The sequence below is a fragment of the Cupriavidus sp. 01T418 genome (assembly GCF_056398885.1).
Genome location: NZ_JBFTQG010000025.1, coordinates 1 through 91,739 on the forward strand (window position 1 = coordinate 1; position 91,739 = coordinate 91,739).

Here is a 91,739-nt window from a genome sequence, read left to right on the forward strand (position 1 = left end):
CGGCAGCGACCACTCCTCCTTGTACCGTTCAGTCAGGGCCAGCGCTGCCTGCAGCCGCAGCGTAGCCTGCGGTTGCGCGACGGTGTGTACTGTAGGACTATCACGACGGCCGTCGTGCAGTGCAACCATCCACTTGGCCGCCGCCAGCTGAAGTGACACCGCCAGCACCATATGCCCGGTGTACGTCGTATCTGCCAGATCTGTGCGCATGATGCCCTCCATTAGGCCAAGCCTCGACACGCTGATTCTATCTATCAGTGGATTGCCTCTCCGCTACATAGGATCTAGCGCGCCCGAGCCGGGAGCACCACAAAAATTGGCCGGCATTGCCGCCGGCCAAACGTCCTTGCACTCAGTGATCAAGCCAAGGTCGATATGAACTTTCACTGGCGAGGCCTGGTAGCTCGCCAGTGCATGTCGCGAGTGCAATCAGAAGCGGTGACGCACGCCGACCATGGCGCCGGTCTGGTTCTGGCCAGGCAGGGTGTTCATCGTGCTGGTCACACCGTACGTTGCGCTGCCGTGGTTTTTCACATAGCCGAGCAGCAGGTAGGCATCGGTACGTTTGGAAAAGGCATAGTCGGCGTTCAGGACGAACATCAACGAATCCTTGTTGTCAGTGCGGGCATCGGTATAGTAGGTCCCACCGGTGAGGCTGAAGGCCGGGGTGAATTTATACAGTGCACCGACCCAGTAGAGGTTGTCATGACGGGCAGTGACAATGGCCGTGGTAGCGGCGTTGAGTTCATCGCGCAGCCAGCGGTAGCCGGCGAACACCTTGGCCTCACCGAATGCGTACGACGCGCCAACCGCGATGCGCTTGGCGGTGCCGTCAGCCGCGGCGATGCTGCTGCCTTGGTACTGGTCATAGGCGACGCCCGCAGAGAACGGGCCGCTCGCGTACGCCAGGCCACCGCCAAAGTTGGTGCCGACTTTGAAATGGCCCGGGACTTCAGTGCCATTGGGGATAGTGCTGTCGCGGCCGGTGCTATAGAAACCCGTCGCGGTCAGCCCACCGAACTTGCCGGTGTACTTGATAGCGTTGTCGGCACGACCGTTAAAGCCCAGGGTGTCGACGGAGTTCAGGGAGTAGCTACTACCAACCGCCATCGGGTCGTAGGCGCCGAACAGGTCATACAGCGCGTTTTGCTGGCGGCCCAGAGTGACGGCGCCGAAGTCGCCTTGCAGGCCAACATAGGACTGGCGGCCGAACAGGCGGTTGCCTTGGGCCGAAGTACCGGAATCGATATTGAAGCCGCTTTCCAGCACGAAGATGCCCTTCAGGTTGCCCCCAAGGTCTTCCACACCGCGAATGCCCCAGCGCGAACCGGAGAGTCCGCCGGATGTCACGCCATACAGCGAGCCGCCCTGCCCCGGGACGCTTTGCACGTGACTTTGGTAACTAACGCCGGCGTCAGCAATGCCATAGAGAGTCACGCTGGTCGACGACGATTGGGCAAAAGCAGCGCCGGACACGGCGCAAGCTGCGGCAGCGGCTGCCAATGCGAAGAGAGTCTTTTTCACTGTCAATCTCTGTTTCTGTTTCTATTTGATCAAGTAGGTTGTCTTCTGCCGGGGGGTGATCATGGCAGGGGAGTGAGCCGTACGGCTCAGCGAGCCCGACCGGAATGTTGAAATATTTATGTGACAGCAGCGTGTAAATTATCAGTTTTAAATTGCTAATGCCTATTTAAAAAATACATATAATTATTGAACAAAATCACCATGGCGATGTCACGACACCAACCCGTCATCTGGAATGACGCGTATCAAATGTCTATGTAAATGGCTGCACTTCACGCCCGCCGGAAACCGCACTAATTTGGTCTACCCGAGCCGGGAGTACGGATCATCCGATGAAGATTACGATCTTGTAATTCGATCGTAATTCATTTGTCAGTATTGACGCTGCATAGTGATGCCAATCATTGTTCGGACAGCGCTTACCATCACCATATCAGGATAATGCTCATGACCGACCCCTACCCTCCCAACCTGCGGGGCTACCGGCTGCGTTTTAGTCTAGTAGCGCTTATCGCTATATCCAGCGTCTGTCACGGGCAATCTGCAGTCACTGCGGGGGATCCCGCTCTCAGTGCACCAGCGCCCACCCTTGCCAACTGTGTCTCGTGCCATGGCGTACTAGGGGCCGGCACGGCAACTGGCGCACCAAGGCTCGCGGGAAAGAATCCAGACTATCTTGCACATGCACTGTCGATGTTCAAGGCAGGAACTCGTGCGAGCGTTGTCATGCAAAGCGTTGCACATGACCTCTCCGATAGCGAAATAGGCAGCCTCGCGGTATTCTTTTCAGCCCAAAATCCTCCGCGCGTCCAGGGCGAACACCCACCTCCACCGGCCCTGGTGATGGCCGGCAAGCAACTGGCCGAGCTGGGAGCGGCACCGGACGTTCCGGCTTGCTTCAGTTGCCATGCGGTCGACGGAAAAGGCAATGGCGCGCGCTATCCGAGCATTGCCGGCGAACCGGCTGCATTTGTCATCAACCGGCTCCACGAGTTCCAGGCCCGCGCGAAGGCGGGAACACCCTCACCGGGGACAATGACGGCCGTGGCGGCAACGCTGAACGAGCGGCAGATTGAAGAGGCTGCGGCTTACCTGTCGGCGATCGAGCCGTGATAGCCAAGCATCACGCCAAGCTGTGCAACACTCCCGCCCTACCCCTTGCTTTAGGCGCCCATATCTTACGCCGCGGCTCCGGGTGAACCGTTCCCCGGACGTGGGCACCGACAAGGTTCCGATTCTCCTCGAGTCCGACCAGCACGAGACCGTCCCACTACCACCTCGCTAGCTGCCAGTATCACTGATACCACCGGTTCCGTTGTCTGCATGTACGTCATCCCGACGAGCAAATCTGTTACGTAACAGATTCGTCGCTGTTGTATATAGGCTGACAGCAAGCGGAATGTCACCATGGGCGTTCTTTAAGAGGGAGATGCCATGAATACCGCAGTTCGACACGACTTTCGTAGCGATACCGTCACCCGGCCAGGGCCGGCCATGCGCGCCGCAATGGCCGCCGCTGAGGTAGGCGATGACGTCTTCGGCGACGACCCGACTGTAAGGAGACTGGAAGCGCGGATGGCCGACATGCTCGGAAAGGAGGCTGCACTGTTCGTGCCGTCGGGCACCCAGTCGAATCTCATCGCGCTCATGGCGCACGGCGAGCGCGGTGACGAGTACATCGTCGGCCAAACGGCGCACTGCTACCGCTGGGAGGCAGGAGGCGCGGCGGTGCTGGGCAGCATCCAACCCCAACCGCTGACCAACCAGCCCGACGGTACGCTACTCCTGGCGGACATCGAAGCGGCGATCAAGCCGGATGATCCTCACTTCGCACGCACGCGCCTGCTCGCACTCGAGAACACGATTGGCGGCAAGGTCCTACCGCTGTCCTACGTCGATGCGGCGACGGCAGTGGCCCRCCGGCACGGGCTTGCCTGCCATCTGGACGGCGCCCGCGTGTTCAATGCGGCCGTGGCACTCGGTGTTTCGGTCGACACGCTGGCCCGACCGTTCGACACTGTCTCGGTGTGCTTGTCCAAGGGACTTGGGGCGCCGGTCGGCTCGGTATTCGCCGGTTCCGCGCCCATCATTGCCAAAGGACGACGCCTGCGCAAGATGCTCGGTGGAGGACTACGGCAGTCGGGGATTCTCGCTGCGGCCGGGCTATACGCGCTGGAACACAATGTCGAGCGACTCGCGGACGACCACGCCAATGCGCGCGCGCTCGCGCAAGGTCTCTCCGCGCTGCCGGGCCTGTCTGTGTCCAAGCCTGACACGAACATCGTTTTCGTGAATGTCGCTGCAAAGTACGCGTCGGCCTTCTCGGAGCACCTCGCCGGACAGGGCATCGGYGTCACATCTGCGTATGGCGCAACCCAGCAGCGCTGGGTCACGCACCTCGACGTCGGCAAGGCGGCGGTGGCAACCGCACTCGCTGCCGCCAGCGAATTTTTTGCAGCCAACGCAACTGGCACCCCGCCCCGGTGAGGGCCGGCCATTTCGCGCGTGCCGACCATTTCCATCGCTGGTGGAGGTCTACCAAAGCCTGAAACTGCGGGCCGATGGGTCCTCCAAGGCGCTGCAGGTATTAGACGAGTCGGCCTAGGTCGGCCCAAAGATTTAGGTCTCCGCTTCGACAGGAGTCATCGGAGATCGCGCCTCGAGCCGCGATCATCGGTACCACAGCGACGCCAACGTTGGCCAACGTTGGCCACCGCGGGGCGACCTCTGCTTCGAGGGTAGCCGTTTCTTCTCGAGCGAAGCACGGGCTTTCACGGTAAAAACCAGCCTGCCTCGACATCCGATCCGTGGAGGCGGTCGACGCCGGGAAACGATCGGCGAGCCGATCGTGCAGGAAGATTGGGAGGTCGGCGGCAACGCCGGTCACGACCGCTCGCCCCACCGGAAAAGGCCCTCGTGATCCGAATCGTCTTCGCTATCGACCGATGAGAAACCGTTCCATAGCAGGACTGGCGACAAGTTCGGCCGATCTCTGGTCTATTAACACACTGCACGAGAACAGAGTGGAACTCGGTATCGGCAAACTGTTCCGGTGTCGAGCGGCCAGAATGGATGGCTTTCTTGTTACATCGGAGCCCGAGTGCTTCGGAGCCTCGAGAGAGCCGGCAGCAATGGGAGACCACGCAAGAGCAGGGGCCGGCTAGTGAGCAATAGTGACGGGCGAAGTGCAATGTAAATTATTTTCCTACGTGGACGACGTAGGGGGTGAATCTGGCCAGCTTTTCGTCAGCGGAGATCAGCAGCGCTTCCTCCAGAGACGCCTGGGCAACCATCATCCTGTCGAACGGGTCTTTGTGGTCTGCATACGTGGGCAGCATGGAGAGCGCGTTGGCGTGGTTCTCGTTCACCGCGAGCACCTTGTAGCCGCAATCCCTGAACGCCTGCATCGCTTCCCAGGCGCTAGTGGCGAGCTTGCCGGTGGCATGCCTGATGGTGATTTCCCACGGGACGATTGCCGAGATCCAGATATCGTTCTTGGCGTCCGCGATCAGCTCCGCTGCCTTTGCGGGTAGCTTGGACGACCCTGCGGCCGCCCAAAGCGCGATGTGCGTGTCCAATAGCAGCTTCACTTATCGTCCTCGAAAAACGACGCCTCAATCTCGGCGTCACTGGCGTTGAATTCCTCCAGCGACATGCTGTCGAGGCTCCCCAGGATGGCCCTGCCCCCGCCGATGCGCTTGGACACGTCCACCACATTGATCGGGACCAGCTTGACGGCCGGATGGCCGTTGCGCGCAATGATCACCTCCTCACCCGCGCAGGCCGCTTCCACCAGCTTCGAGAGCTGGCTCTTGGCATCGTGCATGTTGATGGTCAGCATATGCACCCCCCTAGCTAATTCACCTAGCTAGTCTAGCGCATGCCGGCAGGAAGCGCACCCGGTCGCCCGAAAGTCGCCGGTTGCGGTTTGGAAGACGGCGCGAAAGCGAGGCTGACCAAGCGGCAAAGCGGTGATTTTCTGCTCTGGCGATGGGTCGACGCCTCCAATCCTCCGACCAGGAAATCCAAACATCAATGCACCGGCAGCTGTCCAAGAGTCGTCAATGCCAACAACACCTCTGGCGACAATCGCCGCTCATTGCACGGTACCCCAGCGGCCTCAAGCGTAGTCCAGAGATCCGCGTGCCCCGTCACAACCTGCAGCCGAAGGTGGGCAAGGTACGAGTATTCGGCTGTCGTCAGCGAGCGCGAGGTCATATGCAGGTCGGCCAGGATCGAGCCTAGCGTGATGTCGGTAATGCTCATACGGACGGGAGAAATTATTCGAAACGTTGTACAACCGCGTGATTCTAGCCATGCAAGTCAGCAAACGCTTAACGAAAAGTCAAATAAGCAGCGGGTTAGAAAAACCAAATTCCAAGATGTGGCGGCTACGATGTATGACGGGCCGCAGTGTGACGAACACGCGCCTGCGCAGCATCGCATGGTGTCTATGCGCCGCGCGGTGCCTGTTGTAGAAAAACGCCAATCCGCAAGCTACGAATAATGCTGCGTCTGCAGCTCGTTTGCCGAAAGTTGCACCGAAATACAGCTTATTCGCCTGTCCACCTGGTGCCAAACCTGGAGAATTCATCGGGCAAGACTTGTTTGCTTGATGTCCGCCGAGTGAGGCCATGACAAGAAAGCCAGTCGTGAGACTGGCTTTCTTGTTTTGGAAGCCGGCGGTCAAAGCCTGGCCACCAAGGTCACGCCAGTTCGAAGCGGTCCAGGTTCATCACCTTGTTCCAGGCCGCGACGAAGTCGTGGACGAACTTCTCCTGGGCATCCGCACCGCCGTACACCTCAGCCACGGCCCGAAGCTCGGAGTTCGAGCCGAAGATGAGATCGACACGCGTGCCGGTCCACTTGGGCCCACCTGTCTTGCGGTCCTGTCCTTCGAACACGTCCTTGTCGTCCGACACGGGCTTCCACTCCGTGTTCATGTCGAGCAGGTTCACGAAGAAGTCGTTGGTCAGCGTCCCTGGGCGCTTCGTGAAGACACCGTGCTGCGATTTGCCGACGTTGGCGTCCAGCACGCGCATGCCGCCCACCAGCACCGTCATCTCCGGCACTGTCAGCGTCAGCAGTTGCGCCTTGTCGACCAGCAATGCCTCGGACGGGATCGGGTACTTGTCCTTGAGGTAGTTCCGGAAACCGTCCGCGATCGGTTCGAGCACGGCCATGGCCTCCAAATCGGTATTCTCCTGCGTGGCGTCCATGCGTCCCGGCGTGAAGTCAACCGTCACATTGTGGCCGGCATTCTTCGCCGCCTGCTCGACACCCGCGCACCCGGCCAGCACAATCAGGTCGGCCAGCGAGACCTTCTTGCCGCCGGTCTGGGCCTTGTTGAACTCGCTCTGGATGCCCTCGAGAGTGGCCAGCACCTTCGCCAGCTCGGCCGGCTGGTTGACGTCCCAGGCCTTCTGTGGCGCGAGGCGGATACGGGCGCCGTTGGCGCCGCCGCGCTTGTCTGAGCCGCGGAACGTCGAGGCTGACGCCCAGGCGGTCGACACCAGTTGCGGGACGGTCAGCCCCGAAGCCAGCACCTTGCCCTTGAGCGCGGCAACATCCTGGGCGTCGATCAGCGGGTGGTCGACCGCCGGGATGGGGTCTTGCCAGAGGAGTTCTTCCTTCGGGACTTCCGGGCCGAGATAACGTGCGCGCGGCCCCATGTCGCGGTGGGTCAGCTTGAACCATGCCCGGGCAAACGCATCGGCCAATTGCTCCGGATTCTCATAGAACCGGCGCGAGATCTTCTCGTAGGCCGGATCGAACCGCAGCGAGAGGTCGGTCGTCAGCATGGATGGCGAACGACGCTTCGACGGGTCGGCCGGATCGGGCACGGTGCCGGCACCTGCGTCGCCCTTCGGCTTCCATTGATGCGCGCCGGCCGGGCTCTTCGTCAGTTCCCATTCGTATTCGAACAGGTGCTTGAAGTAGTCGTTGCTCCACTTCGTCGGCGTGGTGGTCCAGATGACCTCCAGGCCGCTGCCGATGCTGTCACCGCCCGTGCCCGCGCCAAAGCTGCTACGCCACCCGAGGCCCTGTTCCTCTATGCCGGCGGCCTCGGGCTCGGGCCCCACATGGGACGCGGGACCTGCGCCGTGGGTCTTGCCGAAGGCGTGGCCGCCTGCGATCAGCGCAACCGTCTCTTCGTCGTTCATCGCCATGCGGGCGAACGTCTCGCGGATATCCCTCGCTGCCGCGATGGGATCCGGGTTGCCATTCGGGCCTTCCGGATTCACGTAGATCAAGCCCATCTGCACCGCAGCCAGCGGATTCTCGAGGTTCCGGTCGCCGGTGTAACGCTTGTCGCCGAGCCACTCGGTTTCGTGCCCCCAGTAGACGGATTCGTCCGGCTCATGGACGTCCACTCGGCCGCCGCCGAACCCGAAGGTCTTGAACCCCATCGACTCCAGCGCGACGTTGCCGGTGAGGATAATGAGGTCGCCCCATGAAATCTTTCGACCGTACTTCTGCTTGATCGGCCAGATCAGCCTGCGCGCCTTGTCGAGACCGACGTTGTCAGGCCAGCTGTTGGTAGGCGCGAAGCGCTGCTGGCCGGCCCCGGCGCCGCCGCGCCCATCGCCGATACGGTACGTGCCGGCGGCATGCCATGCCATGCGGATGAACAACGGACCGTAGTGACCGAAGTCCGCCGGCCACCAGGGCTGCGAATCGGTCATCAGCGCCTGGAGATCCTTCTTCACGGCCGCCAGGTCGAGGCTCTTGAACTCCTTCGCGTAGTTAAAGTCCTTGCCCATCGGATCGGACAGGGAGGAGTTCAAGCGCAGAATGTGCAGATTAAGCCGTTCTGGCCACCACTCCCGGATTGATCGGCCGGCGCCTGCGGGATTAAGAAACGGGCACTTCGCTTCGGTCGTCATGCGTGTCTCCTTTGGTCGCTTGTACTAAACGTAACACCTTGTACTCAACGTAAGACCATCCTGTAACTCTTCGCCCTCAGTGGAGATTAGTCTTCAGGGACAGTGTCCGGATTCCAAACTGGAGTCGGACGTCACAGTTGACCCCTCCATACTAGAACGCAATGTCGCCAACTCAATGATGCGCATTAACCTCGTGACTGCTGCACGTCCCTTCGGCAACTTGCGCGCGCAGCCGCTCGCTGCCTGCATCCTTGAGTGATCCGGCGCGCATCATCCTCTCAAGCATGCTCCAATGGACAAAGTCGTGTTGAAGCAGCGTCGGTTACACCGGGAAAGGCGTATTTGCGCCGACGACGACTCAGGAAACGCCACGGCATAAGTCCCGTGCAGGCCAACGCGTGACCTATAGTTACTAGCATCAACTGTCGCGATGAGCGCGTCGGGGGTTGCAATCATGACCATGGCTACCACGCTGGCGAGATGCCTAAGCAACAAGCAGAGCCGGTTCGACACCGTTCGTCACCCCTACAGCCCCAGCAGCATGGCCACTGCGCAGGCTGCGCGCATTCCCGGAGACCGACTTGCCAAGACCGTCCTGCTGGAAGACGACAGGGGCTACATCGCAGCCGTGATCCCTGCCACCCATCACCTGAAACTGTCGGAGCTCTGCGAGCAGACCGGCCGCAAGCTGTCGCTCGCACGTGAGGATGGCGTGCGCGAAGTGTTCAGGGACTGCGACCGCGGCGCGATCCCGCCGGTCGGGATGGCATACGGCACGCAGACCTGGCTCGACGACAGCCTGCTGACGCATCCCGACGTCTACTTCGAAGCGGGCGACCACCAGGAACTGGTGCACATGAGCACCGAGCAGTTCGTCGACCTGATGGCCGACGCGCGGCGCGGGCATTTCGCGCACCGGGTGATGTAGGCGGAGTGCCGGAAAGGCCAAACGGCGGGTGCTTGCCGCCCGCTGGTCATTGCGCCGGCGGTCGTCTCTGGCCTGGATGCCGGTATGCCCAAAGCGTCTTTAGGTTGCCTTAAGCACATAGACGGTCACTAGCGCTCGGTTGGCCGCCGGTTGAGCGTGTCGCGCTCGGCCTGCAGCCGCGTCCGCTCTTCCACGCCGGCCGCGGCGACGTCTTGCGCCCTCGCCTGCACCGCCGCCAGCTCGGTGCGCAGGTCCACCGCCGCCTGCTCGGCCTTCTGGTGCAGCGTGCGCTCCTGGTCGATCTCGTTCAGCGCGCGGCGCTCGGTGGCTTCGGCGCGTTCCTGCAAGCGGTCTCCTTCAAGCGCAGATCCAAAAGAGCCTCCTGGTACACTTATCGTAATTTATTTGCAAACGATAATTTATTGTGCAAAAATAAATGACGATAATTGCATCATGAAGCACTTATGAGGGTCTCCGCCTCCTCTGCAAGATACACATTCCGCCGCCCGGCGCTAGCGGCGAGCTTTTGCTCTGCCCTCTCCGGCGAGGGCCTGCTGGACGCGCGCTCCGGCCTATTTCTTGCCGCGCAACGGCGCGTGGGCAAGTCTACGTTCCTGCGGGAAGACCTCATCCCCGCCGCCGAACACCGTGGCTGGGCGACCGTCTATGTCGACCTGTGGTCGAACAAAGCCCATGACCCCGCTGAGCTGATCGCCGACGCGATCAAGCATTGCATTGCCGATTACGACGGCGTTGTTACGAAGGCGGCAAAAGCGATCGGGCTGACAAAGGTTACCGTCTTGGGGACGCTCGGTTTGGACCTGTCTGTCACCGGCCTGCCATCGGGGGTCACGTTGACGCAGGCGCTCGAGGCGCTGCACGAGACAGCCAGGAAGCCGGTCCTGCTGATCGTGGATGAGGCGCAGCACGCTCTCACCACAGCGCCGGGGCTGGAGGCGATGTTTGGCCTGAAGGCCGCTCGCGATGCCATGAACCTGTCCGGGGCGGCTCCGAATCTGATGCTCGCGTTCACGGGCTCCAGTCGCGACAAACTCGCTCACCTTGTGATGAACGCGAGGATGCCGTTCTACGGCTCACGCGTGACGCCCTTCCCCCTGCTGGAGCGCGAGTTCACCGACGAATACACGGCGAGCGTGAACCGTGCGCTCGCCGCCGACAACCAGTTGGACCCAGCCGCGGTCTACGAGGCCTTCAAAATGCTCGGGCATCGTCCCGAATTGCTCCGCAGCCTGATCGGCGAGATAGCGCTCGCGCAGAACTCCCAGAACCTCAGCGAGCGGCTCCGGGATGATGCACACCTGGTCCAGGATCGGGTTTGGCAGGACGTCGAAAGCGACTACGATTCCCTAACGCCTTTGCAGCAAGCCGTAGTGCGGGTGATGAGTGCCAAATCTGGGCAATTTTCGCCGTTTGGCGAGAACGCAATGACGGCTTACAAAGCACTGGTGGCCAGCGATGTTTCGGTCAGCGCGGGCACGGTGCAGAACGCAATGGATGCACTACGCGAAAGGGAGATCGTGTGGAAGGAGTCCCGTGGCTCGTATGAGATTGAGGACCAGGCCTGGCTGGCCTGGCTGCAAGCTAAAGGGCTCATCACGAAATAGCCAACCGACGACTGACCCTCTTGTTGGTGGGGTGATCTCGATGCATGCGGCCCTTTTTCGCCCGTTTTTTGCATGATCAGACGCGGAAATGCTGGACCGTCTGCCCGGGAGCCCCGACTCAGCTTGGCTCAACACGGTTGCGCCCATCAGCCTTGGCGCGATACAGCGCCGAATCGGCACGCGCCAGCAATTCGTCAAGGGTCGCTTCCCCGGCCTCGATGCTGGCCAACCCCAGGCTTACCGTGCAGCCGGGCTGCCCCGCGATGGCCGATTGCTGCTCCACTGCCTGCCGCACGCGCTCGGCCATGGCAAGCGCGGCCTCCATGCCGGTATGCGGCAGCAGCACGACAAACTCTTCGCCGCCAAAACGGCCGAGATAGTCCGTGTTGCGCAGCGCCCGGCCCACGGTTTGTGCGAAATGAGCCAGCACGCGGTCACCTACCAGGTGTCCGTGCTGGTCATTGATGCGCTTGAAGTGGTCGATATCCATCAGCAGCAACGACAGTGGCTGGCCGCTGCCGCGCCGGTTCTTCAGTTCACTACTACCTGCGTGCAGCACAGCCCGGCGGTTCAGTACCCCTGTCAGGTCATCGCGCTGTGCCAGGTACTCGAATTGCGCGCGCAACCGCTCGCTCACGGTCAGCAGCAGGCCAAGGCAGACGAACAGCGACGCGAAGCAATACGCTGCAATGTACGTGGTCTGAATAGCCGAAGGTGAAAACCGCGGAGTATTGACGGCATCTTGAAAAAGCGTCGTCGCTGCCCGCATCAGCAGGACCAGCCCCTGGAAAGCGAGGACAACTGCCACGAAGCGCGGCGCAAAACCCCGGCCGTGCTGCCAGGTCATCCGCGCATGGGTCAGGCATATTGCCGCCAGCACCGTGGTAAGCAACAACACGCGGATCCGATAGTCGGGTTGGACCAGCAGGAACCAGGTGATGCCAGCCAGGCAGCCAATGCCCAGGGCGAGCCAGCATTTCCAGGTGCATGGCACACCGTAGAAGCGCTGGCTGCCGAAGTAGAACAGTGCGCAGCCCGAAAGCAGCAGCGCGTTACCGCCAAGCGCGACGAGCACGGCCGGCCACTGCCCGTCCATCGCATAGACGGCGGTGGAAAGCGCGCAAAGCATTGGTGCCAGCGCCCAGGCCAGCAACCCTTTGATGGAGGCAGGATAGGCGCGGCGAAAGGCCAGCAGGATGATGCCCAGGGCGATATTGATCATTCCCGTCATCGCCGACATGGAGCGCAGGTCCAGATTTAGCATTGGTCAACCGTGGGGATGCAGGATTGACCGTGGCCGGTGACCGATCGGGATACTGTAGGAAATGCGGTCATGTGAGTGTGCTCATTCAAGCGGCATTGCACCCTGCAAGGCTAGCCGTGGCACGTGGAGATCGGCAATCCCCCCGCAGGGGAAGTGCATTGGGGAAACGTCGGACGCAAGACCTTCCTGCGCCCGCGCGAGGCAAGGCGAAGCATACGCGATTTGGCTCGGGAGCAATACGCCGGGCAGCGCTCAGCCAGCAAAGACAGCCATGCACTCCACTTCGACCCGCGCCCCCAGCGCCAGGCCATTGGCATAGCGAATACGAGTTCCTCGAGTGGATCGAGTCGCTGCGCGAGGGCCCAATCGTGCTGGACGAGTTACGCGACGAGGTCGACCAATGGCTGGTTTGGCTGGATCGGCGCTTCGACCGCCGGACCGCTAATGATCGCTTGCAAGAGATTCCGGCATAGACTGGCTGCCCGGACATGCGTGGGAGGCGGCCATGCGGATCACTTTGCAAGTCATTGTAGATACCGAGGGTGACACGCCAGCGGCAGCTCGGTCAAATACTCTGCGACATGAATGCCGGTCTGGTCCACTAACACTCCGATGTGCTCGCGTTTCTTGCCAGTGCGGAGAATGCTGCCTGGCGGTGGCGCTTCCCCGGGCTCCTGCTCGTGTTTTGGGGGTCACGCCAAGATACCGGCAGTCAATCCGACGTTCCTTCCCTGTTCACGATTGGACCCACTTTTGATCGACTTGCAGAGCTAGCAGTCCTGCCTCGTCGCTTTCCACGCCGAGTTTGTCCGCCGCGTCCCCTTCAATTAGCCAATAATCCGCGCACGGCATCCACCAATTGCTTGACAACAGCAATCAACTCGTTCACGAAGGCTTGGTCAACCGTCAGATCTCCTTCGTATTCTGCGAGATTCCGCTTGTAATGCGCGACGTCGAGCAAGCGCCATCGCTCCGCCGGCCAGTGGAGAGTGTGCTGCAGGCATTGAAAAACCAGATAGCGGTTATCCGAGCGGTAGCCATGCTGGCGTAATGCCGAAAGCGCGGCTGCGTGGGCCGCGTTATACGCCAGATCAAACTGGCTCTCGATTGAAAGGGACGAATTCTGTGCATCCTCCAAGCGAATTTCGGCGGAGCGCAACAACGCGGCGCACTCTCTCGCGTCAGAAGGCTCGGCCTTCAGCTTCTTGACGCGTTCAAGATTTTGCAGTTCGGGCGAGGGATTCGAGCTCATCCGGATTGCCTTTGACGAAGATCTTCGGTTGGTCAAGCACGCGCATCACGAACGCACGCCCCTCTTGGACTCGCCTGACGAATTCCTCCGGGCTGAAGACGGTGGGATTTACCTTCCGGCCTAGGCGCTCGCTGGCGCGGTCCAATGCCGTGAGCGCTTCACCGAAGGTGAGATCCTGAGCGATGATTAGCACATCGATGTCGCTGCCCGCGTGGTCGGAAGCCTTCGCCACCGATCCAAAAACAAAGGCCAGTGCAACATGGGCCCACAGGGGCTGCAATGCCTCTCGCAGGATCTCGCCGATCCCTAGAGTCTTGCTGATGATACTTCGCAATTCCTCAAAGATCGCGGCTTGCCGGTTGGCTTGATAGTGCCGCTGATTACCGACCCGATGGGACGTAATCAGGCCCGCACTTTCCAACTTGGCGAGTTCCCGGTGGACGGCGCCAACTCCGGCTTGGGCGAGTGCGACAATCTCGTTCGCATAAAATGAGCGGTCGGGTGCCCCAAACAGCACGGCCATCACCCGTTGCTGGGACTTGGTAAATAGTGCATCGGCAAAGGAGGATCCCATAGAGGGAATGTTATCTCCCAAATTGGGTTTTATCAATCCCAATATTGAGAAGAGTGGCCGCCATCCAGCTGATGGCGGCAGCTTTCGGCGTCCCACGGATCTGGATCCGACTACGTTTCGGCAATTGGGTACACAACTCCTGCAACTGCCGCTCAAGCGCCTCGACCTGGCGGGTTCCCTCCTCGTGACGTGCCTGCGCGGCCGCGTGAGCCTGGCGCTCGGCGTCCAGTTCGCCCTGTAGGGGTAGCTTTGATTTCGGTGCAATTTGCGACGGTTCGCAAGCCCAGCATCAGCGCGGACGGTTCCTCGTAAACTATTGATTAATAGAGGATTTCTGTTGGGCCATCGATCAACCGCAAACGGCGTCATTGCGAGCTCGATTTCAGCCCGCAGCGCTTGTATTGGGTGCAGTTTGTGACTGCAGTAGTTGTCCGACGTAGCGCTCAACTGGGAAGCGGAAGACACCCCGGAGATTGATGCCCTCTAGCCGTGTTGGGCGATTCGCCCGAACGACTCGGGTGGTACGGGCTGCCGTCGGTTCACTTGCCGATCGAGCACTGTCTGCATCTGAGCGGTATTCCACGCCATCACGATGTTAGCCAGCAAGCTTAGCGCGTCGGCGACGGCCTGCATCTCGTCGGCGCGCCTAGCCTGCGTGGGTGCGACTCGGCCTGTATAGATCGCCCGCTTTAGCGAGTTGACCGCCTCGCCGCGACTAAGCACGCGTAACAGCTCACGCCGGAACCCGGCATTGACGAAGTAGTCGGCAAGGAACGCGGTGCGCAGCAGCTTGCCTAGCTGCACGCCGGCGTCATAGATAGGGTCGCCCCGCGCGGCCGAGCCAAATCGCGCTAGGGCCGCCACGGCGCTGGCGTGTCCCGACATGCCGCGACGAACAAGAGTGAGCAGTTCAATGACTTCGCGCAGTGGTTGATGTTTGGTGGCGATGGGATCATCGCCGAAAATCTGCGACATGAACAGCGCAAGGTGATCAGGTACAACCAGTTGGTCGCCAACATGGTCATCCTCCACAACGTTCAGTGGATGTCGCGCAAGATCGCGCCCGACTATCCGCACTTTTCCGGAAAGCAGGACAAACATTCCTGGCCAGAGAGTGCCGGCACGGTATACGGGTATTCATCTTCGGCAGAGTGGCACAGTCTGCCAAAGCGGCGGACCCTTTCGACTTCAGTCTCGGAGAGAACCGGGAACATCTGGGTGTGGCGAGGATGCTCGCGCACGCCCTCGTCGTCGACGGCGCTATCTTCCGGACTTGACTCGTTGCGCCTAACCGGTTCTCCTCCGCTCCGCAACATCCAGTGCAGGGCCGCCGCTCAGCAAGCGGTTCCGCCTGGCATGCTCATCAGCTTTTCCATGGTGATCGGCAGGTCACGCACGCGCTTTCCCGTGGCGTGATGGACCGCATTGGCCACCGCCGCGGCAAAGCCCGTAATGCCGATCTCCCCGATACCACGCGCACCGAACTCGTTGAACTCAAGGTCGGGATAGTTGAGCAGAATCACGTCGATCTGCGGCTGGTCGGCAGGTCGTCAATGCCGCATCAGGATCCTGTGCATCCGCCAGCGCCACGGCAAGGGACACCGCATCGGCAGCCGCCTTGGCGGTACTGCCGGCGGTATGGGGGCGCGGAGCGAACGCGGCGTCGCCAGTCAGCAGTACTCGCCCGAACCGCATGCGGGGAACCTGCAGATCCTGAATCTTCTGGACGAAGATGTCGCCAGTGTTCTCGATCAACGCCTGAAACGCGGGATTGGCGTGCGCGGCGCCCATCTGCCGTATCCAGCTATCCTGCTCAACCGCGAGCGATCCAGGGGGAACGGAATGACTGCGGCGCTTTCCGTCGCGGTCGGTCAGGACGCCATCGAGCTCGGCGCCGGGCGCCGCCAACAGGTACCAAAGCCAATTGAAGCGACGGTGTCCTGGGGCTGTGGAACCGTCGACGCCCGGGACCATGTACTGCAGCATCATCGATTCGGGGTCATGCTGGAACACGAAATTCTCATAGAGCAACGGCCTGGCGGTGTCGGGCAATTGATCTTCCTCGATCAGGCCGCGCCAGACCACATAGCCTGCGTAGGTCGGTGCAACGTCCGGGAGCATGAGCCGTCGCACCGTGGAGTTCGCCCCGTCGGCACCAATCAGCAGGTCACCCTCAACCCGGCGCCGGTCGGCAAACGTGGCAATCACGCTGCGATCGTTCTGTCCCACGCCGGTCAGTGGCGCATTGCGATGATAGTGCTCGGCCGGGAAACTCCTGAGCAGTGCGGAGTAAAGCGTGTTCCAGGATGTCTGGGTCTGCGGCATGCTTTGCCGGCGGCGAATGCCGCCATCACGGCCGAGATAGAGCCTGTCATGCGAGCGAACGCCGAGCGCCCCGTGCGGTTCGACACCCGCAAACGAGAATGCCCGTACCACCTCTGGCTGCAGGACGATGCCGCCACCACGGCTCGTCAGATCGGACGGCGACCGTTCGAATACCTCCACGTCCCACCTCACTGCGCGCAGCGCGGTCGCCGCGAACATGCCGCCCAACGAACCGCCGATCACCAGCGCCTTGCGCGTTCCCGCAGGTGCAATGCCATCCGCGGCAATGGGCGACGCCGGCCGGCTTCCAAGGGATACATTCGCTTCCATTTCCTGCTCCGCTAAGTGAGTACATGGCGGAATGGTAGAAGGCAGCCCGCGATAGCGTAATAGGGGCGGCCAAGCAACACCGCTTTGCAGAGAAGGACACGATGCCCCCTCGCACATCGCTTTGCGCCCGACGCAACGCTGGGTTGCGTGCTGATCCCATTCAATCGACCTGCGATTGAACCTAACCTTCCTGCATCACAAACGCATCGCGTTGAACCAGGAGAATCCACATGGACAAGCAGGCAACCCTTCACTATGTCTACGATCCATATTGCGGATGGTGCTACGGCATGGCGCCGCTCGTGTCAGTGGCCGACGAGACCGAAGGTCTGAAGGTGGTGGCGCACAGCGGCGGCATGCTCGCGGGCGATCAGGCACAAAAGATGTCGACCGAGTGGCGCGACTTCGTCCGCCCGCATGAGGAGCGCATTACCGCGCTCAGCGGCCAGAAATTTGGCAGGGCGTACCAGGAAGGCACCCAGTTCGACTATGACGTGGAGCTCGATTCCGCACCGCCAACGGCGGCGATGCTGGCGGCGGAGTCTGTGGCGGGCGCGGGGATCCGCATGCTCAAACGCCTTCAGACTGCGTACTACGTGGAAGGCCGGCACATTTCCGAGCGCGAGCAACTGATCGGCATTGCCGTCGAGCTCGGGCTGGACGCCGGCGCGTTCGCGAAAGCCTACGATGCAGCCATGCCCAATGTAACCGAGCACTTCAAGGATACGCAGGTCCTGCTTGAAGCACTGGGCGGCCGAGGCTATCCGACACTGGCCATTGAGAAAGACGGCAAGCTGTCACGGCTTCACCTGGGACGCTACTTCGGCAAGCCCGAGCTTTTCCGCCAGGCACTCGCGGAACTGCTCGCGCCCGCGCAATCTGCAAACTGAGCGGGCACCGCCCGGGCCATCACCCCGGGCGATGCGTCGGCCCGGGGAGCGCGGCCAGGAAATCCGGAAACGCCGCGATCCGTCGCGAGCCGCGTTGATTCGGCAGGTACAGCGCGGAGATCGCTGAGCTCGCCTGATCGGGATTGACAAACCACGTGTCGAACAACGGCGTCAGCCGGCCGCTGTCGATATCGGCAATCAACGCGTCGGCCTCCGGCGTGCGTGCGGTGCCGGGGATCGACCCGCGCATTCAGTTGGTTGCGATCAGCTTCCGGTACGCTTGCAGCAACTCGTCGGCGGTAGCAAAGCCGTCGACCCGCAGCCATGGATTACCAGGTGCGGCGCGCAGAAACACCACGGGAGCGTGGTTCATCTTGTCCTGGTGATAGACGTTGAACGCCCGCTGCGTTGCAATGCTCGCAGCAATAGCACCGGTGTAGTGCTGCCATTCGGGACCCGCTGCGAACCTCGCCGCATATTCCCGCAGGCGCGACGGCGTATCCTGCTCCGGGTCGATCGAGATCGACACCATGTGCACCTTGTCCCGGTCCGGGCCGAGCTCGCCCTGCAATTGCGAGAGCGTCTGACTGATCACCGGGCAAATGGATGTGCAAGTGGTATAGATGAACGTCAGGACCACTGGGCGGCCATCGTCCAGTTCGTTCTTCAGGGAGACGGTCCGGCCATCGTCTCGCACCAGCATCACGGAGGGTAGCGGATAGTCCGCGGTTGAAGTGCGCGTATCACGCATCATGTGGTGGTGAGCATGCGGATCGGCCCCGTCATGCGCGATGGCATGGGGTGCCACCACAACGATTGCGCTCCCGGCCACTAAGGCCGATACCAACGCCCTGCCCCATCGCTCTTTGAACGTTCCCATGGAAAACCCCCTCTACAATTGTCGACACGTTGCAGCAACAGATCGGACGGTGCCGAACGCATCCGATTACACGTCCTCGCTGCTGCCCACGCTTGAATTGTGCGAGCCGGCGATGAAACGTGGTATGAGTCAACTCCCTACTATGGAGGTAGGGAAAATCACCAAGTTCTCTTGACGGGAAGTCTGGCGGACTTTGACTACGCCAAGTCCCCTCAGAGCGGGAGTTCACCAGGATGCTTGCCTACGGCACAATCCACTCTCCGTCGGCGGCCAGCCGTGTTCGCTCCGGCTCCGCAAACCGAACTATGTAGCCCCCCTTGGACGCAAAGCGCTGGCCCGATCCAAGCGTCAGATGCGGATAATAGCCGGTGATGATTCGGCGCTCGATCATGTCGTCGACGCGCTCCACCAGATAGTCGCGCACGAAGGTACCCACCATGTGGCTCAGTGTTTCCGCGAGCAGGCCACAGGCGAGAAAAGTGTCTGCCTGCGTCTGCTCGGCGACGACCGGAATATGCCGGATCGCAAACCAGCCGAGCGCATAGTCGACACGGACGCGTCGGCGCTCCGGCAGGTCGACGGGATAGGCGAGGCGCGTTACAGCGTGCCAGCTTGGCGGCAACGGCGCGCGCTCGAGCCCGCCCATCAGGCCCGACATGAACACGTCGGCGCGTGGCGGCGGCACGCTTGCGAGCGTTGCGACATCGACCGGGCGCAGCCACAGCATGAGCGCCTCCTCGCTCGATGCGCCGCGCAGCGCCTGAGCAACGTCCTTGCCGGGCGCGAGAATGTGGCTCGACACCACGACACCGTGCCGCTTCAGCGCGGCGGCGAGCGCCTTTGCACCCGACTCCCCACTGTCACCGGCGCGATAGATCTGCCGCACCGACTTCACTACCTTGCCGCTGTCCCCATCGAGGATCCGCCTGGCAATCAGCTCCGCCTCCAGCAACACGCCGCCGGAGAAATACAGTGAATAAAAGTCAGTGTCGTTGTTGACCGGTACCTCGACATTCGGAAACAGACAAGGCACGGCTTCCTGCTCGCAGAATGCATGGACCGGCGCCCAATTCTTGCCACCGAGGCCGGACACCACCGCAAAGACCGGCTCCGCAGCCAAATGCCGCTTCAGTTGATCCTGCCAGGTCGCTTCCGGGCCGGTCAGCTCCCAGACGTGCAACTGCCAGCGCCGATTGACCATAAACATCATCTTGCGCGAGGCGCGCAGCGCCGGAGTCGGCCCGAGCGGAAATGTGTTCTTGTCGGCGAAGTAGTGCTCGAGCACATCCAGCATGCCGCGGCGCTTCACAGGATCCGCATCCGGCGTGATGATGGTAGCAAAGTGCAGTACCGTGTCCGTGACCCCGGGCGGCCTTCGTTGGTCCATCCGCTTCAGATAAGCGATCAGCGCAGCCATGTCGGCATCGTTCAGCGCGAACTGGGGCATCAGGTAATTTAGCGGCTTGCCTTCCGAGTTGAGGCCTTCGCGGATGGCTCTGGCGATGGTGTCATCGGTATACGGATCGCGATCGGCCCGCATGCCCTCGACGTAGGGCAGGTCGAGGTCCTCCAGGTTTTGGGCGCGCGGGTGGAACAGATACCGCCCGGTGATCGGTGGGACGGTGCCAAAGCCCTCTTTGGCGCCAAGGCCGCTGCGCCGATGGCAATTGACGCAGGCCGCGGCGGCACCCTGCATGCGCATGCCGCTGTCGCGGATCGCCTGGAGCGGTTCGCCCGAAGGCAGCACGCCGCGCTGGAAGATCGCTGCGCCAGCATCCGTTGCCGAAGCGGCGCTGGCCGGGCCGCTGAGCGCGACCACGGCGAGCAAGAGGCTCGCAAGGAGCCGACACAGGCCAGTTCGTCGCCCGCTCGCGATAACCGGACCACGGACACCAAGCCTCCTCCCTGACGAGGGGGCCCCGCTCCCGCCGGCCGGACGCATCGTCACCGTGTCCGGACCGAGTCGTTCCCGGGCCATCACTATGGGGTCCGCCGGACCATGCCGCCGGACCCTGGCCGCGCCTCGGCATCTATCGAAACCGGCGTGTCCTGTCTCGGCGTGCCGGGCTTGGCGAACATCCAGTCTCCCAGCGACGGATTGTACGAGACCTCGTCGATCACGAGCTTATCCGTTGCCTGTGCCGTCGCCACGCCGCTCTCGATAGTGCACGGCACCTGCAATCCACCGATGGACCTGTAGTCGCGGTAGAACACCGAGACAGCGTGCGGCTGGCCAAGGACGTTACGGGATTCGCGGTCGTACTTGATCTCCAGGAATGTCTTCGCGTCGATCCACAAGCGGCGGTTCGCGCCTGACGGCAGCCTGATGGCAAGGCGGTACGCCTTGTGCCCTTCGACTTCATCGACGCCGTCCAGCGTAATGGCGTTACCCTTGGCCTGGTAGTCCATGAGTTGCCCATCGATGACCTGCTCGTCATGCGCGAACTTCACCTCCTCCATCGTGTAGGGTTGCAGATTCGGTTTGCCGCCCTGGGTCGGATGGAGCTTCCAGCCATGGCTACCGTCAAAAACACGCACAGCTATCTGATTGAGCGCTGTGATCTCCAGGCGCGTTTTGTTGGGACGTTTCATCGCCAGCACAAAATGTGCTGGCGCATTCGCGCTCTCCACGTGCCCAACCCAGACCATGGTCTGGATCTTCCGCCAGGACTCAAGCCCTCCCCTTGCGACGGCGTTCTTCTCTATGATCTGGGCCACGCTCAAATCGGGCGCCGTGACTGGGTCCCCCGCCAGCGCCATCGCCGAGATACAAACGGCGAGCACCCCCGCGATCCCTCTTATAGTCATAGCCCCCCCTATCCCCTTACTTGCCGGGTACTCTGGCCGACGCCAGTTGCGGCTTCGCGAACATTGCATCGTCTGCTGGCTGATTCAGCGCTACATGTTCAATGGTCATCTGGCGGGTTTTTGTGACGCCTTCGACTACGGTCTCCAGGACATGCGGAATCTTCAGCCCTCCCTCCGTCTTGTAATCGCGATAGTAGACGGCAACGTTGTGCATTCTGCCGTCCAGCTTGCGGGGTTCGCCGTCCATCTTCAGCTCAAGAAAACTCGTTGCGTCCACCCACAAGCGCCGTTCCGTACGGTCTTTCATCGTCAGCTTGAGTATGTAGGCCTGGCGCCCCTCCACGGACCCCATGCCCTGCAACTCGACCTTGGTGCCCTTCCTGGCGTAGTCGACCAGCGGACCGTCCAGTTCTGCCGAGGCAGCGGCGGACTTGGCCTCAGCAGGTGTGTAAGGCTCGACATCGTTGCGTCCCAGGAAGGGCCTGACCTTCCACCCCTGATTGCCGTCGTAGACCTGCAGGGCCGTCTGCTGCTCAAAGCGGACTTCGAACCGGCTCTTGTGCGGCCGCTTCATGGTCGCCACGAACGGCAGCTTCACATCCTTCTTGCCCCCAGCGTCGAGCTGGCCTGACATGGTCAGGGTGCTAACGGCACGCCAGGCCTCAAGCCCGCCGCGTGCCGCCACATTCTTGTCGGCGACTTGAGCCGCCGTCAGCCGGCTCGCCGGCGCGGCTTCCGTCGCCGCGCCGGCCGATGCCGCCAATGAAACCAGGCCCAACGCCAGGAAGAGAAATCGGTTCATAAGCACACCCCCTTCGATCCATGCCTCACGGATCGCGCTTGCGCGCGATCATTCAACCACCAGGCCGTCGATATGAAAGGAACCGATCATCACATCGACCCGGTCCCCGGCTTTAATCAGATTGCCCTTATTGGAAAACACCATCCAGTATTCCTGGCCGACCGCCAACGGGCCCGACTGCCGAAGCTGGCCGATTTTATCCATGACGGGAATCTGGAGTAAGGCTTGGCTCCTTCGCCCGAGCAAGTACGGTGTCGCATTCTTGTCGCCCAGCACCCTGGCGATCCACGGGTCGGTAACGCGATAGCTAAAGCGAATCAAGTTGCCCGACGCGGTTCGGCGTACGTGCAGGTCGCCGACCCCCCCATAGAGCGCGTAGTAGATCTTCGCATTCTTGGGCAGCTTCACCGGGGAATAGGGCGAGGTCCGGCCCGAAGGCGAAGGCGCACGAGCAGATATCGCCGGAGCGGCTTCCAAAGGGAAGGCCGATTCCGCCAAGGCTGCACCCATCCAGACGCTGCTCGCGAGCAGCACCGCGATCCCCGGTAAGTTCCTTGCATGACTGGACATACGCGTCCTTCACCCTGGCGGCCACCTGGTCCTGGTTGTTTGACTCGGGGGTGGCGGCAGATGCCGCGCCCCCTTCCTCTCTAGCTTCGAACTGGACGCATTCAACGGGCTGCCACTCCCGTCAAGGTCGACGTCTGCGTACCGGCCCCATCGGTGATACTAAGCGTGCCGTTCTGCGCGGAATTCGCTGCATCCGCGCCGGGAGGCCTGAATTGCACGGCGATGGCACAGGTGCCGTTCGGAGCCAGGCTAGTGACCCTGTTCGCCGCGGTCGGATTGACGGTGCCGCACGTCGTCTGCTGTGGAACGATGAAGTAGTTCGTCTTGTCCACCGTGATCACCGGGCTCGCAATGCTTGTCAGCGGTACGCTGCCCGTGTTCTTCAGCGTGAAGACATAAACCTGTCCCGCCTCGCCCCGTTCGACGCTGCCAAAGTCCCGCGTGAGCGGCGTCAGGGTCGCGCTGGACGCGGCGCTGGCTACGAACTCAACGGCGCCGACATCGAACTTGCCTCCTTGCGGCCGAGTGGTACCGAAAAAGTCGTACTTCGGGGCGCCCGCATCGGTGGCGGTATCGATTGCGGGCGAACCCGACGTGATGGCGTAGTTGCCAAGCGGTACGTTGTAGCCTGGGCTGCCAGACGAGATGCTCRCATTGGCCAGGGAGAGCGGTCCGTAGGACATATTGATCCACTGGTTGCCTTCATCCGGGGTAGCCGTCGGCATCAGGCCGAAGAGCGGGTTGGGCAGGACCGTATCCGCGATACCCGGAGGCACGGCGAATCCAACCCCACCACCTTCCGGCGGCACACGCGAGCCATTGCAGTACTGACTGACAACCGCAGGGTTGGAACCCAGGTTGCTTGCCCCCTGGTAATCGCCGGCGTTGGTCAGGATCGAGAATTGCGGCTTGAGCGTCAAGCCCGACTCATGCGTGCCCGGTCCAGAGTCGCCAAAGGCACCGATGTCCCAGTAGACAGCCTTGGGATCGCAATAGCCCGTCGTTTTCCTGGACTGGTTCAGCGTCGGGTTCAGCTTCACAGTGTTCTGCAAGCCCGGTATCGACGGATTGAGGTCACCCACCGTGATGTAGAACGAGCGGTTCTGCCAGAATAGGTCATTGGACAGCACCGGGTTCGAGAACGTCGTACAGGCCGAGGTTCCTCCTGGACAAGTAACGCCCGCATTGCTGAACACGGCGATGAAGTTGGGCGTGTGGCGCGCCGTCTCCAGGCCGGCCGGCTGGTAGGTCGAAGTCGTGATCGGATCGCAAGTCGTCTCCGCGCCCACCGTGGTGCAGTTCGTCGGCGGCGGTACGTTGGCCTGAGTGGCTGCGGGCGTGTTGAAGAGTACGCCGGCCGACGCGGTCGCATCGTTGGATACGACTGTGTTGTTGATGAAGTTGACTGCCACCGCATCCTGGATCGATACACCCCCGCCCGCCCAGCCAGCGACGTTATTCGCGATGATGTTGTTGGTGACGAGGACCTGGTACCACTTCGTCCAATCGTTGGGGCTGCGTTGCACATCGGTGCCATTGATCATCTGCAGCCGCAGCCCACCGCCCTTGCCACTCTCCGCTGTGTTGCCGATGATGAGATTGCCATCGATCTTCAGGCCAGGGCCCGCGCCGTCGGAAAGCTGCGGCGCGCAGTCAAGGTCGACCGTCTGGTTCTCGCAGAAGGTGCCATCCGGCGGCACACCTTGGGCGATAATGCCACCGCCGTAGGTGGGTAGCGTGGGGTTGTTGCTCTGGTTGAAGAGCACCAGGTTGTGCGAGATCTCGCCGTTCGCGCTGAACCCAAAGTGGGCGACGCCGCCGCCGTCACCGCTACTCATATTGCCGCACACCCAGTTGTAGTTGAAGCGGTAGTTGTCCGCACCCGAACAGAAGGTCACACCGCCGGCCGACGAAGGCGTGGTCGAATTGATTTCGTCGCCGTAGGAAGCGTTGGAAGTGACCGAGTTATGATGCACGTTCACGTTCGTGTTATAGCCGAACGGAATTTGGGTCACACCGTCCGCGCCACCGATGGTCCCGTCCGGGACCTCCACCTGGCCAACCGTGATGCCCCCCGTGAGCGTGCCTGCATTGCCGAAGACGCGGTTGTTGGAGACCTCCATGTTGTGGTTCCAGCCGTGCAGGAAGATGCCACCGCCGCCTTGAGAGCTGTTGGTGAAGGTGATGCCATCGATGCGCGATGGGTTGCAGAGGAAGTTGCTGGGATTGTTTGCGCAATCCGTCGCACTTGCCGTCAGCGGCACGCAGATGCCATTTGCGGTGCAGTTGGGGTCGGCCTGTCCGTTGACGTCTTGCACGCCTTTCCCCAGAACCGTAATCGCCGCGCCTTCGTAGGCACCCATCAGTGTGGGCTCTATCAGAAGCTCTCCCAGATTACCGTTGAGCGTATTGTCCCATCCGACGGTTGGCTCAAGTGGTATCGGGTCGATCCGACGTTGCATGGTCGAGGGGCAGTTGTAGGTATTCGTCGGATCGAAGGGGTTCGTCGACGAAATCGCACCACCGTTGCGTGACACGCCAAACAGGCAGCTCACCTGCGCGCGCCATGGATCCATCTTGCCCGAGGGGTGGGTATTGGCATTGACCGTCACCGCGGCAGCGCCAACGCCCTGCAGCCGGACCGGCTTCCACATCAGCAGCATCTCCTTGTAGACACCTGGGCCCACGATGATGAGGTCACCTGGGGTGGCGTTGTCGATCGCGGCCTGGATGGCGTTGCCCGTTGCGTTCTCTCCGGCGACGTAGGTCGGCGCATTGCCGCCGATGGTAACGGTGACCGTGTCGACGGACTTCCTGCCGTTACCGGCCGTGATCACCAGTTCCCCGTGATCCGAAGACGGCAACGCAGGTACGGTGACCGTGATCGTCTTGTCGCTCCACGATTGGATCGGCGCAGGTACGCCGCCGATCATTACGCTGGAAGCCGCAGCGCAGCTACCGCCCACGCTGGTGCACTGGCTCCCGAAACCATAGTGGCGCTGGATCAACTTCTGGTTGTATGGGGGCTTGCTCGCCCCCGGTCCACTATAGGCATGGTTTGGCACTTGCTGGTCGCCCAAAGCGTTGATCGTCAAGAGGTTGCCCGCAGCACGGACCCAGGGGCCCGCGCCGCCGTTGCTGGCATCGCCGGTTACCGTCGAGATCGCCGGCGTGGCATCCGGGTAAGCGCAGTCAGGCTGGTTATATCCATCCGCGAAAGCCTGGACCGGCACCACCGGCGTGTCCATGTACTGGGTCTGTCCCGGCATGAATGGGATCTCGTAGCAGAACTGGCTGTAAGCCGGGTTGTACAGAGGATCCTTGATCGTCTGTCCAGGATGCGCCGGGTCCGGCATATCCGGGTCGTTCATGCACGCGACCATCATCGTCGGCGCATAGCCAGTCGGATTGGGCGGGTTGACTTCCCAGGTGGAGTAATTCAAGCCATTGAAGATTCCCCACTGGTCGGCATACACGCGGGCGACTTCGTTGCCGGCAAAATCTTTCATCGATACCGGCAAGTTGGGCACGGCGAACTTCTCGCCGAATTGCGGCGAATACGGGTCGAATTCCGAAGAGAAGTCGTCCAGCATGAAGCCGGTGAAGTGCGCGGCGACGTGCGTTGAACTGAACACCCAGAACTTCGCCAGCACGGTCATCTGATCCGTGAGCGTGACTTCCTTGCGGTCGCACAGATGCCGCGACGCACCCGCGAACGGCGCCACTTCCTGCGCGCCTGGAAACAGGCTGAGGTAGTCGGGGACGATGCGCAAGGCACCGACGCAAGGCCAGAAGGTTTCGACACTGCCGGTGTCGCCCTCGTGCCGGGGCGTGGATCCCAGATCCGTGGTCGGGTTCTGCGGATTGTTGGGGTTATAGAAGGCATTGACCGCCGCCTGGTCGGGCAGGATGAAGATGTTGCCCAGGCCGGGGAACTGCTGCGTAACCGGCGCAATGTAGTTGTCGCCGATCAGAATGTTCTTGTCTTCCTCCTTCACCAGTTCGTAGCCGGGGGGCACGACCACTTCGACTACATACTTGCCTGGGGGCAGCATGGGAATTCCGCCGTCCTCGCCTCCGTCATCCTCGGAATTCCGCCCGCAGATCTTGCAGTTGGTACCGCTTTGCTTCCCTGTCTTCGGATTGCGGCTCGTCACGCTGGGGAATTGGTACATCCCATCGTAAGGTGCCGGCTGCAGCTGATTGAACATGTGCATGCCGTCGTAGCACTTGAACCGGGAATTTGCCGGCAGGGCACGATTTTTCGTATCGAGCCACTGGGTGCTGTTCTTCAATGTAAAGAAGTAGGGATCGGAAGTTTCCTGGCCCGGACAGTTCATATTGGGCACGCCGTCGGAACGGAAGCCCTGCGCCCAGTCATCCCAGCTGCTGGTCGTGGTAGTGTCCACCAGCGTCAAGCTCGGTGTTCCATCCGGCGCAGTGCCCTCCTGATACAGGTTGACAGTCACGTTCGGCACGTTGGGCGTCCAACTTGTATGGATCAGCAGCGCGGGATCATCGAATGGCCGCGTCGAGGCGTAAATTACCTCACCCTTGATGCCGCCGTTCTCATTCTTGGCGAACGGCGCCTTGCCGAACTCGATGAACGAACTCTGGCCAGAGAAGCCCTGCCAGCCCAGGGTGGTCACCCACGGGGGATCAATCCGGCCGGTCGAAGGGTTGCTGATGTTCGGGCCATTAGTACCGGTGCAGTCCGCATTGTCGCAATACAACGCCCCCGGCACCCGCAAGTTGTTCGGGAGATGGGCGGTAGCCGATTCCTTTGTATTGGCAAAGTTTGCCGCAATGTTTGAACTACCTCCGCCCATTGCCGTGCCATCCGGCGGACCGCCGGCGTCGTAGACCACGTGCACACCCGTCTGCTTGAAGCGGGTCGTATCGGCTTCAACCACATACCAGTTGAACAGCGGGAACACCTCGTTGAACGCAGCGTAGCCGTTGAGGTCGGTATTGTTGAAATTCGAATAGCTGCCATCGCGGAAGCGTATATTGGTCGGAACCAGCGTCAGACCAGGCTCGCCGTCTTGCGACACACCGTCATGGTTCAGGTCGATGAAGCTCCGGGTGTAGAGGTTCGTGTGCCATTGCAGGACCGCAAGGTCTTTGACATCGACATTCCTTGCATCGGGTCCCAGTCGTACTGCCGTGGCAAGGCCGTCGACGATCTGGTCGTTCCACTGATCGAGGACCGTCAATCTCCAATTGCCATCGGGAATACCGGTAAATTTGAACTCACCCTTGTCATTGCATTTGGTGAATGCAATATCCTCGCCGTCCGGATCCCCCAGGCTCACATAGCACTGCGTGAAAGCCAGGGAATCACGCGAACCGCTGCTGTAAAGATGCTGGTTGGGTGGGCGGCTGTAATGCAGGTTGGTGATTCTGCCCTTGACCGTATTCAGGCACGAGGCTCCTTTAATGTCGCATAGCCCAGACTTCCCATCGGTCCTGCGCGCATTGATGATTTTCGCGTTCGCGAAGCCTACGGAGACGTGGAATCCCGCGGGCCCAAACTCCTGAAAGTACGTGGGCCCCCCTACCTTGATGAAGGCGTCATGGGCCTTCTGTCCGTCGAGCGTATTCGTCTGCAGCCACTCCTCTCCCTTGGCAATTCTGTCGGCAGCCGGTGTGGCGACCACGCCGTATCTGCCGGGCATCAGGTTGGCAATGACGGCCTGGCCGACCAGGGGCGAGAGTGTCTTGCCATCTGACTCGTATTTCGGGCAGGTTGGAATCATGCCGAGCAGTCCGTCGTTCGCCGATTTCGACGATGGCGAAATCGGGCACGCATTCAGGTGCGTGACCGGATCGATCATCCCCTGCAAGGAATTGGAAAGCGGCATGTTGAACATGTCGTAAGTCATCTGTCCGGTCGGATCACCCGTGCCGCCAGCGTCATCGAAGAGCTTGATCTCAAAGCCTCCCAGTCCCGGCTCCCGGGCCGTCCCAAAGGCGTCGGTTCCCCCGCTGACGTCCACCTCGCCATTGAGAGGGGCGTCATCCTCGAACACGAACACTGAGACCTTCGCCGTCTGCAGTGGCGTTTGCTGCAGGAGCACGTTGACCGCTTTCTGCGCAGGCGCGATCGGTGCGCCGCCCATGCCGTGGCCACAGCTTCCTGTTCCCGCGGTGAAATCCGTGCCACCGGGCCCGGACGGGCAGTCCTTGGCAATACTGAACGGTCTCTTCGGCCCACTGGGGTTGGCGGGATCGACCGGTTGGGGGCCGCCCGCGCCGGCGGAGAATGAATTGCCAGCATCGCCGGGCAAGATCGATATGTAGTAGTGCTTGGTTGGGTCGAGCGCTACGTCCCTCGGGTCGACCGGGGCCTGCTGCGCAGCGTCCGTGCGACAAACGCCGTTGCCGATGTCGCATACGGCGGGCATGTGCGAATTGCTCGCCGGGTCGAAGACCGTCTGCCCCCCCTCGCAAGCGACCGTGCCGACGCAGCCTGCGGCGATTACCGGCATGTAGCTGGTATGGAAACTGGTCCCCAGGCTGGGCACCGGCAGAGGCGGACAATTGGCTGGCCGCTTGGCAGCGTTCACCTGGCATGCAGGGTCTACCTGGAAGGTGCGGTCTTCCTCTATGATCCAGCGGTAGTCTGTGATCTGAACCGGCTTCGCCCCCGGCTGCTTGCTCGGCCCGTCAAATACATTGACGACAAGGCCACTGCCCGGCTTGAACGCCACTGTCACCTTCGCGGGGCCGCTCTGCGTCTTCTGTGAATTCACCGCCGAATATTTGAAGGTCATGCTGGCGGCTGTGGGTACTGCCGTGAACGAACCGTCCGCATTCAGCGTAATCGTGCCGCCAGAAACACTGCCGGGGACCAGTGAGGCAGTTAGCGGAAATCCTGAAGGATCCCTGTCGTTCGCCAACACGCCAGGTGCGCCGATCTGCAGCCTGGACGAGATGTTACTGGTGAAACTGTCGTCGGTGGCCGTCGGCCGGGCGCCCTTGCAATTGCCAGTACATGCGGCCAACGTTACGGTCGCCACAATACTGGGGTTGCCGTTCGCCTTATACGTGAAGCTGTCGGACGTCGCACCGGAATTCGGCGCAGCATAGCTAAATGTACCGTCAGTGTTCAAGGTGACCGTGCCGCCATTCTTCGGTGCTGTCAGGATCTGGACGCCGTAGACACCAATATCGTTGGCGATCACACCCTTGGCGGGGTCCGTGATGGTCAGGTTGCTGCTGCCCGGAACCAGGAAGTAGGAGTCATTGTTAGCCTTCGCAGTCACTCCGCTGGCGGGTGGCGCAGCGCCGTTGGCCCCGATATAGGCCAGCATGCCCCCATCGCGCTGATTGTTGGTGGACAGGCTCAACTGGCGGTCAAACACCGCAAGGGCTGCAGGCGCGGTCGCAGGCGCCACGGGTACTGGCGCATTGATCAATACATCGTATGTTTTGCCCGCTGCCAGGAAGACTTCATTCTGGATCCGGCGGTTCCCGGGCAGGAGGTTGCCGTCTTCTGCGACCAGCGACAGCCCGGAGGCAACCTTTGGCGTACCTGAGCTGCTATCGGTGGTTTGCGCCCCCACGATGGACGGTACGTGCATGCGCAGGCCAGCGTTCACAAAGCGCACCAGGACAGTGCCAGTGGCGGTAACAGGGGTGGTCGCGAACAGCGAGTTCGCTGCCTTGGTCCTGTCAAAGGCGACGCCATTGATCAGGTAGTAGCGCGGGTCGTAGTTGACGGCGGGCGGATAGCACGCGGCGGCGCCATCGCTGCAAAGAATGCCCTTCGAAGACAATGCCACCGCGAGCATTGCGTCGGTGCCCGTCGAGCCAGGCGTTCTCACTACCGTGGCGTCGGGAGCTGAATAGTAGCCCGTGCCGCCGCTGTCGACCTGGATGGAGGTGATCGCGCCGCCGGACACACCGGTGACATGAGCCGTCGCCGCCACTGAAGAGCCGCCGCCAGAGAATGCGATGGTCTCGCCGCCCGTGTAGCCGGTACCGCCGACAGGGTTACCGGCGGAGTCGAGTGCCAACGATATGGAACTGACCGAATCCCTGAGAACGCGGGCGGAGGTCTCGCTGAAGCCCGCAGCCTTCACCGCTGCATCCACGGCAGCATTTTGCGCGGCATCAATTTCGCTGAACATCAGCGGGACGTCCGCATTGTAGGTCACGCCCGTATAGGCTGTGCCCGGCGCGGGCACTTTGGGAGCGGTTGTGACCACCAGCACGCCATAGAGACCCATCGGGCCCTGGATGGAGGGGTGGGTTCCCGATTCGATCAGGTAAGTACCGGGCTTGAGATTCCTCCAGATCAGCGGCGTCGAGCTTCCGCTTCCGGTCGTCACCTCGGTTGCAAAGGACTGGACACGGGCCGTCTGATTGGGCGGAACGAAGGTGGCGCCACTGCTGTCCCCCGCGATCGGCCAGGTCACGCTCTGGACGGCATGGAGCGGGCTCGGCGCTGTCGTTGGCTTGGCGCCCAGACCACCGCCCAATTGACCCACGATCACCAGCGACGTGGGTATGCCCGTGGTGGCTCCCGGGGGAACCGGCAGCTTGTTCGTGAGGTTGATCGTCAGGTCGCCGGGCGGGACGGTAATCACCACTGGCGACCAGCCCGTTCCGGCATTCGGGTTCAAGCCCGTGCAGGTCGCGCCCGTGGCGGGGCCAGTGCAGGTGTAGCCCCACATCGGCACAACTTGTCCGTCGGGAAGCGTGGTGCTGGTGGCACTCGCGGTCAGGTTAACGCTCTGCGCGCAGGACACGCAACTCGCCATGAAGAGAATCGATGCAGCGAGGCCTGTCTTGACCAGGTCGAAGAAGCTCGCCTTGAACTGGTTGGATCTCATCGCGTTTCCCCTGGCCTCTAATTGGCTTCGTTAATCATGAAGGCTTGTGGATCGACAAGCATCATCATCATCATCCCGCCCGGGAAGATATTGTTCGTGGTGATCTCACGCTCATTGTGCGAGTGCCACATGAAGGCGAACCCGGCTTCGCTCGTCGGGGGGTTCGCGACCGTGCCCGAGGGCGGCGTAGTACCTGTAGGGCCGACAGCACGGACCGTCGCATCGGGCCCTAGATATGGACTGCCGCCATACCAAGTACCGTTCGTCAGGATGTTCGCATCGGGCAGCGTTACAGGACCGCCGCTGCCGACCTGGCCGAACGCATGGGTCTCGAGAGCCTTGTTATGATCCTGGCACCACTCGTAGTAGTTCGGCGCCATCGGGTCGGCCGTGTAGTAGCCGTTTGCGTCCGGGGTGCAGACTACCGGCTTGCCGAGGTATGCAGGGAACGCCGGGTCGGTGTACAGGCCGCCGTCGACATGGCCATACACGTCCCAATTAAGACCCTTGCCTGTCCAGTAGAAGATGCCGTCCATCGCCATGCCGGGCGTGGTCGTGGTGGTGAACAGCAGTGGCCCGGCGGGCGAGGCATTGTCGGTCTGACTCAGCATCAGATTCCCGTCGCGCGCCAGCACCCGCACATGATTGCCGTGCTCATGGAACGGATGCTGCCAGCGGCCGGTACCTATGATTCTCAGCAGCACGAGTTCACCTGGATGCATGTGCGGATTGCCGTTGTACGGCTGGTGCGGATATTGCACCGCATAATTCGGATCCATGTCGTCGGGCATCGAGCGGCCATTGATCATGAAGTAAGCCGGATGGTAGGGCTCGGTCTCGACGGTCATACAGCCGGTTGGCCGTTTGCACGCCTTCCCGGCCGCCGTGCCGACCTGCTGTTCCGCCTGGGAATGGATGCGGGGATCCATCTCGGAGAACTGGAACAGGTACTCGCGGTCGTAGCACGCTGCGCTGTTGTTGTAGGCTGCCGCAGCGTTGCGGAAGTCAGTCTGTCCGTCCGGCAGCTTGCTGCCGACGGCACGGCAGACAGCCGGTGTGGTGCTCGGCAAAACAAGGATGGCGCCATACAGTCCCATCTCTATCTGCAGGTCGCCCTGCGTGCCGCTGTAGTAACCATGAGTGCCCTCCGTCGTTGCGACGAAGCTGTAGGTGACCGACCCGCCGTTCGCGGCCTCCCTCGTGAGCAGGCCCGGCACGCCGTTCGACGTCGTGACCTGGAACCCGGGAAAAAGAATCGAGGTATTGCCTGCGGCGACCGGCAGGTTGTTCGTAAGCTTCACGGTCACGGTATCGCCCTTTCTGACGATCAGCGTCGGCCCCGGTATCTGCATGCTCGGACAGGCGGCGCCAGGGATGGCCGCCGGCGAAAAGCCGGCCGGCGCAGTGCCACCAGTCCGGCAGCCATAGCCCCACGAATAGATGCTCGATCCATCGGGCTGGCTGATACGGGCCGCCTCGGCAGTCAGATCGAAACTTGTCCCGGTAATGCCCGGCGCGGCGGCTTGCGCCGGCATGCAGAGCAGCGCCGCGAGGACAGCAGCCGCGAGCCCCGCGAGGCCCGCGATCCACGTGTTTCTGATGATGTGGCCCACGGCTCTTCTCCCACTAGTTGGTGCAGACCTTGGTAGCCGGGTCCACCGCACTGCAGATGTGTACCTCGGTCATCAAGCCACCGAAGTTCTCGGCGTCATTCGAAAGGTGGTCCAGGTTCGGCGTGTACAGGTAATACGTCGAGCCCGCCGTGTACCGGTTCGTATCGCTTGCGTCCAGGATCACATCGATCGATTCACCGCCGCCCAGCGTGATTGAGTTCGTGTCATACGCAAGGTTGCTCCCCGACATGTCGCGCAACAACCGTGCGTTGACACCGATCACGTGCATCGGGATGCCGAGCGAAGCCAGCGTCTGGAACTCGCTCACATCGAGATCCGAAATCCGCAGCAGCGCCTTGCCGCCAAGCGGGATGTTGATCAGCGTCGGCAGAGGCTGCGAAAAATGCGAGGAGCCATCCGCCGCCTGCGTACTCATCGCCCCCGACGTCACCGTGTCCGGATAGCTCCGCCCATTCAACAGGAAGTACTTGTCCTTCATGTCAGTAAAGGGCTCCGGGTTGAAGGTCATGCCGACGAAGTGAAAGTTCGGGTCGAAACCATGGATCTGGATCGGATACTCCACGTCGTAGGCGGTCGAGCCATCGCCGTCGTTGTAGGCATACAGGGTCGGTGAATTACTCTTGTTGAGGTCGTGCGTAGCACCCTTGTCCTTTGCCGGCAGCGGCGTCGAACATAGAATGTCGACGCCGCACTTCGTGCGCGGATCGTTCTGCTGGTCTTTCAACGCGGCATACAGCGACGCCCCGGCAGGGACGCGGTTTTGGCGTGGCCGTACATAGATCTGACCCACCATGCCCATCTGGAGGTGCTCCGGCGGGGTGATGTGGCAGTGCCAGAAGTAGGTTCCCGCATCCGGGGCCAGGTAGTAGTAAGTGAAGCTGCCGCCGATGTTGATGGCGACGGAGGCATCCGGCACCCCGTCGTAGAACGAGGAGGCGTTCGGATAGCCGTGGAAGTGCACCGTGTGTTGCTCGAACAAGTCGGGGCGCATGATCATGCCGACGTTCGTCAGGGTGAGGAAGAATTCGTCGTCCTCATCGATTGCCATGGTGGGGGCCGGTATGTTGCCGTTCATCACGCCGACATCCATGATCGGCCGTGGATCGACGTGGCCCGTGATCGCGCCGCCAGCATCCGGATCCGGGACGAGGCCGACCGCGCCATTCGGATCACTATCTGTGGGCGTGCGAAACACGGACGCCTTCTGCGTGCCCGGGAGGCCATTCTTGATGTCGACAAGGCCCGACAATGGACCAAAGGAGAACATATAGGTCTGCGTGCCGTCACCCATCGTTGCGTAGCCGTCACCGCCCGAGATCTGCTGACACTTGATTCCATCGCTGACCGCACCCGCGGCCGACTTTGGATGAAGCGGCGTTTCTTCAGGGCATTGAACCCGAAATGACTGGGCCATCGCGGGTAAAGCGAACAGCAGCAAAATCAGCGCCGACACGCCGCCGCGATATATGCGAGTACTAAACATATAACCTCCTTCCTGCGGGTCAGCCAGCGCGATTCCCGTAGGGCATCAATTTCCACGCCCGCGGCAACCACACCTTTCGCTGCCGATCATCTCTCATCAATGCGACCGCGCCATCGGCGCCGGTAGAGCCCAATACCCGATCCTTTGCAAACTCCCTGGACCTGGTCCCCACTGTGATGAAGGGAAAAGCGCGGTGGTCCCTGGCCACCATCCAGATCCGGGGAACTCACCACCTTCGGCTCTCTCTCCACGCTTATATTGTGGAGAACGCCGATCAAGGATTGCATGGGTCAACACCCTACAGATGCGGTAGGGCAAACCATCGATGGCTCTCTTGCACCAGGCGACATCATCTAGGCCGCCCATTGGGACTGAATGGGGACACGTTGTTCCCGCCTGCGCGTCGGGCCCCGGGATCGGTCTGCCCGGTCGCCTTTTGCGTACTCGGAAGATCATTGCTCGCGCGGCTTCGGCGACCCGGTGGCAGATAATAGAATTGCCACTCGCCATAGGTTTTCGCATTAGCGAAATCCGCGTATCGCCTGGGGAAATTTGCGTGTTTGACCGTCGGCGCGGCGGAGCTGCTATGGACACCGTAGATGCGGTCGCCGTCGTGGAGGAACAGCCAGTCGTTCTTGCCGGTGATCGGGTCCGGGTAAGCCCGCCGCAGATGATGTAGCGGCACGGGGAAGCGCTTATCCTCCAGCAGATCGTCGACCGACGCCGGCAGCGTCCGTCCCGCCTGGTAGTAGCGTTGAATCGCCAGCCGGTACTGGTTCCCGACGAATAGCAACTCCTCTTCCTGCAGTCGTTGCCTTTGCAGCGCCCAGACGTCGAGCGCGCCTAGCAGGGCTATCGAAGCAAGGATCAGGGCGATCAACAGTGACAGCAATACCAGGCCATGGGCGCCGCTGCCCTGGGCACGCCGCCCGCATAGACGCACGCAGCGGGCGCGGCTCATTTTGCCGGTGCCTCGGTGGCGATCGGAACCGCCGCCGCTTCGCTGGCAGGCGCTACGTCATAGACGCCGGCCTTGTCGGTATCGGGCGAAGCAATGACCGTCCAGGCGGTTCCGCCTGTGACTGGATCTACGGGGACACTGCGCAGATAGCGCTTTAGCACCAGTTCGTCCAGGTTCTCCGGATATTGACCGTTGTCACCGAAATATTTATCGATTGCATCCCGCATCACGGCAAGGTTCTGCCGCTGGACCTGCTCTTTGCCGCGATCGATACTGCGAAGGAAGCGCGGTAGTGCAATCGTCAGCAGCAGACCGATGATCGCCATCACGACCACCAGTTCGATCAAGGTAAATCCATGGGACCTATGGCCGCGAGCGGGCTTCATCATGCGCCTCACCATTCTTTGTAGGGAATGCCGTTGATGCCCTTGCGGTCGGCTCTGGATGACACGTCAAAAACATCGTTGCCGCCTTGCGGACTGCTCTCGACACTGCCATAAGCGCGCAAATTCCAGGTTTCCTCCGCCGGCGTCTCGGCGTCCCCACTGAAGAACGGATCGCGCGGCACACTGCGCAGGAACATCAGAAGCCCCTCCTTCGGATCCTTGGCGTCCTTGACACCAGTCACCAGCACGGTCAATGTCGGCGGATAGCCGGAGGCCCCGATTTCCCTCTCGATCGATCCGAAGTCGCTGGCTTCCTTGTAGGCGTCCAGCGCAGTACGAATCTGCCGCAGCGCCAGCCTCAACTCCTGTTCCTTTTCACGTTGCACCACCATCTCCGAGAAGGGCAGGATCGCCAGCGCGATAATGCCGACCAGCGCCAGTGTCACAACCAGCTCCATTAATGTGAAACCGCGACCATAAAGTATCCAGCGGCGGCGGCGATGCGCTGACTGGGTCGGGGGCGTCATGGGTCAATGCGTTCCGGTGGGGATCGGATAGAGCGGGTTGTCGCTCGACATATCGTTCGGCGGCATCTTCAGGATCGGCGGCGGCACGGGGGCGGGGGCAAGCGTCGTCGCGGGGACCGGCGCTGGCATAGGAACCGGCGTGACGGCCGCATCCGGCGTCGCGGCGTTCGCATTGGCCGGCGGCGCAGCAGGCGGTGGCGCGGCCTGGAGTGCCGGGAACCGTCCCGCGTACGGATCGGGTGGCGGGATCGTCCGCGGCACGGCGGGAGCCTGTCCCAGCGAGCCTCTCGGGGGAGCCGCAAGGGGTGCGGGCGCAGGTGCGCCGCCAACGGCGGCGCCTTCGACGCTCGCCGGCGCGACGGGGGCTACTGGCGCAACGGGTGCGACGGGTGCAACGGTGCCTCCGCCAACCCTTCCTGGCTTGACCGGCGCGCTCGGAGCGGCTTCGGATGGCACCGCGGCACTGGTGGGATCGAGACGCAATTGTTCGATGCGCACATTGGCGTCCGTGCCCGACCAGACTTCACGCGTGTCGGCATCCGCGACGCGCTGAGGGCGGATGATGTGTGGGGTGATCAGCAATACGATCTCCGTCTTGACGTGGTCGCCGTTGTGATCCGAGAACAAACGCCCGAGAACCGGCAACTGGCCCAACCCGGGCACCTTGTCCGCCGTAGTGCGATCGGCATCCGCAATCAGGCCGCCAAGAATCTGCGTCTCGCCGTCCTTAAGACGCAGGCTGGTCGATGCGCTGCGTGTGCCAATCTGGTAGGCCAGCGAGCTGAGGCCAGTCTGTGCGTTGCTGCTCGATATCGTCTTCGTAATGTTGCTGACCTCGAGATTGAGCTTGATGCCGACATCGTCATCCCGATAGACCTGCGGTTCAACCTCAAGCTTGATGCCGACATCCAGGTATTGGATGGATTGCGCATAGGAGGGACCACTGGTACTCGGGGTGCTCGAGCTGGATATCACCGGCACCTTGTCGCCAATCAGGATCCTTGCCTTTTCCTTGTTGCGTGTGCGGATGCGCGGACTGGCAAGCAGGTTCGCGTCGGTATCGCTAAGCTTGAAGTTGGCGGTTGCCGACAGCCCGCTGACCAACATCTGGTTGATGGGCAGCGTATGCAGCGCTCCCCATGTCGACGCCGTACTTGGCGTGGACATCGTGAAGCTGTTTGGCCACGCAATCCCCAGGTCCGTCAAGCGCTCGTGAGACACCTCCAGGACCTGAACCTCCAGCATGACCTCCGGTTCGGGAAGGTCCTGTGCGGCGATCAGCTGTTCCGCGAGCCGGATGGTGTCCGGCGTGCCGCGGATCGACAAGGTGTTGGCGTGTTCGTCGATCACGATTTCCTTGATCTTCAGCAGGCTCTTCAACAATGCCTGAACCTGCTTTGTGTCGATGTTCGACAACTGGAAGGTTCGGACCTTCAGCTCCTGATACTCGAGTTGCTTGTTTGGCGTGGCTGGGTAGATGAAGAGCGTGTTTGCATTCAAGACCTTCTTGTCGAGCTGGTTCTGCAACAAGATCAGGTTGACCGCGTCCTCGATCGCGGCGTTGGTCACGAAAATCGTCGTCTTGAGGTCAGTGCGCACATCACGGTCAAAAATGACATTCAGCCCCGACGTGCGCGACAGTGCCTCAAAGACCATCCGCACGTTCGCATCGCGAAACTGCAACGTCACCGGCGTACGCATGATCGATGCGGCCGCGCTCTTTTCCTCTCTCGCGGCTCGCAGCTGCCGCCGTTTGTCTTCGATAAACTTCTTCATCTGCTGCGCCTGCACATTGGTCGGATTCTCCGCAAGCACGTCACGAACGCGTTCTGCCGCACTGTCATACGAGCCGCGTTGAAGCATCCGTTCGACCTCCGCCAGGATGACGAGGTCGCGGATATCGATCTGGAGCGCCGCACCCAGCTTGCGCACTCGCTCGCTAGTGGGATCGATCTTGCTCGCCTCACCGAGCTTCAGGAGGGCTTCATGGAACTGGAAGCTGGCCCGCAGCCGATCCACCTCATCCAGAATCGCGTTGATCTGACCGTTGCGTTCGTGCATGTAGTTCAGCTGCGTCTCCGCATTGGTGGGCTGACGAAGACTCGCCTTATGCAGCGCTCCTGGATCTGCCGCGCAGCCACCGAGCACCATCGCTATCAGAACCGCGCCGATTCCGCACGTATGGCAGCTGGCATCAGACGCGGGAGGAGCCGCGCAATCTGACGCGGCCATCGACCTGAGGGGAGCATTGCAGTGGTCTACTCTGCAGGCTGTGCCCAATCTGCGCGGGGAGTTCATTTACTTTCCTTCGCCCTGGGTGGACATGACCTGTTTCACATTAAGCGGCAAATAGGTAAAGGCCACTCCTGTTGCCGTGATCGACTCAAGACGGTATTGCCCGTCAATCACATCGCCCAGCGAGACGATCAACAAGCGGTCGCCGCTGCTCAGGAACACCTGCTCCTTCGAAGCATCCGCACCTAGCGCGCCCACGTAGGCAAACGGCAACGGCGGCGCCGTGGGTGCCGGGGGAGGCGCAGCCGCAGGCGGCGGCGCTGGTGGCGGAGGGGGGGGAAGCCATGACGATACGGTGAATGGATCGTGGGCAGTATCTGGCGACAGCGGGGCACGCAACGACGCAAGCCGCTCGCGCGGCGCTATCTCGGCAACCGTGTTCGCCGTAATTTCGCTCGCCGCTGCCGGCGCCCGCCGCGCGGCCACCGGAGTTGAAGCCGAAGGGGCAGCCGGCGTGATGCCTGTCCTTGTCGGAATGCTGCGCCCATAGGCCGCCCTGATGGCGGAGACTACGTTCAGCGCGTGGTTCCTTGGCGCCAGGTCCCAGTATGTCAATACGGCGGTCGCCAGGCCCACGCTGGCGATCAGCATTCGCTTGGCGAGAGCGCTATTCATGGCAGGTTCGTCCTATAGATCAGATCGAAGCGGATGCGGGCCTCCAGAACATTGCCGTCCACCGCCGGCCGTTCGACATGGATCTCCTGAAGCGCGGCGTTTGGTACGCTGTTGAGAACGGATGCAACAAAACGGCGAATCGTGCCGTACTGGTCCTTGACCGGAAATAGAACCTGATAGTGCGTGAATCGTGCCCCCGCCTCGGTGGCGATTTGATACTGCGCAGAACCCAGCGTCAGATGACTCTCCCGCGCCTGCGCGAAAATCACCGCAATGTCGTTCCCGCTCTCGGCGAAGGTCGAGAACAGGGCCGGCAGCTTGGCCAGGGAATTCACTTCGGCCGCCGCCCGGCCAGCGTCGTCTGGATGCCGTGCTTTCGCCGTGCCCGCCTGCCGTGCGTTCTCCAGCAAGCCTTTCGTCTGCGCGTCTACGGTGGGAATCGCGGTCCATGTGAGGGCGGCCGCGGCTAACGCCAGCGCGCCGAGAAGACCCGGCACGCCTAGACTGCGCCGCAGCTCGAAATGCAGCGTCAGCAGCAAGTCGGCCAGCCGGCGGGTTTTCATGGCTTTCTCCACACGGCTACGATCTGGAAGCGCACCGGCGTCCCCGGCACGTTGGTCTCGATCAGATGACCGCTCAATACCGCCTCGTGCAGGAGCACGCTGCCCTGCAGATACTTCAGGTAGGCGATCATTCCCTCGGAATCCTTGGCTTCGGCCGTGATGCGAATCTGACTCTGAGCAGGACTTTGATCGATGCCGATCAGCGCGACATCGTGGGCAGGATAATCCTCCACGATTGACAGAAGGCTCTGCCACGGCACAGTGAGTTCGCGCAGGATCGCCTCGCCCTGCTTTTCCGCCAATTTGGCGGCAGGCGTTGGGGCGGCCTTGGGAGGGCGTTTCCTGGAGGTGTCTTCGCGCGCGGCTAGCTCGAACCGGGTTCGAGCACGGTCATTGTCTTGATACGCCCGCCATAGCCCTTGGGCGCCAAGCAGCAGCATCACTGCCGCCACAATCAGCAGCACGACACCGCTCGGTGCCACAGTTGCCGGGCGGCGGCTGAAATCGACCTTGAGCAGCGGCATCATAGCGCGAACCCCATCAAGCGCAGCGGGGCCGATGCGTCCGACACGATATCCTGCAGGCGGTGTACGGCGGCGTATCGTTGTTCGAACGCCGACGGATCGACCTCAAGTCCGMCCAGATAGATCGTGTAGTCCTCTCGCCGCGTAGTCGAAAGTCGTTCGAATACTTGCTCGGTGATGGTCGCAAGCCGCAGCGCATCGCCGACATCCTCGGCAAACAGCCGATGCGCGCCGTAGGCCACCCAGCGGTTACGGTCCATCAGCACGGCGTGCAGTATCGTTTCGGCCACTACCACTAACATCGATGTGCTGCCGTTGACGGCATGCCGCACTCGATTCATCATCTGCGGCAGCCCAAGCATCAGGCTTTGCACCTCCACACCAGCCGCTGCGCTGACATCGCGGATGCCGTCGTGCAGCGATCGCGATAGCGCGCTTGCGAACAGCGCCCTGCCGCCCCTTTGCATGACGGCGCGGATCACTATGGCATCGCCATCCAGTCCGAACGTCTCGGCGAAATAGCTTCGGGCGATGTCTTCCACCTCCCGCGTGCGCATGGTGCGGAAGTCGCCCCGCAGGATCGCGTGATTGGCCCAAAAATCGTCCAGCACGATGAATGCACGCCGCTTCGCTCTCGTCGCACGCTCAGGAACGCCTGGCTCCTCCGTGAAGGCCTGACGGAGGACCTCCAGCGCACCTTGTTCGGAGAAGCACTGTTCTTCAGCCATCGCGATGCTGGCGTGCAGGATGGCCGGAGCCAGAGGGGGCAGCGCGCCGGCAGCCCGCACCCCGGGCCGGGCACGCTGTGCCAGGCGGCGCAGGAGCTGCAGCCTGGTGGGGCGCAGCCCAACCGCTACGGCGCAGGTGGCAAGTCCGATTGCGAGGACGTCATTCGACGATCGTGACACGATTGATCTCCTCGAGGGTCGTTTCACCCTTCGCCATCAGGCGGACCGCGGCGGTGCGCAGGGTCTCCATCCCGTAGCGGAACGCGGCGCTCTTGATGCGGCTAAGCGGCGCCCGCTCCGACAGCAGTTCGCGCAGTTCATCGTTCATCCGCAATGCTTCTGCGATGGCACGCCGCCCGCGGTATCCGGAGCCACGGCAGGAGGCGCAGCCGAGACCCCGGCGGAAGCGAAAGCCTGTTACCGAATCGGGATCGATCCCGGCACGCACCAGCGCATCCGGGTCGCCCGTTTCTTCGATCGCGCAATCCGCGCAGCATTGGCGAACCAGGCGTTGCGCCACCACGCCATTCAGAGCCGAAACAAAGCTGTAGGGATCGACGTCCATATTCGTGAACCGGCCAATGACATCGAACACATTGTTCGCGTGCACGGTTGTAAAGACCTGATGCCCGGTGAGCGCCGCTTGCACGGCGATCTGCGCGGTCTCGGGATCGCGAATTTCGCCGACCATGATCTTGTCGGGATCGTGTCGCAGGATCGAACGCAACCCGCGCGCAAACGTCAGGCCCTTGGCCTCGTTCACCGGGATCTGGAGGATATCGCCCAACTGGTACTCGACCGGGTCCTCAATCGTCACGATCTTGTCCAGGCCGTCGTTAATCTCGGTCAGGATTGCGTAAAGGGTGGTGGTCTTGCCGCTGCCGGTAGGCCCCGTCACGAGCAGCATGCCGTACGGCATCAATGCGACTGAACGCATAAAGCGCGTGTCGGACTCGTGAAAGCCGAGCGCCTCGAGCGTCAGTCCACCCGCCGCCTGCGATAATTGATAGCGATCGAGAATACGCAGAACCGCATCCTCACCGAACAGGTTCGGCATGATCGACACACGGAAATCGATATCTCGCCCGGCGTACTGCGCCTTGAAGCGCCCGTCCTGCGGCACCCGCCGCTCGGCGATATCGAGCTCGGAGATTACCTTGACACGCGATAGCACCTGGTCGGCGACACTACGTCCTTCCGCCCGGCCGACCACAGTCAGCACGCCGTCCACACGGCATTTGATCACCAGCCCGTTCGCCCTGCATTCAAGGTGAATATCGCTGGCCTTCATTTTCAATGCGTCGTAGATCGTCGAATTGAGCAGGCGCACTACCGCGCTGTCGTCGTTGCTGATGCCCTGTAAGGTCAGGGCCAGTGCGGACGGATCATTGGTGCGCTGTATCGGGTCATCGAAGGCGAGCGTGTCCAGTGCACGTACATCCTTTTCACGCGCTGCCAGGTATGCAGTCAGGTCGCCAACACTGGCCAGCGCCCAACCGTAGTGCACCGTTGGGCGTGCACGCATGCGCTGATCGACACAGCTACGGGTCTGGGTGTCCAGCGGATCGGCGACCACGAACAGCAGGCCAGTTCCCTGCCGGAAGCACACGCACAGTCTGGTCGCCGCCTCGACGAAGGGAAGAACTTCGAATTCGGGCTCGAGTTGATGGAGCTCCCGGATACTGATCGGGGTCATCCGGAACGCTTCCGCCAGCCGCCCGAGAACCTCGTCGGCACCCATTGGCAGTTGTGCGAACAGCGCTTCTACGGCTCGAATCCCCGAGCCGTGGCGCTCGCCGAGTTCGCGCAGGGTGGCCCGGAACTTAACGCTCCCTCGTTCCTCGTTCGCGCCGATCGGGTCCATGGTGTACCTACTGGATGCTGGAGGCTATTTCAAAAATCGGCAGATACATCAGGACGACAATGCCGCCTATGACAATGCCGATGAAGACCATCATCATCGGTTCGATCATTCGGGAGATCACGTCGATGGCCCGCGACACCTTTGCCTCCTGGAATCCGGCGATCTTGTCGAGAACGGGGCCAAGGCTGCCGGTCTTCTCGGCGACGGTCAACAGACGATACGTAATCGCGCTTGCCAGCCCGCAAACCTGGAATGCGTCGGACATCTTTCCGCCATTGCGGATGGCATTCATTGCCGCGGCGAGCGCCACGCGATCGTTGCGGCCGATCAGGTCACGGGCGAGATCGAATGCCTGGACCACCGGGATGCCACCATCGACCAGCATCGCCGAGGTTCTGAAGAATTGCGACTGGCGATAGATACGGAAATAAAGCCCGATGCCAGGCATCGCAAGAATGCGATCAGCAATCCAGTCGCGCACGCCCTGCCGTCGCATTACGATGATCAATCCCAGTAGCAATACCGCGAAGCCCGTTGCCAGCGAAGACCCGTGTGAGTGCACTAGCCCGCCCCAGGCCATCAGCCATCGCGACAACAGGGGAAGCTCGCGGCCGCTGTTCTCGAGCAGGTTCGCGAAGCGCGGGACAACAAATCCCAGGAGGAACAAGACGACCGCCAGCCCGACGACCATCAGGACGCACGGATAGATCGCCGCAGAGACCACCCGGGAACGCAATTCGCGCAACGTGGCGCTATTGCGCGAATATCGCTTCAGGCTTTCGGCAAGGCCGCCGGTTTGTTCGCTGGCCTTTACGCAGGCAATCAGGACAGTCGGAAAGATGTGATCCGTACGCTCGAGCGCGGTGGACAACGAATGGCCCTCATCCAGTTGCCGCAGCAACTGCCGATAGATTTTCCCCGAGATATCGCGACGCTCATTGCCGCCCAGCGTGCGCAAGGCGTCGATCACACCGACACCGGCGTCGAGCAAAGCAGCGAGTTCTCTTGCAAACAACTCGACGTCGAATTTCGCTATCTGTAACGTCATCCAACGGCCGGCCCCGCGCTTCGCGCCGGAGGCGAGCCGGATCGATACGACTCGCAGCCCGCGCGAGCGTGCCATCGCGGCCGCGCTGGCAGGCGAGTCGCTGTCGATGTGGATTGACTGCACCTCGCCGCAGGTATCAAAGACGCGAATCAAGTACATCACCCCGCTCTCCCTGTCAGGCCATTCATCCGGCGCGCGACCTCTGCGCTGGCAGCGCACGCTTACCAGGATGTGACATCCGCATTCTCGCCATCCCCTCCGACTTGTCCGTCCTTGCCGTAGGAAACCAGGTCGTAGTCACCGTGCTCGCCGGGTGAGCGGTACTGATAGGGCTTGCCCCACGGATCCAGCGGTACGGCCTTCTCCAGGTAAGGTCCGCTCCAGCGCGGCTCGTTCTGTGGTTTGGCCATCAAGGCATCGAGCCGCTCTTCCGTGCTAGGGTAGGACCCGACGTCCAGGCGATATTGGTCTAACGCCTTGCCCAAGGAGTTAATCTGCGCCTTGGCAATGTTGATATTTGACTTGCCGAGTTGAGCGAAGTACTTTGGTGCGACGAGGCCCGCCAGCAAGCCGATGATGACCAGGACCACCAGCAGTTCGAGCAGCGTAAAGCCCTTGGTTTGGCGCGTGCCCTTCCCGATCCGCGGATGGTGGCATGGCCTGGATATGCACCGGCACATGCGCCTGCATATGCGCCTGCCAAGCGGAATCAGTTGCGTATCGATGCGCATGGAGAACCCCTTGCTTCCGACCGGTGGCCTCGACCCAACCGCGGCCTTTTCCTCATTTTTGTCCAGAGCACGATGGGAAAGAAGTAGGGATCCCCGCCGAACGACATGGGTAGAGACCCTCCACCCATCCATGGCAATGAGCCGCATTGGCATTTTGCATTCGGGGTACATACAATAAGACACTCCCGAAGGGAAATACCCTTAGGCGGCGTCTTTCCGTGTTCCTGGACATCGCCCTTGCGTAGGGATGTGATTAGCGCCTACCGGCCATGTCGCGCGGACCGCGGCCGGATCAGTACTTTAGGAGTTCCGATGGACGAAAGCACTCCCCAGGGAGGAGAGCACCTGAAGCTGCGTGACGTTACCGATGCAATGCGCAAGATGATGGCCGCGATCCCTTCCAGCAACAAGGTCATCCGCGCGATAACCGACGTTCGCGGTACGGCCCTGGCGATTCTCGCGCCGGGCGGACGGTTTCTGTCGGCGAACAGTTGTGCCGCCGCCATGTTTGGCTACTCGATTGCGGACCTGATCGGCAAGTCGCTTGTCGAACTGGTTCGGGACAGCGATCAGGAGAAGGTTAGCGAAGGATTCTCCGGCAGTTCGTCGGGAGTGTCTCAATCTTTTGACGCGGTCTTACGCGGAAGAGGGGGCCGCGACACCGAGGTCTTGTTGCACAAGCAGCCGATTGCCGATAGCGAGGGCAATTTCAGCGCGTTTCTGGTTGTCTTCGAGGAGCCCGTCTTTCAGCAAAACGGAAGCCTTGAAGTCCTGAGCCGTCCCGAATCCGAGCTTCGGCGTCTCTACTCGCACCTGGTGATAGGCCAGGAGAAAGAGCGGAAACGCATCTCGTCCGAGCTCCACGATGGCCTCGGGCAAGCATTGACGTTGATCAAGCTCATGGTTGAAGATTCCCTGCTGCGCATCGAGCGGGGTAGCGTCGATGAAGCCATTTCGTTACTGAACACGACGGTGCTGCGTATCCGTGAAACCATCGGCGAGGTGCGCCAGGTCTGCTACGCACTGCGTCCCAGGTTGCTTGATGATCTGGGCTTGGCCCCCGCGCTGGAATCTCTTTGCCGGCAGATAGAGCGCGGCTCGGGGAAAGTTGTCGTCATTTTCGAGTGCACGGTCAGGGAGGACGAGATTCCAGACAGTCTCAAAGCGGATATGTTCCGAGTGGCCCAGGAGGCAATGAACAACGTCGTGAAGCACGCGGTAGCAACCGAAATCAGGGTGACATTGCAGCGCGTCGCCAGCGACATCCTGTTGACGATACAGGACAATGGCATAGGCTTCGAGCATCTGCCCCTGTCAGCGGGCGACGCGTCATTCTCGGGGCTGGGCCTGATCGGGATGCAAGAGCGCGTCGAATCGGGCGGCGGAAGTTTCTCGCTCCAGTCAAGTGAATGCAGCGGAACCCTCGTCTCCGCAACATGGAGAACCTGATCCGCGGGAGGGCAACGGCAACCTTCCCGCACCAATCGGCGGTCCAGGCATCCGCGTCGTTGCCGCGCCAGTTCCCCGGGCGGGGGCTCCCCTTGCGCCGCCCGCGCCACCCTCATAATTAACGTCGCTGATTGGCGCTACGGCACCAACCAGCCTATTCCTGGGCGTTGTTACGAGGACCACCGAGCAGGTCATTGTTTCCAGCAAGGCTGCCGGGCTGACCGCCCAGCACGTCATCGCCGCTTCCCACGGCGCCATTGGGAGTTTCGGGAGCCATTGTCTGCGGCGGCGCCTCGCTGCGATTCGGATCATAGTACCGCTTGGCCAGAGAAGTAATCAGACCCATATTGATTGCGATCAGAACCAATCCGGTCAAATTGGTTATCCCTAATTTATGCATCAGACTGGCACGGTATTTTTCGATCGTTTTTGGACTAAGATTCAAATACTGCCCGGCCTGCTTATTGGATCTGCCTTCGGCAACCAGTTTCAGGACGCTGCGTTCCCGAGCCGTAAGGACATCCCACGCATTGCTATTCGAAGCGGAATGGTCATTTCCGCTAACAAAGGATTCGACGAGATTACCGTACATTTCCGAACTCAGATGCTTCTTTCCCTGCATGACAGCATGCATTGCGAAAACCAGATCATCGAATGAAGAATCCTTCAAAACGTAGCCATCGACACCAGCCCGCAGCGCTTCCCGGACGTACTCATCGCTTTGGTGAACAGTGAGAGCGATGATCCGAATGGATGGCGTGCGGCGTCTGATTGCTGCAATCGCATCGATCCCGTTCATGCCCGGCATCGATAGATCCATCAGGATCAGATCCGGACTCAGTGAGCTCGCAAGATGACACGCCTCCCTGCCATCTTTCGCCTCGCCGACTACGTTGAACTCGGCAATGCCCGATACCATCGAGCGTAGGCCGCTTCGTAGAAGATGATGATCTTCCACGATCAATACGTTATATTTGATATTCACGTTCACCCTCCCTGGGCTATTTCTCATTTTCTGATCTTCAGGGCCGCGATTGGCTCAAGGCGGCGGTGACCTCCCATAGGACGTTGATCTCGATACTGCGCGGCCGCACGTGCCGCTGACATGAAAAAAGTGCCCGCCGGGGGACAGAGCACGAAACTGTTTGCCACCACGTGATCGCCCCCAACGGGCGGCTGATCCGAACGAAGCAACCGGCGCTCTTTTGGGCGCCGCTGTTGTACAAACATGGAATGGATCGCCGAGCGGCGTCCACCGGGGCTCAGGGGCAGTCTCGCAAGGAGTCGTTCCTTCCCCGGCGGTCGGCCCTGCGGCTGCGGCGCGTTTCTCGTAGGCATGGCGCTCCGGCGGCAAGCCGGTGCGGCCTGCCCTGCCCTTTTTTTCATGATGTCACCCGTTGTCTCTTCTCCGTCATACAAAGGCTAGGAAGGAAATGCACAGAGATATACCAACCAGATGGATTAGTGATGTACGGCACACAATTCATTCGGCCGCGAGCTAAATGCATAGTTATAGGTACAATGTCTCTCTTCATGGCTGGCATACATGGCCACCTGAATGCAGAGGAGGCATCCATATGTATTCCGCTGGCCGTGTTGGCTTGATGGCTCCGAAACAAATAAGGGGATCTGCTACATGATCCGCCCTGCTCGCGGCGAAGCGAGTTGGCAAGGAAGTCGAAGCGAAACGCTGCCCTCATCCGCGATCCGAATGCCTGTGGCGCGATCACACGTCATCCCGATCCACAGCCGATCAGTAAGTCCGGCCCGATCTGCACACGAAGCGCGGCCCCCCAACCCTATCGCAGTGCAAGGGCACCGCCTGGGCTATTGCTCCGTGTCGCTCTTTACCCCGTCTTCGGCCATGGTGTCATGGCTGATCGGTTCTTCTTTCATCTTTCGCTCGGTCATGCTGTCGGGGCTCGCCGGCTCTTCCTTCATCGGTTCTGCTGCCATGCCGTGGTAGTTCGTCACGTCGCTCTGGGCTCCTTCCTCTGCAGTGGCATGGTGACCCGTCGGGCTCTCGATGACCATCCCGCTTACCGTGGTATCGGCAGCGAAGGCGCCAGCGGCCGCGAACGTCAGGCAGCAGGCGAGAGCGGTGGCAGTGAGCTTGTTCATGATGATCTCCCTCAGCAATTCAACGAAGACCCGGGAAATCCCGGGGGGCGGGATCTCCACGGTATGGGCCCGCGGAGCCCCTTATTACGCTCGTAGTCTCATTGCGCACCGGCGTGCGTCCTGATAACGAAAGCACCGGCGTAAGCCGCGTTCAGTTTTTGCCGTGGCGCATTGATCGGACGGGGCCCGGTGATCATGGCGTGCGGATGAGTCGGCGCCAGTCTGGGACCCTGCTCTCATGCTGGACCAGACAGGAGATAAGACAAAGTAGGGATCCACGCCGAACTTCATGGGGAAAATCCCCCTATGCCAGGTGGACTGCGTCACGACTCCACGTTAGTTGCCTGCGCGATGTCGTCCCTTGGTGGGCGGCCCTACCTCATCTGTAGGAGGTTGACCCATGGCAAGCCTGATAGGCCGCCGGCACAATGCAATGGCCAGGAGCAAATTGAGCGCCGTCACGTGCCGCCGCCATCAAGAATGGGGGGGCGATATGAACAGCATCCGCGCCGGCTTCCGGGCAATGAGCGCGCGCCGTCGAACATTGCTAGGAGAAGACCTGCACGAATGTGGACGGACGCAGCCGATCATTTCTCGACCCAAGACAGCGATCTTGTTGGCGACACTCACCGGGATGCGCAAATGAATACGAACGCCTTGACCCTCGTAGCCGTTTCCTTCGCCTTCGCGCTTGGCCAGGCGGTACCGGTTTACGCCCAGGAGGCCGCCAGCAAAGGCAACGGCAGCCTGCCGACGGACACCTTGGCGATCGTGAATGGCGTGGCGATCCCGCTGGCGCGGCTCAGCGACGCTATGCGCGCGGCGCGTCAGCCAGATACGCCGGAGTTGCGCCAACTGTTCAAGCAGGAACTCATTGCGCGGGAGGTGTTGCGGCAGGGTGCCGAAAAACAGAACTATGGCATGAAGCCAACAGTGCAGGAAGCGGTCAACGCAAGCAAAGCCGCAGCGGAGACTGAACTCTACCTGCGGGACAACATCCATCCCGATCCGATCACCGACGCGCAGGTCAAGGCCCGCTACAGCGAGATTGTTGGCTCGATGGGCGAGGAGGAGTACAAACTACGGATTCTTTCGGTGGCGGACGATGCTACGGCGGCGAAGGTGCTGGAACGATTGAAATCAGGTGTTGCCTTCGAAGCGCTCGTGCGCGAGTACAGCATTGCGTCGAGCAAGGAAGACAGTGGTGAAATGCCGTGGGTCAGTTTCAAGACCCCGGCGACCGAGGGAAAGACGCAAGGTGTGCCGTTGGCCGTCGCGCGGGCAGTGACGCAACTATCCGTCGGCGGCGTTACGCTGGCGCCGATTGCCGTCGACAACGTTCGCGTGATCGTCAAGCTGGATGCCAAGCGTGCGACACATGTGCCGACATTCGATCAGATGAAGGGCGCAATTCGCCAGCAACTGCAGGTGCTCGCCCTCAAGAACGCGAGCGCCGGGTTCATCGGTGCCCAGGTGCAACACGCGACGATACAGCAATGACGGCAGACGCCTCCCGCCTGCCGCAGGCCGGAGGCGGGTTGTCATTGGCTTTAAGCGCCCGGCGAGCGCGACCGACGCCTACGGATAGCTCTTGGTACCGCTCAAACGCCGATAGTGTGCCATGACCAACGGTACATAGCTTTGCGTTTCCGCATAAGCCGGGATGTGATAGCCCGCCCGGATCACCGCATTCTCTCCCGCGTTGTACGCCGCCAGTGCCAACTCAATATCCTCTTTGAACAGATCCAGAAGAAAGCGCAAGTACTTGGCGCCCGCCAGTACATTGTCGCGGGGATTGAGTATGTCGCCCGCAGAGAAACGCCTGGCGGTCTCCGGCATCAATTGCATCAAGCCGCGCGCGCCTTTCTTGGACACCGCATTTGGGTTGTATCCGGATTCGACTGCAATCACCGCCGTTATCAGTTCGCGGGGCACCCGCGCATCGCGGCTCGCTTCGGCAATGATCTCGGAGTACTGGGCGGAATCCATTGACTTTGGGGAAGCGGCGGCAATGTCTTTTCTTGCACCGCTTGCTGCGGGCTCGTTAGCGGTAACAACCACGCGCAGCGCCGGATTGCCAGGACTGTTTGTCAGCATGATCGATCCATCGGCACTCACGGAACCGAAGATCTGGGCCCTCGCCACGCTCGAGCAAGCCATGCCCAATGCGAAGGACGCAATGAGAACGCTGACCCTCGGCAAGGGTGGTAACACGCGAGCACGCATCTGGATATCCCCCAACTGAATTGTGCAGACGAGCATGGAAGCGCGGCATGGGTTGGTTCCCTACCGAAGCGGTAGGGCGAACCATCGAATCCAGTTCCGCCCGATAGCGCCCGTGCCGGGCGTGACCTCGACAATCCGCCGCGGCGCTGCCGCTAGTGCACTTGGGTACTTGCCGACGTCGTTGGAAATCCGCCCGATGGAGCTCTGGCTTCTTTAAGCGCGGCGACGGCAATCTGTTCCGAGCAAACCAATAGTGAATGCACCCTGATGATCAGGAGTACATCTACCCCTTATAGACTGCGCGCGAGCGACCTAGAATTTCCTACAAGCTGGAGCAGAACCGATAACAGACGGGAGTACCGCAATGAATACCCCCTTCGCATTAACGAGAGGCGCCGTAGTCATGCTATGGCTGATTGCATGTTTCGGCTTCATTTCGCGTACCGAAGCCAATCCGCTTTTCGCAAGGCAAACGGGCCTGAATTGTTCTTCCTGCCACACGATCTATCCCGAACTGACACCATTCGGCCGGAAATTCAAACTAGGCGGATACACAATGGGTGAACGCGAGAAGGTTCCGCTAGCCCTGATGGCGGTCTTCTCTCGCAATTCCATCAACGACAATTCTGACAAGTCGACCGGCGATAAACTCTATGGCAAGAATGACGCGTTTGTTGCAGAGGCCATCAGCCTGTTTTCCGGCGGAAAGATCACAGATAACGCCGGGGCTTTCATCCAGTGGACCTACAACAATGTCAGCACCACGGATAACCAGACGTTCTTTGGCCATAGTGCGCTCGACAATACGGATCTGCGCCTGGTGAAAGCGTTTGGTTCGGAAGAAAAGCCAACGATTTTCGGCCTGACGCTAAACAACAACCCCACCGTTCAAGACGTCTTTAATACCACACCGGCGTGGAGCTTTCCGTACTGGAGCCCGAGTATCGCGGCCCCAGGCCGAGGCACACTAACGTTTATTGAGTCGGGTGCGCGGGTAGCCGGGATTGGTGGCTATGCCTACGTGCTGGATTCGCTCTACCTTGAGGCGAGCTCATATCAAACGGCGAATGGGGCACTATCGGTTTTGCGCGCGGGCACCCCGGATAGTCAAAGAGTTTCGCTCCACGGCGCCAATCCGTACTGGCGAATCGCCTACACCCTTGACGGTGAGAACCAGAATTTCACGATCGGCCACTTTGGAACGATTGCGACGGTCGAGGTACCGGACAGTACAAATCCCGGGGACCGGTTTCGCGATCTTGGATTCGATGTCCAGTACCAGTTATTTACTAAAAACGATCGCCATATCATCAGCGCACAGGCTTCAATGATCAAGGAGAAAACCGACTGGCGATCGGGCTTTCCCAACGGCAGCAATGACAATCCCAGCTCGAACCTGCGTTCGACTCGAGCCAAGGTCACCTATCTGTTCGACCGCACCTATGGCATCACCGCCGGTGCATTCAAGGTGACAGGCGACGCCGATTTCGCGCGGTTTGGCACGACCACAGGCAAGCCGGATACGTCTGGCTATATCGTCGAGCTGGACTATTGGCCGAAGTTCAAGTTTGCGTGGGACCCGCAGATGAACGTCCGCTTCGGACTTCAATATACGGGCTATACCAAGTTCAATGGTAGCCACTCGAACTACGACAGCACGCTCCGACGCGCAGCGGATAACAACACCCTGTTCTTCTATGCGTGGTTCATGTTCTAAGCCCTGTACCAGGGAGGATGTGCCATGAAAAAAATCATACCGTTATCGCGCCGAAATATGCTTCGTCGCAGCACGATCATGCTGGGATCCATTGCTCTGATTCCAATTGCGATTCACTCGCCGTCCGCCAAGTCCGGTTCGGCGACGAAGGGGATGCTCCATTACCAGGAAAGCCCAAAGGATGGTCGGTCGTGCTCCGACTGTACTTCGTTCAGGCCACCGACCGCGCCGGATTCGGAAACAGGCACATGCAAGATTCTGGAGGGCCCTATCAGCCCTCACGGGTGGTGCATGGCTTTTTCGCCACGGTGAGTCGGCATCCCGGAGAAATATCATCCGGAATGCAAGGGAAGCCCGCGGATGCGCCTGCAACGCGAGCCATGCTGCGGCGAATTTCATCATCGAATCCGCACCCTCGGAGACAACGCCATGAGCCTCCCACCCCGGCCCAAAACGCGAGCCATCACCCACCAGGTACCGCAGCACCTAGTGGAGGCCTTCCTGAAGATTGCGAACGAGCTCTTCACCAATGCGCGCGGCATGCGGACTGTGGCCCAGCGTGCCGAAGCGGTGCGGGCCCAGGATATCGACATGGGCCTCGACTCGCTGGTGCACCTGGCTGAGGTGGCGGAGGGCGACAGCCTCCAGGCCGGCATCGCGGCGCGCTTCCTGGCTGGCCTCTACAACGGCCAGGCCTATCCGTTCGATCTCACCGAGTTGCGCGCGCTCGATGCCGACCTGTTCGAGCACTGCCTGGCGGTCTTGCGCCTGGACAATCGGCCGAAGGTGGAGATCCACCAGTATTTCCCCGATGGCCAGGCGCGCTTCCAGCGCCTGATTGCCAACAGCCGCGGCGGTCCTGGCGCACCGTGAAGCGGGCGCTGAAAGGGCGGGACGACAAGAAGATCAGCGCGGCCAATCTCAGTTCGCTCTGCGCGTTGACTGGCACGGACGGAGCGGATCACAAAGATCACAACTACGGCACAAAAAGGGCGGCCGGCTGCGGACAGGGAATCTCGAATTGAACGCCACGACTTTCCCGCCGTTCCACGAGCACTACTTTGCCGACGGGACCTGCAGCAGGATGCCTGCGCATCCCACATTACCGAGGAGGCCTGACATGGAACGCCTCGACTTCAACACGATGCCCACCAATGCCGGCGGCATCCCGGAGGGTCTGCCTGGCCATCTACGACACACGCTCTCCGCAAATTCGAGGTCGTAGCCACGCTCCAGCATGCCGGTGACGATGCGCGCAGCCATCGCGCGCCGCAGCTGGTCGGCCTCTCCGGCGGAGAAGCCGGCCGCGAGAACGGACAACGCGAAGCTTGTCGTCGGGCAGCATGTGACGTTGCGGGCCGGGTTTAAGTCGTGCGCCTCCATCCTTGCAACAAGCTGCGGAGCCGGATGGTGCTTGTCCCGGTCCCTGCCGGTTCCGCTTGATGTTGCCGAGCCGTTGGATCGCCTCGTCGCATAGGGCGATCGCGCTGCCGTGATGGGGGACATTGAAGATCGGGCAGTCATCTCTGCAGCGAGGCGAACAGATCCACCGCTTCGTCCGCAGGTAGCCGTGCGGTTCAGTGATCGCATGGAATTCGTTGGAAGCGGGCGCCGCACCCGGCTGGCGCAGGACGGCCGGCAGCCAGCGGCGTCCCTCCAGGTGGTACTCGGCTGCGGCGGGTTGATCAGATCGCCCTGCTGGCCGTCTGCGTCGCGCACACCGTCGACACGATCACCACGCGCCAGCACACCAGCTTGCACCGGCCGTCAGTATGGACAGGGCCGACTGATGGAGTCCCACGGCCACGTCCTACCTGACCAGCATACCCAAATCTCGACAGCTGAATGCGGTCCACGAGACAGAAAGCAACGAAACCGCCACCAGCATTGCCGGCATGAAGAATGCCGGCATGAGCGCACCGCACTGAGGCGCTCCTGCTGGCCCGCGCCCGCCCGCCTCACCGCCTCGCCAGACAGTACTCGCGCGCCGCGCATCGCTGCGTTTTGCTGCCCGGCTTTCGTCGAGGGCGCCTACCAGCACTATCTGGACCGTGATCCTGTTGCCGGCCAGACGGAGAAGCCCGTCGTCGCGCTTCTCGACTCAACAGCCCGACTATCTGTCAGATCGAGTCCCAGCTGATACACATAACCGGTTCTCCTCCGCTCCGCAACATCCAGTGCAGGGCCGCCGCTCAGGAAGCGGTTTCGCCTGGCATGTTCATCAGCTTTTCCATGGTGATCGGCAGGTCACGCACGCGCTTTCCCGTGGCGTGATGGACCGCATTGGCCACCGCCGCGGCAAAGCCCGTAATGCCGATCTCCCCGATACCACGCGCACCAAACTCGTTGAACTCAAGGTCGGGATAGTTGAGCAGAATCACGTCGATCTGCGGCTGGTCGGCATGGACCGGCATCACGTACTCGGCGTAGTTGTTATTGCCGGGCATCCCGTTGCGCTCGTCGTACTCCGTGGCCTCGAACAGCGACATCCCCACGCCCATGACGATGGCGCCTTCCACCTGGTTCCTGGCCGTCACCGGGTTGATGACGCGCCCGACATCGATCGCGCTGACTACCCGCGAGACGCGCAGCCGTGAAATGCCCGGGTCCCAGCGGACTTCGACGAAGTGGGCGCCAAAGGACATGAACGACAGCTTGTCCAGGTTGGGCGCGCCGCCGGTACGGGCGAAGCCTTCCGCGCTGGCAAACCGCTGCGCATCGAGGATCGACGCAAAGTCGACGGTGCGCTTGCCATCGGTGAGGCAGCCGTTCTGCATCGTCAGCGTATCAGGTTTGGCCCCGGCGAAGTCGGCGCCTTCCTGCGTGGCGAACGCGCGAAGCTGGGCGATGGCGTTGCGCGTGGCCTCGGCCACGGTGGGCAAAACGCTGGCCGTGGCCCACGATCCGCCCGCCACCGGCGCTGCCGGGAACGATGAATCGCCGAGCTTGACGTCGATCTTCTCGAAGGGCAGCCCGGTCAGCTCGCTCACTGCCTGCGCCACGATCGTGTACATGCCGGTGCCGATGTCCTGGACCGCGCAGGTCACGGCTGCGGTGCCATCGCTTCGCAGGTGGACGCGGGCTTCAGCCGGCGTGCGCCATGCGTCCCAGTTGCAGACCGCCATGCCGTAGCCGATCACTTCGGTGCCATCCACCATCGAGCCCGGTCGTGGATCGCGCTTGTTCCAGCCGAACTTGCGGCTGCCCTGTTCGATGGCCTCGCGCAGGTGGTTGCTGGACCAGGGCAGATTCAGGCTTTCGTCGCGCGTGGCAATATTGGCAAGCCGGAACTGCACCGGGTCCATGCGGCAGGTCAGCGCCAGTTCGTCGACGGCGGATTCCAGCGCGAACAGGCCGGGGGCGGCGCCTGGCGCCCGCATCGATGTCGGCGCGCCACGGTGAACATTGGTCGTGTGATGGCTCACCGTCACGTTCGGGCACGCATAGAGACTCTGGGTCATCCCGCCGCAATTCTCCACATACTGTTCGATGAACGACGTGGTGTTGACCGATTCGTGCCGGATCGACGTGATCTTGCCATCGGTGCCGGCCGACAGGCGCACGCGCTGCCGCGTTTCGGGTCGTTGTCCGGTAGTCGTGAACATGTACGCGCGTGGCACCACGAGCTTCACGGGGCGCCCGGTCATCTTTGCCGCCGCACTGGCTGCCACGGAATGGGGCCACAGGAACAGCTTCGAGCCGAATCCAGAGCCGATAAACGGCGCGTCGACGGTCACGCTCTCGGGCGTGAGCCCGAAGATCCGCGCGATGGTATTGCGATGCACCGTCGCGCCCTGGGTGGCCTCGTACAGGTGCAGGTCGCCGCCCTCCCACCACGCCAGCGTGGCATGCATCTCCATCGGGTTATGGGTTTCGACCGGGGTGCGATAGATCGCGTCGACCTTGACGGCCGACTGGTCGAACGCCGGCTCGGGCGCGCCGCGCGAATGCGCACGGCCGCCATCGCGCAGGCCATTCGCCTTGATGCCTTGTTCAAGATCGATGACCGGCTTGGTGCCCGTGTACTGCACCTTGACGCGATAGGCAGCCTCGCGCGCATGCTCGAACGTGTCGGCGACGATCAGCGCCACCATCTGGCCGCCATAGTGGATCGTGTTGTCCTCGAATGGCAGGCGGTGTTCGTCGGTGATCGATGCGGTCAGAATGGTTGCGCCTGAGATCGGGCTCTTCGGCGTCTTGTAGAGGCGCAGGAAGTTCCCGTTGTGCAGGACATCGACCACGCCCGGCACACGGCGCGCGTCGTTCATGTCGATGCCAGCAATCCGGCCGCTGGCCACGGTGCTGTACACGCCATAGGCATGCAGCATGCCAGGCATTGCACGATCGGCGGTATAGGATGCGGAGCCGGTCACCTTGAGCCGGCCATCGATGCGGCGCGGCGATGCGCCAATACCAGTGTTGTTCACGCAGGTCTCCCTTATACCGTCAGGCGCGACAGGTTTCGTATGACGGCCTGCTGGCCGAGCAGAATCTTGAAGCCGTTCTGTCCGTATGACTGCGCGCCAGACATCGCGGCGGCGGCGGCCTCGTGGATCAGCGCTTCGGATACCGGCTTGCCACGCATGACCGCCTCCGCCTTGGCCGCGCGCCACGGCTTGGTCGTAACGCCGCCGAGCGCGATGCGGATATCGCGCACGGTCTTGCCGTCGAGCGCAAGCACCACGGCGCTCGACGCGAGCGCGAACTGGAAAGAGCCACGGTCACGCAGCTTCAGATACGCGGACTTGCCGCCAGACATCGGCGCATCGAGCGTGATATGCGTGATCATCTCGCCGGCATCCAGTGCGTGCTCTTTCCACGGCGTCTCGCCAGGCAGGAGATGGAAGTCGGCGAACGGAACATCGCGCTTGCCCTTGGCACCTTGCAGGTGAATGGTGGCGCCAATGGCAACCATCGCCACGGACATGTCGGAAGGATGCGCCGCAATGCACTGCTTGCTGCCGCCCAGCACAGCATGCACGTTCCGATTCAGTCCGTCGATTGCCGCGCAGCCCGACCCCGGCGTGCGCTTGTTGCACGGGGAGACACCGTCGCGGAAGTAGCCGCAGCGCACGCGCTGCATCACATTTCCCGCGGTCGTGGCCTTGTTGCGCAGTTGCGTGCTGGCACCCGACAGCAGGGCTTGCGACAACACCGGGTAGTGCTTCTCGATGTGCTTGTGCCGGGCCAGCTCGGTGTTGCTGACCATCGCGCCAATCCGCACGCGCCCGTCGCCGGCCACTTCGATCCGATCGAGCCCGAGCTTGTGAATGTCCACCACATGCGCCGGCTGCATGACGTCGAGCTTCATCAGGTCCAGCAATGTCGTTCCGCCAGCCAGGAACACGGTGTCCGCGCTGCGTGCATGCAGCGCGATGGCTTGTTCCACATCGGCCGCGCGTGAGTATTCGAATGTACGCATCAGAGAGCCCCTTTCTTCATCTTGCCGCGGGCGTCCTGGATCGCCGCCACGATGTTCTTGTAGGCGCCGCAGCGGCAGATGTTGCCACTCATGGCTTCCCGCACCGCGGGTTCGTCCGATGGAATGCGCTTGTCCTGGAGTATGCCGACCGCGCTCATCATCTGGCCCGCCGTGCAATAGCCGCACTGATAGGCGTCGTGGTCCCAGAACGCCTGCTGGATCGGATGCAGCTTGCCGTCGCGCGACAGTCCTTCGATGGTTGTGATCTCATCGCCATCGTGCATCACCGCGAGAGAGAGGCACGCGTTGACCGCCACGCCGTTGACGTGCAATGTGCAGGCGCCGCATTGCCCGTGGTCGCAACCTTTCTTGGTGCCGGTCAGATGTAGCTGGTCGCGCAACATGTCGAGCAGGATGGCATTGGGTGCCACGGTGAGCTTGTGGACCGTGCCGTTGACCTTGAGGGTAACCGGATAGCCGTCGGTGGACCGCGGTGTCGCGGGAGCGGCCTCCGCATTGGATGGGGCAGCGGACAACGCAGTGCCCCCCACGCCGACGCCAGACGCGCCGACGCCGACCGGCTGCAGAAGGCGCCGCCGCGACAAGCCGGGCGGGTGCACGGGACCGTCGTCGCTTGCACCCATACGGGCTTGGTCCTGATTCGCTGGATCTTGCATGTGCTTCCACTCCTTGAAACGGGGCTTGACGGACGTATGCGGAGGTCGGTTGCTGCCGCTTCAATGACTCAGGTACGCCGAAGTCGCATTGTTGAAGCAAGGACATGCCCAGCGGCGATGGATGGCATCGGCAAGTCCGTTGATTGAAACAACTGTGTGCCCATTTACTTTATGCACACCACGGTACTCTTTACAAGGCATGTTCTGTTCGCATTCTGTTCGCACCATTACGACGATGTGACGCGCAATATTGGGGCACGTGGCACGTCATCGTATGATTGAGAAATCCTCAACCGTAGCAAGGACCTGCTCATGGATCGCTTGCCTCCCTTGAACGCGTTGCGGGCTTTCGAAGCCGTCGCGCGCCGCCTCAGCATCACGATTGCCGCAGAGGAGCTCCATGTCACGCCAGGTGCGGTCAGCCGGCAGATCCGCACCCTCGAGGATGCCCTCGGTATTCAGTTGCTGCTGCGCGGACATCGGCAGATATCCCTCACGCGCGCTGGCGAGGACTACTACCGTGCCGTATCGAAGTCGATGGACGGGCTGCGCGAGGCCACCATCCGGTTGACGCGACGCACCAGACGCACCCAACTCAAGGTGCGGGCCTATACAACGTTCGCCATGCGCTGGCTGATTCCACGGCTGTCCAGCTTTCACGCGGCGAACGCTGGCATCGAGGTGCTGCTCACGGCATCGCTCGATCCGGTGGACTTTCGGCGCGAGGACATCGATGGCGCCATTCGGCTCGGCGACGGCAAGTGGGATGGTGCCAACGCCTATCGCCTTGTATCCAACATTCTGGCGCCGGTATGCAGCCTCGCATTGGCCAGGAAGGTGCGCAAGCCAGCGGACCTGCACCGCCAGGTGTTGCTGCATTCGATTGCCCGGCCCGACGACTGGGCCGTCTGGCTCGCCGCCGCCAAGGCGGACAAACTGGTGGACGCGCGCAGCGGCATGACGTACCAGAGTTCGGCAATGGCGTACGCGGCCGCCCTGGAAGGCCAAGGGTTCGCCATGGCCCAGCGCTTCCTTGTGGAAGACGACCTGGCCACGGGCAAACTCGTGGCGCCATTCCGGCAGGCCGTGGACATGGGCGAGTTCACATATTACCTGCTCACACCGGCGCACCGTAGCGAGAGCGCCACCATGGCGACCTTCCGCAAATGGCTGCTCTCGCAATTCGCACCTGAAAAGCCTCACGCGTGACAGGTTGCAGTACCGGAAGGTCATGATTCGTTCCTTGAACAATGTCGAGGGTAGATGCTTGTGGGCGCCTTGCCGAACTTGTCTGCGTCGCCGTTGATACCAATGTAGGCCCGATGCTTTCGACTCACTAGAGTGATGGATTTCGTTTCAATGGAAACCATCGGTTGCGAATTGGAACATCACAGGCGCGGCCTACGCGCAGTGGATCGCGCCGCACTCGCGGAGCGCGGATATCTCGCCCGCCGCATAGCCAAGCCTATGCAGCACGGCGGCCGTATCCTGCCCGCAGCCGGGCGCGGGGCGCATCGGTTGCGCGTTGCTGACGGTGCTGCTGATTGGGAAACCCGGCATGCGGATGGCGCCCAGCGTGGCATGCCGGACCTCGGCGAGCATGCGGTTCGCGGCTACCTGCGGATGCTGCGTCACGTCGGCATAAGTCGCCACACGTGCACACAGGATGTCGGCCGGGCGCAGGATGGCCAGCCAGGCATCGGTGGTGCGCGTGACGAAGACCTGCGTCAGTTCCTCCACCATCTGCGCGCGATTAGCCACGCGCAGTGGCGATGTGGCGAAGCGCGGGTCGTCGACCAGTCCGGGCAGGCCAAGCACTTCGCACAGGCGGCGCCACCGGTCCGGCATGTAGGCCGCCACCATGATCCAGCCATCGGCGGTCTGCAACGCCTGGTTGGGCGCGGAGTATGGCGCGGCGCTGCCGGCGCGCACGGGCAGTTCGCCGTCGGCCAGGTAACTGGCAAGCGACGACTGTTGCAATGCGAGCGCGGCATTTAGCAGGTTGACATCGAGATGGCCGCCCTGACCGTCGCGGGCCCGCTGCGCCAGCTTGGCCAGGATGCCGACCACGGCCACATATCCCGTCATCACGTCGACGACAGGCGCCTGCACCTTGCACGGCTCACTGTCTACCGTGCCGATCAGGCTCATGAGTCCGGAATCCGCCTGCAGGATGCCGTCCACACCCGCGCGATCGGCGTAGGGGCCGCTCTGGCCGTAAGCCGAGATCGAACAGTAGATCAATGCCGGATGGTCTTGCGCGAGCACCGCATAGCCGAGCCCGAGCCGGTCCATCACGCCAGGGCGCATGCTTTCGACCACGATATCGGCGTCGGCAATGAGGCTGCGCGCCACCGCGATGCCTTCCGCGGTCTTGAGATTGAGCGAAACGCCGAGCTTGTTGCGGTTGAACGCATGGTACAGGGCGCTGTCATCGCCGATCCAGCCGGGGCCGAGAACACGCCCCAGCTCGCCGGTGGGCGGCTCCACCTTGATCACGCGCGCCCCCATATCGGCCAGCAGCATGGTGCAGGTGGGGCCTGCGCCGATCTGCGTGAAATCGATGACGGTCAGTCCATCCAGAGCATTGCGCAGCATGATCATCCACCCCTGGTATCGCTCGTGTTGCCGGTATCGCGGGCATCGCGGGCCAGCTTGAAGGTGCCCTGGGCCGTCGCGATCCGTTCTCCCGCTTCCGACACCAGTGCGGCGGAAGAGAAATAGATGCTGCGACCGGCGCGGGTCACGGTTGCCTCGGCGCGTACCCGCCCCGTGCTGACCTTGCCTAGATAGCTGATCGTCAGCATCAGCGTGACGGCGTTCCCCAGGGCGCCATCTTCGCCCTGCAGCCCGGCGTAGCCGCACGCGGCGTCGAGAAGCGTCGCGCTGACGCCCCCCTGCAGCGTGCCCTGGCGGTTCAGGTGCCGGGGGGCGACGTCAAGTTCGAACGTGCAGTGACCCTGGGCGACGTGCGTCAACCGGATGCCGAGCGAGTCAAGCAAAGGGTTGTCGATGGAGGGATTCACAGCGCCACCTTGATGTTGTTCTCGGAGATGACGCGCTGCCACCGTGTCATTTCCCGGCCTATGAAGGCCTTGAGTTCGTCGGGCGAGGAACCCTTGGCCTCGAAGCCTTGTTTGGCGAACTGGTCCACCACATCAGGCGATTTCAGCGCGGTCAGCAGCGCGGCGTTGATCTTATCGACCACGGCGCGCGGCGTCTTGGCCGGCGCCAGCAGGCTGTACCAGAGCTCGGCGTCGTAGCCCTTCAGGCCGGCTTCGCCAAAGGCGGGCAGATCCGGCATCAGCGGGGTGCGGCGCTGGCCGGCGATGCCAATCGCGCGCAGCTTGCCGGCGCGCACGTACTGGATGGCGGAAGCGAACGTAGCGAATGAGACCTGCACCTGGCCCCCCATCAGGTCGGTGATCGACGGACCGGTGCCCCGATAGGGCACGTGCAGCAGCTCGGTCTTGTTCAGCTTGGCGAAGACTTCGCCCGCCAGGTGCTGCGGCGTGCCCGGGCCGGGACTGCTGTAGCTGACCTTGCCCGGGTTGGCGCGGGTGTAGTCGATGAATTCCTTCAGGGTCTTGTACGGCTGGTCGGGGTTGGCGACCAGCATGAGCGGCACCGAGCCGATAAGCCCCACGGGCTCGAAGTCGCGCTCGATCCGGAACGGGACCTTCATGCCCAGGTACGGGTTCATGGTCACCTGGCTCGACGCAATGACAAGCGTGTAGCCATCCGGCGCGGCGTGGGCCACGAAATCGGCGCCGAGATTGCCGCCCGCGCCAGGCTTGTTCTCGATCACGATGGTCTGGCCCAGTTGCTGGCTCATCTTCGGCGCGATCAGGCGCGCGAGGATGTCATTGCCGCCGCCGGGTGCAAACGGCACGACCAGCGTGATGGGCTTGCGCGGGTAGGCGGATTGCGCGGTCGCCGGGACCGTGGCGACGCATGCGAATGCTGTGACGGCGCACGCCAGCATGGCGCGCGCGGCCTGGAAAATGGTTGTCATGGTTGTCTCCTGATGTTCAGTGTCGTTACGCGTCGTGATTTCAGTGGCCGGCAAACTTCGGCGGGCGCTTCTCGGCAAAGGCCTTGCGGCCTTCTATCCGGTCGTTGGTGTCGCGGAGGACCCCCCAGTAGAGTTCCGTAAGATCCTGCGCATCGGCTTCGCTCAAATGAGCCGTCTGGCGCGACAGCTTCTTGATGGCTTGCACCGCCAGTGGCGCGTTGCGGGCCACCCCGTGCGCCAATGCCAGCGCACGGTCAAGCAGCTGGTCCGGTTCCACGGTTTCCGAGACCAGGCCCATGCGCTGTGCGTCGGCCGCGTGGATGCGCTCCCCGGTCAGGGCCATCTGCATCGCATGGGCGGACGGCACGGCCTTGAGTAGCCGATGGAGGCCTGATACGGCCGGGATGGAGCCGACGGCGGCCTCAGGCAGTCCGAAGGTGGCATGCGTCGATGCGATGCGCATATCACACTGCAGGGCAATCTCGAGCCCGGCACCCAGGCAGTGCCCGTTGATGGCGGCGATCAGCGGCTTCCAGAACGAGAGGCCGGACAGGTCCATCAGGCGAATGTAGAGGCCCAGGTCGGCGGCGGGATCGGGCGCCCGGAACAGCGCCTTGGGGTAGCTCGCCGGCGATGTTTGCGTCCCCTTCAGGTCCGCGCCGACGCAGAACGCACGTGTGCCAGTGCCGGTGAGCACGGCCACGCGAATGTCGTCGCGGTCCCGAATGGCGGTCAGGTGTTCGCGAAGGTCGCGCAACGTGGCCACATCCAGCGCGTTCAACGCGTCGGGCCGGTCAAAGGCCAGCATAGCCACGGGCCCGTCGATAGTGAGATGCACAGTCATGACGGCTCCTTACACGCTCGGCGACGACAGGCTGCGGCCGCCACACACATAGAGCGTCTGTCCAGTGACATACGAGGCATTCGGCGCCAGGAAGAAGCTGACCGCATTGGCGATGTCCCCGGCAGTGCCAATGCGCTGTGCGGGCACCGATTTTTGCAGTCTGACCTGCACGTCCGGCGCGAAGTTGCGGAACAGCGGCGTATCGACAATACCGGGCGCCACCGCGTTCACCGTGATGCCCTTGGACGCGAACTCGATGGCCAGCGAGCGCGTCAGGCTGACCACGCCGCCCTTGGCGGCCGAGTAGTTGGCCTGGCCGAAGCCGCCCAGCCACGCCCGCGACGAGATATTGACGATGCGGCCGTAGCCCCGCTCCACCATGCCAGGCAGCACGGCACGGCAGCAAAGAAACTGCGAACGCAGGTTGGTGTTGATCACCAGGTCCCAGTCGTCGTCCGTCATCTTCAGGAAGCGCATGTCGCGCACGGCGCCAGCGTTGTTCACAAGGCAATCGATGCGGCCGAGCTTCCTCGCCACGTGATCAAACGCGCCGTTGACGGCAGTCGAGTCTGTCAGGTCCACGGTGACCCCCATGGCCCGGTGGCCCGCATGGATGAGCCCCGCCACGGCATCGGTCAGCGCCGCGGCATCGCGGTCGAGCAGGGCCACGGCCAGGTCCTGTTCCGCCAGCCGGGTAGCGATGCCGAGGCCTATGCCCCGCGCGGCCCCGGTGATGACGGCCACTTGCCGGAGATCATTGTCCGTGCTCATGTCACACTCCCAACAGGTGAACCGACGACGCCGCGTGATCCACGCCAGCGATGCCGCCGCCGGTGCATTGGGTCAGGCCAATGCGCGCCCCCGCGACCTGGCGGCTGCCGGCGCGTTCCTGCAGATGCCACATCACCTCCACCATCTGCGCGATACCGGTGGCGCCCAGCGGATGGCCCTTGGCCAGCAGGCCGCCACTGGGATTCACCGGCACGCGGCCGCCGAGCTGCGTAGCGCCGGAACGAAGCAGCGGGACCGCTTCACCATGCGGCGCCAGCCCTAGTGCCTCGTAGTAGAGCAGTTCGGCAATTGTGAACGCGTCGTGCAGTTCCACCACGTTGACGTCCTGCGGACCCAGTGCAGCTTGCTCGTAGGCCTGGCGCGCAGCGCGGGCGGTGATCTCCGCGTCCAGGATGTCGTCGTCGGCCTGCTCGCGAAGGCCCGAGACGACCACCGATGACAACACCCTGACCGGCCTGGACTGCGCGGGGTGCCGCGTGCTCAGAACAACCGCCGCCGCGCCGTCCACCTGTGACGGGCAACATTGCAGCAACGTGAGCGGATCGGCAATCATGCGCGAGGCCAGCACCTCTTCGATCGTGACTTCCGTGCGTTGCTGGGCAAATTCATTCAGCGCGCCGTTGTGGCGATTCTTGACCGCGATGGCCGCCAGATCCTTGGGCGAGGCATCGCGCTCATGCAGGAACCGGGTGCCGCGCATGGCATACACGGCGGGCAGCACCATGCCCGCCGTGGCGTAGAGATCGGTCTTGTGGTCGTTGCGTTGCAGCGGAATGGTGCCGCCGCCGAGCGCGGTCAGCTGTTCGATGCCAAACACCAGCACCGTGTCGTACTGCTGCGAGAGCAGCGCATGCCGCGCAAGGTGTACACCGGTCGCACCGCTCGCGCAGGCGTTCTCCACGTTGTAGACGGGAACGCCACGCAGGCCGAGATCCCGCACGATCAACTGCCCGAGGATCATGCCGCCCAGCACGTTGGCGCAGTAGACGGCCTGGATGTCGTGGACGGAGACCCCCGCGTCGTCGATGGCCTTCAGTATGGCTTGCTGTGCCAGCTCCGGCGCGAGCACGCCCGCATGGCGGCCAAACGGGGTCATCGCGCCCCCCGAGATGTAGATATCTTGCATGGCGCTACCCTTTAGTTCTCAATGGCGTGAAACACGTATCCGTACGTCTCGTCAGGCTGCGGTACATACCGGTCGCCGATCGTGGGGCGCTCTTTGCCCACCAGACGGCCGAAGATGCGCACCGGACCGGGAAAGTCCACGTAGCCCAGCGCGTACGGTGGCTGGCCGGTCTTCGGCGCAGGGTGGATCACAGTAAAGCTGTAGACCAGTCCGACGCCGGTGACGGGCGCGCTGGCATGGCGCGCCGCCAGCGGAGAATCGTCGGGGACAGCCGGAAATATCCATTCGCCGGTGCGCTGGTCACGGGACGCCAGCAAGGCTGGAGGGGAGTCTGAACTCCACAGCAGGTAGGGCTGAGTTGACACGTTGTCTCCTTGTCGATGGGATTGGCATTGGCATTGGCAAATCCATGACTGGATATTGGTCCCTGGCCCATGCGCCGACAAACGAGATTTCCGGCAGGTTCGCTTGAGTTTTTATCAATCGATTGGTCTGAGTTGCTTCTTTAAGGTGCAACGGTATCAGCCCAGAACTGCGCCAGCACCTCGGTGGGCGTGCCCATGCTGCGCTTGCGCACCAGGCCGTAGAGMCTGTTGGCGGTGGGGGTGATGCCATACCTGAAAGAGAGCAAGGCGCAGACCTCGCGGTAGAGCGCGCGGGTCTCCGGAAACTGCGTGCGCAGCGCGGCCACATTGGCGACGAGCGCGGCCTGCAGGGCGGCGTCGGGAGCGGCGTCGAGCGGCGTGGATGCAGGGCCGAGCACGGAACCGATGGCCGCATACGTGGAAGGTAAAGGTGCTCTTCCGGCCGACCCAAAGTCCCTTCCATTCGATTACCCCATGAATGGGAAGCGAGGAAGCCGGGGCAGCAACCGAGGTGGGGCAGTGCCGGGGCCCGGCGCCACCGGAGATCCCCTAGTTCAGCCGGTACCGCTTCACCATGTCCCAGTCCAGCTCGATGCCGAACCCGGGGCCCTGCGGGATCGACAGGATGCCGTCCTTTATCCGCGGCGGGTTCGCCCACATACCGGGGAAGATCGGGTCGCGGTCGGGGTCCGGGAAGCACTCCACGCAGATCCCATGCGGCACGGCGCCCAGCATGTGCGAAGCGATCTGCGGCTCTTCATGGTGCGCCATGCGCACGCCGGCTAGCGCACAGGCCGCTGCAGCGCGGCGCCATTCGGTGAGGCCGCCGCCTTCGGAGGCATCGAAGTTGACGATGTCCACCGCGCCCGCGTCCAGCAGCCGGCGCACGCCCGCCGCGCTGACCTCGCTCTGCCCCGCGTTGATAGGGATCGAGGTGGCCTGGCGCACCGCGGCCATGCCCCGCACATCATCGTGCCAGTGGCAGGGCTCCTCGAACCACGCAATGTCGTATGGCTCCGCCAGCCGCGCGAAGCGCGTCGCCTCCGCCACGCTCCAGCCGCGGTTGGCATCCACTGCCAGCAGAAAGTCCGCGCCGCCGCCTTCGCGCGCATGCTTCACGCGCTCGGCATCCTCCTCGGGCGACAGGCCGCCCACCTTCACCTTGCAGCCGGCCATACCCACCGACCGCAGCCAGGCCATCTCGCCGGCCAGATCGGACGCTGTCTTGCCCGGGAGGTAATAGCCGGCAATGGCGATGATCGGGATCTCCTGCCGGTAGCCGCCCATCAGGCGGCACACATTGACGCCGAGCACCTTGCCCGCCAGGTCCCACACCGCCGCATCGACACAGGCGATGGCGTTCATGACCAGCGCCCGGTCTGCGGCCCGGATCGTTAGCCGGAACAGCTTTTCCCAGATGCGCTCGCACGCGTGGATGGATTCGCCGATCAGCAGCGGCGCCATGTCCTGCTCGATCATGCGGGCGATCTCGGGGCCGTGCTCGCGCGGGTCGCCGTTGTAGACTTCGCTGACCAGGCCGGAGCTGGTGTGCAGGCGGGTAATCACCGTGGCGCGGCTGTCGACCTGATACGAGCTGCCGGAGAACACCTTGTTCAGCGGGATGCGCACGGCGATGGCCTCTACGCGTTCGATCTTCATTGTGGATTTCCTGTGGGCGTGGCTGGGATGGGAGTGCTGGCCACGCTCAGTCGATGGTGGCGCCCGAGCGCTTGACGATGGCGGACCACTTGACGCTCTCGGACTGGATGTAGGCGCCGAGCACCTCGGGCGTCGACCCCACCGGGACGATGCCGTCGAACATGAAGCGCTTGCGCAGGTCCGAGCTCTTGATCAGCTCCGCGATTTCGGCGCTGAGCTTGGCGACGATCGGACGCGGCGTGCCGCGTGGCGCCAGCAGCGCGTACCAGACGTTGGACTCATAGCCGGGCACGCCGGCCTCGGAGATGGTGGCCACATTGGGCATGGAGGGCGCGCGCTGCGCGGTGGACACCGCCAGCACGCGCAGCTTGCCGGCCTTGATCTGCTGCGACGCCACGCCATAGCTAGCGAACATGGCGTTGACCTGCCCCGCCAGCAGCGCGGGCATGGCGGGCCCGGTGCCCTTGAACGGCACGTGCACGAGATCGAGCCCGGCCATGGACTTCAGCAACTCCATCGACAGGTGCGGGCCGCTGCCGTTGCCCGACGAGCCGTAGGTGTACTTGCCGGGATTCGCCTTGACCAACTTGATGAACTCGGCCAGGGTTTTGGCCGGCACAGAAGGATGCACGACGAGGAAGTACGGCGCCGAGGCCAGCAGTGAGACGGGCTCGAAATCCTTGACCGGGTCATACGGCAGTTTGCGGTACAGGCTCTGGTTGACGGCCAGCTGCGAGGTCAGCGCGAGCGCCAGCGTATAGCCGTCGGGCGGCGCCTTGGCGACCATGTCCATGCCGATATTGCCGTTGGCGCCGCCGTGGTTGTCGACGATGATGCGCTGGCCCATGCGCTCCGACATGTACAGCGTCAGTGGCCGGGCGACGGTGTCCCCGCCTCCACCCACGGGATAGGGCACGACCAGGCGCACCGGGTGGCTCGGGTAGGTGTCGGCCTGCGCGTGGGCCGCATGGGTGGCGATCATGGCGCCCGCGCACAGCAGTGCCAGCGCGCCCAGCTGTCGCAATGTCTCGGCGATCCTGTTCATGGTGTGTCTCCTGTGTTGTCTTGCGATGTCTTGTGATTTTTTCGCGCCGTGCGGGGCCTGTGCAGGCCGGCGGCGCCTTCAGCCGGGCCAGCCGCTCTCCCGCACCTGGCCCAGGAAGCGCTCCACGATCTGCGGGGCCAGCCCCACGTAGGTGGCCGGGTCGAGCAGCGCCTTGAGCTCGGCTGGCTCGATGGCCGCGCGGATGGCGGGATGGCGGGACAGCGCCTGCTCGAACGTCATGCCGCTTTCCATGCCCTGCATGGCGGCGGCATAGACCAGCTCGTGCGCGGTCTGCTTGCCGACCTTCCCGCCGAGCGCGAACATCACACGCTCGGACATCAGGAAACCGCCCAGCAAATCGAGGTTGGCGCGCATGCGCGCGGCGTTCACCGTCAGGCCGGACAGCGCGTACTGCATCATCTGCAGCATGGCCGCGGCCATCATGCAGGCCTCGGGGACGGCCTTCCACTCCATGCGCACAGCGGCCACGTCGCGCTCGTGCTCGGCCATCTGCGCGTCGTGCATCATCGCCACGCTGTAGCGGATGGCGCGACTGAGCGTCACCACGGTCTCCACCACGGCCGGGTTGCGCTTGTGTGGCATGGTGGAGGAGCCCACCTTGCCGTCGCTGAACGGCTCGGCGAGCTCACCCACCTCGTCGCCCTCGAGGTTCATGATGGCGTTGGCGATCTTGCCCAGCGTGGCGCCGACAAGGCCCAGCAAGCTGACATACTCGCCCAGCCGGTCGCGCGCGGGCTGCCAGCTGATCGGCGCCACGCCAAGCCCGAGGCGCGCCATCACGCGCCGCTCCAGCTCGCCGGCCTGTGCCCCGAACGACGCCTGCGTGCCGACGGCGCCCACCATCTGGCCGACAAAGGTACGCTGCTCGAGTCCCTGCATGCGCTCATTGTGGCGGTCCAGCTCGGACAGCCAGATCGCGCACTTGTGGCCGAACGTGATCGGCAGCGCCTGCACGGCGTGGGTGCGCCCGGCCATCGGCGTGTGCTTGTGTTCGTCGGCCAGAAGGTACAGTTCGCGCCCCACGGCGGCCAGGTCGCGCATCAGGATGCCGTGGGCCTGCCGAACTTGGAGCATCATGCCGGTGTCGTAGACGTCCTGCGAGGTCGGGCCGAAGTGCACGAACTCGCCCAGCCCCCCGGCGCAGCGCTGCCGGAGCGCGCGCACCGCCGGTACCAGCGGGTGCTTCACGCGGCGCGTTTCGGCCGCCAGCGCCGGCAGGTCGATGTCCGCCACCCGCGCCTTCGCTCCGATCTCGGCAGCGGCCTCAGCGGGAATGATGCCCAACTCGGCCTGCGCGGCAGCCAGCGCGGCCTCAAAGTCGAACCACCTCTGCACGCGGCTCTCCTCCGAGAACACGTCGCGCATCTCGTCGGTGCTCCACATGTGCTGCTGGAGGGCCTGGTCGAACACACTGCAAGTCATCGCGAAACCTTTCTTTCCTGAGGAGATGGCAGCCATTCTCGCCCGCCGTCTTCTTTCTGTAAAATGACATGTTTGTAGACAATCATTGCCAAACTGGCATGATCCAACCGGCGCGTCAATCATGACCCTCCAGCAACTCCGCTGCCTGCAAGCCGTCATCGCCAGCCAACTCAGCGTGTCTCGCGCGGCCGACGCGCTGCACACCACCCAGCCCGCCGTCAGCAAGCTGATCCGCTCGCTCGAAGGCGAGATCGGCGTGGAACTGTTCGTGCGCCGGGGCAACCGCCTGGTGGGACTGACCGACGCCGGCCAGGAAGCGGCGGCGTTGTCGCGGCGCGTGCTCAACGACACGCGCGCGCTGTCGGGGCTGGCCAGCGCGGGCCTCGCCGGTGGCAGCGGCACGCTGCGCGTGGGTACCACGCACATCCATGCGCGCTACGGGCTGCTCGACGCCATTCGGCGTTTCAGCGCGGCGTATCCGGCCGTAAACCTGGAACTGCTGCAGGGACACCCCGCGCAGATCGTGCAGTGGGTCAGCGAAAACGCAGTGGACCTCGGCATCTCGACGCTGCCGGACGCGACGCCGGAAGGCATCGTCACGCTCGAGGCCTATGCCATTCAACGCTGCCTGATCGTGCCGCGGCGGCATCCGCTGATGAAGGTGGCACGCGTGACGATCGAGGACATCGCGCGCTATCCGCTCGTGACCTACGACGAGCACTTCAATTCGGGATGGATGGTGATGCGCGAGTTCGAGCGCCGGGGACTGGCGCCGCGCGTGGTGGTCAGGGCAACCGACGCCAACGTGATCAAGGCCTACGTGGCCGCCGGCCTGGGCGTGGCCGTGTTGCAGCAGATGGCGGTGGAGCCGCGGCGTGACACCGACCTCGCGGTGATCGACACCGGCGACCTCTTTCCGCCGTCGATGGCGGCGGTCAGCCTGCGGGCCGACCAATACGTGCGGGGCTACATGCAGAACTTCATCGACATGATCGTGGCGGGAGCGCAGCCCGCGCCGCCGCCTCCCCGACTGGATTCGCGGAGTCCAGGAGCTGGCAGGCGAGCCCGTTGACAACCTGGGGTGTGATGGCGCCCGCCGCTAACTCCCCCGCAAGGTATTCGGTCGCACGTGTGGCGTCGACGTCGAAATCGCCTTCCATTAGTCGCCCGAGCGCTACAACACCCGATTCAAATTCCATCCTTTCCTCTGCTGCGCAGAGCAGGAAGTCTAGGAGCATCGATCCGCCACCTTAGCGGTCGCGCGCATGCGCGGCGCTCCCCCCCCTGGCAGGAAGCCGCCGAGTCGCGCAATCAGGCGCAATACCTCGTTAAGCCGTGGGGGCAGATCAGGGACGCGCTTTTTAAAGGCCCACCCTCTCCATAAGAATAATTCGTGCACGTGGCCGTGCGGCGTTGCGGTGATCGCCCGGTGCTCGGCCTTGCCCTGATAGGTAGCGGCGACTGAGTAGCGCCCAGGCTGGGCTGATACGAGCAAGAATGGTCCACGCGCGGAAGTATCCTGCACGGCGCGTCCGTGTACATCGGTGATGGTCACTGGAACGTCGGAGAGATACTCGTTGGCGCCCTGGGCACTGCCAGCGAATTCTAGAACCATGGGGTACTTTGGTATCTGGGCCTTGATTGCCCCAGACGCGTCGGCCCCAACGCCGCCGGACAGGTAACTTACGGACCCGGCATGTTGCACGGGCGGCAGGCCGTCCGACATGGCCCACACGATCTGACCCAATCCTCCCGCCAGAAGTGCGGTAGCCATCAGACCGGCAATCATTTTCTGCTTCATTTCCTTGCTCCAACGAACGGGCCGAAGTAGCAAATATCCGCAAAGAGACACGATGAAACGATAGTGCAATGAACTTCCGACTCAGGACACCAGTGCCCTGAATCGTTGACCATTTCGATCGTGCCACCGGCGCTCAATCAGCGCCGTCGATTTGCAGAACGATCTTGCCAATGTTGTCGCCGCTTTCCAGATGGGAATGCGCCTGGGCTGCGTCACGCAGCGCAAACACGCGGTTGACCAGCGGTCGCACGCGGCCGTCCGCGACCAATGGCCACAACGTCGCCTCGAGCTCGCGGGCGATCTCGGCCTTCTGCTCAAGTGTCCGGTGACGAAGCGTGGTGCCTGTGATGTAGGCACGCTTCATCATCACGGTGCCAATATCCACCGTGAGCTCCCGGCCCAGGGGATGGGCAATGTAGACCATACGACCATCACGCGCGATGGCCGCCAGGTTCTTCGCGAAGTAAGGCGCGCCCACCATATCCAGAATGACGTCGACACCCCGGCCATCCGTATGCGCGTTCACCAGTTGCACATAGTCTTGCTCGTGGTAGTTGATCGCGACGCCGGCGCCCAGGGATCGGCACACCTCACACTTCTCGGCACTGCCGGCGGTTGCAAATATCGAAGCGCCCAGATGCTTGGCCCACTGCAAGGCCAATGAGCCGACGCCGCTGGTTCCCCCATGAACGAGCAGGCTTTCACCCGCTTTCAGGCGGCCATGTTCGATCAGTGCGCTCCACGCCGTAAATGCGGCCTCCGGCAGTGCTGCCGCCAGCACCATGTCAATCCCTCCGGGAATCGGCATGCACTGACCTGCCGGAACGGCGACGTACTCTGCATAGCCGCCGCCGATCAGCAGGGCGCAGAGTCGATCGCCGACTTTCCATCGCGTCACGCCTTCACCCAGGGCGGACACGGTGCCTGCCACTTCAAGGCCTGGCACGCTCGGTGCGTCAGGCGGCATCGGATAGATGCCGGCGCGCTGCATGACGTCCGGCCTGTTCACGCCGGCGGCCCGTACGCGAATCAGCACCTCTCCTGCTGCTGGCTTGGGCACCGGGCGCTCCTCTATGCTGAGGACTTCGGGGCCACCGGGGCGAGGGACATCGATAACAATCATGGTATCTCCTTTGTTTTCATTCATTGCGAAGGCCTGCGTCCTGCACCGCCTTGGTATAGGTGGAGCGATCCTTGCGGATGGTTTCAAGGAGTTGCTCCGGGGTACTGCCTGCAACGTCAAAACCCAGGTCAGTGAGTCTACGCTTCAGGTCCTGCTCCTTCAGCACCGCATTCACTTCCGTGCTCAGCCTGTCAACAATGGGCGCCGGCGTGCCGGCTGGCGCAAACACGCCAACCCAGCCGTCCAGCGCCAAGCCGGGAACCACGCTCTTGGCCACGGGTGCGTGCGGGAACTGCGGCGGCGGCTGGTCGCCGGCTGCTGCGATGACTTTCAGCGTTCCCGCTTGCACATGCTGCTGGACATTCGCCACCACATCGAACATGAAGGTGACCCGCCCAGCGATCACGTCGAGCAATGCTGCGGTCGAGCCTTTGTACGGGATATGGTTGATATCGATCCCGGCCGTCGTCATCAACATCTGCCCTGCCAGATGGGGCGCGGATCCGTTGCCATATGACGCATAGCTGTACTTGCCCGGATTGGCTTTCGCCTGCGCGATCAACTGTTGCAGAGACTGGATACCGCTACCGGGCGCGGTGACGATGACGAAGCGGGCGATTGCCAATTGGGCGACTGGGCGCAGATCCTTGATCGGGTCGAAGCTCAGCTTGTAAAGGCTTGGGTTGATGGCAATGGTGGCTGGGACGCCAATCACCAGGGTATAGCCATCGGCCGCTGATCTTGCCACCTCTTGCGTTGCCAGGACCCCGTTGGCGCCAGGCTTGTTCTCGATGATCACGGGTTGCTTCAGTCGCCTGCCAAGCCGCTCCGCCACCGCCCGCGCAATCAAGTCGACGCCGCCACCGGCTGTATAGGGAACAAGAACCCGTATTGGCTTGCCGGGATAGGGCTCGGCCGAGGCGATGCTCGCGCTCAGGAGCCACGCTCCTCCAACCACCACGGCGCCAAGGTGTCTACGGCAAAACTGCATGCTTGTGTCTCCTCGATGTTATGCAAAATAGCGCGAAGCGCGAGGGCTCCAGCCCCATGAGCCTGGGCTCACAGATGGTCGAGCAGCCAGTCGCACAGCAAGCTCAACGCCGGCTCCGGCCGATCCAGCTGCACGTGGGCCGCCCCGCCTTCGGCACGCGTAAATATGCGCATCGTCTTGTTCGTACTACCGATCGCATCGAACAGCTTCCGCGCATCGCTCAGGGGAGTCTGCTTGTCGTCTTCCCCATGCACAATCAGGACGGCACAACGGATGTCTTGCGCAGCCTCGCGCAGATGGAACGGCTCCAGTGCGCGTAGTGCGTCGTCAAAGCTGTTCACCCCCAGGATGTGCAGGATGTGATCGCCTGTCGTGCCCAGCGCGGCCTTTACGTCAAGCGAAACGGGCTTTCCGGGCTGAACCTGGAAGCGGCGCAACCAGACGCTATGGTAGTCGTACACGGCGCCCCAGGCCACGCAGGCCTTGAAACGTTTCTCGTAGGCAGCGGCGCGCGGCGCGTAGTAGCCGCCCATGCTGGCCGCCACGATACCGATGCGTTCCGAGTCGACATCGGATCGGCTCTCGAGGTAGTCCACAGCCGCTCCCGCCGCCACTTCCGAGTCATGGCGCGCTTTCAGGCCGGACAGCCGGAGCGTGGCGCCCTGCCCCGGATGATCGATGGCCAGTGTGGAGATGCCGCGTTGCGCCAAGGCAAACGCCACGTAGACCATCTCCTCCTTGGTGCCGTCCAGACCGTCGGAGAGCACCATCGCCGGCCGTGGACCGTCACCAGTGGCTGCCGGAACGAAGTAGCCGTGCAGTATCTTGCCTTCGAACGGAATCTCGATGATTTCGATCTGGGGGGTGAAGCGTTCAGCCCCTAGTGAAAATGCTTCCAGGTGCTTCGCGAACGTCGACCTGGCGCGTGGGTCGTTCGGCATCAGGAACGCTTCTGCCCACTGGTAGTAAAGCGCGGCGCGCATGTAGTGATCGCGTGCGGTCACCGTGCGCCCAGCGCTGGCGGCTTCGCCAGCGATGCCTTCGACCTGTCGGGCGAGCTTGAGCCAGGCCTGGTGCCAGGCCTCGTTGTCACCGTGTCCGTCCGGACCGGAGACCTCGCGCAGCGACTCGCAAGCCCAATGGATTTCTCCCAGGTGTCCACCGCTGGCCAACGCCCGGTTGACGGCCAGGGACCACATATAGTTGCCAGGAAAGTATTGAAACATGGTCACTCCCTCTGAATGTTGGTTAGCGCGAGACGACGAAGCGTTCCACCCGCTGACGGATGGCACCGAAGAGGCTCGTCCCCTCGGGGGAAAAGAGCTCGAGATAGACCTCGTCCCCGAATTGCAGGAAAGGGGTGAGTGCCTTCCCTTGCTCGATCTGTTCGTAAGCTCGGAGTTCGGCAATGCAGCCGCATCCGCGGCGGCGGTCGCGGTTGGCGATGGCCCCCAGCCCGACTACCGTGCCAGCCCCAAGATCCCGCGTGCGCGCCGCGTGCGCAATCAGGTCGTCGTAACCGAACATCGCGTCGATGCCAGGGTCCAGCTCGCCGATGCGTTCACCGCGTATTTCACACACATAGCGGCCGGATAACAGACGGCCGTTCCACAACGAGCCGGCCTCATCGGGTGTGATGAACACAGGCCCCATCGTACGCGCCGGCTTGCCTTGCATGAAGCCGAAACCTCTGCCGATTTCGCCAGGAATCACCTCGCGCAGGGACGTGTCGTTGAGCAGCCCGAGCAGCAGGATGGCATCGCGAGCAGAAGTTGAACGGGTACCTTGGGATACGTTTCCCGTCACCGCGACAACCTCGGCTTCGAAGTCGATGCCGTAGCCTTCATCCTGCGCATGCAGGATGGGATCCGCTGGGGCCAGGAATCGGTCAGAGTTGCCCTGATAGAGCAGTGGCGTGGTCTCGAACCCCGCCGGCATGGCGGCGCCTCGCACCTTGCGCACGGTCTCCATGTGAGACGGGTAGGCGCTGCCATCGAGGAACTGGTAAGCGCGCGGCAATGGCGCAGCGGCGGCGGCCGGATCGAAGCGCAATGCATCCTGGCAGTCCGACGCATTCAGGCGGTCATATACGCGCTGCAGATCGGGCAATACCTGGCTCCAGCGATCCAGAGCAGCTTGCATCGTGGCCGCTATCGTGGGCACCGCGGCGGCGGTGCGCGTGTCCCGGCTAACCACGACCAGCTGGCCGTCGGGGGTGCCGTTGTTGAGAGTAGCAAGTTTCATTGGTTCGTCGATGTCGTGTGTTGGCGATGCAACTATAGAAATCGACGGCCAATTGGCGCTAACCGTGGCCTCCGGAAACAGATCAAATCGTCCGAATGATTACGCCGCACGCAATTCCGGACGATTGGGTAAGTCGCCGGACAATGGCGCTATCGCCCGCGCGCCGCACATTGCTAGAGTGCACCTGATCGCAAAGGCGCTTGCGCCGCGGCAGGAGCGGCTGGTTGCGGTGGAGGACCATCCAGGTGCAGCGGGCAAGGTCGGTGCCGCTTCCGTGCCCAAGGCACCGGCGAACCGATCCTTCACTAACCATCCCCAGGAGATCAATGATGCTATGCAAGAAACTTCATCATGCAGCCTACCGCTGCGTGGACGCGCGATCGACGGTCAACTTCTACACTCAAGTCCTGGGCCTGAAGTTCTCTCATGCAATGGGCGAGGACCATGTGCCGTCCACTGGCGCTTACAGTCCGCATGTCCATATCTTCTTCGAGATGGAGGATGGCAGCTGTATCGCCTTCTTCGAATGCCCCAACGACCCCGGGGATGTCAAGGATCGCACGTCACCAGACTGGATCCAGCACTTCGCGTTTCAGGTCGAGAGCATCGACGTGCTGATGGCGGCAAAATCTCGCTTCGAGACACTCGGACTTGAGGTGGTAGGTCCTACGGACCACGACGGCTTTATCAAGTCGATTTACTTCCATGACCCTTCGGGCCATCGCCTGGAACTCACGACAAACACTTACGCTCCCGAACGCCATAAGGAATTCGAGGCCGAGGCACCCAAAGTACTTGCCCTGTGGGAGCAGACACACGACTGGTCCCAGCGCGAGAAACTGTTTGGAGCGAAGACCGGTTATGCGCGCGATCGTGCATCGGCTGAATCTACTCGCTGATCACGCCGCGCTTGAACTCGCTGGGCGGAACGCCCATATGTTGAGCGAAGAAACGTGCGAAGTGGCTGGGCGCAGCGAAACCCAATTCGTCTGACACCTCGGCAACGCTCTCCGTCGTTTCGGCGAGCAACCGGGTGGCCACTGCCATGCGAGCCCAATTCATGAATTGCTGCGGCGACGCACCAACGCAGGCTTTGAATTGCTCAAAGAAGCGCGAGCGAGAAAGACCCACTTGAGCGGCGATATCGTCCAGGTTGGGGTTCTGCTTTGCTTGTTCCTTGATCAGCGCCGCTGCTCGAGTGATTCGGGCATCCAGCGGTCGATCGCGCCGATAGAAGTTGGTGCGCATGTCGGCCGCGGCATAGGCATCCGTGATGGCAACCGCCAGTTCGCGCACGAGTCCGTCGTGCAGGGCTTCGCCAAACGGCGCACCGGCGTTCATCGACGCCGCCAGACGGGAAACGATGCGCTGAACATCAGCGGTGAGCACCACGCAAGGGCCGCCGAACAGCCGAACCAACGGGAGAGGACCTAGATTGAGCAGTTCGCCCAGCCAGCCGGGATGGAGCAACACCGTGAGCACCATGGTGGGATCTGTGTCGCTCGCCAGCTTTGAATGGGGCATCCAGGGGTTGATGACGATGGCAGACGCATCGGTCAACCGACACGTCTGGCGCCCCACGCGAAATCCAGTGTCCGAGCCACCGAGCTTGAACACGAAGTTGAATTCATTGTGGGCATGCTCAACCAGCGGCCGCGACGTCGTGTGCGTGCCGATGCGACCGAACGCACCTTGCACAGCCACGGAGCGGTCTGCGTTTTTCATCTCTGTCCTCTCCTTCGTGCGGACTTGAAGTCCGGACAATCCGGTAAGTCAGCGGACGGCAGGGATAGCGGTGCAAGTGGGTTATCCGCTAGCCTGCTCCCATCCTCTTGCGCGGACAAACACATGCTGAAAACTACCCTGAATGCCCTCGTAATCGGCCACGGACCGATCCATGTCATTGCATTGCACGGCTGGTTCGGCAACGCCCGGGCATGGAAGCCTCTGGCCGACTTGCTTGATGGCAGCCGCTACACGGTAGCTTACCTCGACTATCGGGGGTATGGTGCTCGAATCGGCATCCCAGGCAAATGGACGATGGATGAAATCGCTCAGGATGCGCTGCGGCTGGCCAACGAACTCGGATGGGACCGCTTTCATTTGATGGGCCACTCAATGGGCGGCATGGCGATCCAGCGTGTGATGATTGAGGCACCGCGCCGGGTCGGTCGGCTCTTTGCCATCGCGCCTGTTCCCGCAAGCGGCATGCCGTTTGACGAAGAGGCCTGGTCGCTGTTTTCCGCGGCGGCGGAGAACGAAACTGCCCGACGCGCGATTATCGACAACTCCACGGGATGCCGCCTGCCAAAGCACTGGGTGGCGAGGATGGCCGCCCTGTCCATGACGCTGTCGGACAGGAACGCATTTGCCGCTTATTTGGCTGCCTGGGCAAACACCAACTTCGCCGAGCAGGTCTGCGGGTCGTCCACGCCCTTGCACATCGTCATCGGGGAGCACGACCCCGCCGTGACGCTCCAACGCATGGAGGCCACCACGCTGCGCTGGTTCACGAACGCGTCCATCGAGGTTATGCCGAACGCAGGGCACTATCCGATGGACGAAACGCCAGTGGCGCTAGCTAGTTCGATTGAGCGCTTTCTTTTAATGGAAGTATGAACTTCGGCGAATGCGGGGGGCTCCTTATCAACCCCTTCCCCCGTAAATCGGCGAAGCCCCCAAAAAAGCTCACTTCAGCATGCCTCAACACGGTTGCGCCCATCAGCCTTGGCTGATACAGCGCCGAATCGGCCCGCGCCAGCAATTCGTCAAGGGTCGCTTCCCGGCCTCGATGCTGGCCAACCCCAGGCTTACCGTGCAGGCGGGCAGCCCCGCGATGGCCGATTGCTGCTCCACTGCCTGCCGCGTATTACGCCACTACGTGGCCAGCGTCTCCGATCGTCCGGGGAGGGCGCCGCTGCGACGCGCAATCCAGCGATCGAGCAGCCAGACCACGAGCATCGTGGCGCCCATCATCGGGAAGACCATGCCGAGCAGGCCCAGGCCGATCACCCACGCACGCATGGGCGGCAAGCTGGCCGGATAAGAAGGTGCCCCGAGTGTTCGGGCGGGCCGGCGCCGCAGCCACATGATGCAGCCAGTCACCGCCAGAGCCATTAGCCCGATCGAGATAGCGGCGCAGGCAATCTGGTTCGCCAACCCGAAATAGCGCCCCATATGGAGGGCCGTGCCGTAGGAAATTCCCTTGGCCACCGCACCATAGTCGGCGAAGCGGATATCCTTGACGACCGCGCCGGTATGCTGGTCCACATGAAGCGTCCGTTCGTCCTGCGGATCGCTCGGGAAGCACGATATCGAGTAGACGGCCATTGCCGACGTGGGCAATGCTACCTGGCATCCCGCCGATGCGCCCTGCGCCTTTACCGTAGCCAAGACCTGGTCGAGCCCGATAGGATGCCCCGCCGATCCGGTCGGCACGGTGGTCAGGCCCGTGGCCCACGGGACGTCGGTGAACGGAAGACTCTCCATCGTCTGCGCGTGCATATGGTGCCCCGCGTGCGAAGGCTGCGCCTGTGGCTGGGCTTGCGGATGCGCCTGACCGCCACCGCTGCCGTGCTGATGTGAGCCAGCGCCACCACCATCCGGGCGCCCCAGGTTCGCCGCCGTGGCAACAGCCTTGAATTGCGTGCCCCACGACGCCGTCCACGGCAGGCCCGACAGCACGAATGCCAGCGCCCCAAGCGCGAGCCACGTCCCAAGCACCAGGTGAAGTTCCTTCCACCAGCCGCGCTTGCCGTTCGATTCCGCCATCTTGAATGCACCGAACCCCGACGCACGCAGCCGCGGCCACCACATGGCGATGCCGGTGGCGATCATCACCAGCGCCCAGCATCCAGCCAGCTCCATCAGCAACTCACCCGGCTTACCTGCGAGCAAGGCACGATGCAGCATCCGCACCTGCTTCATGAAGCGATCTTCCACGCTGAGGCTGCCGAGATACTCGCCGGTATAGGGGTTCAGATAAATGCTGTCGCTCTTGCCGGATGGCAGCCGGAAAATGAACTCCGCGCTGGCATCGGGTCGCGTGGCGATGGTGTAGGTGGTAGCCACCGCGCCCGGCGGCGCCACCACGCGGGCGCGCTCCAACAGCGCCTGCGCTGACTGCGGCGCCTCGCCCGGTGCCACGGTCAGCAGCTTCGGATAGAGCAAAGGTTCAATCTGTGGCTGAAAGCAGTAGATCGTGCCCGTCACCGCCAGTACGATCAGGAACGGCATCACGAACAGCCCGGCATAGAAATGCCAGCGCCACAGCATGCGATACGACGCGGCCGTCGAAGCGGCCGTGGGTGGGAGAACATTGCTCATTGGAGAAAATGCAGGGGGATTTTTTGGCACAAGCATACCGTGAGGCGCAGAGTGGGCTTCTGCGACCAAACGCCGCGCCCTCCACCGACGCTCGTCACTGTTTCATGCCCGGCATGCCCGAGGATGTTCCACCAGCGGCGATATCGCGGACCTCCGCCGAAACCGTCTGCTCGGTCACCTTGCCGCCCTCCTGTATCTTGAGCGTAACCGGCACCTTGGTGCCCGCCGCCAATGGCGCCTTCAGCCCAATGAGCATCACGTGGTAGCCGCCGGGCTTGAGCTGCACCGCCTGCATCGCAGGCAGATCGATCGATTTCACGGGACGCATTTTCATGACGTCCCCTTCCATCTTCATTTCGTGCAGTTCGACGGTAGTGGCCGCAGGGGTGGCAGCGCCGACCAGTTTGGCGGGGCTGTGTGCCTGCAACGTCATGAACGCCCCGGTCGCCGTTTGAGCCGGGACCGTGCCACGCACCCAGGCGTCGGTCACATCCACCTGTGCGAACGCCGGGCCGGTAATCAATAGCAATAGGCCGGGCACCATAATCCCTGCAACGACGAGAACCCTCGCTTTCATCTCCGTTCTCCCTATACTCAGGTTGGCTTCGTTGAGCAGTATAGGCTGCCCCAAGGAGCTCAACAGCGCGGCGGGGATTCGAACATCGGTCTCATCCATCTCGTCGTGGATCAAACAGGAGCCGCCATGACGTCCGTTTCTTCTATTCACGCGTCGCGCAGGAGAGATTTTCTCTCCACTTTTTCGCTTTCGTTGGCGGCATATGCCCTTGGCCTGCGCCCCCTGGGCGCGCAGGCAGCAACCATCCCACTGCCTCCGCTACCCTACCCGGAGAACGCCCTCGAACCGGTGATCTCGGCGAGAACCCTGAGCTTCCACTACGGCAAGCACCACCGCGGCTACGTAGACAATCTCAACAAGCTCATCGCCGGCACGGATCTGGCCGATCTACCCCTGGAGCGGATCATTGCCGCCACGACTGGCCAACCCGACAAGATCGCGGTCTTCAACAATGCTGCCCAGACCTGGAACCATACGTTCTATTTCCATTGCCTGCGTATTCGAGGCGGCGGCGATCCGCCTGCGGCGTTGCGGCAGCGCATCGAGGCCTCGTTCGGCACGGTTGATGCCTGCAAACGGGAACTGGCTGCAGCGGCCATGGCGCAGTTCGGCAGCGGATGGGCATGGCTGGTGACGCAAGGCGACAAGCTGCGCGTCGTGCGGACCGCCAATGCCGAACTGCCACCGGGCGGACAGAAGCCGCTCCTGACCATCGACGTGTGGGAGCACGCGTATTACCTCGACTACCAGAACCGTCGCATGGACTATGTGAATGCCGTGCTGGACAAACTCGTCAACTGGGGATTCGCCGCGGAGAACCTCGGCGTGTGATGCCGGGCTCAATAGCTGATTGCCAGCGAACCATGGAATGCGCGCCCGGGCCTGGCGAGTGCACGTTCTGCGTGCCGTCGTTCCAGACATATTCGTAGTACCGGTTGGCCAGGTTCTTAATCTGGAAATCCAGATTCACATTCCGGGTCGGACGATAGCCGACGCCCAGATTGAGCACGCCCCATATCGACCTGTGCTGCTGGTCTTCTCCAGGCAATAGCGGAGCTGCTCTGCCGTCCCGCTGTCTAGCGTATAGAACAATTTGCCGGACACCGAAGCCCCTGTCCGAGCGCGGTGTGTCACATGTCCGACGCTCGAGATTCGTGCCAAAACGGGCGCAAAGTCACGAATTTCCATCAATTTGACCTAGGCATGCAAATGTGACATATGGGCGGGCCTGACCTGTCATCACATGCGTCCTTGTGTCACATGCCGGACTTGTCACAGGATTAATACAATGTGGGCCGATCCATTCAATCCGCGAGCCACTCGATCCTGTCCGGTTCGACCGACCTCTCATGCTTCGCCACCTCCCTCGCCGACCCCTTCTCGCACTGGCCACTGCTACCGCCTGCATGCCTCACGCCGCCGCACATGCGGCAGAGTCGGATTCGGCCGCCCATGAACTGCCGGCGGTCACGGTCAATGCGTCGTCTGTATCCGAACTCCGCGAGCCGGCTTCGGTAGGGTCCAACCTCGGCCTGACCCCCATGCAGACGCCCGCGAGCGTGGACGTGATCCCGCGCGAGCAGATCGAGGAGCGTGGCGATGCCTCGCTGGTCGATGCCATCACACGCGCGCCGGGCATGACGAGCCTCGGCCACCCCGGCAATGGCGGCGCTTCCCTGTCGTCGCGCGGCTTTACCGATGCCAACTCGGTGATGCGCCTTTACGATGGCCTGCGCCAGTACGGCGGCATCGGCGTGACGTTCCCGTTCGACACGTGGTCGGTGGAACGGATCGAGGTGTTGCGTGGCCCCGCTTCCGTCATTTATGGCGAGGGCGCAATCGGCGGCGTGGTCAACGTGGTGCCGAACAAGCCCACGCGCGGTGCCATCGAGAACGAAATCCAGGCGACCATCGGCACCGAGAACACCCAGCGGCTGGCCTTCGGCAGCGGCGGCGCGATCAACGACAAGTGGTCCTACCGGCTGGATGTGAGCGGCAACCGCTCTGACGGCTGGGTCGATTTCGGCGATTCGCGCAATCTTTCGCTGTCCGGCGCGCTGCAGTGGGATCTGACGTCCGAGCTGAGCGTGAAACTCAGCTATGCCAAGGGCTGGCAAGAACCACCACGCTATTTCGGCGTGCCGCTCGTTAACGGCCAGCAGGACCCGTCCTTGCGGACCAAGAACTACAACGTCTCCGACAGCCTGATCAAATACGATGACCAGTGGACCGAATTGTCGGCGCAGTGGACACCCAGCAGCAACCTCACGGTACGCTCGCGCCTGTACTACATCGACAGCAAGCGCCACTGGCGCAACGCCGAGTATTACGATTACCTCCCTGCAAGCGGCCTGATCCGTCGCTCGTCGTACGTGGAGATCCTGCATGACCAGTGGCAGGTGGGCAATACGTCGGATGCCGTCTATCGCCACGACCTGTTCGGCATGAAGAACAGCATCTCCGCCGGCTACGACCTGAACCGCGCGTCATTCCAGCATACGAACAATTCGCCGTACTCTGGCAGTTCGGTTGTAGATCCCTATGTGTTCGATCGCGGCACGTTCGTCAACGTGGCGGGCACCGCGCCGAAATATGTCAACCAGGCCACGCAGTACGCGCTTTTCCTGGAAGACCGGCTGGAAATCACACCGAAATGGTCGGTACTTGCCGGCCTGCGCTACGACCATGCGGACATCGCGCGTCACGACCTGGTCAGCAACCAGCAGGCGTACGACAAGTCGTTCTCGCACGTGGGATGGCGTGCCGGCACCGTCTACAACCTGACCGACAACCTTGCGGTCTACGCACAATATTCTGAAGCGGCCGACCCGGTCAGCGCGCTGCTGATGCTCTCGCCCGCCAACAGCAATTTCAGTCTGTCCACTGGCCACCAGGTGGAAGCCGGCCTGAAGCAATCCTTCTGGCAAAACAAAGGCGAATGGACATTCGCCGCCTACCGGATCGTGAAGAACAACCTGGTCACGCGCGATGTGCTCAACCCCTCGCAGAGCGTTCAGGTGGGCCAGCAATCCTCCAAGGGTCTCGAGGCCACGCTGGGACTCGAATTCCTGCCTGGCTGGCGCTTCGACGCCAATGCGGCGTTGCTGCAGGCTCGCTACGACGACTTCACGGAATCAGTGGATGGCGCGCCCGTTTCACGCGCCGGCAATGTGCCGACCGATGTTCCCGAGCGCGTGGCCAACGCGTGGCTGACCTGGCGCTTCCTGTCGGGATGGACGGCCGGCGCGGGCCTGCGCTACGTGGGACGCCGCTTCGCAAATCGCGCGAACACGCTGGAAATGCCGGCGTACACGACTACCGACGTGTTGCTGCAGTGGCGTCCGCGCAAGGACACGACGCTATCGCTGCGCGGCTTCAACGTGTTCGACAAACACTACGTGACGACGGCCTACTACAACTCCACGCAATGGCTGCAGGGCTCCGGACGCCGGGTGGAACTGACAGCCAACTATCGTTTCTGACCAGGGCCGGAGCCAAACGGAAGCTAACTAATCTATCAGGGATAGGTGACGCACGTCATATTGGCACGGGGGGGCTCGTGTCCACAAGCGACACATCAGAAGCCGAATGTACGGACGCAGTCGTGACCCTCAAAATGCAACCCCATCTTGCTCATAGGCGGGTGTCCATGTACGGATATAGAGCTGCAGCCCATCCTGTCGGTGTCTGAACAAGCAAAAATCTGGTGCAAACGGGACGCGTTCATATGCGTCGCCGATCCTCGGCGCGCAGCAGCAGGTAGCGCCCGATGCCAGGACCGCGCTTCACTGGATTGGTGGCACGGCGCCAAGCTTTTCAGCCAGCATCCGCTCATACACGCCAAAGTGCATATCCACCTCCGTTTGACTGACCACGACGACGTCTATGTTGACCTGCTCGGGCGCTAAGCCGAACATTGTGGCCAATGCCACTTCCAGGTGGGGCGCCGCCTCCCTGTCTTTCGCGAAGGTGGTGCCGACACTGATCACATAGGCCTTCTCGCCTTCTGCAGTGACCTCGACCAAGCGGGCCCCCGCGCTCAGGTTGTTCTCAATGGCCATCTTGGCCAGCTCCGCCACACTCCGCGTTCGCTCGGTAGGGAAGCCGCGCGCGCACTTGAGCTGTACCCGATGCTTGCCCAGCGTCAGCCACTCAGAATCGAACTCCATGGAAGTCTCCATCCGACAGTACATTGCCGCCAAAATAGGGGCGAGTCCGGCGATTTCAAGAACGCAACGTCGCGCCTTGGTTCGCCGCTGCAATGAGCCCCATTGGGGGCCAGTAGCATGCAGCCCCAAGCATCGCCCGCGCCAGAGGGGGGCTGCGCCCGCCTCTGGCGTTCCGCGTCAGCCGCCCCCTTCCACGGCCGCCAGGATTGCCCGCCTGCGTGCAGCACGCTTCGCGCAAATACATACGATGCCTCAGGATTGCAGACATCAGCTCACTTCACTTCGATCGTCCTTACGGCAGACCGCGACGACCCGGTCTTGGGGAGGCGTAGTGTCAACAGTCCTCTTTCGAATTTCGCATCGACGTGCTCCACGTCGACTCCATCGGGCAGAGGAATACTGCGCATGAATGCGCCGTACGCTCGCTCCAGGCGGTAGCAGCCGTTTTCTTCGCTCCGAACGTCCTGCTTCTTCTCGCCCCGCAACACCAGCGCGCCATCTTCGATGGTGATCTGGAGGTCTTCGCGGTCCATGCCCGGCAACTCAGCTGTGATTCTCAGGGCAGTGCCATCGTCGACCACATCGATCCGAGGTTGGAAGCGAGACGAACTAAAGTCGCCGAACCATCGATCCAAACCACCGAAGCCCGCGAACGGTTCGTGCAGGAATTCTCCCATCGCTCGCCAGGGATCGCTAGAAAACAGTCGCGCAACGTCAGGCCAGTCGGGCGTGCCGTGCCTCGGCGCGGGCACGTTGGACGCATCCCCCATCGGTTGCTTGTCACTTGTCGTCTTCCGTAGGAACTTGAAGGGGTTCCATTTGCCCAGTTCCGTTTTCATCTTACCCTCCTGCCGAATGCTCATTGGATGGGTATGAATGACCGCCGGGACCGGTCGCGCCCGGCCAACGGCGACGCCGCAAGACCCAGCCCTGGTGGTGGGGCCGCCGATACGGTCATCCGCGTCTTCTACGGGGCGACGGTGGCGCCCACCCGGACGCCACCCTGCCGTTCCGCCCCGTGAATGGCACGACAGAACTCACCCGACGCTAACCGCGATGCGACGTGGCCGTGCCTCGTCGCGGCGCGGGATCGTCAGCTTCAACACGCCATCCTGCAAGTGCGCATCTATCTTCGACGTATCGAACTCGGGGCTCAGGGCGAACGCGCGGGCGAAGTGCGGCTCGCGAATTTCCGCGTGTTGCACCCGCAGGTTGGCCGGGGTCGGCACCACGGCTTCCGCCTCGATATGGAGGTTGCCGTCGTGGACACTCACATTGAGTCTGTCCTTGGTGACCCCCGGCAGATCCGCCCAAAGGGTGACGCCGTTGCTGTCCTCGAAGATGTCAACAGCGGGAAGCAGCGTGATCTTGCGCGTTGGCCTCTCTTCCTGGCGTTGCGCCGCCGCGCCTTGGCCGCGCTCAACCACTTGGGTAGTGTCGCTCATGGCATTCTCCTCACGTTACTGGACAGTGACCGCCCGAGGCTTCGAGGATTCGTGCTTGCCGATGCTGATCGACAGGCAGCCGTTGGCGTAGCGCGCCTGTACCTTGTCGGGGTCAGCATTCTGCGGCAGTTCGACGACGCGCCGGAAGAGGCCGACGAATCGCTCCTGCGCGTACGGGCGTACCTCGGGGTCATCTTCCGGGTGCGCGGCTTCGCGTTCGCCGCTGATCGTCAGCAAGCCCTTGTCGATCGACACCTCGAGTTTGTCTTGCTTGATGCCAGGAGCGAACGCGACGATTTCGATCGAATCTTCCGTCGTGCCAACGTTGACGGCGGGGAACGCGCCGAATCGCTCGGAGCGGATGCTGGACGGGAAACCGCCGAACAAGCTCGCCATCTGGCGCTGCAGGCGGTCGAACTCGCTGAAGAGGTCGGTCCCGAAAAAGAGATCACTCATGATCGTATCCTCCTTTGATGCAGCAAGGAGGCGAACGGGCCTATGCGCTCCCACTCGCCTGCCAAACTGCTGGCAAACAAACAGAAACACGCAGCGCTCAACATCGCGGCTGCCTGGGCGAGATTAAATTAGGCTATCTGTCGCCAGTTTTCAAGGGGGCGGCATTCAATTTTCTCTTGAAGGAGCCCTGGCCGCACCTATCTCCCGAATGGGAGGACTTGGCGCAAATGGGCGAACGAATTTCGGCGCGGCGGGCAAGGCCTCTTGCGCACAAGTATTGCCATTTTGTGCTTTTGGTGGCGCAACGTCTTTGGGGCTCGTAACGGAACCATGTGGAACGCGGTGGCCGAAACCACGACGCCGTGCGGCATGGGCCATCCGGATTCTCCAGTTCGTCTCCCACCGCTCAAGGAATGGACGCGTCGCCAAAGCGGCGGGGTCAATCCCCGCAGGTGGATTCGCAATTGGGGGGTAGCCAAGTGATTCGACAATGACGCGGTGCTGCCAGTCATCGCCAAAGTCATAATGGTGCTCGAATTCGGTGGCCGAGCCGAGCGCATGGTTCAGCCGAATGCCCTTCTCCTACCGCAGGCCTTCATCCGAGACGTCCTTACGTTGATGTCCACGCAACAATTAATCGGACCCGAGGAGCCCGCCGGGCATCTGGTCCTCGCGCGGTTTGTCCACAGGCTTATCCCCTCTCGCGGTGGACAAATCCTCGCCTCCCTCCTCAGGCCGGTCCCGGCTTGAACTTGAACTTGGTTTTGGTCGCTGGCGCCTGACGCCTGGTGGTCGCCATGCGGCGCGTCGCGATGGCCTCGGCTTGCGCGCGCTCGGCCCGCCTTAGCGCCGCCTCCAGTTCGGCCCGCAGGCTGCCCTGCCCCGCCTGCCTCTCCGTCAGTTCCTGCTGCGCCGCCGCCAGTTGCCGGCTGAGCGTGTCGCGCTCGGCCTGCTGCCGCGCCCGCTCCTCGGCGCCGGCCACGGCGGCGTCCTGCGCCTTCGCCTGCACGGCCGCCAGTTCGGTGCGCAGGTCTGCGACTGCCTGCTCGCCCTTCTGGCGCAGCGTGCGTTCCTGGTCGATCTCCCGCAGTGCGCGGCGTTCGGTGGCGCTGGCCCGCTCCTGCGCGACGGCCACCTGCTCGCGGGTATGCTCCAGCTCCGTCGAGAACTGGGTACGCAACTCTCCCAATTGCCGCTCGAACACCTCAATCTGACGCGTGCCTTCCTCCTGACGCGCCTGCGCGGCCGCGAGGGCCTGGCGCGCGGCGTCCAGTTCCCCCTGTAGCGCCGCGCGCGCCCGCTGCGCGGCGTCGAGCGCGGCTTGCACCGCCGTCGTCTCCTGCTCCGCCACCACCACCGCGGCCCGCGCCAGGTCGCGCTGCGCCTCCGCCTCGCTCGCCTGCAGCCGCGCTTCGGCCCGCAGCGCGGCCAGTTCGCCGGCGGCCGCCTCGTTGGCGGCCTGCCAGATCGACTGCACGGCGTCCGCCGCGATTTGCTTGAGCGCCTCCGGCAGGCCGGGGTGGTCGATGGTGACGCGCATCTTGCCGCGCAGGTCCGCCCAGAACTGCGCCAGCACCTCGGTGGGCGTGCCCATGCTGCCCTTGCGCACCAGGCCATAAAGCTTGTTGGCGGTGGGGGTGATGCCATGCCGGAAGAAGAGCAAGGCGCAGACCTCGCGGTAAAGCGCGCGAGTCTCGGGGAACTGCGCGCGCAGCGTCGCCACCTCGGCGGCGAGCGTGGCCTGCAGGGCGGCGTCAGGAGCAGCCTCACTGGACATGGGCGGCGTGGATGCAGGGCTGGCGGTCATGTTTGGGGCAACGGGGGCGGTCAAATTCGTTGAATATTACTACGTCATACGATAGAAACCTAATTCATCACAGATATCTTTAGACATAAATGATCTTCTGTCTATAATTACGACCACATTCACCAATGTGACGCACGCCCCACCAATGGAAGCCCTTCCCCTCGCTGCCCTGCCGGCCACCCCGATCGAACGCCTGCGCCTGCCCACCGAGCTGTCCGGCGCCGCCGGCAGCAACCGGGCCCGCGGCGGCACCCCGCAGATCGCTGCCGCCGACGATCTGGCCGCCGTCACCGCCTGGCTCGCGCGCTACACCGACACGCCAGCCACCCTGCAGACCTATCGGCGCGAGGTGGAGCGCTTGCTGCTGTGGGCCGTCATGCAGCATGGCAAGCCGCTCTCGTCGCTGACCCATGAGGACTTGCTGCTGTACGAGCGCTTCCTGGCCGACCCCCAACCGGCCTGGCGCTGGGTCATGGCCTCGCGCAAGAAGCTCGCGCGCGGCGCGCCAGACTGGCGGCCGTTCGCCGGCCCGCTCTCCCCGGCCAGTGCGCGGCACGCGATGGTGATCCTCAATACACTGTTCGCCTGGCTGGTCGACGCCGGCTACCTCGCCGGCAACCCGCTCTCCCTGGCACGCAACCGGCGCGGCCAGTCCAAGCCCCGTATCACGCGCTACCTCAGCCACGCCATGTGGCAGGCAGTCAAGGACACCATCGAGGCGATGCCGGGTGCGAACGACACCAACACTGACACCGCCACCGAGCGCGACCGGCTGCACGCGGCGCGCTGCCGCTGGCTCCTCACGGTGCTGTATCTCGGTGGCCTGCGCGCGGCGGAAGTGGCCGAGACCCGGATGGGCGCCTTCTTCTGCCGGCGCGACCGTGACGGCATCGAGCGCTGGTGGCTGGAGGTGACCGGCAAGGGCAACAAGACGCGGCTGGTGCCGGCCACGGACGAACTGATCGTGGAGCTGGCGCGCTATCGCGAGGCGAACGGCCTGCCGCCGGCGCCGCATCCTGGTGAGGCGCGCCCCATCGTGCTGCCGATCATCGGCAAGGAAAAGCCCTTGTCGCGCGGCGCGCTGCACCTCGTGCTGAAGGAAGTGTTCGGTATGGCCGCCGCGCGCCTGCGCGCGCGCGGCCCCGAGTGGGAAAGCCGGGCCGCGGTGCTGGCCAGCGCCTCGGCGCACTGGCTGCGCCATACCGCGGGGTCGCACATGACCGACCAGCAGGTGGACCTGCGGTTTGTAAGAGACAACTTCGGGCACGCGTCCATTGCCACCACGAGTGCCTATCTACATACGGAGGACGATGCCCGCCATGAGGCCACGCAGGAGCGGCACCGGATCGGGTGGAAACGTTAGGGCTCGCTGCCCTCCTCTTGCAATTGCTTCATCTCGTCTTAGCGGACGTAACTGGCATTTCGAATCCGCGCGGATCATGCGCCATGATTCCCGCCACAAAGTTGTCGCTGGGCAATGCCTTGAACGCGCTGCCGAACTCGGTCTACTGGGCCGTGGTGATCGACACCGCGCCGTCGCGCGTCGGCACATTCAGCGGCATCATGCATTTCATCGCCAATATTGCCGCGGTGCTGGCGCCGACGCTGACCGGGATCCTGTCGGCACGCTATGGCTACTCGTCGATGTTCATTGCCACGTCGATCGCGACCGCGCTGGGCGTGTTCGCCATGCTCCAGGTCCGTCCTGGGGTTGGCCCCCGCCTTAAAAGCGATTTGGGTGCCGTCGCCGCAGCGGAGTGATCTTGTTCTTGATGCCCTCGTCCGGCCATCCAGCGCCCCCTCCGCTTTCGAGGGAGCGTAAGTACACTCCGGATCAGACGCATCTCAATAGAGAAGGCGATTGACGGTCGTCAACGGGCAGCGGCGACGTCGTCAAAGGTGCCGGTTGGGGCCCTCGGCCATCCGCATCCGCCCGATCCGGCATAATACCCGGCGGACCATGGCGCTACGGAATTGAACTGGGTAATGCAAATGAAGCCGGACATCTCTCGCGAAGAGACTTCACAAAGCACGGACGAGGGCGACGACTGCCCCTTGCGCTGGTTCGACGCGGATCGGGGTGCATTCGAATCGCTCGAGCAATTGATCGCCGAGCATCCGGCGGATTTCTTTGCCAGCGAGCACTTTAATCCGGTTGGCGCGTGCACCACGCGCGAGGCGGTGTTCGCGTCGGTTGAGTTGCCCGAGACTCCGACATCGCCGCAAGCGCATGCCGATCATCTGCTCAACGACGTCTTCCGGCACGTGATGCCCGTGGCATCGCCAACGTTCGTCGGACACATGACGTCGTCGCTGCCGTCGTTCATGCCTTCGCTAGCCAAGGTGGTGGCAGCGCTGAACCAGAACGTCGTGAAGCTTGAGACGTCGGGTGCGCTGACGGGGCTTGAGCGCCAGGTCATCGGCATGCTGCACAAGCTGGTATTCGCCCAGGACAGCGCGTTCTATGCGAGATGGTTGCACGATGCCGACCACGCGCTCGGCGCGTTCTGTTCGGGCGGCACGGTCGCCAACCTCACCGCGCTATGGGCGAGCCGCAACAACCTGCTGGGCGCGCGTGGTGGCTTCGCCGGCATACATCGCGCCGGACTGGCGGCCGCGCTGCGCCATTACGGCCATGATGGGCTCGCGATCGTTGTCTCGGAGCGCGGACACTACTCGTTGCGCAAGGCAGCCGATGTCCTTGGCATCGGGCGCGACAATCTTGTGCCGGTCGGAGTCGATGCAGACGGTCGCATGCGCATCGACCTGCTGCGCGAGACTCTGCGTGACTTGCGGCAGCGCAACATTCGGCCGATGGCGATCGTCGGCATAGCGGGGACGACGGAGACGGGCGCAGTCGATCCGCTCGACGCGATTGCGGATGTTGCCCAGGAGGCCGGCTGCCATTTCCACGTGGATGCCGCATGGGGCGGCGCAACACTGCTGTCGGAGCGCGAGCGCTGGCGCTTCGCGGGCATCGAGCGTGCCGATTCCGTCGTCATCGATGCGCACAAACAGTTCTACGTGCCGATGGGTGCCGG

General features: G+C 62.5%; 82 protein-coding genes and 5 pseudogenes. 21 read left to right on the forward strand and 66 right to left on the reverse strand.

Features of this window, described 5'->3' with window-relative positions; translation table 11 throughout:
* Positions 1 to 210 (reverse strand): annotated as a pseudogene (locus AC1DQ3_RS22190) (IS110 family RNA-guided transposase); the annotation flags it as partial.
* 219 nt (positions 211 to 429) lie between these two features.
* Positions 430 to 1,524, reverse strand: a complete 1,095-nt coding sequence (locus tag AC1DQ3_RS22195; RefSeq protein WP_477122311.1) for a porin — start codon at positions 1,522 to 1,524, stop codon at positions 430 to 432.
* 447 nt (positions 1,525 to 1,971) lie between these two features.
* On the opposite strand from AC1DQ3_RS22195, the gene AC1DQ3_RS22200 reads away from it, so the two are divergent.
* Together AC1DQ3_RS22200 and ltaE are read left to right on the forward strand one after the other, a co-directional pair.
* Complete coding sequence (locus tag AC1DQ3_RS22200; RefSeq protein ID WP_477122312.1) at positions 1,972 to 2,637, forward strand: c-type cytochrome; 666 nt, start codon at positions 1,972 to 1,974, stop codon at positions 2,635 to 2,637.
* A gap of 321 nt (positions 2,638 to 2,958) precedes the next feature.
* Positions 2,959 to 4,011 carry a low-specificity L-threonine aldolase gene (ltaE, locus tag AC1DQ3_RS22205; protein ID WP_477122313.1) on the forward strand — a complete coding sequence of 351 codons (1,053 nt, stop codon included), beginning with the start codon at positions 2,959 to 2,961 and terminating at the stop codon, positions 4,009 to 4,011.
* Between the two features lie 710 nt (positions 4,012 to 4,721).
* Here the strand turns inward: ltaE and AC1DQ3_RS22210 are convergent.
* From AC1DQ3_RS22210 to katG, 4 genes are all read right to left on the reverse strand, one after another.
* Entirely contained in the window at positions 4,722 to 5,114 is a 393-nt protein-coding gene (locus tag AC1DQ3_RS22210; RefSeq protein WP_477122314.1) for a type II toxin-antitoxin system VapC family toxin, read from the reverse strand.
* Positions 5,111 to 5,365, reverse strand: coding sequence for a type II toxin-antitoxin system Phd/YefM family antitoxin (locus AC1DQ3_RS22215; RefSeq protein ID WP_477122315.1), 255 nt, complete (start codon positions 5,363 to 5,365; stop codon positions 5,111 to 5,113). The genes AC1DQ3_RS22210 and AC1DQ3_RS22215 overlap by 4 nt, the downstream gene beginning before the upstream one ends.
* 504 nt (positions 5,366 to 5,869) lie before the next feature.
* Positions 5,870 to 6,214, reverse strand: a complete 345-nt coding sequence (locus tag AC1DQ3_RS22220) for a hypothetical protein (RefSeq protein WP_477122316.1) — start codon at positions 6,212 to 6,214, stop codon at positions 5,870 to 5,872.
* Positions 6,215 to 6,230: 16 nt separating this feature from the next.
* Positions 6,231 to 8,411: a catalase/peroxidase HPI gene (gene katG, locus AC1DQ3_RS22225; RefSeq protein ID WP_477122317.1), complete on the reverse strand. Its 2,181-nt coding sequence runs from the start codon at positions 8,409 to 8,411 to the stop codon at positions 6,231 to 6,233.
* A gap of 454 nt (positions 8,412 to 8,865) precedes the next feature.
* Here katG and AC1DQ3_RS22230 point away from each other — a divergent pair, with 454 nt between their 5' ends.
* Entirely contained in the window at positions 8,866 to 9,339 is a 474-nt protein-coding gene (locus AC1DQ3_RS22230; RefSeq protein WP_477122318.1) for an aminoacyl-tRNA deacylase, read from the forward strand.
* 128 nt (positions 9,340 to 9,467) lie between these two features.
* Here the strand turns inward: AC1DQ3_RS22230 and AC1DQ3_RS22235 are convergent, their stop codons facing one another.
* Positions 9,468 to 9,686, reverse strand: coding sequence for a hypothetical protein (locus AC1DQ3_RS22235; protein ID WP_477122319.1), 219 nt, complete (start codon positions 9,684 to 9,686; stop codon positions 9,468 to 9,470).
* Positions 9,687 to 9,803: 117 nt separating this feature from the next.
* On the opposite strand from AC1DQ3_RS22235, the gene AC1DQ3_RS22240 reads away from it, so the two are divergent.
* Positions 9,804 to 10,964 (forward strand): hypothetical protein, encoded by a 1,161-nt coding sequence (locus tag AC1DQ3_RS22240; RefSeq protein ID WP_477122320.1) that lies wholly within the window; start codon positions 9,804 to 9,806, stop codon positions 10,962 to 10,964.
* Positions 10,965 to 11,082: 118 nt separating this feature from the next.
* Here the strand turns inward: AC1DQ3_RS22240 and AC1DQ3_RS22245 are convergent, their stop codons facing one another.
* From AC1DQ3_RS22245 to AC1DQ3_RS22265, 5 genes and pseudogenes are all read right to left on the reverse strand, one after another.
* Positions 11,083 to 12,228, reverse strand: coding sequence for a GGDEF domain-containing protein (locus tag AC1DQ3_RS22245; protein ID WP_477122321.1), 1,146 nt, complete (start codon positions 12,226 to 12,228; stop codon positions 11,083 to 11,085).
* Between the two features lie 554 nt (positions 12,229 to 12,782).
* Positions 12,783 to 12,914: pseudogene (locus AC1DQ3_RS22250) on the reverse strand (PDDEXK nuclease domain-containing protein); the annotation flags it as partial.
* A 137-nt stretch (positions 12,915 to 13,051) separates the two neighbouring features.
* The gene (locus AC1DQ3_RS22255) at positions 13,052 to 13,480 is read right to left on the reverse strand and encodes a hypothetical protein (RefSeq protein ID WP_477122322.1); all 429 of its coding nucleotides are present in this window, start codon (positions 13,478 to 13,480) and stop codon (positions 13,052 to 13,054) included.
* The gene (locus tag AC1DQ3_RS22260; RefSeq protein WP_477122323.1) at positions 13,443 to 14,054 is read right to left on the reverse strand and encodes a nucleotidyltransferase domain-containing protein; all 612 of its coding nucleotides are present in this window, start codon (positions 14,052 to 14,054) and stop codon (positions 13,443 to 13,445) included. Before AC1DQ3_RS22260 ends, AC1DQ3_RS22255 begins: the two co-directional genes overlap by 38 nt.
* Before the next feature lie 382 nt (positions 14,055 to 14,436).
* Positions 14,437 to 14,945: pseudogene (locus tag AC1DQ3_RS22265) on the reverse strand (Tn3 family transposase); the annotation flags it as partial.
* On the opposite strand from AC1DQ3_RS22265, the pseudogene AC1DQ3_RS22270 reads away from it, so the two are divergent.
* Positions 14,937 to 15,116 (forward strand): annotated as a pseudogene (locus AC1DQ3_RS22270) (Tn3 family transposase); the annotation flags it as partial. The pseudogenes AC1DQ3_RS22265 and AC1DQ3_RS22270 sit on opposite strands and share 9 nt — an antisense overlap.
* A 272-nt stretch (positions 15,117 to 15,388) precedes the next feature.
* Here the strand turns inward: AC1DQ3_RS22270 and AC1DQ3_RS22275 are convergent.
* Together AC1DQ3_RS22275 and AC1DQ3_RS22280 are read right to left on the reverse strand one after the other, a co-directional pair.
* Positions 15,389 to 15,577: a hypothetical protein gene (locus AC1DQ3_RS22275; RefSeq protein ID WP_477122389.1), complete on the reverse strand. Its 189-nt coding sequence runs from the start codon at positions 15,575 to 15,577 to the stop codon at positions 15,389 to 15,391.
* Positions 15,549 to 16,709: an FAD binding domain-containing protein gene (locus tag AC1DQ3_RS22280; RefSeq protein WP_477122324.1), complete on the reverse strand. Its 1,161-nt coding sequence runs from the start codon at positions 16,707 to 16,709 to the stop codon at positions 15,549 to 15,551. The genes AC1DQ3_RS22275 and AC1DQ3_RS22280 overlap by 29 nt, the downstream gene beginning before the upstream one ends.
* Before the next feature lie 230 nt (positions 16,710 to 16,939).
* Between AC1DQ3_RS22280 and AC1DQ3_RS22285 the strand changes: the two genes are divergently transcribed.
* Positions 16,940 to 17,599 (forward strand): DsbA family protein, encoded by a 660-nt coding sequence (locus AC1DQ3_RS22285; protein ID WP_477122325.1) that lies wholly within the window; start codon positions 16,940 to 16,942, stop codon positions 17,597 to 17,599.
* Between the two features lie 19 nt (positions 17,600 to 17,618).
* Here AC1DQ3_RS22285 and AC1DQ3_RS22290 read toward each other — a convergent pair whose 3' ends face one another.
* The 20 genes from AC1DQ3_RS22290 to gspG form a co-directional block, all read right to left on the reverse strand.
* The gene (locus AC1DQ3_RS22290; RefSeq protein ID WP_477122326.1) at positions 17,619 to 17,849 is read right to left on the reverse strand and encodes a hypothetical protein; all 231 of its coding nucleotides are present in this window, start codon (positions 17,847 to 17,849) and stop codon (positions 17,619 to 17,621) included.
* A complete protein-coding gene (locus AC1DQ3_RS22295; protein ID WP_477122327.1) occupies positions 17,850 to 18,479 on the reverse strand; it encodes an SCO family protein in 630 nt (209 codons plus the stop codon).
* A 241-nt stretch (positions 18,480 to 18,720) separates the two neighbouring features.
* Positions 18,721 to 20,421, reverse strand: a complete 1,701-nt coding sequence (locus AC1DQ3_RS22300) for a c-type cytochrome (protein WP_477122379.1) — start codon at positions 20,419 to 20,421, stop codon at positions 18,721 to 18,723.
* Positions 20,422 to 20,459: 38 nt separating this feature from the next.
* Positions 20,460 to 21,197, reverse strand: a complete 738-nt coding sequence (locus AC1DQ3_RS22305) for a LolA-like protein (protein WP_477122328.1) — start codon at positions 21,195 to 21,197, stop codon at positions 20,460 to 20,462.
* Between the two features lie 106 nt (positions 21,198 to 21,303).
* Positions 21,304 to 22,089: an outer membrane lipoprotein-sorting protein gene (locus tag AC1DQ3_RS22310; protein ID WP_477122329.1), complete on the reverse strand. Its 786-nt coding sequence runs from the start codon at positions 22,087 to 22,089 to the stop codon at positions 21,304 to 21,306.
* A 48-nt stretch (positions 22,090 to 22,137) separates the two neighbouring features.
* A complete protein-coding gene (locus AC1DQ3_RS22315; RefSeq protein ID WP_477122330.1) occupies positions 22,138 to 22,599 on the reverse strand; it encodes a hypothetical protein in 462 nt (153 codons plus the stop codon).
* 161 nt (positions 22,600 to 22,760) lie between these two features.
* Positions 22,761 to 31,499 carry a choice-of-anchor Q domain-containing protein gene (locus AC1DQ3_RS22320; protein WP_477122331.1) on the reverse strand — a complete coding sequence of 2,913 codons (8,739 nt, stop codon included), beginning with the start codon at positions 31,497 to 31,499 and terminating at the stop codon, positions 22,761 to 22,763.
* Between the two features lie 17 nt (positions 31,500 to 31,516).
* Entirely contained in the window at positions 31,517 to 33,112 is a 1,596-nt protein-coding gene (locus AC1DQ3_RS22325; protein ID WP_477122332.1) for a multicopper oxidase domain-containing protein, read from the reverse strand.
* A 13-nt stretch (positions 33,113 to 33,125) separates the two neighbouring features.
* Entirely contained in the window at positions 33,126 to 34,616 is a 1,491-nt protein-coding gene (locus AC1DQ3_RS22330; protein WP_477122333.1) for a multicopper oxidase domain-containing protein, read from the reverse strand.
* Between the two features lie 349 nt (positions 34,617 to 34,965).
* Complete coding sequence (locus tag AC1DQ3_RS22335) at positions 34,966 to 35,508, reverse strand: type II secretion system protein (protein ID WP_477122380.1); 543 nt, start codon at positions 35,506 to 35,508, stop codon at positions 34,966 to 34,968.
* 65 nt (positions 35,509 to 35,573) lie between these two features.
* Positions 35,574 to 35,963: a type IV pilin protein gene (locus tag AC1DQ3_RS22340; protein WP_477122381.1), complete on the reverse strand. Its 390-nt coding sequence runs from the start codon at positions 35,961 to 35,963 to the stop codon at positions 35,574 to 35,576.
* 8 nt (positions 35,964 to 35,971) lie between these two features.
* Positions 35,972 to 36,490 (reverse strand): type II secretion system protein, encoded by a 519-nt coding sequence (locus AC1DQ3_RS22345; protein WP_477122334.1) that lies wholly within the window; start codon positions 36,488 to 36,490, stop codon positions 35,972 to 35,974.
* A 3-nt stretch (positions 36,491 to 36,493) separates the two neighbouring features.
* A complete protein-coding gene (locus AC1DQ3_RS22350) occupies positions 36,494 to 38,551 on the reverse strand; it encodes a secretin N-terminal domain-containing protein (RefSeq protein ID WP_477122335.1) in 2,058 nt (685 codons plus the stop codon).
* Positions 38,552 to 38,788: 237 nt separating this feature from the next.
* Positions 38,789 to 39,400: a hypothetical protein gene (locus AC1DQ3_RS22355; RefSeq protein WP_477122336.1), complete on the reverse strand. Its 612-nt coding sequence runs from the start codon at positions 39,398 to 39,400 to the stop codon at positions 38,789 to 38,791.
* A complete protein-coding gene (locus tag AC1DQ3_RS22360) occupies positions 39,397 to 39,963 on the reverse strand; it encodes a hypothetical protein (RefSeq protein WP_477122337.1) in 567 nt (188 codons plus the stop codon). The genes AC1DQ3_RS22355 and AC1DQ3_RS22360 overlap by 4 nt, the downstream gene beginning before the upstream one ends.
* Complete coding sequence (locus tag AC1DQ3_RS22365; protein ID WP_477122338.1) at positions 39,960 to 40,490, reverse strand: hypothetical protein; 531 nt, start codon at positions 40,488 to 40,490, stop codon at positions 39,960 to 39,962. Before AC1DQ3_RS22365 ends, AC1DQ3_RS22360 begins: the two co-directional genes overlap by 4 nt.
* The gene (locus tag AC1DQ3_RS22370) at positions 40,487 to 41,215 is read right to left on the reverse strand and encodes a hypothetical protein (RefSeq protein WP_477122339.1); all 729 of its coding nucleotides are present in this window, start codon (positions 41,213 to 41,215) and stop codon (positions 40,487 to 40,489) included. The genes AC1DQ3_RS22365 and AC1DQ3_RS22370 overlap by 4 nt, the downstream gene beginning before the upstream one ends.
* A gap of 160 nt (positions 41,216 to 41,375) precedes the next feature.
* Positions 41,376 to 43,079 carry a GspE/PulE family protein gene (locus AC1DQ3_RS22375; protein WP_477122340.1) on the reverse strand — a complete coding sequence of 568 codons (1,704 nt, stop codon included), beginning with the start codon at positions 43,077 to 43,079 and terminating at the stop codon, positions 41,376 to 41,378.
* A 7-nt stretch (positions 43,080 to 43,086) separates the two neighbouring features.
* Positions 43,087 to 44,289, reverse strand: coding sequence for a type II secretion system F family protein (locus tag AC1DQ3_RS22380; protein WP_477122341.1), 1,203 nt, complete (start codon positions 44,287 to 44,289; stop codon positions 43,087 to 43,089).
* A 59-nt stretch (positions 44,290 to 44,348) separates the two neighbouring features.
* Complete coding sequence (gspG, locus tag AC1DQ3_RS22385) at positions 44,349 to 44,807, reverse strand: type II secretion system major pseudopilin GspG (protein WP_477122382.1); 459 nt, start codon at positions 44,805 to 44,807, stop codon at positions 44,349 to 44,351.
* Positions 44,808 to 45,170: 363 nt separating this feature from the next.
* Here gspG and AC1DQ3_RS22390 point away from each other — a divergent pair, with 363 nt between their 5' ends.
* The gene (locus AC1DQ3_RS22390) at positions 45,171 to 46,307 is read left to right on the forward strand and encodes a PAS domain-containing sensor histidine kinase (RefSeq protein ID WP_477122342.1); all 1,137 of its coding nucleotides are present in this window, start codon (positions 45,171 to 45,173) and stop codon (positions 46,305 to 46,307) included.
* Between the two features lie 154 nt (positions 46,308 to 46,461).
* Here the strand turns inward: AC1DQ3_RS22390 and AC1DQ3_RS22395 are convergent, their stop codons facing one another.
* Both AC1DQ3_RS22395 and AC1DQ3_RS22400 read right to left on the reverse strand, forming a co-directional pair.
* The gene (locus tag AC1DQ3_RS22395; protein WP_477122343.1) at positions 46,462 to 47,292 is read right to left on the reverse strand and encodes a response regulator; all 831 of its coding nucleotides are present in this window, start codon (positions 47,290 to 47,292) and stop codon (positions 46,462 to 46,464) included.
* A gap of 842 nt (positions 47,293 to 48,134) precedes the next feature.
* A complete protein-coding gene (locus AC1DQ3_RS22400; protein ID WP_477122344.1) occupies positions 48,135 to 48,428 on the reverse strand; it encodes a hypothetical protein in 294 nt (97 codons plus the stop codon).
* Positions 48,429 to 49,070: 642 nt separating this feature from the next.
* On the opposite strand from AC1DQ3_RS22400, the gene AC1DQ3_RS22405 reads away from it, so the two are divergent.
* Positions 49,071 to 49,928 carry a peptidylprolyl isomerase gene (locus AC1DQ3_RS22405; protein WP_477122383.1) on the forward strand — a complete coding sequence of 286 codons (858 nt, stop codon included), beginning with the start codon at positions 49,071 to 49,073 and terminating at the stop codon, positions 49,926 to 49,928.
* A 78-nt stretch (positions 49,929 to 50,006) separates the two neighbouring features.
* Here the strand turns inward: AC1DQ3_RS22405 and AC1DQ3_RS22410 are convergent, their stop codons facing one another.
* Positions 50,007 to 50,588, reverse strand: coding sequence for a lytic transglycosylase domain-containing protein (locus tag AC1DQ3_RS22410; protein WP_477122384.1), 582 nt, complete (start codon positions 50,586 to 50,588; stop codon positions 50,007 to 50,009).
* Here AC1DQ3_RS22410 and AC1DQ3_RS22415 point away from each other — a divergent pair.
* The 4 genes from AC1DQ3_RS22415 to AC1DQ3_RS22430 all read left to right on the forward strand — a co-directional run bounded on the left by AC1DQ3_RS22415 (position 50,524) and on the right by AC1DQ3_RS22430 (position 53,244).
* Entirely contained in the window at positions 50,524 to 50,673 is a 150-nt protein-coding gene (locus tag AC1DQ3_RS22415; RefSeq protein ID WP_477122390.1) for a hypothetical protein, read from the forward strand. The genes AC1DQ3_RS22410 and AC1DQ3_RS22415 overlap by 65 nt on opposite strands.
* A 384-nt stretch (positions 50,674 to 51,057) precedes the next feature.
* The gene (locus tag AC1DQ3_RS22420) at positions 51,058 to 52,371 is read left to right on the forward strand and encodes a cytochrome C (protein ID WP_477122385.1); all 1,314 of its coding nucleotides are present in this window, start codon (positions 51,058 to 51,060) and stop codon (positions 52,369 to 52,371) included.
* Between the two features lie 153 nt (positions 52,372 to 52,524).
* Positions 52,525 to 52,683, forward strand: a complete 159-nt coding sequence (locus AC1DQ3_RS22425) for a high-potential iron-sulfur protein (protein ID WP_477122386.1) — start codon at positions 52,525 to 52,527, stop codon at positions 52,681 to 52,683.
* A gap of 117 nt (positions 52,684 to 52,800) precedes the next feature.
* On the forward strand, positions 52,801 to 53,244 hold the full coding sequence (locus AC1DQ3_RS22430; RefSeq protein ID WP_477122345.1) for a DUF7673 family protein: 444 nt from the start codon (positions 52,801 to 52,803) through the stop codon (positions 53,242 to 53,244).
* A gap of 183 nt (positions 53,245 to 53,427) precedes the next feature.
* Here the strand turns inward: AC1DQ3_RS22430 and AC1DQ3_RS22435 are convergent, their stop codons facing one another.
* The 4 genes from AC1DQ3_RS22435 to AC1DQ3_RS22450 all read right to left on the reverse strand — a co-directional run bounded on the left by AC1DQ3_RS22435 (position 53,428) and on the right by AC1DQ3_RS22450 (position 58,437).
* A complete protein-coding gene (locus tag AC1DQ3_RS22435; protein ID WP_477122391.1) occupies positions 53,428 to 53,877 on the reverse strand; it encodes a hypothetical protein in 450 nt (149 codons plus the stop codon).
* Between the two features lie 686 nt (positions 53,878 to 54,563).
* On the reverse strand, positions 54,564 to 56,798 hold the full coding sequence (locus AC1DQ3_RS22440) for a xanthine dehydrogenase family protein molybdopterin-binding subunit (RefSeq protein WP_477122346.1): 2,235 nt from the start codon (positions 56,796 to 56,798) through the stop codon (positions 54,564 to 54,566).
* Positions 56,799 to 56,809: 11 nt separating this feature from the next.
* Positions 56,810 to 57,793 carry an FAD binding domain-containing protein gene (locus AC1DQ3_RS22445; RefSeq protein WP_477122347.1) on the reverse strand — a complete coding sequence of 328 codons (984 nt, stop codon included), beginning with the start codon at positions 57,791 to 57,793 and terminating at the stop codon, positions 56,810 to 56,812.
* Positions 57,793 to 58,437, reverse strand: a complete 645-nt coding sequence (locus AC1DQ3_RS22450; RefSeq protein ID WP_477122348.1) for a (2Fe-2S)-binding protein — start codon at positions 58,435 to 58,437, stop codon at positions 57,793 to 57,795. Before AC1DQ3_RS22450 ends, AC1DQ3_RS22445 begins: the two co-directional genes overlap by 1 nt.
* Before the next feature lie 345 nt (positions 58,438 to 58,782).
* Between AC1DQ3_RS22450 and gcvA the strand changes: the two genes are divergently transcribed.
* Positions 58,783 to 59,679, forward strand: a complete 897-nt coding sequence (gene gcvA / locus AC1DQ3_RS22455; RefSeq protein WP_477122349.1) for a transcriptional regulator GcvA — start codon at positions 58,783 to 58,785, stop codon at positions 59,677 to 59,679.
* A gap of 192 nt (positions 59,680 to 59,871) precedes the next feature.
* Here gcvA and AC1DQ3_RS22460 read toward each other — a convergent pair whose 3' ends face one another.
* The 11 genes and pseudogenes from AC1DQ3_RS22460 to purB all read right to left on the reverse strand — a co-directional run bounded on the left by AC1DQ3_RS22460 (position 59,872) and on the right by purB (position 69,759).
* Entirely contained in the window at positions 59,872 to 61,068 is a 1,197-nt protein-coding gene (locus tag AC1DQ3_RS22460) for a CaiB/BaiF CoA transferase family protein (RefSeq protein ID WP_477122350.1), read from the reverse strand.
* A 2-nt stretch (positions 61,069 to 61,070) separates the two neighbouring features.
* On the reverse strand, positions 61,071 to 61,496 hold the full coding sequence (locus tag AC1DQ3_RS22465) for a PaaI family thioesterase (protein ID WP_477122351.1): 426 nt from the start codon (positions 61,494 to 61,496) through the stop codon (positions 61,071 to 61,073).
* The gene (locus AC1DQ3_RS22470; RefSeq protein WP_477122352.1) at positions 61,493 to 62,485 is read right to left on the reverse strand and encodes a tripartite tricarboxylate transporter substrate binding protein; all 993 of its coding nucleotides are present in this window, start codon (positions 62,483 to 62,485) and stop codon (positions 61,493 to 61,495) included. Before AC1DQ3_RS22470 ends, AC1DQ3_RS22465 begins: the two co-directional genes overlap by 4 nt.
* A 40-nt stretch (positions 62,486 to 62,525) precedes the next feature.
* On the reverse strand, positions 62,526 to 63,329 hold the full coding sequence (locus AC1DQ3_RS22475; protein WP_477122353.1) for an enoyl-CoA hydratase/isomerase family protein: 804 nt from the start codon (positions 63,327 to 63,329) through the stop codon (positions 62,526 to 62,528).
* Between the two features lie 9 nt (positions 63,330 to 63,338).
* Entirely contained in the window at positions 63,339 to 64,100 is a 762-nt protein-coding gene (locus AC1DQ3_RS22480; RefSeq protein ID WP_477122354.1) for an SDR family NAD(P)-dependent oxidoreductase, read from the reverse strand.
* A gap of 1 nt (position 64,101) precedes the next feature.
* Entirely contained in the window at positions 64,102 to 65,247 is a 1,146-nt protein-coding gene (locus AC1DQ3_RS22485; protein ID WP_477122355.1) for a thiolase family protein, read from the reverse strand.
* 11 nt (positions 65,248 to 65,258) lie between these two features.
* Positions 65,259 to 65,612, reverse strand: a complete 354-nt coding sequence (locus AC1DQ3_RS22490) for a Zn-ribbon domain-containing OB-fold protein (RefSeq protein WP_477122356.1) — start codon at positions 65,610 to 65,612, stop codon at positions 65,259 to 65,261.
* Positions 65,613 to 65,767: 155 nt separating this feature from the next.
* Positions 65,768 to 65,962, reverse strand: a pseudogene (locus AC1DQ3_RS22495) (DNA-binding protein); the annotation flags it as partial.
* Between the two features lie 199 nt (positions 65,963 to 66,161).
* Positions 66,162 to 67,271 carry a mandelate racemase/muconate lactonizing enzyme family protein gene (locus AC1DQ3_RS22500; protein WP_477122357.1) on the reverse strand — a complete coding sequence of 370 codons (1,110 nt, stop codon included), beginning with the start codon at positions 67,269 to 67,271 and terminating at the stop codon, positions 66,162 to 66,164.
* A gap of 46 nt (positions 67,272 to 67,317) precedes the next feature.
* The gene (locus AC1DQ3_RS22505; RefSeq protein WP_477122358.1) at positions 67,318 to 68,316 is read right to left on the reverse strand and encodes a Bug family tripartite tricarboxylate transporter substrate binding protein; all 999 of its coding nucleotides are present in this window, start codon (positions 68,314 to 68,316) and stop codon (positions 67,318 to 67,320) included.
* A 78-nt stretch (positions 68,317 to 68,394) separates the two neighbouring features.
* On the reverse strand, positions 68,395 to 69,759 hold the full coding sequence (gene purB / locus AC1DQ3_RS22510; protein WP_477122359.1) for an adenylosuccinate lyase: 1,365 nt from the start codon (positions 69,757 to 69,759) through the stop codon (positions 68,395 to 68,397).
* A 121-nt stretch (positions 69,760 to 69,880) separates the two neighbouring features.
* Here purB and AC1DQ3_RS22515 point away from each other — a divergent pair, with 121 nt between their 5' ends.
* Entirely contained in the window at positions 69,881 to 70,831 is a 951-nt protein-coding gene (locus AC1DQ3_RS22515; RefSeq protein ID WP_477122360.1) for a LysR substrate-binding domain-containing protein, read from the forward strand.
* A gap of 156 nt (positions 70,832 to 70,987) precedes the next feature.
* Here the strand turns inward: AC1DQ3_RS22515 and AC1DQ3_RS22520 are convergent, their stop codons facing one another.
* From AC1DQ3_RS22520 to AC1DQ3_RS22540, 5 genes are all read right to left on the reverse strand, one after another.
* Positions 70,988 to 71,560, reverse strand: coding sequence for an SH2 domain-containing protein (locus AC1DQ3_RS22520; RefSeq protein WP_477122361.1), 573 nt, complete (start codon positions 71,558 to 71,560; stop codon positions 70,988 to 70,990).
* Positions 71,561 to 71,693: 133 nt separating this feature from the next.
* Entirely contained in the window at positions 71,694 to 72,683 is a 990-nt protein-coding gene (locus AC1DQ3_RS22525) for an NAD(P)H-quinone oxidoreductase (protein ID WP_477122362.1), read from the reverse strand.
* Between the two features lie 16 nt (positions 72,684 to 72,699).
* The gene (locus tag AC1DQ3_RS22530; protein ID WP_477122363.1) at positions 72,700 to 73,674 is read right to left on the reverse strand and encodes a Bug family tripartite tricarboxylate transporter substrate binding protein; all 975 of its coding nucleotides are present in this window, start codon (positions 73,672 to 73,674) and stop codon (positions 72,700 to 72,702) included.
* Positions 73,675 to 73,742: 68 nt separating this feature from the next.
* On the reverse strand, positions 73,743 to 74,900 hold the full coding sequence (locus AC1DQ3_RS22535) for an alpha/beta hydrolase family protein (RefSeq protein ID WP_477122364.1): 1,158 nt from the start codon (positions 74,898 to 74,900) through the stop codon (positions 73,743 to 73,745).
* Between the two features lie 22 nt (positions 74,901 to 74,922).
* Positions 74,923 to 75,918, reverse strand: a complete 996-nt coding sequence (locus AC1DQ3_RS22540; RefSeq protein ID WP_477122365.1) for a fumarylacetoacetate hydrolase family protein — start codon at positions 75,916 to 75,918, stop codon at positions 74,923 to 74,925.
* Positions 75,919 to 76,244: 326 nt separating this feature from the next.
* Here AC1DQ3_RS22540 and AC1DQ3_RS22545 point away from each other — a divergent pair, with 326 nt between their 5' ends.
* On the forward strand, positions 76,245 to 76,817 hold the full coding sequence (locus AC1DQ3_RS22545) for a VOC family protein (RefSeq protein WP_477122366.1): 573 nt from the start codon (positions 76,245 to 76,247) through the stop codon (positions 76,815 to 76,817).
* Here AC1DQ3_RS22545 and AC1DQ3_RS22550 read toward each other — a convergent pair.
* On the reverse strand, positions 76,807 to 77,643 hold the full coding sequence (locus AC1DQ3_RS22550; protein WP_477122367.1) for a helix-turn-helix domain-containing protein: 837 nt from the start codon (positions 77,641 to 77,643) through the stop codon (positions 76,807 to 76,809). The genes AC1DQ3_RS22545 and AC1DQ3_RS22550 overlap by 11 nt on opposite strands.
* A 123-nt stretch (positions 77,644 to 77,766) precedes the next feature.
* Here AC1DQ3_RS22550 and AC1DQ3_RS22555 point away from each other — a divergent pair, with 123 nt between their 5' ends.
* Positions 77,767 to 78,537, forward strand: coding sequence for an alpha/beta fold hydrolase (locus AC1DQ3_RS22555; protein WP_477122368.1), 771 nt, complete (start codon positions 77,767 to 77,769; stop codon positions 78,535 to 78,537).
* Between the two features lie 258 nt (positions 78,538 to 78,795).
* Here the strand turns inward: AC1DQ3_RS22555 and AC1DQ3_RS22560 are convergent, their stop codons facing one another.
* Both AC1DQ3_RS22560 and AC1DQ3_RS22565 read right to left on the reverse strand, forming a co-directional pair.
* Complete coding sequence (locus tag AC1DQ3_RS22560; RefSeq protein WP_477122369.1) at positions 78,796 to 80,244, reverse strand: PepSY-associated TM helix domain-containing protein; 1,449 nt, start codon at positions 80,242 to 80,244, stop codon at positions 78,796 to 78,798.
* A 94-nt stretch (positions 80,245 to 80,338) separates the two neighbouring features.
* The gene (locus AC1DQ3_RS22565; protein WP_477122387.1) at positions 80,339 to 80,821 is read right to left on the reverse strand and encodes a copper chaperone PCu(A)C; all 483 of its coding nucleotides are present in this window, start codon (positions 80,819 to 80,821) and stop codon (positions 80,339 to 80,341) included.
* A gap of 126 nt (positions 80,822 to 80,947) precedes the next feature.
* On the opposite strand from AC1DQ3_RS22565, the gene AC1DQ3_RS22570 reads away from it, so the two are divergent.
* Entirely contained in the window at positions 80,948 to 81,652 is a 705-nt protein-coding gene (locus tag AC1DQ3_RS22570) for a superoxide dismutase (protein ID WP_477122370.1), read from the forward strand.
* A 575-nt stretch (positions 81,653 to 82,227) separates the two neighbouring features.
* Entirely contained in the window at positions 82,228 to 84,303 is a 2,076-nt protein-coding gene (locus AC1DQ3_RS22575; protein WP_477122371.1) for a TonB-dependent receptor, read from the forward strand.
* Between the two features lie 303 nt (positions 84,304 to 84,606).
* Here AC1DQ3_RS22575 and AC1DQ3_RS22580 read toward each other — a convergent pair whose 3' ends face one another.
* The 6 genes from AC1DQ3_RS22580 to AC1DQ3_RS22605 form a co-directional block, all read right to left on the reverse strand.
* The gene (locus tag AC1DQ3_RS22580) at positions 84,607 to 84,990 is read right to left on the reverse strand and encodes a hypothetical protein (protein WP_035866346.1); all 384 of its coding nucleotides are present in this window, start codon (positions 84,988 to 84,990) and stop codon (positions 84,607 to 84,609) included.
* A gap of 272 nt (positions 84,991 to 85,262) precedes the next feature.
* Positions 85,263 to 85,829 (reverse strand): Hsp20/alpha crystallin family protein, encoded by a 567-nt coding sequence (locus tag AC1DQ3_RS22585; protein ID WP_477122372.1) that lies wholly within the window; start codon positions 85,827 to 85,829, stop codon positions 85,263 to 85,265.
* 198 nt (positions 85,830 to 86,027) lie between these two features.
* Entirely contained in the window at positions 86,028 to 86,435 is a 408-nt protein-coding gene (locus AC1DQ3_RS22590; protein WP_477122373.1) for an Hsp20/alpha crystallin family protein, read from the reverse strand.
* A gap of 15 nt (positions 86,436 to 86,450) precedes the next feature.
* Complete coding sequence (locus AC1DQ3_RS22595; RefSeq protein WP_477122374.1) at positions 86,451 to 86,891, reverse strand: Hsp20/alpha crystallin family protein; 441 nt, start codon at positions 86,889 to 86,891, stop codon at positions 86,451 to 86,453.
* 165 nt (positions 86,892 to 87,056) lie between these two features.
* The gene (locus AC1DQ3_RS22600) at positions 87,057 to 87,464 is read right to left on the reverse strand and encodes a hypothetical protein (RefSeq protein ID WP_477122388.1); all 408 of its coding nucleotides are present in this window, start codon (positions 87,462 to 87,464) and stop codon (positions 87,057 to 87,059) included.
* Positions 87,465 to 87,621: 157 nt separating this feature from the next.
* Complete coding sequence (locus AC1DQ3_RS22605; protein WP_477122375.1) at positions 87,622 to 88,698, reverse strand: DNA-binding protein; 1,077 nt, start codon at positions 88,696 to 88,698, stop codon at positions 87,622 to 87,624.
* A gap of 145 nt (positions 88,699 to 88,843) precedes the next feature.
* Here AC1DQ3_RS22605 and AC1DQ3_RS22610 point away from each other — a divergent pair, with 145 nt between their 5' ends.
* The 3 genes from AC1DQ3_RS22610 to AC1DQ3_RS22620 all read left to right on the forward strand — a co-directional run.
* Entirely contained in the window at positions 88,844 to 90,061 is a 1,218-nt protein-coding gene (locus AC1DQ3_RS22610) for a tyrosine-type recombinase/integrase (protein WP_477122376.1), read from the forward strand.
* 83 nt (positions 90,062 to 90,144) lie between these two features.
* Positions 90,145 to 90,459: a hypothetical protein gene (locus AC1DQ3_RS22615; protein ID WP_477122377.1), complete on the forward strand. Its 315-nt coding sequence runs from the start codon at positions 90,145 to 90,147 to the stop codon at positions 90,457 to 90,459.
* A 231-nt stretch (positions 90,460 to 90,690) separates the two neighbouring features.
* The coding region (locus AC1DQ3_RS22620; protein WP_477122378.1) for an aminotransferase class V-fold PLP-dependent enzyme at positions 90,691 to 91,739 on the forward strand (1,049 nt) is incomplete at its 3' end.

Excerpts from the sequence above, each read along its gene's own strand:
- AC1DQ3_RS22200 (WP_477122312.1), top strand. The coding sequence starts at position 1,972 with ATGACCGACCCCTACCCTCCCAACCTGCGGGGCTACCGGCTGCGTTTT.
- AC1DQ3_RS22215 (WP_477122315.1), bottom strand. The coding sequence starts at position 5,365 with ATGCTGACCATCAACATGCACGATGCCAAGAGCCAGCTCTCGAAGCTG.
- katG (WP_477122317.1), bottom strand. The coding sequence starts at position 8,411 with ATGACGACCGAAGCGAAGTGCCCGTTTCTTAATCCCGCAGGCGCCGGC.
- AC1DQ3_RS22230 (WP_477122318.1), top strand. The coding sequence starts at position 8,866 with ATGACCATGGCTACCACGCTGGCGAGATGCCTAAGCAACAAGCAGAGC.
- AC1DQ3_RS22240 (WP_477122320.1), top strand. The coding sequence starts at position 9,804 with ATGAGGGTCTCCGCCTCCTCTGCAAGATACACATTCCGCCGCCCGGCG.
- AC1DQ3_RS22245 (WP_477122321.1), bottom strand. The coding sequence starts at position 12,228 with ATGCTAAATCTGGACCTGCGCTCCATGTCGGCGATGACGGGAATGATC.
- AC1DQ3_RS22255 (WP_477122322.1), bottom strand. The coding sequence starts at position 13,480 with ATGAGCTCGAATCCCTCGCCCGAACTGCAAAATCTTGAACGCGTCAAG.
- AC1DQ3_RS22260 (WP_477122323.1), bottom strand. The coding sequence starts at position 14,054 with ATGGGATCCTCCTTTGCCGATGCACTATTTACCAAGTCCCAGCAACGG.
- AC1DQ3_RS22280 (WP_477122324.1), bottom strand. The coding sequence starts at position 16,709 with ATGGAAGCGAATGTATCCCTTGGAAGCCGGCCGGCGTCGCCCATTGCC.
- AC1DQ3_RS22285 (WP_477122325.1), top strand. The coding sequence starts at position 16,940 with ATGGACAAGCAGGCAACCCTTCACTATGTCTACGATCCATATTGCGGA.
- AC1DQ3_RS22290 (WP_477122326.1), bottom strand. The coding sequence starts at position 17,849 with ATGCGCGGGTCGATCCCCGGCACCGCACGCACGCCGGAGGCCGACGCG.
- AC1DQ3_RS22295 (WP_477122327.1), bottom strand. The coding sequence starts at position 18,479 with ATGGGAACGTTCAAAGAGCGATGGGGCAGGGCGTTGGTATCGGCCTTA.
- AC1DQ3_RS22300 (WP_477122379.1), bottom strand. The coding sequence starts at position 20,421 with ATGCGTCCGGCCGGCGGGAGCGGGGCCCCCTCGTCAGGGAGGAGGCTT.
- AC1DQ3_RS22310 (WP_477122329.1), bottom strand. The coding sequence starts at position 22,089 with ATGAACCGATTTCTCTTCCTGGCGTTGGGCCTGGTTTCATTGGCGGCA.
- AC1DQ3_RS22315 (WP_477122330.1), bottom strand. The coding sequence starts at position 22,599 with ATGGGTGCAGCCTTGGCGGAATCGGCCTTCCCTTTGGAAGCCGCTCCG.
- AC1DQ3_RS22330 (WP_477122333.1), bottom strand. The coding sequence starts at position 34,616 with ATGTTTAGTACTCGCATATATCGCGGCGGCGTGTCGGCGCTGATTTTG.
- AC1DQ3_RS22340 (WP_477122381.1), bottom strand. The coding sequence starts at position 35,963 with ATGAAGCCCGCTCGCGGCCATAGGTCCCATGGATTTACCTTGATCGAA.
- AC1DQ3_RS22345 (WP_477122334.1), bottom strand. The coding sequence starts at position 36,490 with ATGACGCCCCCGACCCAGTCAGCGCATCGCCGCCGCCGCTGGATACTT.
- AC1DQ3_RS22350 (WP_477122335.1), bottom strand. The coding sequence starts at position 38,551 with ATGCACGAACGCAACGGTCAGATCAACGCGATTCTGGATGAGGTGGAT.
- AC1DQ3_RS22355 (WP_477122336.1), bottom strand. The coding sequence starts at position 39,400 with ATGAATAGCGCTCTCGCCAAGCGAATGCTGATCGCCAGCGTGGGCCTG.
- AC1DQ3_RS22360 (WP_477122337.1), bottom strand. The coding sequence starts at position 39,963 with ATGAAAACCCGCCGGCTGGCCGACTTGCTGCTGACGCTGCATTTCGAG.
- AC1DQ3_RS22365 (WP_477122338.1), bottom strand. The coding sequence starts at position 40,490 with ATGATGCCGCTGCTCAAGGTCGATTTCAGCCGCCGCCCGGCAACTGTG.
- AC1DQ3_RS22375 (WP_477122340.1), bottom strand. The coding sequence starts at position 43,079 with ATGGACCCGATCGGCGCGAACGAGGAACGAGGGAGCGTTAAGTTCCGG.
- gspG (WP_477122382.1), bottom strand. The coding sequence starts at position 44,807 with ATGTGCCGGTGCATATCCAGGCCATGCCACCATCCGCGGATCGGGAAG.
- AC1DQ3_RS22390 (WP_477122342.1), top strand. The coding sequence starts at position 45,171 with ATGGACGAAAGCACTCCCCAGGGAGGAGAGCACCTGAAGCTGCGTGAC.
- AC1DQ3_RS22400 (WP_477122344.1), bottom strand. The coding sequence starts at position 48,428 with ATGAACAAGCTCACTGCCACCGCTCTCGCCTGCTGCCTGACGTTCGCG.
- AC1DQ3_RS22405 (WP_477122383.1), top strand. The coding sequence starts at position 49,071 with ATGAATACGAACGCCTTGACCCTCGTAGCCGTTTCCTTCGCCTTCGCG.
- AC1DQ3_RS22415 (WP_477122390.1), top strand. The coding sequence starts at position 50,524 with ATGATCGATCCATCGGCACTCACGGAACCGAAGATCTGGGCCCTCGCC.
- AC1DQ3_RS22410 (WP_477122384.1), bottom strand. The coding sequence starts at position 50,588 with ATGGCTTGCTCGAGCGTGGCGAGGGCCCAGATCTTCGGTTCCGTGAGT.
- AC1DQ3_RS22420 (WP_477122385.1), top strand. The coding sequence starts at position 51,058 with ATGCTATGGCTGATTGCATGTTTCGGCTTCATTTCGCGTACCGAAGCC.
- AC1DQ3_RS22425 (WP_477122386.1), top strand. The coding sequence starts at position 52,525 with ATGCTCCATTACCAGGAAAGCCCAAAGGATGGTCGGTCGTGCTCCGAC.
- AC1DQ3_RS22430 (WP_477122345.1), top strand. The coding sequence starts at position 52,801 with ATGAGCCTCCCACCCCGGCCCAAAACGCGAGCCATCACCCACCAGGTA.
- AC1DQ3_RS22435 (WP_477122391.1), bottom strand. The coding sequence starts at position 53,877 with ATGTCCCCCATCACGGCAGCGCGATCGCCCTATGCGACGAGGCGATCC.
- AC1DQ3_RS22445 (WP_477122347.1), bottom strand. The coding sequence starts at position 57,793 with ATGCGTACATTCGAATACTCACGCGCGGCCGATGTGGAACAAGCCATC.
- AC1DQ3_RS22450 (WP_477122348.1), bottom strand. The coding sequence starts at position 58,437 with ATGGGTGCAAGCGACGACGGTCCCGTGCACCCGCCCGGCTTGTCGCGG.
- gcvA (WP_477122349.1), top strand. The coding sequence starts at position 58,783 with ATGGATCGCTTGCCTCCCTTGAACGCGTTGCGGGCTTTCGAAGCCGTC.
- AC1DQ3_RS22460 (WP_477122350.1), bottom strand. The coding sequence starts at position 61,068 with ATGCTGCGCAATGCTCTGGATGGACTGACCGTCATCGATTTCACGCAG.
- AC1DQ3_RS22470 (WP_477122352.1), bottom strand. The coding sequence starts at position 62,485 with ATGACAACCATTTTCCAGGCCGCGCGCGCCATGCTGGCGTGCGCCGTC.
- AC1DQ3_RS22475 (WP_477122353.1), bottom strand. The coding sequence starts at position 63,329 with ATGACTGTGCATCTCACTATCGACGGGCCCGTGGCTATGCTGGCCTTT.
- AC1DQ3_RS22480 (WP_477122354.1), bottom strand. The coding sequence starts at position 64,100 with ATGAGCACGGACAATGATCTCCGGCAAGTGGCCGTCATCACCGGGGCC.
- AC1DQ3_RS22485 (WP_477122355.1), bottom strand. The coding sequence starts at position 65,247 with ATGCAAGATATCTACATCTCGGGGGGCGCGATGACCCCGTTTGGCCGC.
- AC1DQ3_RS22500 (WP_477122357.1), bottom strand. The coding sequence starts at position 67,271 with ATGAAGATCGAACGCGTAGAGGCCATCGCCGTGCGCATCCCGCTGAAC.
- AC1DQ3_RS22505 (WP_477122358.1), bottom strand. The coding sequence starts at position 68,316 with ATGAACAGGATCGCCGAGACATTGCGACAGCTGGGCGCGCTGGCACTG.
- purB (WP_477122359.1), bottom strand. The coding sequence starts at position 69,759 with ATGACTTGCAGTGTGTTCGACCAGGCCCTCCAGCAGCACATGTGGAGC.
- AC1DQ3_RS22515 (WP_477122360.1), top strand. The coding sequence starts at position 69,881 with ATGACCCTCCAGCAACTCCGCTGCCTGCAAGCCGTCATCGCCAGCCAA.
- AC1DQ3_RS22520 (WP_477122361.1), bottom strand. The coding sequence starts at position 71,560 with ATGAAGCAGAAAATGATTGCCGGTCTGATGGCTACCGCACTTCTGGCG.
- AC1DQ3_RS22525 (WP_477122362.1), bottom strand. The coding sequence starts at position 72,683 with ATGATTGTTATCGATGTCCCTCGCCCCGGTGGCCCCGAAGTCCTCAGC.
- AC1DQ3_RS22530 (WP_477122363.1), bottom strand. The coding sequence starts at position 73,674 with ATGCAGTTTTGCCGTAGACACCTTGGCGCCGTGGTGGTTGGAGGAGCG.
- AC1DQ3_RS22535 (WP_477122364.1), bottom strand. The coding sequence starts at position 74,900 with ATGTTTCAATACTTTCCTGGCAACTATATGTGGTCCCTGGCCGTCAAC.
- AC1DQ3_RS22540 (WP_477122365.1), bottom strand. The coding sequence starts at position 75,918 with ATGAAACTTGCTACTCTCAACAACGGCACCCCCGACGGCCAGCTGGTC.
- AC1DQ3_RS22545 (WP_477122366.1), top strand. The coding sequence starts at position 76,245 with ATGATGCTATGCAAGAAACTTCATCATGCAGCCTACCGCTGCGTGGAC.
- AC1DQ3_RS22550 (WP_477122367.1), bottom strand. The coding sequence starts at position 77,643 with ATGAAAAACGCAGACCGCTCCGTGGCTGTGCAAGGTGCGTTCGGTCGC.
- AC1DQ3_RS22555 (WP_477122368.1), top strand. The coding sequence starts at position 77,767 with ATGCTGAAAACTACCCTGAATGCCCTCGTAATCGGCCACGGACCGATC.
- AC1DQ3_RS22560 (WP_477122369.1), bottom strand. The coding sequence starts at position 80,244 with ATGAGCAATGTTCTCCCACCCACGGCCGCTTCGACGGCCGCGTCGTAT.
- AC1DQ3_RS22565 (WP_477122387.1), bottom strand. The coding sequence starts at position 80,821 with ATGAAAGCGAGGGTTCTCGTCGTTGCAGGGATTATGGTGCCCGGCCTA.
- AC1DQ3_RS22570 (WP_477122370.1), top strand. The coding sequence starts at position 80,948 with ATGACGTCCGTTTCTTCTATTCACGCGTCGCGCAGGAGAGATTTTCTC.
- AC1DQ3_RS22575 (WP_477122371.1), top strand. The coding sequence starts at position 82,228 with ATGCCTCACGCCGCCGCACATGCGGCAGAGTCGGATTCGGCCGCCCAT.
- AC1DQ3_RS22580 (WP_035866346.1), bottom strand. The coding sequence starts at position 84,990 with ATGGAGTTCGATTCTGAGTGGCTGACGCTGGGCAAGCATCGGGTACAG.
- AC1DQ3_RS22585 (WP_477122372.1), bottom strand. The coding sequence starts at position 85,829 with ATGAAAACGGAACTGGGCAAATGGAACCCCTTCAAGTTCCTACGGAAG.
- AC1DQ3_RS22590 (WP_477122373.1), bottom strand. The coding sequence starts at position 86,435 with ATGAGCGACACTACCCAAGTGGTTGAGCGCGGCCAAGGCGCGGCGGCG.
- AC1DQ3_RS22595 (WP_477122374.1), bottom strand. The coding sequence starts at position 86,891 with ATGAGTGATCTCTTTTTCGGGACCGACCTCTTCAGCGAGTTCGACCGC.
- AC1DQ3_RS22605 (WP_477122375.1), bottom strand. The coding sequence starts at position 88,698 with ATGACCGCCAGCCCTGCATCCACGCCGCCCATGTCCAGTGAGGCTGCT.
- AC1DQ3_RS22610 (WP_477122376.1), top strand. The coding sequence starts at position 88,844 with ATGGAAGCCCTTCCCCTCGCTGCCCTGCCGGCCACCCCGATCGAACGC.
- AC1DQ3_RS22615 (WP_477122377.1), top strand. The coding sequence starts at position 90,145 with ATGATTCCCGCCACAAAGTTGTCGCTGGGCAATGCCTTGAACGCGCTG.